A 110,486-nucleotide genomic window follows, 5' to 3' on the forward strand; every position below is an offset into this window, starting at 1 on the left:
GTCGGGTTTAAACCTGACCGTTGCTTCACCCGCGCTCCTGCGCGACAACAACGTCGGGTTTAAACCTGACCGTTGCTTCACCCGCGCTCCTGCGCGACAACAACGGTCGGTCTCTGGTCGCAGCTGGATGAAAGGCGGGGGTCACGTCATCCGTTGCGATGAATGCGAACTGATCCCAGTCGGGGCGATAAATGGCGTGTCCACTTTGGATTTGCGCGCAAGACAGGTCGATCCCGTTAACCCGGACGCGGGCAAGAGTGCGATCGTAATGGTCCCTCCCAATGCGTTCGATCGTCGCTGGCCCTTTGGCACGTTCCGACAAGGCGTTTTTAGAAGCGACTGGATCGCCCGGTGCGCAGTTGCGCCCCTCTTGGCAGTGGCCTGGCATTTCTGGCGCGTCGATACCGAGCAGTCGGATGCGTTCAGAGCCGCAACGAAGAGTGTCGCCGTCTATGGCGATCAGGGCACATGTAAGGGCAACGATGGACATGCCGGGCTCGTGTCAGGCGGCGATGGAGAAACGCTTAACGGTGGCTCGTATACTTCGGGGCAAGCGGCTGGTTGAAGGAAAGGATCGCGAGAGCGTATGGTTCAGCGCCCATATGGGCTGTGGAGGGATACCATGCTGAAAACCGTATTGTTCGCGTTCTCGCTCGCCTCGATCGCTGCCGTTCCTGCATCCGCAGCGCCGTGCAAAGACGCCAAGGGGCGTTTCACGAAGTGCCCGCCGGCCGCCCCCGCCAAGCCGGTGAAGTGCAAGGACGCCAAGGGCAAGTTCGCGAAGTGTGGCACGCCAGGGGCCAAGCCGATCAAATGAGTTCAGAACGGTGCCGTCAGCGTGGCGGCACCGGCCTGTCGGACGCGAGATTTTAGTGAGTGACGATCAAGATCTCTGACAATGCCGCCGAATTGGATCAGGACCATACTAACGCATAGTTGCGCTTCGTTCGAGCGATAGCGACGTAGCGAGCATGAATACTCGTGAAATTTCGGACATCGTGTTTCGCTTGCGTGGCGAATTGGACCGTCTGGACGCGCTGGGTGAAAGCATGGCTGCAGCTCAGTTGTCGCTCGCCATCGAAACGCTAGCGCAAAACGAGAACCGGGTCAGGGACGCATCAAGCCCAAGGTGCGCAAACTGGATTGTCCCTGACGAGTGACAATTATGTGGTCATGCACGTCAATGTTCAGTTCCTTCGCTAAGGCCATAATCCGCCGGGTCATTCGAACGTCGGCGATGCTCGGCTCAGCGTTCCCACTTGGATGGTTGTGAGCAAGCACGATCGCAGCTGCTCCGCACAGCAAGGCCTTCGATAGCACTTCACGCGGAAAGACCTCGACGGAATCGTAGGTGCCGATGGCCAGCGTTTCGTCTGCAATCAGCTTATTCCCGGAGTCCATATAAAGAACCCGAAAATGCTCCGCCGTTGAGTGGCCGATCACGCAGCGCAGGTAGTCGGCCAACGTTTTCCAGTCGTGGATGGACTGACGGTCTGACACTCGCTCCTTCAATGCGGCGGTCATGAGAGCAGCGTGCGCCGCAATGGCTTTTGCTGCCCGCGCGCCGATGAATGTCGCCAAGCGCCAGGACGGCACGGAAAAAACGCCGCCAAGACTTCCGTAAGTTTCGATCAGGCGGGTTGCTGTGTGACCGCAGCCGACGACGGCTGCGAGCGCTGCAACCGCGTCCGCGTCTGGTGGCGATAGGTTGCCAGTAGCAGCACCAAGTGAATTGGATACGCCCACACTGCCGTCGCGAACCAATAGAGCCAGCCGGTGATCGAGTGGTCCACCAGCGGCAACACATGCCCTGCAACTTGCGTCAGGTGCAGCCCAGCCAGCCAAATCGGCCAATACCGGCGGCTGTGAACCGCAACCCACAGCAGGACGAAGAACAGAGCCGAATCGATGGCGAAGAGTGGCCAGGAAATGTCGGTGCCAGCCGATCCCGGCGCTTTCGCCGCAAACGCCGACGCCAAACCTGCGACCAGCAATGCGCCACCCGCCAGTCGAAGGTTTCGGTCGCCCCGGAGCAGCGCATAAATGCAGGAGCCGAAAAACAGCGTTACGAAGACAGCGAACCGGACCATTCTCCATCGCAAACACTACCCGGTCAGACTGTCAAGAAAGCGCTATGCGGCCTGCGGGACGGGCTGGATCGGCGTGAGGACCCGATCGGCATGAGCGCTCGGACAGGGCCACCAGTCGCCATGGGCTTGGGGCGAATAACCTTCGCGCTCTGCGAGCTTGCCCATCGCGCCATGAAAACGCAGCAGTTCGGCGCGCTGGTCGCTGATGCCGCCCAGCATCTGCAACAATCTGTCGATGTGCGGCTGGATGTCTGCCGCCGCCATGGTCTGTGGCCGAGTGTCGAGAACGGACGCCATGGTCGAAGCAGCTCGGGCAAGGGCATTATCGATCGCGCGCTCGGTTGCGAGGATGTTTACTGCCACGGTCGTGATTGCGTCGCGGAAGTCGGACATAGCTTCTCCTTCGCAGGAAGATGCCCCCTGCGTTACGGTCTTGGTGATGGTCGGATCAGGGCCTTTAGAAAGACTGCCAGAGCGTCTTGGAGGCCCGGAGGGCGAACGCGAGGTTCGCCAGGATCATTGGGGCGGCAATCGCAATTGCGACGATCCAGAACAGCCTCATGGATTTATTCAGGTCATTCTCAGCGCCTCCTTCCAGATCGAACGGCCATCGCTGCTGCCGGACTGAGGGCCAGGTACGCGAGAACGAGTCTCGCATTGGCTCTTGGGTCGGCAACGGATCGCTCGTCGTTGGTAGGGGCATTGGCTGGGAAAGGTCGGAGTTCGCTACCCCCTGTGATTGGCCCCCCGCGCTGGGGGGTGTCTGCCGGTCATACGCATCCAATATGGCAGCGCCCACCGAACGGCGGTTGGTGCCCAACCGAGCCAGTGCGTCCTTGATCCGGCTGGCCACGGCATGATCGCTGACGCCTAACCGATCTGCAATTTCCTTGGTCGTCAGGCGCTGCTGCACGAGCCGCATAGTTTCAAGCTGCACCGGCGTCAGCCGGGCGACCTTTGCAGCAACCAACGATTCGGGGCTTTCGTCCATTTCGGTTGGTTCAAACAGGTTTGGTTAACGCGCAAGGCCTTCGGAGAAGGTCGCGCCGATCTGTGCGTGACGTCCCAGTGACGAACAGAAAGATCGGGATTGGGCCCATTGCGAATCGTTCCCTATTCGTTCTACCTTGCAGCGCCCGCCAGCCGGGTGATTCGACATGATTAGGGAGCTTCCGATGCAGCACGATCTGCGTCTGCGTGCGGCTGCGCGCGCGATCTATGACGCCTGCTATCCGTCCGACGACTGGGCGCGGTTCGGGTTCGACGAGGCGGAGCGCTACGGCACCGTTGAGTACCGGCAGGCGGTCGACGCGGCGCAGCAGGCGCGGTGCGTTCTGGCTGCGCGTGGTGAGCAACTGACACTGGCGGTCCTGCTGTGAAGCGGAAGGGCGAACGTCCGTTGCCGGTGTATCTTGATACCTGGTCCGACACCCATCCAGTTGCCCGGGCAATCGCGACCGGCTCGTGGTGGTTCGACGCTTGGGTTGCGCAGAAGACGACGCCGCATCATGCGCTGTCGCGGCTGACCGGCATCCCTCAACGCCGGCTCGACACGATTGCGCGGAAGGACCGCGTGTCGCTGGCCGAATTGGACGCCCTTGCGCGGGCATGGTCGATCAGCGCAGCGGATTTGCGGGCGTCCGTGCCGCCAGAACTGGTGGTGCCTTGAGCGTCTAGTATGCGGGACCGAAAGAACGGTCACATCGCCTTTCTTCTACGGTCGAACGGGTACGAGTTGATGCCGCAGTAAACTGAATGTTGGTTTTGACTCTTTTCCAGATCGTTGCCTAAACCATGCGAAAGCAGGAGGGCGCATGGATAATATTGTTCGCGTACGATTCTTTCGGCCTGTGCCGATCGTAGCTGGCTCCGCGTCCCTAACGGTTGCCTTGCAAGAGGCCTTCGATCGTAGCTCTTCGGCAAGAGATCGCGAGATTGAAGTGTTTCCTGGAGTTGTCGTGAGAATCGAACGGCTCCGGCGCCGTGACGGCTTCACCGACGCAGAAATTGTTCGAGTGCAACGAGGTAACATCCCACCGGAAGCTCGCGACGACGGTCTAGTACCGCTGACGATCGGCGGCTTAGGTCACAGTACGGTCATCAGTTACAATGACGCGTTGGATGTTATGGCCGTTCAAGTGAATCATCAGATGCCTATTGGCCGAGCGATGGATTACCTAGCGAAGTCTAATCGAGCAAACGGCTATCGTGTTGATCCACTCGTCCAGCGCGATGCGTGGGAACGTTACAATCGCGGTCGCCCGCGTAAGCTACGCCTAGTTATTGCGAATCCTGAGAATTTGCCTGCCGTAGAGGGTCAAGTCGGAGCACTTTCGGACATGAGTCGCCGTCTTGCGGAAATGGCAGACGCCCCGATGATCACGATGGAAATAGGCATGGGGAGCCGCGGCGGATCGCTTTCCAAGAACTTTATTGATGGTGTTCTGCAGTTCTTTACGAACGGTGAAGGCCGAGAGCATGATGTGCGGCAGATGAGGGTAACTACAACCTCCGATGAAGGTGGCGGTGGAGCGATAGACTTCCTTGACGATGTACTTCAAAGCAAAACAACATTGGATTTGCCACCAACTGACACTGAAGCGCACTTTGAACGGCGCAGATCATATGTAGGCGCTTGCTTCGAGGAGCATATCGAGTACATTAGGGAGGTCTACGGACGGCGGGAGTAGCATGGACGCCAAGGCAGCCTTCGAACGAAGCTATCCCTATCTAATTGGGATAGCTGCTGCGTTTTGCACCTGGAAGTTTGCTGCTGCGCCTGTGGCATCGAGCGCTACGAGCGGCGTGGATGCGCGGCAAATCGCATCGGCGGCGCTTAACGTATTCGGGCTTCTGACCGGCCTTCTTTTCTCAGTTTACCTCCTCGCCATTGCACCTGGTGGAGGGTTCCTCGAACGTATCTTTCAAACCGGCACGTTCGCGATCTTCAGGCGGTACGTCATTGAGGCAATGCTACTCGGGTCGGCGGCTACGGGGGCGGTTGTTCCCCTCATGGCAACCACGGTCGACCCCAAGTATTTTGTGTGGGGGGCTGCGTACCTCGCAGGCACCTTCTTTTTCGGCGTCGCAGCGCTGTCCGCCTTCTTCCGTGTAGCCCACATATTCCTGTTGTTGATGCGAGGTTCGTCGCGCCGGAATAGAGGCCGCTAGGATACATAGCGCGTCGGAAACACCGGCCCCCGAGCCTTCATCGCTGGAGCGTCATAAGGGCCATTGCGCGGTCCCCACAAAATCACCTGTCGGGCTTGTCATCACCCGGCTGGCCGCGCTGTTGCCCAATCCCGAACGCTCGCGGCCATGTGACGTTGACGAGGTGGTCCAGTGCATCTGCGACGGCGATAACCTCTCTGGGTAGCGGCCCATCCGCCATGTACGCGCAGATGCCTTGCGCAAGCTCTCCGACTTCAACGTGGACGTCGACTTCCGCATCGATGGCGCGATAGGCATCGATAAGCTTAGTCAGCCAGCCCTCGACCTCTTCCAGGGTGTCGCCATGGGCAACCGAGTTTCGAAGATCGTTGAACCTGCGCAGCACTAGATGCAGGTTGTCGCCTGCTTCCGGCTCGCCCCGCCATGCCGCTGCCAGTACATCGATCTTATTGGCGAACCCCAGATTTTTCCGCAGCTTCTCCGGGCGGGGCAGCAGGCCGGACAGAACAACGTCTATCTCGCGCTCCAGCGCCGCATGGTAAGTCAATATGACCGCAGAGCGCTGGTCAATCGTGGCCTCAGCTTCGGCCAAGCGATGGATGCCTGCGAACCCGTCATAGTCGACCTTAGCCACAGCCCGCCTCGCCACTTCGTTTTCAGTGATCGGGTTAACGCCGCCGGACCAATATTGCCATCAGTGTTCAGCCGCAAATCCTGCACCCCATGCGACCTCGCGACGATTCGACCCGCCGCCTTATACCTATCGCGCACGCCCGCGCGTACTGGTCTCGAAACCGCCTTACGCTGGCGCGTACTGCTGCGCGTCTTACCGTTCGGGCGGCTCGGGGAGCGCGTCCAGCGCATCCGACAGCGTGAGATGCCCTTGCACGTCCAATTCCTTCGGCAAAAGCGACGCGATCACGCGGACATAATCGCCCGGCTTCTCTTCCCGCATTTTCTGGATCGCCGCGACACCGTGCGCCGTGAAGTCATCGCGCAGCGCAGTCACGAAGTCCTCACCGAGTTTCGAGCGCGCGCCCTTAGGACGGCCTAGCGGATTACCCGACTGGCCGGGCTTCCATGCACCCTGCAAGTTGCCCTGTTTTTCCGGTGTATTATCAGCGATCATAGCCGCCCTCCTTTAGCAGAATCCCGGTTACGCGGCCAGCATCGCGGCGGTTGTTCGATCGGGTGGCCGCCATAGGCGAGAAGCGTCCGGCAGACCTATTGTCCCCTAACGCCCCTATTGTCCGGCCCCCTCTCTCGCCCCCTCCCCGCCTCCACGCAGGTAAATAGATAGATAGATACCTTTTTTGGGTTACGCCGCGCGAAGGGAGGGCCAGAGAGAAAGAAACGCCGCACGGACAATAGGGACAATAGCCCCCAATAGGCTGGGCGGTCATCGCCCGAACTGCCACAGCAGCACCGGCGGCGCGCTGGCATCGCGACCATGCCCCCAGCCGCCACGCTCGAAACACGCCATGCCGCCGCGATCCCGAACCATGGCGCGGCTCGCGTCCAGAACGAGGATCGTTCGCCCCTCCAACCACACGGCCAGTCCGGCAAAGTCGAGGCTGTCACGCTTCCCGATCCCGAACACGTCATAGGCGTTCCAGCCAAGCGCCAGTGCCTTTCCGGCCCACCCATCGACCGCCAGCGCGTGCGCGTCATCGACCACCCGCGCCCATGCCGCCGCGTCGCCCCGGAAACGGGCCGTAGGCGCGCGCTGTAGCCGTTCCAGCCCTGTGGCCAAGTCCGGCGGAAGATCGCTATAGCGGCGCGGCTGAGGCGGCGGTGGAGTCGGTGCGGGACCGGCCCCTTGCGGATCGAGCAGCGAAGCCGCGACCTCGCGCCAACTAGGCATTGCCGACACCATAGACGGCCGGGTTTACGAGAAAGTCCTTTCTGGCTCGCCCGATCGTCCCGCCCGCTCGCGATGGCGCGGAGCGCAGCCAGTCCGCTTCAATCAGCAACTCGATTGCCGCTTCCACATCCGCCGCCTTTTCCGCCTTCGACAACTTCCCGGTTTTCAGCAGGTCGCGCGCGTTGATCCGCTCCCAACGATTCTTGACGATCAGTTTCGCAAGCTGCGCCGCGTTTCGCTGATCGATCGGCAGCGCCGCATCGCCGAACACCCGCAGCGCGGACGGCTTGGCGTAGCTGTCGACAAACTCCAGCACCGTTACCAGCGTCGTCGCCTTGATGCAGTCCGGCTCCCGCCCGCCGCGCTTCGCCCACGCCAGCAGTTCCGCAACCAGTGCCAGGCGCAACACCATGCCCCGCAGCTTGCCGAGGAACCCCTTATACAGTCCCGCCGCTTCCCCGATTGCATCGTCGTTGTCGCGAATCCACGCTTCAAAGATCGTGCCCGCCTCCGGGGACAGCATCAGCACGTCGGGAACGATCGCGCCGCCTTCCTCCCTTTGCGCGCTCAGGTCGCCCAACGTCCGGTAGATCGTGTCGAGCAACCCCAGATCGGCGATATTGCGCGGTCGCTGATACCGGCGCGGTTCCGGCCACGCCCACAGGAAGCGGGCAACCAGCCCGTCATCGGCTGTAGCCAGCAGGCAGTCGGACAGCTTCTCCGGCTGGATACCGCCCAACACCGTAACACCGTTGAACGGCACCGACACCGCGCCAGCCTTGTTGCTCTTGCGGTCGACGGTGAAGTGCCGGCCGCCATACGCCTCAAGCCAAAATTCCCGTCCGCCCGGCGAGTAGCGTTCGAAACTCATCAGCCAGCCGGCCAACTCGTCGCGGAGATGCAGGACGCCGTTCGGGTTGCCGGACAATATCTCGATGACCGCTTCCGGGGTGCCGTCCTGCACCATCATGCGCGGGCGGTGCGGCGGTTCCGGTTCGTCGGCAGCTTCGGGCATGGCTGGCGTCGCCTCACCCATCTTCGTGGCCTCTTTGACCTGCGCTTGCCATTGCGCCCGCTCAGCCTTCGCGCGTTCGGCCTTCGTCTGCCAATAGATCATCTGTTGCTTGTGTTCTTCGGCGCGGTCCTTCTCGATACCGCGCAACGGTCCCGTTGCCGCATCGATCGCGGGCGACTTGTTCGAAGACGGATCACCGACCGGCGCGACCCACAACACGCACGGTTCCTGCCATTGCGGCGCGGACTCGAACGGCTGCACCCGGCGCTTGGCCCCGATCAGCGACGCGGCGGTGGCGATGACGCCAAGGGCGACATAATCGACCGGAGCGCCGGCCCCTTCCGCCAAATCGCTGACCAGCGACCACATATCTCCGAACATGGCGGTTGGCATCGTTGGGGCGGGGAACCGCTTTTCCGACACCATCGACATATCGGGTTCAGCCCATTCCGCGTCCGTCGCCCGGCCGCTATACCGGCCTTCGAACGGATCGGCCTCGAACGGCTGCGCAGCGTCCATCCACGCCTGCATATCGGTGGCGGGGTTCATGCGCTCGCCCCCTTCCGCTGCGCCTGTTCCCACTCGTTCCAATCCTTGAACGGCTGGGGCGGCGGCAGGACACGGACAGCGAGGCCGCGCGCGGTGTACGCCTCACCAGCCGCGTTTGCAGCGATGCGGCCGGCCTCGTCATTGTCCGCCCCGATCACGACCGAGCGAACAACGTCGGGGAACGTCATGGCGGGCAGCATCGACGTACCGGCCCCGACCCACACCGACCGGCCAAGCCCCTGTGCTAAGGACAGTCCATCCTCGGCTCCTTCGGTTACGACGATGCTTGCAGCCGCCGGACCCAGCCGGATCGCACCGGTACGGACGTTGCCAAGGCTGTATTTCACCTTGGGCTTGCGGTCCTGTTCGGTCGCAACCACCGCCGCCTTGCGCCCGTCGTCAGTGAGATAGGTTCGCTGGATCGCGACGAGCGCCCCATCTGGCCCCGTCACCGCCGCGACCAGTGCGGGCAGCGGCTTCGGGCCATTCGCCGCCAACAGGCCGTTGCCGGGGATAGTGGGCGGTGCCAGCCGTGCGAACCGCAGGCAGTCCGGTAGATCCATGCTGATACCCCGATTGCGCAGGTAGAGCGCAGCCGGGGTGCCGGCGATCGGCTGGGTTCCGTTCCAGATGCGCGCGACCAGCTTCGACCAGTCCTTGCGCGGCTGGGCGGGTTCGGGCGGTGCGATCGGCCCCAGCGCGCCACCGTCGAGCGCGCGAATGGCGTCAACGACCGAACCGCCATAGGCGCGGCGCATGAAGTCCAGCACATCGCCCTCAGCGTTGCAGCCGTAGCAGACGAACCGGCGTTCGTTCGCATAGACATAGAAGCTGGGCGTTCCGTCGTCGTGGAACGGGCAGCAGGCTTTCCACTCGTTGCCGGCGCGTACCAGCTTCACTCCGGCCTTGCGGGCGATGGACGATACCGAGAAGTCATTGCGGATGCGGTCGATGGCCGCGCGCAGTTCAGTATTCATGATGCGGCCTCCCATCCAGAATGTCGCCCAAGCTGGACCGGCTGGGGGTGTAGCTGTTGCGGAATGCGCGCTGCTCGCCTGGTGACAGGAACCGGGCTTCCTCGCCTTTCGGCTCGATCAGCACTGGCAAACCTGACTGGCGGAAGATGCGATGTGCTTCGGCCAGAGCGCCAGCGTAGGAGCGGAGATCTTCGGAGGGCGGCGTGAACGGAGGACGCTTGCCGGACCGGACAGCGAACGTCCGCACCACGACAGCCCATTCCGTCCGGCTTTCCTGCCGGATGACAAGGGCGCGGCGGCGCACCCGGTCGGGGAAGGCTACCAGCACCGTTGTTCCTTCAAGGTTCGCACAGGCGAGGCCCCAGCCGCCAGCCGATGCGGCCAACAGCCCGGCGCTAAGCGCACTGGCGTAATTCACGACAGGGGCAGGCGCGTCATCGGGCGTCAGGCAATGCCATTGCCCATGCGCGACCTGCTCCACGATGACGAAGGCGCGGGGATCGGGTGTCATTCCACACCCCCGCGCCCGTTGATGGCGTCCCCAGCCGCTACACCGGCTTCGCGTTCCAGCGTTGCCATGCGAGCAAGGAACGTCCCGACGCCAGCCAAGGTCGATAGGTCGCCAACCGACAGCACCGGGCGGCGATCGGCCATAAGCTGCGCCACCTGTTCGGCAAGCAACTGCCATATGCCCGACACGTCCCAGCCTTCGGGAATGTCCACCGTCTGCATCAAGGCGAGGTAGCTGGCGGCTTCCGGGGAAAGGTCCCGGGTCATGCCTCACCCCCTTCCGCGTGCGGCTGGGGCACGACATGCGCGCTGCCCGGCACCTCGAACCCTTCATTGGCCGCGCGATCCCAATCGGCGCGGCGCGCGTCCCGCATCCGCTTCTCTCCGAAAGCACGAGTGCCGCCGGCCTGCGCCTCCATGCGATCAAGAACGGTCGCCCGCCAGACGATCGCACGCGAGCCGGACTCGTTGAACCGGCGTTCGCCCGTGTCGCGGATCATGCCCATCTTCAAAAGTTCGGTGTGGCGAGGTTGCAGCGAATACCGGCGCATACCGGCGATCTTGCAAACCTCGTCGACAGTCAGCCCCTTGGGGTGTTCGAACAGAATGCCATGGACGATTGCGCGCAGGCGGTTCGACAGCGGGGCCATCGTTTCCGCAGCCTCGCGGCTGGTGTCGACGCCGCGATGATTGCTTTCAGTCGGATACATCATGCGTCGCTCCCGTCATCGAGAGGGGGCAGGCCGGCGCGTTCCAGCAGCTTGGCGAGCCATCCGGCTTGCTTCTCCGAAAGCGGGGTCGCGCTAACGGCAATCTGGCCAAGAAACTGGCCGGATCGGTGATTTAGCGTGTCCGCATGGTGGGTCAGCAGGGCGAGCGCCGCTTCACGAACGGTCGTCATTGCACCGCCCCCCATGCAAGGGACGCGACCAGATCGGCGCGCATTTTCGACAGTCCCAGCGAGGCGAGACGTTGCCTGCGATAGACGGCGGTGGTATTCTCATTTTTGTCGCCGCCAAGCTGACAAATGATCGGATGCCGCTCGGTGCCAGCCGGGCGGCATTCTCGTTTAGGGGCGGCCCCCTGGACGTTTGCCATGAGCGATCACGCAGCCTGTTCCACGAGGGCGCGGATGCTGGCTGTTTTCACGAGCGTCCGGCGACCGATCTTCACGGTCTGCAGCCGGCCTTCGCCGATCAGTTCATAGATTTTGGTTGCGCCGAGACCCAGTGCCTTTTTGGCATCGGCAACTGTGACGGTGATGGGTTCCATTTCGCGGTCTCCCATTCGAAACCGCGACTTCGCGGTTCTTCGTGACCGCTCGCTATTATTCACACAGAATCAGCGCTGGGAACGGGACATTAAATCACCTGAGCATTTTTCTGGCAGGACGTACCTCGGTCAATCACGACAAAGCCCCAGAAACTCACCCCACCCGCCCAAAAGCTTTCGCCGCATTTCGACGAACGTCGTCCGCTTATATGCCCGCACGACCTTGTCCGATACGATGTGCGCCAAGGCTGCCTCGGCAACCGGATCGGGTATCTCCGGCATCTTCTCGGCAGCCCAGTCGCGGAACGAACTGCGGAAGCCATGCGCGTCGAACGGCTGCCCCGCAGTCCGCAGCACTTTGTTCATCGTCATGTCGGATAGCATCCCGCCTCTCTGCCCGGGGAACACCAACTGGTCAGGCTTCGGGGTCGCGTCGCCCTTCGTCTGCTTGAGCAGTGCAACCGCCGCATCATTGAGCGTAACGGTGTGCGAAGAAGCGTCGTTACCCTTCATCAGTGACGCGGGCCGATTCCACTCGCGCATATCAAGATCGATCTGACCCCAGCGTGCGCCGCGGACTTCGCCAGGCCGCGCTGCAGTGTAAATCTGAAACAGCAACGCCGAACGACCGGTCGTCGACGGCTGGGCGACCAAGCCAGCAACGAACGCCGGCACGTCGGCGTACGGCATCGCGAGATAGTTTCCTCCCTTCGGCTGGCGCGGCAGTCCGACGGTTACCGATCGGCCCGGTGCCTCGGTTGCGCGCCACCCCTTGCCGTGCGCGAAGTTAAGCACCGTCCCGATCCGCTGGCGCACCTTCCGCGCCATATCGACCTTGGTGGTCCAGATCGGAGCCAACGCGCTCGATATATCAGCGGCAGTGACTGCATCGACACGAATATCGCCAATCGCCTTGAAGGTGTGGGTCTCGAGCGAATTGATGAATGTGGCCGCCCCCTTCTCGGACCAGCCCTCTTTCAGTGCCAGATGGGCAGCCTTCGCCGCATCACGGAACTTAGGGATCTTCAACCTTTCGCGGTCACGCTCTGCTACCGGATCGAGGCCAGATTTGGCGGCAACCCGGAGCATCGCCGCCTTGTCGCGCGCCTCAGCTAGCGTGAGTATCTTCCGCTGCAAGATCGGGATGATAATTGGGGACGCCTCCCCCTTCCCTGCTGCCCGCGACGAAACGTCGACCGTACCGAGGCCAATGTCGCGCCGCTTCCCTTCGACCTGCACCCGCAGCAGCCAAGTCTTGGCACCAGTCGGTTTAACGAACAGGTATAGCCCGTCGCCATCGGCGTGCCGGCCGGGCTTCGCGTTCTTCACTGTCAGGGCAGTAAGCTTCGCCAAATCACTCCCCTATCCGTTCCCTCACTTTGACGCGGCTGGGCGCGAACGTCAACGAACAATGACGGAACATACGTTCCGTAACTGTTTCGATCTAGGAGTAGAAAACGAACGGGGGCGAACGACAGCGAATAGTTAGTTAGAAGCCTGCACGGGGCACCAGCGATCAGTTAAGACTCGCGCGCAGCCGCCCCGCGACATCCTCCAGCGTCACGCCGGCCAGCTGGTCCTGCCCCTCGCCCGCGCGCAATACCGTCGCGATGTTCAGCATGATCTGCGTCACATGATCGATCGACTGCAGGCCGGTCAGGTGGCGGCGCAACGTCGTCTCGTCGCTGCCCAGTTCGAAGGCGAGGTCGCCGAGCAGGCGCGAGGCCCGCTCCAGCTCGCCGGCCAGCGCCTCGCCCAGCGCGGGCGAGGCGGGGGGAAACGCGACCCCGCTCATTTCGAGCACAGTTTCAGCACGCCGGCGGCCAGCGCGTCGGATGCCACCGGCTGGGTCACCATGCCTCGCGACAGCGTATGCCCGCCGCCGCTTTCCGCCGGGGCGAAGACGTAGCCGCCCGCACCCAGCATCGCCTTCAACCCGCCGCCGCCATCTTCGCTGCCGTCGATCATCAACAGGCCCGCCGCGTTCGATCCCGCCGCCTTGGCGGTAGCGGCGAACAGCAGCGAGATCGACGGACGCTCGCCCGCCACCGGATCGCGCGCCAGCAGGCGCAGCTTGCCCGAGGGCCACGCATCGATCACCAGATGGTGATCGCCCTGCGGCGCGAAATAGATCGTGCCCTGTTCGATCGCCATGCCATCCTGCGCGACCACGACCTTCGGCGCGACCTGCGACCCCAGCTTTTCGACCATGCCGTTCACAAGCCCCGGACCCAGATGCTGGACGACGATCGTCGGCGGGCAGTTGGCCGGAAATTGTCCGAACAGCCCGAACATGGACGCGGTGCTCGACGCATCGCCGCCGACCACCAGCAGGCGGCCGTTCCAGTCGATCGGCCGCGCCGCCGATGCCACCTTCGGCACCTTGACCGGCGCATTGCGCGCCGACTTGATGCGCTTGCCCAGCTTGGCGATGATCGCGTTCAGTTCGGCCGGGGCCGCCACGCGCGGCTTGGGCAGGCAGTCGATCGCGCCCAGCCGCAGCGCCTCGATCGTCTCGCCTGCGCCATCGGTGGTGCGGGTCGAGAACATGATGACCGGCATCGGCTTGGTATCCATGATCTCGGCCAGATATTCGATGCCGCTCATTCCCGGCATCTCGACGTCGAGCGTCATGACGTGCGGCTTGAGCGACGCGACCATCGAGCGGGCCTCGGCGGCGCCATCGGCCAGTCCTACGACCTCCACACCCGGAATCCGTTCCAGCGCCCCGGAAATGAGCGCCCGCATGGTCAGCGAGTCGTCGACGACCAAGACCTTCGTGCTAGCAGCCATGATGTGATTGTCCCAAAAAGATTACGCGGTACGTCAGGCGGCCTCGGCGACCGGTTGATCGACCAGTCGGTCGAGCGCCAGCACAAGGATCATGCGGTTGTCGATCGTCGCCAACCCTTCGAGGAAGCGCGACGCTTCGGTGTCGCCGATATCGGGCACCGGCTGCATCGCGTCGGGGTGGATCGACACGATGTCGTTCACCGCATCGACGATGATGCCCTGCAGCTGTTCGCCGATCCGCACGACGATGATGACGTGGCGAGCCGACGGGTCGGTCACGCCCCAGTTCAGCCGATGGCGCAGGTCGAACACCGGCAGCACGACGCCGCGCAGGTTCACCACGCCGCGAACATAGGGCGGCACGTTGGGCAGCGGCGTCGCCGGCGACCATGCGCGGATCTCGCGGATCGCCATGATGTCGACGCCCAGTATCTGGTCGCCCAGCTGAAAGGTGATAAGTTGGCGGGACATGAGAGTTTCCTTGATCGCGCTTGGGGTCAGTGCAGGACGCGCCGGATCGCGGCGGCCAGCTTTTCGGGATGGAACGGCTTCACGATCCATCCGGTAGCACCGGCATCGCGCGCGCGCTGCTTTTTTTCGTCCGAACTCTCGGTGGTTAGCACGAGGATCGGCAGGCTGCGACGCCCCTGCCCGCGCACTTCGGTGATCAGGCCGAACCCGTCCATGCGCGGCATGTTGATGTCGGTTATCAGCAGATCCGGCTGGAACCCGTCCAGCTTTTCCAGCGCATGGACGCCGTCCTCGGCCTCCACGACGCTGTATCCCAGATCGGTCAGCGCGACCCGCAGCAACATCCGCATACTGGGCGAATCATCCACGGTCATGATCGTCTTGGCCACGATTAGAGGCTCCCTCGGTGCAAATTCGGTCATCAGAAAAACTCCACGTCGCCGACGGCGGCGGGCGGTGGCGGCGGTGCGCGCACGACGATCGGCGGCGGTGCCGTATCGACGACCGAGCGGCATCGCGCCAACCCGACCGCCGCGCGAAACTCAACCCGGCGGGCCTGGGTCCCGCCCACATCCTCGCCGACCAGCGCGATGCGTTCGTCGCGCAGGAAGTTGCGGGCAAAGGCGATGTTCGCGCCGCCGATGTCGCGGAACCCGGCACGCATAGTGGCACCACCGAAGATGCGCGCGCGCATCCGCGACCGCGCGGCACCGCGCGCCAGCATCGCGTTGATGAGGACTTCCATCGCATAGACGCCGTAGCGCTGCATCGATGCGGGGTCCGATGCGGTGCCGTCCGCCAGCAGATAATGGTTGATCCCGCCGATCTGCGCGATGGGGTCGTAGAAACAGGCCGCCACGCAGCTGCCGAGCACGGTGGTCAGCACGACGTCGCGTTCGTTGCTAACCTGCGTCTCTCCCTGCGCGACGGTCACCCGCCGCAAGCCGTCCCGGGCGGCCAGCGCGCTCATGCGGCACATTCCGCCAGCAGCCGCGCCGCGATCCGGCGCAGCGGCAGCTGTTCGGAAACCGCGCCGATCTGATGCGCGATCGCAGGCATCCCGTAGACGACGCTGGTCGCCTTGTCCTGGCCGAAGGTCATCGATCCGCAGCCGCGCATCGCCTTCATCCCCTCCGCCCCGTCGCAGCCCATGCCGGTCAGGATCGCGGCGGTCGCATCGCGTCCGGCCAGCCGCGCGACCGAATGGAACAGCCGGTCGACCGACGGGCGATGGCCGTTGACCTTGTCGCCTTCGACCAGGCGGCAGTGGCGACGATCGCCCGATCCGCCGATCTCCATGTGCCGTTCGCCGCCGGGCGCCAGATAGACCTTGCCCACCGCCAGCGGTGCCCCGGCGCGCGCTTCCTCGACGCTTGGCGCGCACAGCCGGTTGAGCCGCGCCGCGAAGCTGGGAGTGAAGGTCGCCGGCATATGCTGGACGATGACGGTCGGCGGACAGTTCGCCGGAAAGCCCGAAAGCAGTTCGATCAGCGCCTCGACGCCGCCGGTCGACGCGCCGATCGCGATCATCGCGCCGGGACGCGGGGTATAGCTTGCCCGTTCCTGCACTGGCGCGGCGCGAACCTGTGTCGTGCGCGCGGCGGGGCGCGACGTGGCGGCGGCGCGGACCAGTTCGGTCAGCTCCGAGGTACAGGCCGCATCGGTGCCCGCCATCAGCCGCGTCTTGTCGAAACAGTCGAAGGCACCACGCTCCAGCGCGGTCAGGCTGGCCTCCGCCCCTTGCGCGGTCAGCGTCGACAGCATCACCACCGGTGTCGGGCGCAGCCGCATCAACCGTTCGAGGAAGTCGAGGCCGCTCATCCCCGGCATCTCGACGTCCAGCGTCACGACATCGGGGTCCAGCGCCTTGATCTGCGCGCGCGCCTCATCGGCGCTGGCGGCGGTGCCGACGACCTCGATCCCCGGATCGGCGAGCAGCCGACGCCGGATGATCGCCTGCATCGCCATCGAATCATCGACGATGAGAGTACGGACGCTCACGCGGCAATCTTCTGATAGGCGGTGCGGCCGATGCAGCGGAACTTGTCCTGTACCGCGCCGATCAACCGCTCCGAATGACCGATATAGAGCATTCCCCCGACCTCCAATCGCTCGCCGAGCCGCGCCAGCAGGCGTTCCTTCGTCGGCTCGTCGAAATAGATCATGACATTGCGACAAAAGATCGTGTCGAACCGCCCCTTGATCGGCCAGTCGCCGAGCAGGTTCAGCGGACGAAACGCGATCGCGTCGCGCAGAACCGGATCGACGACCAGTTGGTCCCCCTCCCCCCGGGTCCAGACGGAACGCAGCGACGCGGGTACAGTCCGCATCGTTTCCTTCGAATACCGGCCCTCGCGCGCCGTGGTCAGCACGCTGGGCGACACATCGGTCGCCAGCATCCTAAGGTCGGTCTTCAGAAGTCGTTGTGCGCCGGGGCGGTCGGTACCGAACATCGCCATCAGCCACGAATAGGGTTCTTCCCCGCTCGAACACGCCGCCGACCACAGCCGCACCCGGCCGCCCTTCGCCAGCCGGTCGGCCAGCGGCGGCCAGATCCGCTCGACGAAATCCTCGAAATGATGGTTTTCGCGAAAGAAGCTGGTGTGGTTCGTCGTCAGCGCGTCGATCGCCCGGCCGCGCTCCTCGGCATCGCGGCCGATATGGGTCACATATTCGGCGAAGCTGCCGAAGCCGCACGCCCGCACGCGCGGGGCGATACGGCCATAGACCAATTGCGCCTTGCCGTCGGGCAGCAGGATGCCGACCTCGTCATACACCAGCGCCGCGATGGCGCGGTGGTCGCCGGCGTTGAACACGAATTCACGCGCGCGGCTGTCGTCGAGGGCGGCGGCCCGGTTCATGCGGCCAGCGCCGACGAAGCGCGGTTGCCGAAACGGCCGCGGGTGGTCAGCGCATCGACATCGGCGATCAGCGCGACGCGCCCGTCGCCCAGGATCGTCGCCCCGGCGACGCCGTCGATCGCCTGGTAGTTCGCCTCCAGACTCTTCACCACGACCTGCCGCTGGTCCTGGATCGTGTCGACCAGCAGCGCAGCCTGTCCATGGTCTCCCTCGACCACGATCAGCACGGCATTGGTCGGGTTACGTTCCGCGCCTTCGATGCCGAGATAGTCGGCGATCCGCAGCACGGGCACATAGGACCCGCGCACGTCGAGCAGCGTGCCGTCCGGTCCCAGCCGGCTGAGCGTGTCGTCGTCGGGCCGCAGGCTCTCGACGATATGGCCGAGCGGGATGACGAAGGTCTGCGCGCCGACGGTCACGATCATGCCGTCGAGCACCGCCAGCGTCAGCGGCAGGCTGAGCGAGAAGCTCGACCCGAAGCCTTCGCGCGACTGGATGCCGATGCGGCCGCCCAGCGCCTGTATATTCTTGCGCACCACGTCCATGCCGACGCCGCGCCCGGAAACGTTGGTGATTGCCGCCGCGGTCGAGAAGCCGGGGGCAAAGATCAGATTGTCGATCTCCTCGTCGCTCAACACCGCATCGGGCAGGATGATGCCCTTCTCGATCGCCTTGGCCTTCACCCGTGCGCGGTTGATCCCCTGTCCGTCGTCGGACACGGTTATGACAATTCGCCCCGACTGATGCGCGGCGGCGAGGCGCACGACGCCTTCCGCCGGCTTGCCAGCCGCAACGCGCACATCGGGCATTTCCAGGCCGTGGTCGACGGCGTTGCGGATCAGGTGGGTCAGCGGTTCACCGATGCGTTCGACCACGGTCTTGTCGACCTCGGTCATCTCGCCATCCACTTCCAAGCGGACGCGCTTGCCGGTTTCACCCTCCAGTTCGCGGACGATGCGCGGCACGCGGCTGAACACCGTCTTCATCGGCTGCGCACGGATCGCCATCGTCGATTCCTGCAACTCGCGCGTCAGATGCTCGAGGTCGCTCAGCTCGGAAATGCCGCCCATCTGGTTTTCGGCAAGACGCTGCGCCAGCATCGCCTGTGTAATCACGAGTTCACCGACCAGGTTGACCAGCCGGTCGAGCTTGTCCAGGTCGACGCGGATCGTCTGCGCGGCGGGTGCCACGGGCGTTGTCGGTGCCGCCGTGCGCGGCGCGGCCGGTTCGGCGGCGACCGGTGCCGGAGCGAGTGCGGGTGCGGCCGGTGGAGGCGGCGGCGGTGCGGCGATTTCCGGCTCGGCGACGACCGCCACCGGCGCGCTTTCCATCGAATCGAGCAGGTCGAACAGCGCGTCGACGCTGTCTTCGGTCATCGCCGGTTCGGCATCGCCGCGCGACAGCGTGATCGCGGTCGGATCGCCGAATTCGAACACCGCGCGAATATCGTCCTCGGCGACGCTGGCCGGCAGCGCGACGTCCCACGCCAGATAGCCGCATTCGGGGTCCATCGTGTCGATCGGGGGCAGCGCGGCCCGGTCGCAGGCGGTGACCTTGCCGCCCAGCATCGTCAGTTCGCGCAGCAGCAGCAGCGGTTCGGACCCATGTTCGAACGCCTTCGGCCCCGGCGTATAGCGCAGGCGCCAGCCATTGGCGGCATCCGCCCCGTCCTCCGACTGGGCGACGTCACCCAGCATCGACATCAGGTCGTCGAAATCGTCCGAAATCGCCACAGCCGGCGCAGCCTCGGCAACAGGTGCCGCTACAGCCTTGGACGCACCACCGCCGCCCGCCGCCACGACCAGCCGCTCCAGCATGGCCGCATCGGCCGGCGGCGTGTCGCTATCGCGTGCCGCCGCGACATGGTCGGCCAGCACGTCGAACGCGCCGACCACCACGTCGAGCAGCGCGGGCGTCAGCTCCAGTGTGCCATTGCGGATCAGGTCGAGCAGCGTTTCATATTGATGGGTATAGGCCTGCAACCGTTCGTGACCGAACGCACCCGCCCCGCCCTTGATCGAATGGACGCAGCGGAAGACGCCGTTGATCGTTTCCGAATCGCGGTCGCCATCGCGCAGCAACGCGAAGTTTCCTTCCATCGCGGCGAGGCCTTCCTCACACTCCTGGAAGAAGATCTGCTGGATTGCGTCGAGGTCCATGGGGTTCGCTCCCGATCAGGCGGCGATGAGGGTGTCGAGGGCCGCCAGCGTCGCCATGTCGGCGAACACCGGGCTCGCACCGACGATTCGGAATTCCTGGCCGGCTTCCTCCGCCGCGACCTCGGCGGCGGCCAGCACCTGCAGGCAGGCCTGACCGATCCGCTCCACGCCCGATGCGTCGAGCAGGACCGGGCGACCGGTGCCGATCACGTCACGCAGCGTTTGGCGCAGCGGAGCGGCGGCGGGGGTGTCGAGTACGGCAGGAAGGGCGATGGTCATGGGAAGTTCCCGGGATAGGAGGTCGCTGGCGTGGCTTCAGATCAGAATTCGGTCCAGTCATCGTCCGCAACGGCGGCGGCACCTCCGCTTGGCGCGGCCTTGCGGCGCGGCGCCGACGGCGGAGTCATGTCACGGCTGACCTGCGCGACGCGCGCCTGCAGGCGGTGCACGGCGCTCTGGGTCGGCGCATGGCGGACGGGGGCGACGCTTGCCCCGGCATAGTCTCCGGCGCCCAGCGTGAAGCGGCTTACCTGTCGCGCCAGTTCCTGTGCCTCTTCGGCCAGGCTGCGGGCGGCGGCGGTGGCCTGTTCGACCATGGCGGCGTTCTGCTGGGTCACGCCGTCCATTTCGTTGACGGCGGTGTTGACCTGTTGCAGCCCGGTCGCCTGCTGATCGGCGGAGGTGGCAATGGTGCCGACCAGATTGCTGATCTCGCCGATCCGGCCGATGATCCGTTGCAGCGACTTGCCGGTCTCACTGACCAGTTCGACGCCGGTCGCGACCTGTTCGGACGATGCGTTGATCTTGGCCTTCACATCCTTGGCGGCGTCTGCCGACCGCTGTGCCAGCGCGCGCACTTCGGACGCGACGACGGCAAAGCCCTTGCCCGCATCGCCCGCGCGGGCGGCCTCGACACCGGCGTTCAGCGCCAGCAGGTTCGTCTGGAATGCGATGCCGTCGATGACGGTGATGATGTCGCCGATTTCGGCCGAGGCGCGTTCGATGCCATTCATCGCTTCGACCGCGCGGCGCACGACGTCGCCCGACTGTTCGGCTTCGTCACGAGTGTCGTTGACGACGTTGTGGGTCTTGGCCGCACCGGCAGCGGTTTCACGCACGGTGCCGGTGATCTGGTCCATCGCGGCGGCTGTTTCCTCCAGGCTCGCGGCCTGTTGTTCGGTCCGCTGCGACAGGTCGTCCGATGCCTGGCGAATGTCGTTCGCGCCGTTGTTGATGCCGTCGGTCGCCTGGCGTACCGCCGACAGCACTTCCGACACCGCGTCCATCGCCGCGTTGAAATCGGCGCGCAGCCGTTCGTAATCGGCCGGGAACGCATCGGAAATGCGGTAGCTGACATCGCTGGCGGCAAGGCGCGACAGCCCCTCCCCCAACCGGCCGACGACCTGCTGCTGGCTGCGTGCCGCGTCCTTCACCGACTGCCCGTTTGCCTGGAACACCTGCATCGCACGGGCCATGCGACCGATGCAGTCCTGATATTCGGTATGTTCGATCGAACGCGACAGGTCGCCTGCGGCGATCGCCTCCATCCCCACCACCGAACTGACATAGGGGTCGCAGACCGCGCTACGGAACGCGACCGCCAGCACGGCCGTCATGGCCAACGCGGCCAGCGCGAAGCCGATCAACAGGGACGCCGACGCCAGACCGTACAGCGCCGCGACGGTGGTCGCGACGGGAACGGCCGTGACGAGCGTATAGGTGGCCCCCATGACGACGAACTTCGTCCGGATAGGGGCGGTTTTGCGAAACCAACGCATCATTAGGCTGCTCCAACGATCACCGCAGCGCCCCCCTGGGTGCCCAGCTCTCCGTCGGTCCGTGGTAGCGAGGTTCGTATAATTACTGGTTAACGACCCGAGGATCGTTGCGCGCCGTCCACCGGCCACCGTTAGATAATCTTGAATGCTGGACAATATCGCTGTTTTCCAAAATAGTATCCGATATCCCGATTTGACGGCGCTAGACAAAATAGTTTTGTTACCAGCACCAGATATTCTGGGACATGCCAGCGCCTGATGCCCACCGCATGGCATCCGCTGGCCCGGGCGATGCCGCCCGGCGAGCTGGGCGCGGTGCTAGGCGGGCTGCACGCCAATATCGCCGCCACCGTCGCACGCCTGCCGACGCACCAGGAGTTCCTCGACCGCTATTGCCGCAGCAGGGACTGACCGTAGCGTAACGCCACGCGCCAGATGGCGGGTCAGTCGTCCCCGCGCCGATAGGGGCTGTGCATATTCGATAGCCATCCGGCCAGATGCCGCGGCGCCGGTGGGACCGCCCCACGCGGGCGTCGCGCCGCCGCGACGTCGACCTGCGCGTGGTCGAACAACAGTCCGGCCCGGCCGTCCTGCGCCCAGCGGACCCGTCCTTCGAGGTGGTGGAGCGTACCCATCGTCACCAGCACCCGCCCGTCGCACGGCAGGTGGACCGGATCGTCGATACAGGCCCCCGATTCGGACAGGTTGCGCACCCGGCATTCGACGACAAGGTCGCTGGATTCGACACGCGCCTTCAGGAAGACGCTGTCCCGGCGCGGGCGCGAGGGGAACGGATCGGCGGGCGAATCGCTCATGCGCGCGATGCTATCGGGTCGATCGCTAAAGCGCGGTTAACGCGCCGGGCGACTCGCGGAAATTGGTGCCCCTGGCCGGGCTCGAACCAGCACTCCTTGCGGAATCCGATTTTGAGTCGGACGCGTCTACCAATTTCACCACAGGGGCACGGGGTGCGCGTTAGCCGAAGCTTCGCGCCCCCGCAACCGTCACGAGAACACGCGGTCGATGTCCTCGCTGCCATAGGGGTCCTTGGGATCGGGACCGAACCGGTTCGGCCCACGCGTGCCTTCTGACACATACAACACGAACAGCCAGATCCAGCCGATGATCGGCAGGAAGACCAGCAGCATCCACCATGCCGACCGGTCGGTGTCGTGCAGCCGCCGGAACGCAACGGTGAAACTGGGGATCAGCAGCGCAAGGCTGGTCAGGGCGTTCAGCGGACCGCTGCCTTCCCATCCGAAGCCCAGCACATTGTCGACGATCGTCGTGGCGATCCCGATCAGAAAGCTGAACAACGTGAACATCCAATATTCCTGACGGCGCGACCGGCCGCGCACCTCGAAATACCGCTTCAGCGGCAGGATCATCCATTCCATTTCGACACTTCCCCTCGTTACCGTATCGTAATGTTTCGCAATACAGAGCGAGGAACGCAATCCGTCAATCGGCCGGCGCCTAGCCGATCAGTCCATTGCCGGCAGCCGCGTCCCGCACCATGGGCAACAGGCGATGCCGATCATCGACGACCCGCCGTCGTGGATCATCAACCCGTACCCGCTATTCGCGCCGGGGCAGTCCGATTGACGTCGTGCATCTGCTCGCAGCAATATCCCGCCAACGCCCGCTCCTTCAATTGACCGGCGGCCGCCGCCGATAGCTGAGCGCCTCCGCCACCTGTGCCCGCCCGATCGTCTCGGTTCCCGCTAGGTCAGCAATCGTCCGGCTGACACGCAGCACCCGGTGGAAGCCGCGCGCCGACAACCGCATCGCCTCCGCCGCCTGCGCCAGCAGCGCGCGCGCCGGCGCGTCGAGCGCCGCCGCCCGCTCCAGCACCGCGCCATCCGCCTCGGCATTGGTCCGGATGCCATCGGCGGCATAGCGTTCGCGCTGGACGCCCCGCGCCGCCGCCACCCGCGCAGCGACCTCCGCCGATCCTTCGGCGGGCGGCGGCAGCACGAGGTCGGCTGCGCTCACCGCCGCCATTTCGATCGATAGGTCGATGCGGTCCAGCAGCGGTCCCGACACCTTCGCCTGATAATCGGCGGCACAGCGCGGCGCGCGGGCGCAGGCCAGCGCCGGATCGCCCAGATGGCCGCAGCGACACGGATTCATCGCCGCGATCAACTGCACCCGTGCCGGAAAGGTCACATGCGCATTGGCCCGCGCCACGCTGACCTCGCCGGTCTCCAGCGGTTGCCGGAGCGAATCGAGCACCGCACGCTGGAATTCAGGCAGCTCGTCGAGGAACAGCACGCCCAGATGCGCCATGCTGATCTCGCCCGGCTTCACCCGCAGCCCGCCGCCGGTCAGCGCCGCCATCGATGCCGAATGATGGGGCGAACGGAACGGGCGCACCCGCGTCATCCGCCCGCCGGTCAGCGTGCCGGCAACCGACTGCACCATCGACACCTCCAGCGCCTCGGCCGGGTCGAGCGGCGGAAGGATACCCGGCAGGCACGATGCGAGCAGCGACTTGCCCGCCCCCGGCGGCCCGACCATCAGCAGATTGTGGTTTCCAGCGGCGGCGATCTCCAGCGCGCGCTTGGCGGTCTCCTGCCCCTTTACTTGGCGCAGGTCGGTGCCGCTCCACCCCTCCTCCGCGCCGCCCGGCTGCGGCATCGACAGGAGCTGTTCGCCCTTCAGATGGTTGAGCAGCGACAGCAGGTCGGGCGCGGCCACCACCGACGTCCCCGCCCAGGCGGCCTCCGCCCCTTGGCTCCCCGGACAGATCAGCGCCCGCCCCTCGCCGCTCGCCAGCATCGCGGCCAGCAGCACGCCCGGCGACCCAGCGATTCGCCCGTCGAGGCTCAGTTCGCCGACGACCAGATATTCGCCAATCGTTTCCGCATCGACCACCCCCATCGCCGCCAGCAGCCCGAGCGCGATCGGCAGGTCGTAATGCGATCCTTCCTTGGGCAGGTCGGCGGGCGACAGGTTGACCGTGATCCGCTTGGGCGGCAGCGACAGGCCGATGGCGGCGATCGCGGCGCGCACCCGCTCACGGCTTTCGCCTACCGCCTTGTCGGCCAAACCCACCACGACGAAGGCCGGCACGCCGCTGGCCAGTTGCACCTGCACCTCGACCCGCCGCGCCTCCAGCCCGAGATACGCCGCCGTCGATACGATCGCGACCATGCTGCCCCTGTCCCCCGTTTCGTGATGCCGTCCATAGCCGCTTTCCGCCCGCAGGGAACGGTCCGTCGCGACCGTCTTGCCAGCGCAATACACGGCTGGCATGGCGGCAGGATGCAGATTGCGCTGGTGATCGTCGGGTTGATGCTGCTCCTGGTAACGCCGCTGGTCGCGGTGTTGCCGGGTCCGGCCGGTATCTTCACCTTCGCGGCCGGCACCGCGTTGATCCTGCGCAATTCGCGCTGGGCGCGGCATCGCTTCGCCCGGCTGCTGCGGCGGCATCCGCGACTGCGCGCGCTGTCCGACCGGGCGCTGCGCCGGGCCAGCGCCAGGCGGCGGCGGATGCGCGCCGGGGCGTGACGGTCGGCGTTGACTTGCCCCCCCTCCATGGCTAAGGGACCACCCACGCGGCCGCCGTCACTGGCGGCTTTTTACGTTCTGGCAGTTTTGAATACCCGGGGAATGAGTGATGAAGCGGACTTTTCAGCCGAGCAACCTGGTACGGGCCCGTCGTCACGGCTTCCGCTCGCGCATGGCGACGCCGGGCGGCCGCAATGTGATCCGCGCGCGTCGCTCGCGCGGTCGCAAGAAGCTGTCGGCCTAAGGAAAATGCTTCGCCGCCGGGATTATCTGGCGGCGAATGGCGGACGCCGGGCGCCCATGCCCGGCTTCGTCCTGCTGGTGCGCACGCGCAAGGCGGACGAACTGGCCGATACGCCGCCCCAGGCGATGCGAATCGGCATTACCGTATCGAAAAAGGTCGGGAACGCCGTCGTCCGTAACCGGATGAAGCGGCGTTTTCGCGCGCTTGCCGCAGAGCTGCTGCCCGAACAGGGCATATCCGGTGCCGATCATGTCCTGATCGGTCGGGCGAGCGGGATCGAGCGCCCGTTCGACGACCTGAAGGCCGATCTGGCCAAGGCGCTGCGCAAGGTCCGCCGGTGAACGACACCGGCGACACCCCCCGTCCGGGCATCGCTGCCCGCGCGCTGATGCTGGTCGCGCGGGGCTGGCAATTGGGTCCGTCGCTGATCCTGCCGCCCTCCTGTCGCTATCAACCCTCCTGTTCGGCCTATGCAATCACCGCCCTTGCCCGCTATGGCGCGATCAAGGGGGCGTGGCTGGCCGCCAAACGGATCGCGCGCTGTCACCCATGGGGTGGGCACGGCCACGATCCGGTGCCCTGAGTCTGCGCCGTAAGGATTTCGCGTGAAGAACGACCAGAAGAATTTCCTGCTGTTCGCGGTGCTGGCTGCGCTGGTGCTGTTCGGCTGGCCGTATATCGCCAACCACTTCTTTCCGGCCGCCAACCCGCCGGTGACGAAGCTGGAGGACGGCAAGAGCAAGCCGGTCGCCAATCCCGCGACCGACCCCGCCGCCGATACCGCGAACGCGATTCGCGACCGGGTGCAGGTGCTGCGCGAAACCCCGCGCGTGCAGATCGAAACGCCGTCGGTGCAGGGATCGATCAACCTGCGCGGCGGGCGGATCGATGACTTGGTGCTGTTGCGCCACCGCGAAACGATCGCGAAGGATTCGCCCCCGGTCCGGCTCCTCTCGCCATCGGGCACGGCCGACGCCTATTTCGCGCAGTTCGGCTGGAGCGGCACCGGCATCACCCCGCCGCCCGCCGACGCACTGTGGACCGCATCGGGCACGAAGCTGACGCCGACCACGCCGGTGACGCTGACGACGCAGGCGGGCAGCCAGCGCTACCTGATGCAGATTTCGGTCGACAAGGACTATATGTTCACCGTGCGCCAGAGCGTGGTGAACACCGGTGCGCAGCCGGTGCAGGTCGCGACCTATGGCCTGCTCAGCCGTCGCGGTGCGCCGGTCGACAAGGATACGATGACGATCCAGGTCGGCCCGATCTACGAAGCCGGCAACGGCGTGAAGTTCGACGTCGACTACAAGGACATCGACGCCGCGCCGACGACCTTCAACACGAAGGGCGGCTGGCTCGGCTTCACCGACCATTACTGGATGACCGCGCTGATCCCCGATCAGAACGTGCAACATGGCCTGTCGCTCAAGGGCGGCGACCAGCGGCACCAGGCGGACTATCGCTCGCCGACGCTCGCCACGCTGAACCCCGGTCAGGCGATGACGCAGAGCGCGCGCTTCTTTGCCGGTGCCAAGGAAAATAAGGTCCTGAACGCGTATGAGGAACAGGGCGTGCCCTATTTCTCGCGCTCGATCGACTGGGGCTGGTTCCGCGTCGTCGAGGAACCGATCTTCGTCTATCTCGACTGGCTGTTCCGCATGGTCGGCAATTTCGGGGTGGCGATCATCCTGCTGACGCTGACCATCCGCGGCCTGATGTTCCCGATCGCCCAGCGCCAGTTCGCGTCGATGGCGGCGATGCGCGCCATCCAGCCCAAGCTGAAGGTGCTGCAGGAACGCTACAAGGACGACAAGCCGCGTCTCCAGCAGGAGATGATGGCGCTCTACAAGACGGAAAAGGTGAACCCGGTCGCCGGCTGCCTGCCGACGCTGATCCAGATTCCGATCTTCTACGCGCTGTACAAGGTGCTGTTGCTGACCATCGAGATGCGGCACCAGCCGTTCGTCGGCTGGATCAAGGATCTGTCCGCGCCCGATCCGGCGACGATCCTGAACCTGTTCGGCTATCTCGACTTCACCCCGCCGCACTTCCTGGCGATCGGCATCGTGCCGGTGCTGCTCGGTATCTCGATGTACTTCCAGTTCAAGCTGAACCCGGCACCGATGGACGACATGCAGAAGCAGGTCTTCGGTCTGATGCCGTGGGTGCTGATGTTCATCATGGCCCCGTTCGCGGTCGGGTTGCAGGTATACTGGATCACGTCGAACCTGTTGACGATCGCGCAGCAGCAGCTGCTCTATTCGCGGCACCCGGCGCTCAAGCAGGCTGCGCCTAAGTGAACGACCTCCCACCCCCGCCGCCCGGCGACGACCGCTTCGATCCCGACCAGATCGAAGCGGCGCGCAAGATCTTCGCGGGGCCGATCCAGTTCCTGAAGTCCGCGCCGTCGCTGGAGCATCTGCCCCCGCCCGACGTGCCGGAGATCGCCTTTGCCGGCCGGTCGAACGTCGGCAAGTCGTCGCTGCTCAACGCGCTGACCGGCCGCAGCTCGCTGGCGCGGACCTCGGTCACGCCGGGGCGGACGCAGGAGCTGAACTTCTTCGACATCGGCACGCCGCTCAAGTTCCGGCTGGTCGACATGCCGGGCTACGGCTTTGCCAAGGCGCCCAAGGACATGGTCCGCAAGTGGCGCTATCTGGTGAACGACTATCTGCGCGGGCGGCAGGTGCTGAAGCGCACGCTGGTGCTGATCGATTCGCGCCACGGCATCAAGGATGTCGACCGCGACGTGTTCGAGATGCTGGACAAGGCGGCGACCAGCTACCGCATCGTCCTGACCAAGACCGACAAGATCAAGGCGACCGAGCTGGAAGACGTCTACGCGGCGGTCGGCGACGAGGTGCGCAAGCGGCCGGCGGCGCATCCCGACGTCATCTCGACGTCGAGCGAAAAGGGCATGGGCATCGCCGAACTGCGCGCGGCGGTGATCGAATCGATCGGCTGACCTGTCGTCATTCCGGCGTAGGCCGGAATCCATGGATGGGGGTGACGGCGCGATGGAATCGTGAGCACCCGACACAATGGATCCCGGCCTGCGCCGGGATGACAACAGCAAAGCATAACCCTATCTCGACGCGAACAACCCCGCCCCCAGCGCCACCGCGCCGACCGACAGCACGCACGCGACAATCATAAGCAACCCGTCGCGCACCAGCAGCGCGATGCCGAATGCCATGATCGCCGCCATCGGCGCGGTGCTGGCAAAGGGCAGCAGTTCGAGCGGCGGCACGGTCAGGCACAGCAGGATCACCGCCACCCCGGCGACCTTGACCATCGGTCCCTTAGTCAGCGCCGACAGGCGTCCATGGAACCACCGGTCCATCCGATCGGCGATCGGGCGGGTCTTGTCGGCGACCGTCACCAGCTTGCGGCCCGTCAGCCCGCGATTGGCCAGAAAACCCGGCAGCCACAAATGCTGGCGCCCCAGCACCAGTTGGACCGCCAGCAGGACCATCACCACCGCCATCGCGGTCGGCAGGCCGGGGATGCCGCCGACCGGCGAAACATCGATCAGCGGAAAGAGGATGAAGAACGGGCCATAGGCACGCTGGCCCAGCGCCTTCATCATGTCGCCCAGCTTCGCCTTGTCCTCGCCGGCCCGTTCGCCCAGTTCCTTGAGCCGGTCGAGCACCTCGCCCACGCTATGCGGGTCGCCGCGTTCATCCTGTTCCGCCATGGACCGGCCAACGGATCGTTGCGCGCCCGGTTCCAACGGGGTCGACAGCCCCGCCGCCGCGTGGCACCACCCGCCCCATGCTGAAGCTCATCATCGGGAACAAGGCCTATTCCTCCTGGTCGCTGCGCGGCTGGCTGGCGGCCAAGCTGTCGGGCCTGCCGTTCGAGGAGGTCGTCGTGCCGCTCTACGACGCCGACTGGGACAAGCGCCGCGAGGGTGACGAATTCGCGCCGTCGTCGGGGAAGGTCCCCATCCTGTGGGACGGCGACGACATCGTCGTGTGGGACAGCCTCGCGATCGTCGAATATCTCAACGAGAAATCGGGCGGCGACAAATTCTGGCCCGCCGATCCGGCGGCGCGCGCGATGGCGCGGTCGATGGCGGCGGAAATGCATTCGGGCTTCGCACCGCTGCGCCGCAAACACAGCATGAACGTCCGTCAGGTATACGACCCGACCCAGCCCGATGACGACGTCGCGGCCGATCTGGCGCGTATCTATGAGCTATGGGCGCAGGCGCGTGCCCGGTTCGGTCAGGGCGGCGACTATCTGTTCGGGCAGTTCGGCGCGGTCGACATCATGTTCGCGCCCGTCGCGACCCGGATCGTGACCTATTCGCTCCCCTGTCCGCGCTTCGCGATGGGGTACATCATCACGCTATTGCAGCACCCGTGGATGCAGGACTGGATCGCCGGCGCGCAGGAGGAGGATTGGGTGCTGGAGCAATATGAGCAGCCGGTGAAATAAAGATCCTCCCCGGCACGGGGAGGGGGACCAGCTAAGCTGGTGGAGGGGGCCGTCGTCATACGCAGCGGTTGCGTTACGAGGCTACTCCCCCTCCACCACCAGCTGCGCTGGTCCCCTTCCCCGTGCTGGGGAGGAATTACTTCAAAAACGCCGCGATCGCATCGCCCAGCTCCTTCTTCACCACCGCGCTCATATGATTGCCCGGCGTCTCGACCAGCCGCGCATCGGGGAGCAGGTCGGCCAGCGCGCGGTGACTGCCATTGTCATCGTCATCCTCGCCGGCCAGCACCAGCACCGGCTGCGTGATGCCGGCAAGTTCCTCCCGCGAGGTATCGACGAACGTGTCGAGGATACCGAGCAACGCCACCGGATCGCCGCCGGTGGTCTTCAGGAACGCCTCGGCCATCCACTCCGGCGATCCCCGCTCGAAGCTGCCGAGATTGGTAAGGATACGGCGGAAATGCGCCGCACGCCGCCCGGTGTCGAGCAGCCCTTCCAACCCCATGCCGCTCAGCACCAGCCGCTTGGGGCTAGCCCCCATCGCCACCATCCGCACCGCCGTCCGCGCGCCCAGCGAATAGCCGCCCAGTTCATAGTCGGTCAGCCCCAGATGCTCCAGCAGCGCCATGCCGTCCCGCGCCAGCGCATCGGCCGGATAGGCCGCCGCGTCATGCGGTCGCGCACTCAGCCCGTGCGCGCGCAGGTCGGGCATAATCACCCGCCGCCCCAGCGCCGCGACCTTCGCCGCATGGCCGTATTTGATCCAGTTCGTATCGGCATCGCTGAAATAGCCATGGATCAGCACCACCGGCGCGCCCTCGCCGACTTCATGCCATGCGATCTCGACCCCGTCGAAGCTGGCGAAATGATGGGTGGTGACGGGGGGCTGGGTCACGATCATGCAGTCCTTGGCCGGAAGTTGCGAAGGGCTATGCGCGGACCGATCCCGTCTGTCGAGCCGGGCGTGGCGCAATTGCCGCTTCACCAGCGCGCGAAATCAAGTTAGTATCCGGAGCAACAAAAGAACAAGCGGGAGGGGATGCCGGCCAGACCGGAGATCGACGCCATCACCCCCGCCCTGCCCAACAGCGCCGTACCGCACAGCCGGTCCGAAGACGTCTATGCGATCATCGTCGGTTGCGTGATGATTGCGCTCGGCCTCGCCATGCTACGCGCGGCCGGATTGGTAACCGGCGGCATCGCCGGGGTGGCGCTGCTGGTATCGTATCTGGTGCCGCTGCCGACCGGCGTGCTGTTCACGCTCATCAACATTCCGTTCTTCCTGTTCGCGAGGCGGGCGATGGGGTCGCGCTTCATGTGGCGGACGATCGCGGTCAATGGCGGCATCGCGCTGTTCTCGACGATGGCGCGCTACGGCTTTCGCATCGTCGAGGTACATCCCGCCTTTGCCGCCATCGCCGGGGGCACGGTGATCGGCATGGGCATATTGGCGCTCGCCCGCCACGATGCCGGGGTCGGCGGCACCGGTGTCGTCACGCTGTGGCTGCAGCGGACGCGGGGATGGAATGCCGGACGCACGCAGATCGCGATAGATCTCGCCATCCTCGCCGCATCGTTCGCCGTCGTCGCCCCGACGAAGGTCGCATGGTCGGCGATGAGCGCGGCGGCGATCAGCGGTATCCTGATCGCCTGGCATCGTCCGGGCCGCTATACCGGCTATTGACCGCTCAGGCGGCGATCGCCGTCCGCTGGTCGTTCTCGCGCAGCATCGCCGATGCGCGTTCGGTCGCGTGGCGAATATCCTCGGCCAGCGATTTCACCTCGCGCGCGACCACGGCAAAGCCGGTGCCGGCCTCACCCGCGCGCGCCGCCTCGATCGCGGCATTAAGCGCCACCAGACGGGTCTGCGCGGTAATGTCGCCGATCGATGCCACGATCGCCGTCAGCTGCGCCATGGCCGATCGCAGCGCCTCCGCCTGCCCCGCCAGTCGCGCCTGAAACCGCTGCCCTTCATCGAAGCGGGTCTGCACCTCGCGTTCCAGCAATACCTGACGGGTCAGGTCGGTCGCAATCTTGACGATCGACGATGGTTGCCCGTCGGGATCGAGGATGGGGTTGTAGGTCGCCTGCAACCACACGTCGCGGCCCTGCCGATCGACCCGGCGATACAATCCGCTGTCGAACGCGCCCCTGCTCAGCTTGCGCCAGAATTGCGTATATTCCGCGGAGACGCTCTCTTCCGGCCGACAGAACATGCGGTGATGGCGCCCGCGGACCTGCGCCAGCGCATATCCCATGGTATCGAGGAACAGGTCGTTCGCCCACAGGACGGTGCCGTCGAGCGCGAAATCGACCACCGCCTGCGAGCGACAGATCGCTTCCCACGCGCCGACGTACAACGCGCCATCCCGGATACCCTGCGTGTCCATACACAAATATTGCGCGCCGGACGGTTAATACCGGCTTAGGAGGTTGGCAGCATCGGCGGCATATAATGTACGGCGTCGTACCCAATGCTGCCGATACCTGCAGCCATGCCAGATGCCGACAATCGCAGTCGCCACCCCGGCCCCGGTCCGGAGTGGCGCTGCCGGATGCGGTTCAGTCCTTCTTCAGATGCCGGCGGCCGAGCAGCTCGGCGATCTGCACCGCGTTCAGCGCGGCACCCTTGCGCAGATTGTCCGACACGCACCACAAAGCGAGGCCGTTCTCGACGGTCGAATCCTCGCGAACGCGGCTGACATAGGTCGCGAAGTCGCCGACGCATTCGATCGGGGTCGCGTATCCGCCGTCCTCGCGCTTGTCGACCAGCATGATGCCTGGCGCCTCGCGCAGGATCTTCTGCGCATCCTCGGCCGACAGTTCGTTCTCCATCTCGATATGGATGGCTTCCGAATGGCCGACGAACACTGGCACGCGGACACAGGTCGCCGTCACCTTGATCTTGGGATCGAGGATCTTCTTGGTCTCGACCACCATCTTCCACTCTTCCTTGGTCGACCCGTCGTCGAGGAAGCTGTCGATGTGCGGGATCACGTTGAACGCGATCTGCTTGGTGAACTTCTTCGGTTCCGCCGAATCTCCGACGAAGATGTTGCGGCTCTGCTCGAACAGCTCGTCCATCCCCGCCTTGCCCGCGCCCGACACCGACTGGTACGTCGCGACGACGACGCGCTTGATCGTGGCGGCGTCGTGGATCGGCTTGAGCGCGACGACCATCTGCGCGGTCGAGCAGTTCGGGTTGGCGATGATGTTGCGTGCCTTGTACCCGTCGATCGCCTCCGGATTCACTTCCGGCACGATCAGCGGCACGTCGGGGTCCATGCGGTACAGCGACGAATTGTCGATCACGGTGCACCCGGCGGCGGCGAACTTGGGCGCATAGACCTTGGTCGCCTCGCTGCCGATCGCGAACAGCGCCATGTCCCATCCGGTGGGGTCGAAATGCTCGATATTCTGAATCTTGTACTGCTTGCCGGTCTCGCCGAAATCGGCCATGTCGCCGGCCGATCGCGACGATGCCAGCACCGCCAGATCGTCGATCGGAAACTCGCGCTCCGCCAGGATGTTCAGCATTTCGCGACCGACATTGCCGGTCGCGCCGGCGACGACTACCCGATAACCCACTTGCTTACTCCGCGATCATAACTTGCGCGAACGCATAGTCGCCTTGGAAGAAAAGTCCAGCGGTTCGCTTAGCGCGACAGGACGCGCTACCGCCCTTGCCCTCAGGCCAAAGCCGCGTGCATGGTCACGGCCGGATCGGAGGCCCAGGATGAATGCACCGCGCAAGGCGTTCTATCTGAGCGATATTCCCGCGGCGATGCGGCGCGAACAATGGCCGATCGGCGCGGCACTGATGAACCGGTGGTTTGCCGCGCGTGGCTGGGCCATGCCGACGGCCGTCAAGCGTGGACGACAACCCGCGCCGCCGCGCGCCGTCGATACGACCAGCGTCACGATGCACTGGGCGATGACGGTGCCACGCTTCGCCGCCGCACAGCGCAGGCTGCTGGCGACTTGGTCGCACGGCGAACGGCTCGGTCCCAGTTCGGGCGAAGTCGTCGCACAGGTCCGGCGGTGGATGAGCATCTACCGCGTGGCTGGCGATCGCGCGTTTCGCTTCGGCGATCTGACACGGCGCGTGCCGGTCATCGACATCGACTGCGCGATCAATCGCGAGGTGGTCGACAGCGCATGGTATGGCGCGGTCGATGACTTTTATGCTGCGTTCGGCAGCGCACTGGTGCGGCTGGCGGTCAGCGGCATGGTCGAACCCGTCACTGGCGGCTGGCGGGTGACGATCGATCAGGTCGGGACCTATCTGCGCGACTCCTACGATTTCAACGGCGACCAGCCGCTCGGCAGCTGGGGGCCGGACGGCCTGTCCCGTGTAGCGATACTGGCCCCCGCGATTGAGGTGGATGTCCGCAAGCAACCCGCCCTCCTTCGACAAGGGTTCGCCTATTTTTCGGTCGGCAACGAATCCTTCCGGCGGTATCGCGGTGTTACGGGCATGGGCGGGGACTTCATGATCTATTCGGACATCCGGGTGCAGCGCCTCAACCAGCCGGTCGTCGTCATGGTGCCGCGGTGAGCCGGCGGTCGTGGAGCGGGCTGGCAGTCGCGATCGCGTTCGTCGCGGGCACGGGGCTGGGCGCCACGGCGGGGCTATACTGGTCGACGCCGGGTGCCCTGATCGACATCGAAACCTCGCCCGACCGACGGGAGCGGGTCGAACTCTATCGTCCCGATCGATGGCAGCAGCTGACCGGCCACAACTCCGCCGACTATGCGGTCGCGCGGCTGTCATCGGCTGCCGACGGCACTGTGCTGACCACCAGTCCTCCCTTCTATCTCGACGGGTCGGGCACGACGCGCTGGTCACGCGCGGCGGTCGAGATCGGCGTCGCCGCCCGGTACGATCGGGCGGCGGGCAAATGGTCGGTGCGATAGGCCGACCTTTCCGCCGCCCGGTACATTGACCGGGCGGCGGGACGCGTCACTGCTTGTCCTTCACCTGCCGGTCGAGGAAGTTCAGGATCGTCTTCCACAGATGTTCGCTGACACCGGGTCCGCCGACACGGTGGGTCTGCCCCGGATAGAGCATCAGTTCGAACGGCGTCGCCGATTTCTGCATTGCCGCCATCATCGCGGTCGAATGTTCCAGCACCACGTTATCGTCGGCCATGCCGTGGATCAGCAGCAGCGGATCGGTGATCTTCGCCGCGTCCGCCACCGTCGCCGATGCGCCATAGGCTTCGGGCACCGTGCGCGGATCGCCCATGTACCGCTCGGTATAATGGGTGTCGTACAATTCCCAGCGCGACACCGGCGCACCGGCCACCCCGGCGGCGAACACCCCCGGCGCCTTTTCGAGCATCTTCAGCGTCATATAGCCGCCATAGGACCAGCCATAGGTCGCGATCTTGTCCGGCGCGACGAACGGCAGCGTCTTCAGGTAATTCGCGCCGGCGATCTGGTCGTCGACCTCCACCGTGCCCATCGCGCGATAGATCTGGTTCTCGAACGCCTTGCCGCGTTCGGGCGAACCGCGATTGTCGATCTCGAACCAGATCCAGCCCTGATCGACCAGATATTGCCGGAGCGCCCCGCCCCAGGCCCGGCGCACGACCTGGCTGCCCGGCCCGCCATAGTGCGAGAAGAACACCGGGTAGCGCTTCCCCGGCTCCAGCGCGGGCGTAATCATGTTCCAGTGCAGCACTGACCCATCGGCCGCCTTGATCTCGCCGAACTGGGTCGGGCGATGGCTGGCGACATAGGGCGCGTACGGATGGTCGCCGTTCAGCGCATTCTCGTTGATCCACGCGATCCGCCTGGCGCTGGTATCCGCCAGATAGGTCTGCGCCGGCTGGTCGGGATTGGAGCGGGTAACGATCAGCCGCGACGCCTTTGCATCCATCGATGCACCGTACGACCAGCCCGCCTCGGTCATCCGCGTGACGCTGCCGGGCTTGTTCAGGTCGACGCGGTATAGCTGCCGCTCCAGCGCATCGTCCTTGTTGGCCAGGAAATAGACGCGGCCCTTCGCCTCGTCGACGCCCGCCAGGTCGGCGACCATCCACTTGCCGCTGGTCAGCTGCGTCCACTTGCCCGCCTGCCAGCGATACAGATGACCATAGCCGTCGCGCTCCGACCACCAGATCAGGCTGCCGTCCTTCATCAGATGATAGGCGTCGGACAGGTTTATCCAGCTCTTGGGGCCAGACTCCTCGGTAAACAGCAATGTCGATCGCCCGGTCGCCGGATCGACCCGCAGCATGTCGAGCTTCGTCTGCGCCCGGTCCTGCCGCTGGACCAGCAGCGCCTTGCCATCGGGGGTCCAGTCGACCCGCGCCAGATAGATGTCGGGATCGGGACCCAGGTCGACCTTCACCTTGCCCGACCCGTCCGGCTTCATCACGTACAGCTCGACCAGTACGTTCGGCGTACCGGCCTTCGGATAGCGCTGCTGATAGACGCTCGTCCCCTCGGCCCCGATCGCCGACCTTGTGACGATGCCGACCGGCGCCTCGTCGAACCGCTCGACCGCGACCAGCCGGTCGTTCGGCGACCACCAGTAACCGGTGCGGCGGCTCATCTCTTCCTGCGCGACGAACTCCGCCTCGCCGAAATGGACCGTGTCCTTGCCCTCGGTGGTGAGCGCGGTTTCCTTGCCCGACTTCAGGTCGAGCGCGACGAGATTCTGGTCGCGCACGAAGCTGACATACTTGCCCTCGGGGCTGACCACCGGGTTCAGCTCGCCGCTCTCGCTGTTGGTCAGCCGGCGGACCTCGCCCTCGATCGAGGCGAGGTACAGGTCGCCGTCCAGCGGCACCAGGATCGACTTGCCATCGGGCGCCCAGTCATAGGCCAGGATACCGCGCTTGCCGGTCAGCGAACGGTCGCGCTCGCGCTGCATCTTCTCGGCTTCGGACAGCGCGGCGCCGGTGCCGACCTTCTTGGAATCGACCAGCATTCGCCATTCGCGCGTGGTCGTATCCATCGCCCACAGGTCGAACCGCTCGCGCTCGTCGGCGCGGTTGCGCAGCAGCGTGACGTATTTGCCATCGGGCGAGAGCTTCAGGCTCTGCGGCTGGCTGCCGTTCAGGTCGGGACTGGCGAACACCCGCTCCAGCGTGAGGTCGCCCGGCTTCACCGGATTACCGGCTGCCGCCGGCTGGGCCGGTTCACTCGCCATGCCGGCCGTTCCCATCGCCAGCAACGCCGCTCCCATCAACCATTTTACCATAGTGCCCCGTATCCCAGTCCGGCGGTTCCGCGCCGGTCGTATCAGTTGTTATCGCGTGGGGAACGGCGGACGTAAATGGTTGAATCGGACGTAGCTCGTCCCTTGTACAACGCCCCGAAAACGTCGCCCCAGCGAAGGCTGGGGCCTCAAGCGGCTCCTGTCCCGCGTAGCAACCGGGAAATCCCAGCCTTCGCCGGGATGACGTATGGTTCAGTTGTGCGTCGCCCTACATCGTCTCGCCCGGATCGACGCCCCACAGCCGCGACTGTTCGACATAACCCCCGCGCCCCTTCACGTCGAAGAAGCACCACGCCCCGTTGCAGCGCGACAGCCGCCCGACCACGCCCGGCGCCGCGCGCCACACCACCGCCGCGCCCGATTGCGGCGATGCGCGCAGCTCCAGCACCTCGCGCCCGACGAAACCGGTGCGCCGGTCGCTCAGCAGCCCGACTTGCAACCATCCGCGCGTGCCGTCGGGGTCCTCGACCCGGCGCCAGTCCTGATAGATGTCGAGCACCTTGATCGGCATGTCGGCGCGGCGATAGACCCATTGCGTGGGATAATTCTTGCCCGGCCCGCTGCGCATCCGCGCCTCTCCGGCGGCGATCGACGCATAATAGGGCGTCTTGCGGCGCTGCGCATCGGCCGCTCCGCCCGCAATCATCGTCAGCACCGCCGCCACCGCGATCGATCGCCCGCCCAAGCGCATGATATTGTCCCCAGATGTCTGTCCCTTGCCTGTATCGGCAAGCACCACTCCGCCGCAAGCCGTTGACGCCGTGCGCACCAGTCGCCAATCCATCGATCATGGCCGCAGCATCCCCCCCGCCCCGCACGCCCCGAGTCCGGGTGACCCGGCGGCTGCCGGCGGCGACCGAGGGGCGGATGGCGACGCTGTTCGACACGGTGTTCAGCCCCGACGACCACGCCTTTTCCCGCGACGAACTCGCCGCCGCGATGGCGGATTGCGACGTGCTGGTCCCCGCCGTTACCGACGTGATCGACGCCGACCTGATCGCCGCCGCCCCCGATCGCCTCCGCCTGATCGCCAATTACGGTGCGGGCGTGAACCATATCGACCTGAAGGCGGCACACGCCCGCCGCATCTTGGTCACCAACACGCCCGGCGTCCTGACCGAAGACACCGCCGACATGGTGATGGCCCTGATCCTCGCCGTGCCGCGCCGGCTGGCCGAGGGGGAGAAGCTGGTCCGGTCGGGCGAATGGAAGGGGTGGAGCCCCAGCGGGATGCTCGGCCACCGCATCGGCGGCAAGGCGCTGGGGATCATCGGCATGGGCCGCATCGGACAGGCTGTCGCCCGCCGCGCCCGCGCCTTCGGCCTGTCGATCCACTATCACAACCGTCACCGCCTGCCCGACACGGTCGAGGCGGAACTGGGCGCGACATGGCATGACGATCTCGACGCGATGCTGGGCGTCATCGACCTGCTGACGATCCACACCCCGCGCAACGCCGACAGCGAAAACCTGCTCGACGCGCGCCGCATCGCCCGGCTGCGCCGCCACGTCTATCTCATCAACGCCTCGCGCGGCGGGATCGTCGACGAAGAGGCGCTGGTCGACGCGCTGGAGCGCGGTCGCCTCGCCGGCGCCGGTCTCGACGTCTGGGCGCACGAACCGGTCATCGACCCGCGCCTGCTGGCGCTGCCCAATGTCGTGATGACCCCGCATATGGGATCGGCCACGCTGGAGGGCCGCGTCGCGATGGGGGAAAAGGTCATCACCAACATCCGCGTCTGGTCCGACGGGCACCGGCCGCCGGATCAGGTGCTGGACGGGTTGCGGTAGGAAAGCCGGGGGAAGCGGAATGCGGTGGACGCGGATCGTTGTCGGCCTGATGCCGGTCGCGGCGCTGTCCGGCGCCGCGATGGCAACAGCCGGAGGACAACAGCCCGAGGCGGACAAGCCGATCGTCTGCCCGCTGTCCGCGCCCTACCGCACCGACAATGTCTTCGCCCGCATCCTGCTGCACGAACTTCCGGCCTCGATCATCGCCGAAGACGCCCGCGTGATGGCGATCGTGCCGACGGACTGGAAGCGCCCCGGCCACGCGCTGGTCATCCCGAAGGCACCGGTGCGCAACCTGTACGATCTGAACGACCGCGACACGCTCGCTGTCATGCGGATGGCGAAGCGCGTCGCGACCGCGCAGCAGCGCGCGTTCGGGAGCACCGGCTTTGCCCTGCAGCAGAACAACGCCGTCAGCCAGCATGTCTGCCACTTCCACCTGCACGTCATCCCGAATACCCCGCCGGCACCCCGGACCAACCCGACGCGTGCCGAAATGGACGACATCGCCAGGCGACTAAAGGCTGCCCTTCCGCCCGGCTGACCGGTCGCTGGACGCGCCGCCGGGCAGCGAGCCGTAACATAGTGTTGTTAGCAGGCAGCACCGCCCGCTTCGTGAGGATGCCGATGCATTTCGATCTGATCCAGTCGCTCAGCCTGTGCGGCGACCCGCTGATCCCGAACGACGACCGCGCCGGCAGTACCGCCGGCCGGGCATGGGTGATCGACGGGGCGACCGACCTTGGCTCGCCCGGCCTGCTGGGGGAACAGGGCGGCGCGGCATGGCTGGCGATGACCGCCGATGCCGCCTTCGCGACCGCCGACGCCCCGACGCTGGCGGAGGCGTGCACCCAGGTCTGCGAGCGGGTTGAAACCCGCTACGCCGCCGAAGCACGGCGGATGCCGGCGGGGCCATGGGAACTGCCCCGCGCCTCCTTCGCCGCGATCCAGATCGCCGGACACCGGATCGACCTCGCTTGGGCCAGCGACTGTTCGGTCCTGCACGCCACCGCCGACGGCACGGCATGGCGCACCCCCGCGCCCAGCCGCGCCCGCGAAAGCGCGCAGGCGGCGGCGCTCGGCCCCGGCATCGGTGCGGTAAAGCTCGGCACCGAAGCGGTGTTGCAGGACCGGCGGCAGTCCCGCTCGCGTCCCGGCCAGCGCGTGCTGAGCATCGACGCCGCGGCGACGCTGGCGATCCTCGGCCACGCCCGCTTCGACATCGCGGTCGGCGACGAACTGCTGCTGATGAGCGACGGCATGGTCGCGCTGGTCGATGCCTATGGGCGTCACGATGCCGACAGCCTGTTCGCCGCCGTCCGCGCCCACGGACTGGCCGCGCTCGGCACGGAACTCCGCGACATCGAACGGGACGACGCCGCCTGCCTGCGCTTCCCCCGCTTCAAGGTCAGCGACGACGCGACCGCGCTCTGGTTGCGTATCGGCGGCTGACGCGGAAACGGCACGTCACCCCGGACTTGATCGAGACCTCTGCAAAAGTCTCGAACAGAACCAGCGCCTCGCCGTACCCCGGCGAAGGCCGGGGTCCAGTTGGAAAGGCTTTTCCGTATCTTACCGACGCCCCCCAACTGGGCCCCGGCCTTCGCCGGGGTACGGATTGGAGGCTTTCGCACAGGTCTCGACTTGATCCGGTGTCCCGCTTCTTCTTCGTCACACGCGGCTTTCCTACAACGACGCGCTTCGGCATCATGCGCCAGGCCGCACCTCGGCCACGCTCTTTGACAGTGCTATTCCACGCGAAACGCAAATAGCGCACGAGTGTGAACTTAGTGAACTTTGGCCGAAAAGCTCAGCCTTTTACGCCACTTAGCCATTCACCAATCATCGCCTGTCCCGCACGCACCGCCGCCGGTCCCAGCGTGCGATATTCTTCGGTCAGGGTGCCGCGATGCTTCGGGCAGTCGAGATAATCGAGCCACGCCTCGAACCGGGCATCCTCGCCCATCTCCGCATGGAATTGCAGCGCCAGCAGGTTGCGTCCCCGCCGAAACCCCTGCCGATAGCGCGGCGTCGTCGCCAGCAGCTCGGTCCCCTCGGGCAAGTCGAACGTGTCGCCATGCCAGTGCAGCACCGGCACCCCCGCGACATGGGCCAGCGGCGACTCCACCTCCGGCGTCAGGTCGATCGGCGCGAAGCCGATCTCGCAGCAGGTGCCCTTGTAGACCGGCGATCCCAGCGCCGCCGCTACCATCTGCGCGCCCAGACAGATGCCCAGCGTCGGCCGATCCGCTGCCAACCGGCGCGACAGCGCGGCGATCTCCCCCGGAATCCAGGGATTTTCGGCCACGTCGTACACGCCCATCGGCCCGCCCATGACGATCAACAGGTCGGGCCGGGTAAGGTCGGCGGTGGCAAAGGCCGGGTCGGTCACATCAATCCGGTCGATGGCATATCCCGCCGCCTCGACCGGCGCACGATACCCGGCGCAGCCTTCATACGGAACATGGCGGACGATCAACGCGGACTTCATGGGCACAGTCTATCGTGCGCAAACTGAATGGCACCTGCAATGTTTCTTTGTGTTGCCGTGGCGACGCTTTGGAACCCATGGCCGGCAAAAAACATTGCCCCGCCGTAGCGTAAACAGGAGTAACCCCATGAAGAAGCTCGCAACTATCGTCCTCGCCCTCGCCGCCGGCAGCTCGCTGGCCGCCTGCTCGACCCTTCGCGGCGGCGCGATCGGCGCGGCGGGCGGCGCAGGCGTCGCAGCGGCGACCGGCGGCAGCGTCGAAAAGGGTGCGGCAGTCGGCGGCGTCGGCGGCGCAGTGGTCGGCACCGTCGCCGGCGACTGAGCGCGACAGGCCGGGGCGGCACGGCGTCGCCCCGGTCAACCCGACAGTAGCGCAATCCTCGCCAGATCCTTCGCCCGTCCGAAGCGCGCGAGCATCGCCGCCAACTCCGCCCGGTCGGGAACTGGAATTGACAGCCCGCCACCTATGTCCAGCAGGACTCGCGACCGCGGCGCCACCGGCTCCCAATGGCCCGCATGGCATAGCTCGAACCCGCCCATATACTCGATCGCCACACCCCCAGCCGTCGACGCGGCGTAGAAGCGGGACCGGAACCGCAGATGGTTGTCGCGGGCGCGGACCCGGATGCCGGGAATGGCATCCAGCAGCCGAATATCTTCCATCCCGATCAGGACATCGATGTCGTCCACCGCGACGGGCACCCGCGCGTGCAATGCGACGGCCGTACCGGCGATGATCCACCACGGCTCGGCAGCCGCCCGCAACACGCCGGCGACCATCGCCAGCGCGTCGCGATGCGCAACCGGCAGGTCCGCCATCAATCCCCGGTCAGGATGCGATCGACCAGCTGCTTCACGCTCGGCACGAACCCGTTCGAATAGAAGGGGTCGCGCTTGAAATTATAGGCGGCGTGCCCCGCGAACATCAGGTTCTGGTCGGTCGGCCCGCCATGGGCGATATCCTGCAACGTCTTCTGGATGCAGAAGCTGCGCGGATCGGCCAGCCGCCCGGTCGAGTTCGTCTCGCTATCGGCCCAGCTCGAAAAGCTGCACTGCGACAGGCAACCCATGCAATCCGCCTGATCCTTGCGGATGATGCCCTTCTCGCCCGGCGTCACGAACACCAGCGTATTATCCGGCGTCTTCAGCGCGTCGGTGAAGCCCGCGCCGAACCACTCGCGTGCGCGCAACAGGTCGCCCTGCGTGACCCAGAAATTCTTGCCCTTCACCCCGACGTCGAGCTGGAACACATGGTCGCCCGCCTCCTGCGTCGAAAAGGCGATCTGCCGTTCCGACCGCGCTTCCAGCTGGCGCAGGAACGGGTTGCGGACGGCCGACGAATAGAAACCGGTCGGGCTGAACCGGTGCAGCAGCACCTCGCCCTCCTCGATCTCCATCAGCTTCGCCTTCCACTCCTCCGGGATCGGGCTTTCCTGCGTCAGCAGCGGGCGGGTGCCGAACTGGAATGCGATCTTGCCCAGCTCGGGATTGTCGATCCAGTCGTTCCAGTCGCGCAGATACCACACGCCGCCGGCCATCACGATCGGCACGTCGTCCGAAATGCCGCCCTCGCGCATCGTCGCGCGCAGGTCGCGGACGCGGGGATAGGGGTCCTGCGGCTCCAGCGGATTTTCGGCATTCGACAGGCCGTTATGCCCACCGGCCAGCCACGGGTCCTCATAGACCACCGCCGCCAGCCATTCCGACGCCTTGGAATAGGCCCGCTTCCACAGCGCGCGGAACGCACGGCCCGACGACACGATCGGCAGATAGCTGACGCCATAGGATGCGGTGATCTCCGACAGCTTGTACGGCATCCCTGCGCCACAGGTGACGCCCGACACCAGCCCGCGGGTGCGTTCCAGCACGCCGTGCAGGATGCGCTGGGCGCCGCCCATTTCCCACAGGACGTTGATGTTGATCGCGCCCTTGCCGCCGGCAATCTCCCACGCGCGCCGCACCTGCTGGACCGCGCCCTCGATCGCATATTCGATCAGTTCCTCATGGCGTTCGCGGCGGGTCAGCGCCTTGTACACCTGCGGAATGATCTTGCCCTCGGCGTCATAGCTGTCGGCATTGACCGCCGACACGGTGCCGATCCCGCCCGCCGCCGCCCAGGCACCGGCCGAGGCGTGGTTGGTAGCGGCAACGCCCTTGCCCCCTTCGATCAGCGGCCAGACTTCGCGGCCGTTATAGACGATGGGCGACAGACCTTTGAACAACATGACCTCCAGCGGGAACTTCGCAGCGGGACGAGCGTAACCCGCCACCGCATCCGGCCGTCATTAGTGGCTGGTGCGCGCGATGGCGAGCAAATTGCGTGGCGCGCGTCGGGTGGAACGCTATCGTGCCCTATGCGAACCAGACTTTTGTTTCTTGCCTTTATGCTTCTCCCGGCGAGTTGTGCCGCTCCGCCAAGCCGTGAGCAGGTACTGATGGAGGAGATCGAGCGGACGATCCGGTTGCCTCGCGACGCCGATCCCCTGGAAAGCTATGCCCGGCATTATGCCTTTCGCGGCCTTCAAACAGTGGAGGCGGTGTACGTCACGTCATATGCGCAGCCCAATTTACGCGAAGGAATGGAAGTGATGACCGCCAATGGCTCCCGCCCCGCCACGCCTCGGGAAATTGCGGAGACGGAGGCATTGGATGCTCTCTCACGCGAACAATGGGGCGAAGCCGGGAAGCGATACTGGCATTCCACCCCAGACGCCTTTCCGATGTTGAGCGACGGCGGGTGCGATCAGATCAGCATCCTGTACGACGTTGCGGCCAAGCGTTTCCGGATGAACGGCTGTAGCGGCGAAGTGCCTCGGCCCAATCTCTAACCCAACGCTCCCGGCCGCCCGATCGCGCGCTCGTACAGCGCCTTGTACGCGGCGATCATCTTCGCTTCGTCGAACTCGCCCCGCGCCTTGACACGGTTCGCTTCGCCCACCTCCCGCCGGGCATCGGCATCGACCGCCAGCGCCTGCAACCGGTCGCGCAGATGCACCTCATGCCGGTCGATGCCCATATACGGATGGTTCTCTTCAGCGACCATCGCCATGATGTCGCCGACCGGCGGGGCCACCACCGGCAGGCCGGTCGCCATCGCCTCCATCACCGAAATCGGCTGCTGCTCGCTGCGCGACGACAGCGCGAAGATGTCGAACGACCCCATGTAGCGATAGGGTTCGGGCAGGAAGCCGGGCAGGACGACGCGGTCGTCGATGCCCATCGCCTCCGCCGCGTCGAGGATCGCCTGCCGTTCCGGCCCTTCGCCGACGATCACCAGCCGCACCTTCACCGCGATCCCGCCGACCGCGCGCACCAGCAACGGCAGGTCCTTGACCTCGCGCAGGCCGGCGACGGTGCCGATCACCACCTCGCCCGGTTTGCGCTTCAACCCCGGAATGGCATCCGCCGCAACCGGTTCGGCATAGCGTTCCACCGGAATGCCGTTGCCGATCAGGTGCAGGCGATGTGCGGGCTGCTTCCACGGTCCCCGCGCGACCTGCATCAGCCGCTGCGACGGCACGACCAGCGCCTCGGCCGCGCCCAGCGCGAAGCGGCGATAGAGGTTGCGTACCGGGTTCAGCCGCGTCGCCTCGTCCTCGTTGAAGCCGTCCTCGTGATGGACGACCGGCGGCGCGCCCTTCGCGAACACGCGCTTCGCCATCACCCCGTCGATCGCGCCCCAATTATAGGTCAGCACCAGGTCGAAGCGCGCCATGAACTTCGCGATCGCTTCGTACCGCGCGACCGATGGCTTGCCGGTCAGCGGCGGCGGGTTCTGTGCGATCTCGTATCGGACATGGCTGCCGATCGCCGCGCGCGCCTCGGTCCGTTCGGGCACGCCCGACACGATCGTATGGACCGCGCGGTCGCCCCAGGCGTGCATCAGCCGGATCGCGCGTGCTTCCTTGCCGCCATAGGCGAAGGACGAATGCAGGTGGAGGATGCGGACCGGTGCGCTCACGCCGCCGCCACCCGCGCCAGCAGCCGGTCGATCGCCGCGATCGATGCCGGTTCGGTCAGGATCGGCGCATGACCGACATCGTCGACCGTCGTCAGTTCCGCGCCCGCGACCCGTTCGACCATCGCCTGCGCAACACGCGCGGGCAATATGTCGGACAGGCCCCCGCGCACGATCGCGACCGGCTTGCCCGCCAGCGCTTCATAGGCACGCCACATGTCCGGCCCCGCCTCGTTCCCCGGCACGCGGAACGGCTCGGCGATCTTCATGTCATAGTCGAGGATGATCCGCCCCGCCGAATTCAGCCGGTGCAGCCGCTTCGCCATGTGCAGCCAGTCATGCACCTCGTACGCCGGATAGGCATCGCCATTTCCCTCGGCCAGCGCGCGGGCAGCGTGCATCCAGGTCGGGTGGCTGACCTGCCGGCCGACATAGCCGCGTATCCGCCCCAGCCCCGCCGGGTCCAGCTCCGGCCCGACATCGTTCAGCAGCGCGGCGGCGATCCGGTCGCGGTCGGTCGCGGCCAGCAGCATCGTCAGGATACCGCCCAGCGACGTGCCGAACGCGACGACGCGCGGCAGTTCGAGCTGGTTCAGCAGCGCCTCGACATCCTGCAGATAGACCAGGGGCACATAGGTCATCGGATCGCGGGCATAGCCGCTCTCACCCCGCCCGCGCATCTCCGGCACGATCAGCCGCCATTGCCCGGCAAGCCGGTCGGCGACATCCTCCCAGTCGCGGGCGTTGCGGGTCAGGCCATGGAGGCACAGGATCGCCGGGCGATCCGCCGGGCCGCCCCCCTGCCCGCCATAGTCACGATAATGCAGTCGGAGGCCGTCGTTCGACCACCAATAGCCATCGGTGAAGCGTTGCTTGTCCAAAAGCGCCATCGCACCCCATATCGCCGCATGGCCGAAAACCCGCAACCCGCTCGCTATCGTCCCCGTACCGATATTCTCGGATTGGGCGATCCCTATTACGACGCGGTGACGGCGGCCACGTTTCCGGAGCACATCCTGCGGTTCAGGAACGACCGGGCAGCGGCGGAGGTCGGGATCGTCCCCGCGTCGCGTACCCCCGCGCAGGCGGGGGGCCAGGGCCAATCAGAACCACAGGTAGCGGATGAGACCCTGGATCCCCGCCTGCACCGGGATACCCTCCCCCTAACCGACGCGGCATGGATCGACCATTTCGGGCGCTTCACCTCCCTGCCCGGCAGCCTCCCCGAACCGCTGGCGCTCCGCTATCACGGGCACCAGTTCCAGTCGTACAACCCCGACATCGGCGACGGGCGCGGTTTCCTGTTCGCGCAGGTGACGGACGATCGGGACCGACTGCTCGACCTCGGCACCAAGGGGTCGGGTCAGACCCCCTACAGCCGCTTCGGCGACGGCCGCCTGACGCTGAAGGGCGGGGTGCGCGAGGTGCTGGCGACCGAGATGCTGGAGGCGCTGAACGTGCCTACCTCGCGCAGCTTCTCGCTGATCGAAACCGGCGAGGCGCTGACGCGTGGCGACGAACCCTCCCCCACCCGCTCGGCGGTGCTGGTCCGGCTGAACCACAGCCATGTCCGCATCGGCACCTTCCAGCGGCTGGCCTATGAACGCGACGCGGATGCGATGCGGCGGCTGGTCGATTACGTCCTGACCCGCCTTTACGCCCGCACGCCGGGCAGCGACCCCGCGATCGAGTTGTTCGACGAAGCCGTCGGCCGCATCGCCACGCTGGCCGCGCGGTTCATGGCGGCGGGCTTCGTCCATGGCGTGCTCAATACCGACAATATCAACCTGACCGGCGAGAGCTTCGACTATGGCCCGTGGCGGTTCGCGCCGACGTGGGACGCCGAATTCACCGCCGCCTATTTCGATCATCACGGCCTCTACGCCTATGGCCGGCAGCCCGATGCGATGCACTGGAACGTGATGCAACTGGCCGTCGCGCTGCGCACGGTCGCCGACGCCCAGCCGCTGATCGCCGTCCTCGAAACCTTTCCCGACCGCTATGCACGCGCGGCGGCGGAGGCGGTGTTGTGGCGCCTCGGCGTCAAATCGCACAGCAATGACGAGGACCGCGCGCTCGCCGATGCGGTGACGACCGCGCTGGCGACCGCGCGCATGTCGATCGACGCCTTCTACCACCACGCCTTCGGCGGCTGGCTGCCCGAAGGCGCGGAATGGACCGCGTTCGAGGAAGTCCGCGCCCGGCTGTCCGACTATCGCCCGCGTACCGATCGGACCCACCCCTATTGGTCGGACGAAGCACCCTGTTCGATGCTGATCGACGAAGTGGAGGCGATCTGGGCGGGAATCGCCGAATCCGACGACTGGTCGCGCTTCGATGCGAAGGTCGCCGCGATCCGCCGGATGGGTGCGGCGCTTACCTGATATCAACCCTATCCGCAGCAAACTGGCATCGCGCCGCATTCTGGTTCAAGGATGCGGCGAAGCAGGAACCGGACGAACACCAGTATGCCCGAACTCGTCTCGACCGAACCCGCCACCGGCGCAACGCTGTGGCGCGGCCCGATCAGCAATGTGGATAGCGAAGTCGCCGCCGCCCGTGGCGGTTGGGCCGGCTGGGCGTCGCGCCCGCTCGCCTATCGCATCGAAGCGATGCGCCGCTTCGCCAATGTGGTGCGCAGCCGGTCCGAACCCTTTGCCGACATCATCGCCCGCGAAACGGGCAAGCCGCTGTGGGAAGCGCGGACCGAGGTCGAAACCGTCGTCAGCAAGGTCGACATCTCGATCAGCGCCTATGGCGACCGCACCAGCCAGCGCCGGCTGGAATCGCCGATGAACGCGCGCACCGCGCTGCGGCACAAGCCGCATGGCGTGCTGGGCGTGCTGGGTCCGTATAATTTCCCGGCGCACCTGCCCAACGGGCATATCGTTCCCGCGCTGATCGCGGGCAACGCCGTGGTGTTCAAGCCGTCCGAAAAGACGCCCGCCACCGGTGCATTCCTGGTCGATTGCTACCGGGCCAGCGGCGTGCCCGAGGATTGCATCCGCCTGCTGATCGGCGGCCCGCAGGAAGGGCGCGCACTGGCGGCGCATCCCGACATCGACGGCCTGTTGTTCACCGGGTCGGCCCGCACCGGCATCGCGCTCAACCGACAGTTCGCGGATACGCCGGACAAGATCCTCGCCCTCGAAATGGGCGGTAACAATCCCATCGTCGTGTGGAGCACGCCGGACCTCTACGCCGCCGCCGTCCTGGTGGTGCAGTCGGCGTTCACCTCCGCCGGACAGCGCTGTACCGCCGCGCGCCGGCTGATCGTCGAGCGACGTCTGGCCGAACCGCTGCTGGCCGAAATCAACCGGCTGTGCGAACGGCTCATCATCGGCGAACCCCATGCCGATCCGGCCCCGTTCATGGGTCCGGTGATCGATAACGAAGCCGCCGACCAGCTGACCGAGAGCTTCCTGTCGCTGTCGGCGCATGGCGGGCGGCCGCTGCGCTTCCTGCGGCGGCTGGTGGAAGGACGCCCGTTCCTGACGCCGGGCATCATCGACATGACCGACGCCACCGAACGCGCCGATGTCGAACTGTTCGGTCCGTTGCTGCAGGTGTTCCGCGTCGACAGCTTCGACGACGCCATCGCGGAAGCGAACAACACCCGCTACGGCCTGTCCGCCTCGCTCATCTCACAGGAGCCCCCGCTCTACGACCGGTTCTGGGCGAATATCCGCGCCGGCATCGTCAACTGGAACCGGCCGACCAATGGTGCCTCCTCGGGTGCGCCGTTCGGAGGGATCGGCCTGTCGGGCAACCATCGTCCGTCGGCCTATTACGCCGCCGATTACTGCGCCTATCCGGTCGTATCGGCGGAGGCGGAGCAGGCACGTGCGTCGATCGGCATCGGGTTGCGGAACGAGTAACCGCAGCCCCGCTAAACAATCCCTACCCCACGCCCAAGCAAGCGTCGGTTGCCCGAACGCGACGGGAGCAGCATCTACGCCATCATGGCTACGCTACTCGATCCGACCGCGCGCGGGCGCGTCATCCTTGTCGGCGCAGGTCCGGGCGATCCGGGGCTGCTGACCGTGCGCGCGGTGGAGGCCCTCAAGACCGCCGATGTCGTCGTCCATGACGGGCTGATCGACCCGCGCGTGCTCGACATCGCCCCTCCTTCGGCACAACGCATCTCGGTCGCCAAGCAGCGCGCGCGCCACACGCTGCCGCAGGAATCGATCAACGCGCTGATCGTCGCGCATGTGAAGACCGGCGCGATCGTCGTCCGGCTGAAGGGCGGCGACCCGTTCATCTTCGGTCGCGGCGGCGAAGAGGTCGAAGCGGTCCGCGCCGCCGGCCTGCCGGTCGAGGTCATTCCCGGCGTTTCTGCCGCGCTCGGTTGCGCAGCGGGGGCGATGCTGCCGCTCACCCACCGCGACTGGTCCTCGGCGGTCAGCTTCGTGGCCGGCCAGTGCAAGGGCTTGTCCGAACAGGACTGGTCGGGCCTTGCCGGACAGGGGCGCACGCTGGTGATCTACATGGGCGTCGCGACCGCCGAAGCCATCGCCGACAAGCTGATGGCCGATGGAGTCGCCCCCGACATGCCGGTCGCGGTGCTGGAGCGCGGCACCTATGCCGATGCCCGCGCGCTGCGAACCCTGCTCGCCGATCTCGGTCCGATGGTTGCGCGCGAGGACGTGAAGAGCCCGGCGGTGATCGTCGTGGGTGAGGTCGTCCAACTGGCCGATGCCGAAGACAAGCTCGGCAGTTGGGCCAAAGCGGCGGAGTTGCTGGCATGAAGCTGCTGACCGGAAACGACCTCGCCAGCGGCGACGTCACCTGGTGGACCGGCAGCGAATGGTCGCGCCATGTCGAGGATGCGGCCGATGTCGGCGAGGATGGCGAACGCATCGCACAGGTCGAGGAAGCGGCACGGCGGGTCAACGTCCCCTATGTAATCGACGCGGTGGCAACGCCCGAAGGCCCCCGCCCCGCTCATATCAAGGACCGCATCCGCGCACTCGGCCCTACGGTGCGAACCGACCTAACGCTCAAGCCCGCCGATCCGAACGCCGGAGCGTGGGTGATATAAATCCTCCCCGGCACGGGGAGGGGGACCATGCGCAGCATGGTGGAGGGGGTTGGCCTACTCCACAACGGTTGCGTTGCGCGGCACTCCCCCTCCACCAGCCTTCGGCCGGTCCCCCTCCCCGCATGGCGGGGAGGATTTAGGAAGAGACCATGTACCAGTACGACACCTACGACCAATCCATCGTCGATGCCCGCGTCGCCGAATTCCGCGATCAGGTCGAACGCCGCCTGTCGGGCCATCTGACCGAGGACCAGTTCAAGCCGCTCAGGCTGATGAACGGCCTCTACCTTCAGCTTCACGCCTATATGCTGCGCGTCGCCATCCCCTATGGCACGCTGTCGTCGACGCAGATGCGGGTGCTGGCCGATATCGCCCGGACCTATGATCGCGGCTACGGCCATTTCACCACGCGCCAGAACCTGCAGTTCAACTGGATCAAGCTGGCCGACACGCCCGACATTCTGGAAAAGCTGGCGAAGGTCGAGATGCACGCCATCCAGACCAGCGGCAACTGCATCCGCAATATCAGCTCCGACCAGTTCGCCGGTGCCGCCGCCGACGAATTGACCGACCCGCGCCCCTGGGCCGAATTGCTGCGCCAGTGGAGCACCTTCCACCCCGAATTCAGCTATCTGCCGCGCAAGTTCAAGATCGCGGTGATTGCGGCCGACGAGGATCGCGCGGCGATGCGTTTGCATGACATCGGCCTGCGCATCGTCGAACAGGACGGGGCTGCCGGCGCGCAGGTCTATGTCGGGGGCGGCATGGGCCGCACGCCGATGATCGCACCGCTGGTCGCCGATTTCGTGCCGCTCGGCGACCTGATGAGCTATCTCGAAGCGTGCCTGCGCGTCTACAATCGCTATGGCCGCCGCGACAATATGTACAAGGCGCGGATCAAGATCCTGATCCACGAGATCGGCGTCGACAAGTATCGCGCAGAGGTCGCCGAGGAATTCGCCCATATCAAGACGCTGGGCATCGACCCGCCGCAGGCCGAATTCGACCGGATCGCCGCCTTCTTCGCCGATCCCGCCTTTGCCGACACGTCCGCCGACCTGGCCGTCGATCGCAGCGACGCCGGCTTCGCCGCATGGCTCGACCAGAATACCCACGCCCACAAGCGCGCCGGCTACACGATCGTCACGATCAGCCTGAAGCCGGCCGGCGGCATCCCCGGCGACGCGTCGGCCGATCAGATCGATGTGATGGCCGATCTGGCCGAGGCGCATAGCTTCGGCGAACTGCGCGTGACCCATGCGCAGAATATCGTCCTGCCGCATGTCCGCTCGGCCGACCTGCGCACGGTCTATGACCGGTTGGTCGCGATCGGACTGGCCGAGGCGAATCTCGACCTCATCACCGACATCATCGCCTGCCCCGGCCTCGATTATTGCAGCCTTGCCAACGCCCGTTCGATCCCGCTGGCGCAGAAGATCGCCGACCGCTTCGCGGACCCGGTGCGCCAACGGAACTTAGGCGAACTGAAGCTCAAGATCAGCGGCTGCATCAACGCCTGCGGCCACCACCATGCCGGCCATATCGGCATCCTCGGCGTCGATCGGAAAGGCACCGAGAATTTCCAGCTGCTGCTCGGCGGATCGGGTGCGCAGGACGTGTCGCTCGGCAAGATCACCGGCCCCGGTTTCTCGGAGGACGGCGTGGTCGACGCGATCGAGCGCGTCACCGACCGCTATCTCGCCGAACGGACCGACGGGGAACGCTTCGTCGACACCTATCGCCGGATCGGCATGGAACCGTTCAAGGAGGCGATCTATGGCTAAGCGAGACGCCGTCTTCCCGGCCAACCCGCACGCCCTCTACGCCGAACATGGCTATTCGCCTGCGGTCCGTGCCGGCGACCTGCTGTTCGTATCGGGACAGGTCGGTGCGCGCGCCGACGGCACGCCCGAACCCGAACTGGCCGACGAGATCGCGCTGGCCTTCGCCAATCTGCGCGATGTGCTGGCAGGTGCCGGCTGCACCCCGGCGGACGTGATCGATGTCCAGTTGTTCACGACCGATCCCGACGCGGTGTTCCCGCTGCTGTTCGCCCACCACCCCGCCTTTTGGGGCGCAGGCCCCCTGCCCGCGCTGACCGCCGCCGGCGTCACCTGGCTCGCCGGTTTCCGGTTCGAGATCAAGGTCGTCGCGCGCATTCCCAACGAAGGAGCCGCCGCATGAGCGAGCCGCTACGCCTGCGCGACGATGCCGCGCATGACGAACCCGCCGTAACCCTCGACGCGTTCCTCGGCCAGTCGAACGCCACCGCCGTCCGGATCGAGGCGGGCGACGATGCCCGCCTGCTCCTGCCACATATCGACCGGCTGGCACTGGTCGAGGTCAGCTTCCCCAAGTTCCGCGACGGACGCGGCTATTCGGCCGGGCGCATCCTGCGCGAGGCGGGCTATACCGGTGAATTGCGCGCAGAGGGCGACGTGCTGGTCGACCAGATTCCGTTGATGCGCCGCTGCGGCTTCGACAGCTTTGCCCCGGCCGCTCCGGTCGATCGGGCGGCACTGGCCCGTGCGCTCGACCGCTACGATCATGTCTATCAGGCGGCAGCCGACGGGCATGTCCCGGTGTGGAAATTGCGGCATGGCTGAAGCCGATCCCGACCTGCGTATCCGCGACCGGCTGGCGGTCGGTCCGCGCTTCACCGTGGCCGATGCCGAGGCGCTGAACGCGCGGTTCGACGGCGTGTCGACGCAGGCGATGCTGGCGACGGCGCTGGGCGAAGGGCTGCTCGGCCGCGTCGCCGCCGTGTCGTCCTTCGGCGCGGAATCGGCGGTGCTGCTCCACCTGATCGCGCAGGCCGACCCCTCGGTATCGGTGCTGTTCCTCGAAACCGGCAAGCATTTTGCGGAAACGCTCGCCTATCGCGACCTGCTGGTCGAACGCTTGGGGTTGACCGATTTCCGCAACCTGACGCCCGATGCCGACCTGCTGGCGGCAAGGGATGCGACGGGGCTGCGCTGGTCCTACGATCCCGATGGCTGCTGCGACCTGCGCAAGGTCGAATCGCTGGCACGCGGACTGATCGGCTTCGATGCAAGTTTTACCGGTCGCAAGGCATTCCAGTCCGCAACCCGCACCGCCCTCCCCCGCTTCGAAATCGATACGTCAGACGCGGCGGGGCGGTTGAAGGTCAATCCGCTCATCACCTGGACCCCGGCCGACATCGACGCCTATTTCGTGCGCCACGACCTGCCCCGCCACCCGCTGGTCGAACAGGGCTTTCCGTCGATCGGATGCCAACCCTGCACCAACCGCGTCAAACCGGGCGAAGACCCGCGTTCGGGGCGCTGGGCAGGCTGGGAAAAGGTCGAATGCGGCATCCACACCCCGCTGCCCGATGGCGACCCGAACCTGCCGAGCTTCTGACCCGCGCTTGCCCCCGTCTGCGTTCGCGGGCAAAGCGGCGCGATGCAGCAATCGGCAGTCGCCTATTTCACCAACGGCCGGATCATCGTCGCGCCGGTATCACGGACCCTGTCGGGCGATACCATCGCCACCGCCCCCAAATGGTTCGGGAAGTCGGCGAAGAAAACGGTCGTCGCGCAGGCGATCGCCGAGGCGCTCACCGCATCGCACGACGGCGTACCCGATCCTGCGCCCGACCAATGGAAGCGCCAGTTCATCCCGTTTCAGGACGCGGCGGCGGTCAAGAACTTCAAGAGCTTCATGCGCGATGCGAAGCGCGTGGACATCGACCGAACCGGTGATACCGTTTCGCTCACGCCGTCCGACAATCTCGGCGTCAACAATGGCTTCGAGCCGCGTCCGGGCGATACGCGAACGGCGCCCGCCAATGATGATGAGGCGGTAGCGGGAGCGCTGCTGATCCTCCTCGGACTGCGGCCAGATAACGCACCCGCTTCCGCCGAAAGCTGATCCCGCCGTCATCTCAGCGAAGGCTGGGATCTCCAGCGGCTCCTGCTGCGTGCTACCGGCAGGAGACCGCAGCCTGCGCTGGGGTGACGATTTTGCGCAAACCGTCACCCAAACCAAGGCCGCTTACGCCCAGGCCTTCGTCCGCACCGCATGGTCCGCCGCACGCGCGGTCAGTGCCATGAAGGTCAGCGACGGGTTGACGCACGACACCGACGCCATCTGCGCGCCATCGGTAACGTACAGGTTCGATGCGTCATGCGCCTGACTCCACTGGTTCAGCACCGACTTGCGCGGGTCCGCCCCCATGCGCGCGCCGCCCATTTCATGGATCGCATCGCCGGGGACATGCTCGCTTTCATAGCTGTGAACATTCACCAGCCCGGCGGCCTTCAGCATCTTTTCGCCCTCGATCCGGGCGTCGGCCATCATCTTCAGTTCGTTGTCGCGAAAGGTGACGTCGAACCGCATCAGCGGCACGCCGAACCGGTCTACCTTGTTCGCGTGCAGCGAAACGCGGTTGTCGGCATAGGGCAGGCATTCACCGAACGCGCCCATGCCGAACTTCCACGGACCGTACTGGCGCATCCCGTGCTTCATGTCCTTGCCGAACCCGACCGGTGCGGCCGGATCGCGCCGCGCGCTGCCCTGATAGCCATAGCCCCGGCGGAAGCCGACGCCTTCCTCGCCGTTCAGGTTGCGGAAGCGCGGGACATAGACCCCGCCTGGCCGCCGCCCGAATTCGATCAGGTCGGTCATGCCGGGTACCTCGCCCTCGGCCCCGACGCGGAAGATATGGTCCATGACATAGCGGCCGAGCGTCCCGCTGCTGTCGAAATGGCTGCGACCGCCGCCGGCCATGCGCGAGTTCATCAGGATCTGCGTCGATGCCATCGCCGATGCGCACAGGAACACCATGCCGGCCTGTATCGTCTGCGCCTGTCCGGTCTTCGCGTCGATGAAGCGGACACCGGTCACTTTCTTTCGCGCGGCATCATATTCGAGGTTGGTGACCACCGCATCGGATTGCAGCGTCAACCGCCCCGTCGCGCGCGCCGCCGGCAACGTCACCGCCTGCGTCGAGAAATAGGCACCGAACGAGCAGCCGTTGCCGCACTGGTTGCGGAACTGGCATTTGCTCCGGTTCTGGTCTGGCTTATCCTCGGTCATGTTGGAAAGCCGGGTGTGGATCAGCTTGCGCCCCGGAAACTGCGTCTCCAGCTTCTGCTTCAGCCATTTCTCCGCGACGTTCATCGGCATCGGCGGCTGGAATTCGCTGTCGGGCAGGTACGGCAGGTTCTCGCGTGAACCCGAAACGCCGATATATTTCTCGACATAGCTGTACCACGGCGCGACGTCGTCATAGCCGATCGGCCATTCGCCATCGACGCCTTCGCGCTTGTTCGCCGCAAAATCGTCCGCGCTCCAGCGGAACGTCCAGCGGCCCCAGATCAGCGATTTTCCGCCGACCGCGCCGGGACGAATCCAGTAGAATTTCTCGCCCTCGTCGAACGCATAGGGGTTTAGCCGGTCGTCATTGTAGAATTGCTGGCTGCTCGGCGCGACATAGCCGTGCTTGGCGATGAAATAGTCGCTGTCCATCAGCGGCTTGGGCATCTGGTTCCGTGCCGGCACCTCATAGGCCGGCTTCCCGTCATACGGATAGCCTTCGATATGCTCGACCATGCGCCCGCGATCGAGCATCAGGACGCGCAGGCCCTTTTCGGTCAGTTCCTTCGCGGCGAACCCGCCGCTGATGCCCGATCCGATGACGATCGCGTCGAACCTGTTGGTGGCAGCCATATGTCCCCTCCCAGGGTAATTTTATCAGTAGCGCAGCGCGCGCAGCGTCCGGTAACTGGTCGTGACGTCGGGCAGATAGGGCGCGGGCGCCTCATCATTCTCGACATAGAAATGGCGCACGCCCTTGCTGCCGGGGAGGCGGAACAGCGCGGCGAAATCGGTCTTGCCGGCACCCACCGCGCACATGCTGCCATCGGCGCGCGCATCCTTGACGTGGTAGGCGTAGAGCCGCGGCCCCAACCGGTCGATCCAGCCGCCGACGTCCTCGCCGGCATGGCCGACCCAGTAGAGGTCGAGTTCGACCTTCACCAGCGACGGGTCGGTTTCCTTCAGCAGCCGCTCGTACAGGCTGACCCCGCCCGGCTTCACCGTGAATTCGAAGTCATGGTTGTGATAGGCAAAGCCCAGACCCGCCTGGCGCAGATCCCGCGCGAAGCGATTGATATTGGGCAACGCCTTCGCCCAGCCCGCTTCGTTGCGATATTCGTCGGTCATGTAGGGCAGGATCACCGTATCGGCGCCCAACGTCTTGGCCATCGCCACCTGCTTGTCGAACGAGCCGAGCAGCGCGTCATAGCCGATATGGACCGACGGCGACTTGAGCTTCAGCCGGTCCATCGTCCGCCGCAGCAGCTTATGGTCCATGGCGTCATACCCGCCCCCGCCATATTCGACCTCCCGATAGCCGATCCTGGCGATCGAGGTCAGCGTGGCCACCGGGTCCTTCTGGAACAGGTCGCGCACGGTATAGAGCTGGATACCGACCGCGCCGATTTGCGCGGCGGATGCGGTGCCGGTGGCGGCGAGCGCGGCGACGCCGCCCGCCCCGATCAGGAGGTTCCTGCGATCGATCATCATGCGCTGTAGACCTTGTTGACCTTGGAATAGGGAAAGGCGCCGTCATATTCGCCCGGCACCGGCAGATATTCACGCTCCTGCGTCATGCCGATCTCCGACGTGTAATAGCCGGCGACGACCAGTTGTCGGAACGCTTCGAAGAAGGTCTTGCCCCCTGCGATCTGGCCGTTCATCGCCAGCGTCAGCAGCGCGTCCTGCTGCGCCGGCGTCGCCTTGGCGGTCGATATGCGATAGTCGGCCATCGACCTCGCCTCGATCGCGTCCAGCCCGGCGATGATCGGCACGCGCTCGGCCGGGTAGGACCAGTCGGCGAGCAGCTTTTCAATATATTGCGGCACCCCGGCGGCGATCGCGCCCGGCGTGTCGGTGGTCGGCAATATCCGTTCGCTGAGCGCCGTCATCGCCGCACGCTGAACGGGGGTGAACACCGCGACGCTCGGCGGTCCCTCGCTGATGGCGGGCACCGGCGTCGTGACCGGCCCACCGGCCCCCGCCGCCCGCGCGAGCGGGGCGTAGAGCGCTGTCCCGAACATCGCCGCTACGCCGGCCAGCGCCGTCCTGCGGTCGATCATTTCATACTCTCCTTCAGATCCTGCGCGATGGCGGCTTCGGGCAAGGGACGGACCCAGATGTTGCGGTACGACACCGGCGAATCATGGTCCTGCAACTGGATCGGCGCGGCATCGCCATGCGCCGTATATTTCGCGACCTGCCGCCAGACGGTCGTGCCCAGCATCGCCTGATGATTCTGCACGACCACCCCGTTCAGGAACGCGGTAACATAGGCGGGGCGCACCAGCGACCCGTCGGCGGCGAAGCGCGGCCGTTCGAAGAGGATGTCGTAGCTCTGCCATTCGCCCGGCGCGCGCGACGCGTTCACCAGCGGCGGCTTGAAGCCGTAGACCGCCCCGACCGTGCCGTCGGCATAGGTCGGGTTCCGATAGCCATCGAGAATCTGCACCTCGTAGCGCTGCATGAACCACACGCCGCTGTTGCCGCGATCCTGCGACGATTTGGTCGGCGGATTGGGCGAGCGGAACTCCAGATGCAGTTGCACGTCGCCGAAGCTCTGCTTCGTTACCAGCGCGTTTTCGCCGCCGGCACTGGCGCGCGAAGGTACGGTCATTGCGCCGTCCCTGATCGGCCATGCCATGCGCTGCGGCGTCCACGCGTCGAGCGAGCGCCCGTCGAAGAGCACCACCGCGTCGGACGGCGCGCCGCCCGGCTGCTTCGCGGGCGTCACTACTGCTGGCGCGGGCCGGTCGGAATCATGGACCCGCCACTGCCCGCCGGGCAGCATCGGCGTATCCTTGAACCCGGGCTTGTCCTGCGCGATGCCGGAGGTTGAGAGCGTTATCAACGTCGCGCCGAGCGCGACCATGGTGCGGAGCGTCATCCTCGCCTCCCCCTGTTAAGCCTGATCGATCCGGCGATAGGCGGCGACCAGCGCCTCTTCGCCCGGGCGACCTTTGATCGAATTGCCATGTTCCATGCCGATCACGCCGGCATAGCGCTTGTCCCGCAGCCAGCGGACGATCGTCGCATAGTTGATCTCGCCCGTGCCCGGTTCGTTCCGGCCCGGATTGTCACCGAACTGGATATAGCCGATCTCGTCCCAGCAGGTGTCGAGCGTCGGGATCAGATTCCCCGACTGGATCTGCTCGTGATACAGGTCGGCCAGCACCTTCACGCCCGGACTGTTGGCGCCCCGCGCGACGGCATAGCCCTGTGCGACCGTCTGCATATAGACGCCGGGATGGTTGGTGCGGGTGTTGAGCGGCTCCATCACCATCGCGATACCGTGCGGCGCCACGATCTCCCCCGCGCGACGCATCACGTCGATCACGCGCGCGGTCTGGATGTCGAGCGGGACCTTCGGGTCCATGAAGCCGGTCACGACCGTCATCCGCGTCGCCGACAGCCGCTTGGCCACGTCGATCGACGCCCGGATGTCGGCCAGAAACGCCTCGCGCTCCGCCCCGTCGGTGGCGCCCAGGATCGGCCGCGACTGCGCCCATTTCGGCATGGAGGCGACGAACACCCCCATCGTCATGCCACGCTGTTGCAGCGCCCTGGCCATCGCGGTCTGTTCGGCGACGCTGCGCAGGCCCGCCTCGTTATCCTCCCAGGCGGTGAAGCCTTGGTCGGCGGCATAGGCGATCTGTTCGATCCTCCCGCCCCGGCTGGCGAAGCTGCCCTCGTGCGGCGCGAACTTCAGCGAGAAACGCGCCGCGTTGGAGGGCGGACGCTGTGCCGCGCCGACGCTGGCGGCCAGTGTCGTGGCGGCGGCCCCCGCCATCACCGTGCGACGCGAAACGCCAGTCATTTGGCCGACGTCAGATAGGCGATGATCGCCGCGCGCTTCGCGGGATCGGGCGTCGCGATCGGCATCCGCGTGCCCGGCACCTTCTTGGTCGGGCCGGCAAGATACTCATCCAGCGTCTTGGCATCCCAGCGCAGCTTCGACGCCTTCAGCGCGGGCGAATAATTGAAGCCCGCAACCGACGCCGCCGGCCGTCCGACCACCCCGTTCAGGTTCGGACCGATGCCGTTGCGCCCGCCCTTGTTGACCGTGTGGCATGCCTTGCACGCATTGAACGCAGGCGGTGCGGCAGCCGGCGTCTGTGCGGTCGTCGGCACGGCGGTGGCGAGCAGCGCGACAGTCGCACTGGTCCCGGCGATGGCGAATCCCATCAAAAACTTCATCGAACCTCTCCCGATACATGGGTCCATTTGGCGTCGGACGCGGCGTTCGCGATCATCGCCTCGATAAAGGCCATGGTGCGCAGACCGTCGGTCAACCCCGGCACGAACCGCGTGTCGTTACCCCGAATCTGTGCGGCAAAGCCTTGATACAGATTGGCAAAAGCCTCGATATAGCCCTCCGGATGACCCGAAGGTGTACGCAGCAGCGCCTGGGTCGACGCACCCAGCCCCGGTCCGCCCGCCCGCACCACCTCGGTCGGGCGATCGAGCCAGCGCAGTGTAAGCGTGTTAGGCTCCATCTGTGCCCATTCGAGCGTGCCGCGCTCCCCCGAGACCCGCAGCTTCAGGCCATTTTCCTCACCCGCCGCGACCTGGCTGGCCTTCAGCGTGCCGCGCGCGCCGCCTTCGAAACGCAACAGCGCGCTGACATCATCGTCCAGCCGGCGACCGGGCACATGGGCTGTCAGGTCGGCCGACAGCGTTTCGACCGACACGCCCGCGACATGCTCGGCCAGATGGAACGCGTGGGTGCCGATGTCACCCAGACACCCGCCCAGCCCAGCCCTGGCCGGGTCGGTTCGCCATTCGGCCTGCTTGTTGCCCTCGCCATCGATCGGCAGGCTCAGCCACCCTTGCAGATATTCGACCTGCACCACCCGGACCTTGCCCAGTTCGCCGCGCGCGATGCGGGCGCGCGCCTCCTCGACCAGCGGATAGCCACTATAGGTGAACGCCAGCGCGAACTTCGCCCCGCTGCCTCTCGCGGCGGCGGCGATGGCGCGGGCCTCGTCGCCGTTCATCGCCATCGGCTTTTCGCAGAAGACGTGGATGCCGGCGTTCAGCGCGGCGATCGCCATCGGCGCGTGGAGGTGATTGGGCGTCACGATCGCCAGCGCGTCGATCCGCTCGTCCGCCGGCAGCGCCTGTTCGCCCGCGATCAGCGCGTGGATGTCGCCATAGACGCGCGCCGGATCGAGGTTCAGCGCCGCGCCGCTGCGCCCATTGCGGTCCGCATCGCTGCTGAACGCGCCCGTCACCAATTGCCAGTCTCCGTCCAATGCCGCCGCGTGACGATGGATCGCGCCGATGAACGCACCTTCGCCGCCGCCCGCCATGCCGAGCTTCAGGGGTCGCTTGCCCGTCATTCCGGCGACAGTCCCATCAGCGTGCGGATCGCCGCCCGGTCGACGCCACTCGCCGCGAAATCGTCGAACGGATGGTCGGTCAGGCGGATCATGTGCGCCTCGATGAACGGCGCGCCTTCGGCCGCGCCGTCAGCGGAGTTCTTCAGCGCACATTCCCATTCCAGCACCGCCCAGCCGTCATAGCCGTACTGCGCCATGCGGCTGAACACGCCGGAGAAATCGACCTGCCCGTCGCCCAGCGAGCGGAAGCGCCCGGCACGATCGACCCAGTTCTGATAGCCGCCATAGACACCCGACCGCCCGGTCGGATTGAACTCGGCATCCTTCACATGGAAGCAGGAAATCCGGTCGTGATACCGGTCGATGAAGTCGAGATAGTCGAGCTGTTGCAGCACATAATGCGACGGGTCGAACAGCAGCCGTGCGGCATTATGCCCCTTCACCGCCTCGAGGAAGCGTTCCCAGGTGGCACCGTCGTGCAAATCCTCGCCGGCATGGACCTCGAACGCGCAATGCACGCCGTTGTCCTCGAACACATCGAGGATCGGGGTCCAGCGCCGGGCCAGTTCGGCGAAGGCTTCCTCGACCAGCCCGGCGGGACGCTGCGGCCACGGATAGACATAGGGCCACGCCAGCGCGCCGGAAAAGGTCGCATGGGCCTTCAACCCCAGCCTGGCACTCGCCTTGGCCGCCATCTTGACCTGATCGACCGCCCAGACCTGCCGCTCAGCAGGCTTGCCATGGACTTCCTTGGGGGCGAAGCCGTCGAACAGCGTGTCATAGGCCGGATGGACGGCAACCAGCTGCCCCTGCAAATGGGTCGACAGCTCGGTCACTTCGATGCCGTGCGCCGCCAGCTTGCCGGTCAGCTCGTCGCAATAATCCTGGCTTTCGGACGCGGTCTTCAGGTCGATCATCCGGCTGTCGCACGGAATCTGCACCCCGACATAGCCGAGGCCGGCGGCCCATTCGGCCATGTTCTCGAGACTGTCGAACGGAGCCTCATTGCCCATGAACTGGGCGAGGAAGATGCCCGGTCCCTTCATTCCCGTCATGCCAGCGTCTCCCTGCGGTCGTCACGGAAGGTGAGTTGGAACAGCAGCGCGATCGCGGCGGCGGCGACCGCCGGATAGACCCACATGCCCTGCCAGTCGGCGATCGTCGGATTGGCCGGCAACTGCGCATAGAGCAGCGCGCCGATCTGCGATCCGAGCAGCATTCCCACGCCATAGGTGAACAGCGTCAGCATCCCCTGCGCCTGCGCATTCACGCCCTTCGGCGCGGCGATGATGCCGGTGTAGATCGCACCGGCGACGAAGAAGAAATCGTAGCAGACGCCGTGCAGCGCGACGCCCAGATACACCGCCCAGATGCCCGACCCGCCGTCACCGATCGCGAACAAGGCGTAGCGCAGCGCCCAGGCGGCCATGCCGACCAGCAGCAGCGGCTTCACCCCGAACCGGCGATAGAGCCACGGCATCGAGAACATGAAGACCAGTTCGGACATCTGCCCGATGGCGAGCGTGCCGCCGACATTCTCGATCCCCGCCGCGCCGACATAGGGCGAGGCATAGGCATAATACATCGCCAGCGGGACGGAGATCAGCGTCGCGCACAGGATGAAGATCAGGAAAGACTTCTGCCGCATCAGGCCGAACGCCTCGACGCAGAATACCTGCGCCAGCACGCTGCCGCCCTGCGGTTTGTCGGCTTCGACCGCCGGCAGGGTGATGCTGTAAGCCCCAAGTGCAATCGACACGACCGCCGCGACGGTGAAGATCTGCGGGCTGGCCGACAGCCCGGCCCAGCCGATGATGAGGCCCGATGCGATCCAGCCGATCGTGCCGAAGGCGCGGACGAAGGGGAAATTGTCGGTCCGTTCGCCGAAGCTCTTCAGCGCGATGGTGTTCGCGAGGCCCACGGTCGGCATGTAGAGGATCATATAGCCCAGCAGCAGCCAGACGAACGTGCCGCCGCGTTCGGGCGTGATGAGCGAGGGCATCAGGAACAGCAGCACGCCGCCGACCAGATGCAGGATCACCATCAGCATCTTGGGCGCGACATAGCGCGTCGCGACCATGCCGAGCAGCAGCGACCCGACGATCGACGCGATCGGCCCCATCGAAAACGCGTTGCCGATCAGATTGCCGATGCCGACCGTCTGCATCACCAGGCCGAGCGTGACCTGCCACGCACCCCAGATGAAAAACTGCATGAACATCAATACGCTCAGCCGAACGGTCATCCCGCCATCGACCGACGCGCGACTGCGACGTCCAACACCCTCCGCTATGGCCATGCGCCATCCCCTCCGCGGTTTTGTCTGCTTAATTGGCCCGGAGGCTAGGTGGCTCTGACAGCGCTGTAAAGACCGGATGTAACCGTCTTCATTGCTTTTGCGTTATACGGTCATCCACCAGACCAGCCATCGACGACCCGCCTTGCCGTAGCGTTCCGTCGTCCGGGCTGCGGCCGAACCGGTCGATGAACGCCATATGGTCCGGCATCGCGCGCACGCCCGAATCCATCGCCGCCGCGATCCGGGTCATCCGGTGGTCCAGTTCGGCATCGCTCAGCAGGTCGGCGATGGGATGGTAGCGCTTCGGCGCGATATTCTGCCCATGCAGCACCGCCAGCCAGCTCGTCTCGCTGAACAGTTCGTTGTCGTGGCGATAGAGGCGCGCATTCTCGCGAAAGATCGCGATACGCTCGGCCAGCGAATCGGGGATCGCCATGTCGCGGCACCGGCGCCAGAACGGGCTGTCGTCACGCACCGTAGCCTTGTAATGCAGGATCAGAAAGTCGCGGATCTGCTCATATTCCGCGCGCGTTCGCCGATTGTAGTAATCGATGTCGGGCTGGTTGAACGATCGGTCGGGAAAATTGGTCAGCAGCCGTGCGATGCCCGACTGGATCAGGTGGATCGACGTCGATTCCAGCGGTTCGAGAAATCCCGATGCCAGCCCCAGCGCGACGACGTTGCGGTCCCATGCCTTGCGCCGCACGCCCGCGGTAAAGCGCAGGAAATTCGGCCCGGCCAGTGCCTCGCCGTCCAGCCCCGCGTCGAGCATCGCCAGCGCAGTGGCGTCGTCGGCATAGTCCGAACAATAGACGTGACCATTGCCGGTCCGCGATTGCAGCGGAATGCGCCAGCGCCAGCCGACGCTGGTCGCGGTCGCGCGCGTGTAGGGCGTCGGATCGGCGACCCGTGCGCAGGGTCGCGCCACCGCCCGGTCGCACGGCAGCCATGCGCGCCAGTCGTCATAGCCCGCCTGCAGCGCACCCTCGATCAACAGCCCGCGAAAGCCCGAGCAGTCGATGAACAGGTCGCCATCCACACTGCGACCATCGTCCAGCACGACATGGTCGACATGACCGTTCGCACCGTTCAGCGCGACATCGACGATCCGCCCCTCGATCCGTTCAACGCCCGCCGCCTCGGCGCGTTCACGCAGATAGCGGGCATAGAGCGCGGCATCGAACTGGAACGCGTAGGAAATGCCACCGAGCGGCGATCCCGGCCGGCTATGGTCGGGCCGCTGGAACTTGCCTGCGCGCGCCGCGCCAACGCCGATGCTGAAGCGGTCGAGTGGCAACGCCCCGCCCATCTGCGCCTGCCGGTACCAGAAGTGATGGAAGTGCAGCCCCTCCATCTCCTGCCCATAGCTGCCGAACGGGTGGATATAGCGCTCGCCGATCGCACCCCAGTCGACGAATTCGATGCCGAGCTTGAACGTCGCGCAGGTCCGCCGGACGAACTCGTCCTCGTCGATCCCCAGCAGGCGGTTGAAATACTGGATATGCGGGATCGTCGCCTCGCCCACGCCGACCGTGCCGATCGCTTCGGATTCGACCACCCGGATCGCCATGCCGCTGCCCGAGAGGACACGGGAGAAGGCGGCGGCGGCCATCCATCCGGCGGTCCCGCCGCCGACGATGGTGATGCTGCGGATATTGCCGTCCTTCATGCCGCCACCGTCGGGCAATAGCGCGACAGGAATTCGCCGTGCGACGGCATCCGCTGCACCGCCGCCGCCATGGCGTTGCGCATCGATGCCAGGCTGTGCGCGACCTCGCTGCCCGGCAACGTCGCAACGATCGGATCGGACGCCACCGGCACGATCCCCTGCCCCAGCATCACCGCGACCCAGCTCGGCCGCGCGAACAGTTCGTCATTGTACCGGAACACCCGCCCCGTCTCACGGAACAGTTCGATCTTGTGCAGCAGCGTGTCGGGCAAGGTCATGGTCCGACAGTAATTCCAGAACGGCGTGTCGTCGCGCGTCGTCGCCGCATAATGCAGGATGATGAAGTCGCGCACCTGTTCGAACTCGGTACGCATGTGGCGGTTATATTCGGTGCGCAGGATGTCGGGAATGTCCCCGCGCGGGAACAGCGAGATGAACCGGCTGATCCCCTCCTGAATCAGATAGATCGACGTCGATTCGAGCGGTTCGAGGAACCCGGCCGCCAGGCCGATGGCGATGCAACTGCCCTGCCAGAAGCGCTCCCGGCACCCGGCCGTGAACGCGATCCGGCGTGGATCGGCGAGCGGCGGAGCGTCGAGATTGGCGAGCAGGACATCGCGTGCCGCCTCCTCCGACTGGAACGCGCTGGCAAAGATATGGCCGTTGCCGACCCGGCGCTGGGTCGGGATGCGCCATTGCCATCCGGCGTCGCGCGCGGTCGATCGGGTATAGGGCGTCGGCGGCCCGGCATGGCCGCTCGGCACCGCCAGCGCGGTATCGCAGGGCAGCCAGCGGCTCCAGTCGACGAACCCGACGCCCAGCGTCTGCCCGGTCAGCAGCGCGCGAAACCCAGTGCAATCGAAGAAAAAATCCCCCTCGACCATGCGCCCGTCGGACAGGGTCAGCCCGGCAATGTTCCCGCGCGCATCCTGCCGAACCACACCTACCATCCCTTCGACCCGCACCACGCCCCGCGCCTCGGCATAGCGGCGCAGGAACCGGGCATAGAGCGTCGCATCGAAGTGATAGGCATAGCGGATCTGCGACAGCACCGATCGCGGATTGGGATCGGGCAGCGCGAACCGCCCGGCCTGCGCCGCCACCGCGCACAGGCTGTACGCCTCGATTCCGTCGGTCGCGCCGTCCTGCCGGGCGCGCAGCCAATATTGGTGGAAATCGATCCCCTGCATGTCGACACCATGCTGGCCGAACGGGTGGATGTAGCGTGTCCCCTTCGCCCCCCAGTCGACGAACTCGATCCCCAGCTTGAACGTGGCCTGCGTCGCGGCCATGAAGTCGGCCTCGTCCACGCCCAGCATCTGGTTGAAGGCGAGGATGTCGGGGATGGTCGCCTCGCCCACCCCGACCGTGCCGATGGCGTCGGATTCGACCAGGGTGATGGCGACGTCCTTCGGGTCCAGCAGGCTGGACAGCGCGGCCGCCGTCATCCACCCCGCCGAACCGCCACCGACGATCACGATCCGGCGCAACAGCGGGGCGGTCACGACGCGGCCTTTCGCAGATACTGCTCCAGTTGCGTGCGATACACGCGGGCGGGCGGCAACGTCGCCACCCCCTGTTCGATCTCGCGCGCCATGCCGGACAGGAACTGCGCGACCTGCGCCTTGTCTGCACGGGTCGCCAGCGGATCGTGCCGCGCCGGATACCGCCCCGAACCCAGATGCAGGATCAGCCAGTCCTCCGGGTGAAAGGGTTCGAGGTCATAGGCGACCAGCACCCCGCGCCGTTCGAACATCGTCAGCTTGCGCACCAGCTTTTCAGGTACCTGCGCGGCTCGCGCGGCATCCCAATAGGGACCGTCCGGCAAGCCGTCGACCGCGAACAGCGCCTGCTGGAACAGCGCGGCATGGTCATGATCCTCGGCGAAGCGGCGATTATACTCCGCCGCCTCTACGCGCGCGTCGGCCGATACCGGGATCAGCGTCAGCAACCGGTCGATGTCGCGTTCCAGCAGCAGCATCGGCGCGGGGGTCAACGGCTCGACCACCCCCGCCGCCTGCCCCACACCGACGCAATTGCCGACCCATGCGCGGGCACGCCGGCCGAGCGTCGCCTCCCCGCCGGCAACATAGCCGGGCGCACCGACGATCGTCCGCCGGGTCCGCCCTTTCAGCGGCGTATCGCTTTCCCACCCCTGCGGTGTCGCGCGCAGGGTCCTGAGCGGTGCCTGGTCGTCGGCTGGCACATCCTGCACGGCAAGGGCGATGCGACGCCCGCTGGGGGCATCATGCGCCACGGCGGACAGCAATCGCGCCGCCGGTCCCGACACATCGACGTACAGGTCCGCCGTCACGACGCGCCCGTCGTCCATCGTCACGCCCGTGATCGCACCATCGGCCGCGTCGACGGAGGCGACCATACCCGCCACCTGCTCGACCCGGGTCGGCAGGTCGAACAACCGCGCATAGTCCGCCGGATCGAACTGATAGCCATATTCGGCGCGCGACAACGGATGCGACGCACCGTTCGCCGCCGCGCGCGGCGGATGGACGAACACGCCACGCCGTGCCGCCTGCAATCCGGGCACGAACGGATCGATCCCGCCGGCCCCGGCCAGCCCGAGATACTGATGGAACTGCACGCCATCGATCACCGGAAAGGGCAAGGCGAACGACTGCATCCACGACCGCCCCGCGCCCCAGCCGGCATAGCGGGTGCCCCATGAAAATGCGGTCGTACTGTCCAGCGTCAGCCGCCGCTCGTCCAGCCCGGCCGCCAGGTTGAAGGCATAGCCCGACGGCCCGGTGACATTGCCGTAGAACAGGTCGCTCTCGCCCTGCCCTCCGGCCCGCGCCCACAGGATGGCAACTGAGGGCGGCAATTGCCGCGCCAGCGCCGCCAGCGTCATGCGCGCGGCAAGGCCGTCGCCGCACACCAGAATGCGTTCGATCGCGGCCATCACGCGGCCAGCCCGGCGGCGGCGGGCGATCGACGGATATAGTCGGCATGGTCCGGCGTCGCGCGCACCGCATCGGCGACCTCCGCCCGCAACGCCGCCGCACGCTTCACCAGCGCGCCGGCCGCCATGCCCGCCACGCGCGGATCACAGGCACCCGGCACCAGCCCTTGGCCCAGCATCACCGCGATCCAGCTGGGCGGCAGGAACAGCCCGAACTGATAGGGCACGACATAGCCGCGCGTCCGCCAAGTATCGATCTTGTGCCGCAGGCTGTCGGGCAGCGTCAGCGCGCGGAAATGCCGCCACATCGGGCTGTCGTCGCGCTGTGTGGCGACATAGTGCAGCAGCAGGAAGTCGCGCACCCGTTCGAAATGCAGCGCCATGCGCTGGTTATATTCGTCGATATCCTCCGCCGCGAAGCCGCGGTCCGGGAACAGTCCCAGCAACTCGGTGATCCCGTCCTGAATGAGATGGATCGACGTCGATTCGAGCGGTTCGAGGAAGCCGCCAGCCAACCCGATCGCCACGACGTTGCGCTTCCAGAAGTCGCGCCGCCGCCCCGTCGTAAAACGCAACCGGCGCGGCTCCGCCTGCATCGGCGCGTCGAGATGGTCGATCAGTTGCTGCTGCGCATCGTCGTCGGAAATGAAATCGCTGCAATAGACATGGCCGTTGCCGACCCGGTGCTGCAACGGGATGCGCCACTGCCACCCCGCCGTCCGCGCCGTCGCACGGGTATAGGGGCCGAGCGGGCCGCGACTCTCGGTCGGGACGGCGACCGCGCGGTTGCACGGCAGCCAGCGGCTCCAGTCGTCATAGCCCGACTGCAACGCGCCCTCGATCAGCAGGCCGCGAAACCCCGAACAGTCGATGAACAGGTCGGCCCCGATCACCCGCCCATCGGCGAGCGTGACGTTCCGGACGAAGCCGTTGCCGCCGTCCAGCGCGACATCGACCACCTTGCCCTCGCTTCGCTCGACGCCCCGCGCCTCGGCATAGCGACGCAGGAAGGCGGCATAGAGCGAGGCGTCGAACTGATAGGCATAGCCGAAGCTCGATTCGACCCGTCCCGGCTCGCTCGCGGGATGGCGGAACCGATTCTGCTCGGCGGCGATGACGGGATAGGAATACTCGTCCAGCCGGCTGGTATCGCCCATCGCGCGAAGCCGCAGCCATTGGTGATAGAACGGGATGCCGTCGTCGACAGGCCCGTAATTACCGAACGGGTGGATGTAGCGGTCGCCGATCCGGCCCCAGTCGCAAAATTCGATGCCCAGCTTGTAGGTCGCCTCGGTCGCCCGCATCAGTTCGGGTTCGGCGATGCCCAGCGTCGTGTTGAACGCGCGGATATGCGGCAGCGTCGCTTCGCCGACGCCGACCGTCCCGATCTCTTCCGATTCGATCAGCCGGACGGCGACGTCCAGCCCGGCCAGCCTGTTCGCAAGCGCAGCGGCGGTCATCCACCCCGCCGTGCCGCCACCGACGATACAGACCGATGCGATCCGCCGATCGGTCATGGCGCATCAATCCCGACAAATCCCCACCGTGCCATCCCGCTCCCCTTCCCCGCCTTCATAACAATACCAAAGACTTTTTACAGTATTTGTGACACTTCGCCGCAGCGCAGCAACCTTAACAGGAGAAATCATTGGTTTCTCTACATGAAAGGCCGGTTCCGTACGAAATTGTCAACGCAGTCACGAAAAATGTTACCGCTATCTTGTCCGACTAAAACGGATCAGTTATGCGATGAATCGTAGCCGATGCTGTTTGGTTCAAGTCGTATTCTATCACGACCTGCGGCCCATCTGGATCGGACACGGGGGAACCAGGACGGTCGGAACAACGGACCGCTTCAGGGAGGGGTTATTGCAATGAGAACACACGGATTCCGCGTTCGATCGCGCTCGGCCAAGTGCCTGCTGATGGCAACGTCGGCGCTGACCTTGGCACTGACGCCGTCGATTGCCTCGGCACAGAGCGCCGCGACCGATCCGGAAGGGGAACCGGCGGTCACCTCGCAAGGACCGCAGACGACGACCGATACCGAAATCGTCGTGACCGGCATCCGCGCCGCGCTGGAATCGGCCAAGGAAACGAAGCGCAAGGCATCGACCTTCGTCGATTCGATCACCGCATCGGACATCGCGACCCTGCCCGACCTGTCGGTTGCCGAAGCGATCGGCCGCATCCCCGGCGTCACCATCTCGCGCTTCCCGACCGGCGGCGCCAGCCCCGACTTTCCCTCGCCCGAAGGTCGCGGCAATCTGGTGCGCGGCCTCGGCTTCGTGCGTTCGGAGTTCAACGGTCGTGACGCCTTCTCGGCGAACGGCGGCCGCTCGCTCGACTTTTCCAGCATCCCGCCCGAACTGGTCGGCGGCGTCGACGTCTACAAGAACCAGAGCGCCGACCTGATCGAAGGCGGCATCGGCGGGTCGATCAACCTGCGCACGCTGGAACCGTTCGACAGCAGGAAGGACCTGTTCGTCGTCGCGGTCGACGGCACCTATTCCGACCTGCGCAAGAAATGGTCGCCGCAGGCCAGCATCACCGCTGGCAAGCGCTGGAACACCGGCATCGGCGAATTCGGTATCCTCGGTTCCTATTCGCGCTCGCGCCTCGATTCGCGCATCCATGGCTGGCAGCAGAACGCGCCGATGCCGCGCGTGCTGAACGGGAACGGCAATGTGCCGGAAACCAGCTTCACCGGCGCGAACAAGGTCAATGAATTCACCGGCGTCGATCCGTCGCGGATCATCGGCACCACCCCCGGTTTCCAGCTGCGCACCAACGACGTCGATCGCGAACGCATCAGCTATTATCTGGCGGCGCAGTGGAAGAGCGACGGTATCCAGGTAACCGGCAAATACATTCGCGCCGAAAACAAGATCAACAGCACCGAACGCACCTTCGAATGGTTCCCCGAACACGATACCGGCACCACCGCCGGCATTCAGGACCTCGTACTCGACAAGAACTGGGGCTCGGCCGGCACGCCGATGTGCAGCGGCCCCGGCGGCTTCCCGTCCAATCCGGGGGATTGCGAACGGCTGATCCCGGTGCGCGGCGGCCTGATGGAATCGGGCTATGTCACCAACAACGCCGATTCGTGGACCGGCGCGCGCGGTTCGCCGGTCGGTTCGCTCGGCATCGGCAAGATCGAGGAAGCGACCACCGAAGATTTCAGCCTCAACGTGAAGTGGAACGCCACCGACCGCCTCTTCATCACCCTCGATGGTCAGTACACCAAGGCCGACGCGCGGCAGCGTTCGATCTGGGGCGGGATGAATACCTATCTCAACTGGAAGATCCGGCACGACCTCGACAATCCGTCGATCCAGTTCCTGATCGACCCGCAGCACCGGTTCAACCCGAACCAGACGCGCTTCACCGGCGACCGCGCTGCGACCGCGACCACCGCCGGCGTGTTCATCCCGACGCCGACCAGCACCGCCGACTTCAACGGGTCGTCATGGCAGTTCGCCGCCGATCAGTTCCAGGTCGGCACCGGCGATTTGAAGGCATTCCGTGGCGATCTTGCCTATGACGTATCGGGCGGTGAGGGTCTGGCCAGCTGGTTCGACAGCGTAAAGTTCGGCGCGCGCTATTCGGAACGCAGTCAGGTCAATTCGGAAATGGCGCTCAACTGGGGTTCGATCGCGCCGGCATGGGACGGTCGTGGCGGCTTCGCGGTCGCGGGTACCTTCCAGAACCCGTCCAAGGGATTCGAGGCGGTCGACTTCTCGAACTTCTTCCGCGGCGGCGTGGTGCAGGGCGCGAACAATTCGTTCGTGTTCGTGAACCAGGACCTGTTGTCGAGCTATGCGAACTTCCGCAACTACCTGAACAGCGAACCCCAACTTGCGAACGCCAATTACAACTGGGTTCCGCGCGGCACGTCGGACGGTTCGCGTTTCGGCAACCCGATCTTCCGTCCGGAAGATACGTCGAACATCATGGAAAAGACGCGCAACGCCTATGTCCGCGTCGACTTCAAGCATGAATTCGACAACGAGATGTCGGTCGATGGCAATGTCGGCGTCCGCTACGTCCGCACCGATCTGGACTCGTCGGGTTTCCAGGCATTCCGTCCGTTCGTTGCGGATATCCAGACCGCGGCGGTCACCAACGGCATCCGCACCCGCACCGACGACGCGGAAAGCCGCGACGATCCGCGCGACTTCCTGCCGCAGACGGTCGCGTATGCCGCGCAGAATGCCATCCCGCGCACGCTCAAGCTGCAGGACGAGCACTGGCTGCCGTCGGTCAACATCAAGTGGAACCTGAACCGTGAGATGCTGTTCCGCGCGGCGTACAGCAAGGGGTTGAGCCGACCGAACGTGCAGGACCTGCGCGCGTCGCAGGAATATGTCCCGACGGTCAACCGCATCGCCTTTCCGCAGATCACCGATCGCAACGATCCGCTGTTCGGTATCGATCGCGGTGCGCAGAACATCACGACCGGCGAAATCCGAGTCAGCCGGGGCAACCCGTTCCTGAAACCCACTACCGCCGACAGCTTCGACCTGTCGTACGAATGGTATTTCAAGGGCGGGTATCTGTCGGTCGCGGGCTTCTACAAGGACCTGCGCAACATCATCTCCAACGGCGACCTGCCGCTGGGATCGGTCACACTCGACGGCCGGCAGGTGCCGATCATCTATAACGGCCCGGTGAACCAGGCGAAGGCCAAGGTGAAAGGCATCGAGATCGGCTATCAGCAGTTCTTCGACTTCCTGCCCGGACCGCTCAAGCATCTGGGGTTCCAAGGGAACTACACGTTCATCGATGCCAAGACGACGCCGCCCGCCAATGGCGTGGACAGCGACGGCGACGGCGTGCCGGACGACGTGACCACCGTGTTCCGCTGGGGCGTCGACGACCTGCTGGGCCAGTCGAAGCACATCGCCAACGCGGTCGCGATCTATCAGGACAAGATCGTCGAAGCCCGTCTCGCCTATAATTGGCGGTCGGAATATCTGACGACCTATCGCGACTATGTGACCGGCAACCCGATCTACAATTCGGCGGCCGGCTTCCTCGACGCCTCGCTGAAGTTCAACATCAACAACCTCCAGCTACGCGGATCGATCGCCAACATCCTCGACACCAAGAGCAAGGCGCGGTCCTACATCGATGCGAGCGGCCAGATGTATGATCGGTTCAGCTTCCTGAACGATCGTCGCATCGTGGTCGGCCTGCTGTTCCGCATCTAACCCCGGAGCGGAACGACTGGGGAGGTGCCTTGCGGCGCCTCCCCGATTTGTTTGGGGGGGGGCGGAGCGGTCGGCCGCCAAGGCTCTTCGCCTGCCCTCTCTTAACTCGCGCAACCGTTCGTGCTGAGTAGGGGCTGAGCTTGTCGAAGACCCGTATCGAAGCACCTGTGGCAATCCTTCGATACGCCATTTCGACAGGCTCAATGGCTACTCAGGACGAACGGACTCGGGACGTATCCGTTACGGGGGGACGCGATCTGGACGCCCCCTATTCCTCCAGCCCGCTGAACCCGCCGCCGGCATAGTCGCTGAACTTGGTGATGTGCGGTTCGAACTTCAGCGTGACCTTGCCCGTGGCGCCGTGGCGCTGCTTGGCGATGATGAGTTCGGCGAGGCCGTACACCCGCTCCATGTCCATCGCCCATTTCGCATGGTCTTCGAACACCTTCGCATCGTCGCCGTCGCGCGGGCGTTTCGGCTCCTTGGCCGCGACGTAATAATCCTCGCGGTACACGAACCACACCATGTCGGCGTCCTGCTCGATCGAGCCGGATTCGCGAAGGTCGGACAGCTGCGGCCTTTTGTCCTCGCGCTGTTCGACCGCGCGGCTGAGCTGCGACAGCGCCATCACCGGGACGCCAATGTCCTTCGCCAGTGTCTTCAATCCACGCGAAATCTCCGAGATTTCCTGCACGCGGTTGTCGCTGCCCTTGCCCGATCCCTGCAGCAGCTGAAGATAGTCGACGACGACCAGCCCCAATTCGCCGTCCAGCTTGCGCTGCAGCCGGCGGACGCGGGTGTGCAGGCCGGAAATGGAGAGGCCGGCCGTATCGTCGATATAAAGCGGCAGTTGTTCCAGGTCGGCGGCGGCGTTGGCGAGGCGGGTGAAGTCCTCCTTGCGGATCTTGCCCATGCGCAGCGCTTCGGAACTGATCGCCGCCTGCTCCGCCATGATACGCGTGGCGAGCTGGTCGGCGGACATTTCCAGCGAAAAGAACGCGACCTTCGCGCCGACCGACTTGCCCTTTTCCATGCCCGCGCGCTGGTCGTCCATGTAGCGCTGCGCGGCGTTGAACGCGATGTTGGTGGCAAGCGAGGTCTTGCCCATGCCGGGACGCCCGGCGAGGATAATGAGATCGCTATGATGCATACCGCCGATCCGGCCGTTGACCGAATCGAGGCCGGTGGTGACACCCGACAGGCCGCCGCCCGAATTCATCGCGCGTTCGGCCATGCGCACCGCCATCGTCGTCGCCTGCGCGAACGACTTGACCGCATTGGCCGTCGTTCCTTCCGCCGCGACCTTGAACAGCGCCTCCTCGGCCGCCTCGATCTGCTTCTTGGGGTCGACCTCGGTCGAGGTGTCGGTGGCGTTTTCCACCAACGTCCGCCCGACCGTGATGAGCGCGCGCAACTGGGCGAGGTCGTAGATCTGCTGCGCGAACTGGCGCGCGCCGATCAGGCTGGCGTTGCTGCCGGTGATCTCGACCAGATATTGCGTGCCGCCACGTCCCGCCAGCAGCTCGTCGCCATCGAACATCGGGCGCAGCGTCACGGGGCTGGCGATCATGCCGGTGCGGCGCACGTCGCGGATGCGCTCGAAGATGCGCGCATGGGCGGGGTCGTAGAAATGTTCGATGTCCAGCCGCTCGACCATGTCGTCGGCCAGGCCGTTGTCGATCAGCATCGCGCCGAGCAGCGCGGCCTCCGCATCGACATTGTGTGGCACGCGCGGGGGTTGCGGGGGAGTGCCCCCGCCGATGCTGTGAACAGTCGCCATATCCCCCTGTCCCACCGCCACCGCCGCTTCACAAGGACCTTGCGTCGAAATGGGCTGTGGAAACCGTCGACAACTCGCTAAGTGCCGCGAATGGCCGACCTGCGGATCATTGACGTTACACTGGACGAGCGCACGATCCTGTGGCGCAGCGCCGATATCGAGCAGGAACGCCGTATCGCGATCTTCGACCTGCTGGAAGCGAATCACTTCGCCCCGCAGCGCGAGACGCCCGACCATTATGCCGGCCCGTACCGCATCGCGCTGTCGGTGCCCGAGGGGCGGCTGGCGATCGATATCTCGCGCGAGGACGGGACGCTGGTCGAAACGCTGGTGCTGGGCATGGCGCGCCTGCGCCGCCCGATCCGCGACTATTTCGCGATCTGCGACAGCTATTACAAAGCCATCCGCCAAGCGACCCCGCATGAGATCGAGACGATCGACATGGCCAGGCGCGGCATCCACAACGACGCGGCGGAGGCATTGCGCGAACGCCTGGACGGCAAGGTCGCGATCGATTTCGACACCGCCCGCCGGCTGTTCACCCTCATCTGCGTGCTGCATATCAAGGGATGATGCGCGATCGACTGATCCTGGGCGCGGTGGCGGTGCTGGCGATCGCGACGGTCGTGCTCTGGCGCTGGTCGATCGGCTGGCATCCCGGCGCCGGACGATTTCCGGTGCAGGGACTGACCGTCGCGGCCAGCGACGGTGCGGTCGACTGGGGGATGCTGCGCGCACGCGGCGCGGATTTCGCCTTCGTCACCGCGTCGAACGGCACGACCCGCGATTCCGCGTTCGAAGGCAACTGGAACGGCGCGCATAACGCAGGGCTGCGCCACGGCGCGCTGCACGTCTTTTCGCTGTGCGAGCCGACCGCCGATCAGGTCACCGCCTATCTCACCACCGTGCCGCGCGCCGCCGACGCGCTGCCCGCCGCCCTCGCGCTCGACTTCACCAATGGCTGCGATGCGCGGCCGACGCGGGCGCAGGTGCTGACCGCCATTCGCGGGTTCCTGGCGCCGGCGGAATATCATGACGGGCGGCCGATGATGCTGCGCATCTCCCCCGCGTTCGAGGACGAATATCGGGTGAGCGAGGCGATCGTCCGCCCGCTCTGGGCGACGCGGCGCTTCTTCGAACCCGACTATCTGGCGCGGCCGTGGCGGATGTGGCAGGCGAACCCGGCGCGCAACGTCGATGGCGTCGCCAACCCTGTCGCGTGGAGTGTAGCCGCCCAATGACCGAACCCGCCCAGTTGATCGAGGCGGCCCGCGCCGCCGCCGCCCACGCGCACGCGCCCTATTCGCGCTTTGCGGTGGGGGCGGCGCTGCTGCTGACCGACGGGTCGATCGTCACCGGCACCAATTTCGAAAATGCCAGCTATGGCCTTTCGCTCTGCGCCGAAACGGTCGCGACCGCGACGGCGAGTGGGGCGGGCAAGCTGGACCAGATCGTCGCGGTCGGCATCGTCGGCGGACGCATGGGCGAAGCGGACGTCGATCCAATCCGTCCGTGCGGTCGTTGCCGGCAGGTGCTGAACGAAGCGGCGCAGATGGGCGGGCGCGATCTGGCGATTTACTGCTCGGGCCTGGGCGGTGGCGAAATCGAGACGCATCGGCTGTCCGATCTGTTGCCGCACGCCTTCGGTCCGGGCGACCTTGGAATTGGGGGAACCAAATGAGCATCCTGTCGGACCACTGGATTCGCGAAACCGCACTGGCGACGGGGATGATCGAACCCTTCGTCGAATCGCAACGGCGCGAGGGCTGCATCAGCTACGGCCTGTCGTCCTATGGCTATGACGCGCGGGTGTCGGACGAGTTCAAGATCTTCACCAACGTCGATTCGGCGGTGGTCGATCCGAAGGACTTCGCCCAGAACAGCTTCGTCGACCGCAAGACCGACGTCTGCATCATCCCGCCCAACAGCTTCGCGCTGGCCCGCACCGTCGAATATTTCCGTGTTCCCCGCGACGTGCTGGTCATCTGCCTCGGCAAGTCGACCTATGCCCGGTGCGGCATCATCGTGAACGTGACCCCGCTGGAGCCGGAATGGGAAGGCCATGTCACGCTGGAGTTTTCCAACACGACGCCGCTGCCCGCGAAAATCTACGCCAATGAAGGCGCGTGCCAGTTCCTGTTCCTGAAGGGCGACCAGCCCTGCGGCACCAGCTATGCCGACCGCGCCGGCAAATATATGGGCCAGCGCGGGGTGACGCTGCCCCGCCTCTGACGGTGATCGGGCGCAACTGGACCGGGCGCAGCGCGGCGATAAGATCGGCGGCGCTGCTGCCGATCCTCGCGCTGTTCGCGCCGAAGCTGCCTTTGCCCTGGGCATTCGGCATCGGCGGCGCCCTGATCGCGTGGTTCGCGTTCGTGTCCGCCCGCGTCGCGATCAACGATCACCGCGCGGCGTCGGAGAACCCGCCGTTCCGCCCGTTCCGCCGCTCGCGATAGGCGGCACGCGGCGGAGCGACCGTCTGCGGCACCTCCCACGGATGCTGCCCGCCGCTGCGCACCGTCGTCACCCGCCCGGTTGATAGCGTCACCGCCACCCCGCCGGTCCGCGCCAGCACCGCCCGGTCGAGCTTCAGCCAGCGCGGGCGGCATTTCGCCGGCAACCGCCGCTCGCTGACGACGATATCGGCGCGCGCACAGGCGGCGATGAGGTCAGCCCACGGCACCGCATAGCCGCTGCGGGTGGCGAGGATCGTCCAGACCCGCCCGCCCGCCCTCCGCCGCGCGATGCACAGGTCGGGGCTGCACCGCGCATCCGGCTGTTCGGACAGCGGCGGCAGTTCGCCGATCACGCCGCCACCCTCGCCCAGCGTCGAGCGAACATAGTCGCCCGCCCGGTCGCGCAGGATCGCCATGCCGCCGTCCCCGGTCGCCAGCGCCATGTGCCGCCCGTCGCCGGTCACCAGCAGGTCCGGCGCCGGTGTCGCCAGCGCCCAAAGCGCGCCCGCCACCAACGGCACCACGCCCCAGCGCCGCCACCTCGTCCGCCACAGCGCGATCCACAGCCCGCCCGCGACCATCAGCGCGAACGCCCCGTCGGGCATGGCGGGCAATGCCGCGACCGATCCCGGTGCTGACGCCACCCGATGCGCGATCCACAGCAGCAGCGCCAGCGACTGCTCGACCGCCCACCACGCCGGCGCGCCTAGGCCCGCCAAATCCAGCAACAGCGCCAGCGCCTCCAGCGGCATGGTGACGAAGGTCGTCAGCGGGATCGCGACGATATTGGCCAACGCGCCGTACAGGCCGGCGGTATGGAAATGGTACAGCCCGATCGGCATCAACGCCGCCTCGACCGCGACCCCTGTCAGCAGCAGCGACCCGAGGCTGCGCCCCGCCTTGCGGATCATGCTTTCGTCCCGCGCCAGAAACCATCGCCGGATGCGCGGATGCTCGTGCAGCGCGACGATGGCGGTGACGGCGGCGAAGCTCAGCTGGAAGCTCGGGCCGGCCAGCGATTCGGGCAGGACCAGCAGCACCAGCAACGCACCCGTCGCGATCATGCGCAGCGTGATCGCCTCGCGCCCCAGCGACAGCGCCGCCAGCACCAGCAGCGCCGCGATGCACGACCGCACCGTCGGCACGTCCGCGCCCGACAGCCAGGTATAGAAGAGCGCGGCACAGGCCCCCGCCCCGGCCGCCACGACCGGCAACCGGACCCTGAGCGCCAGCGGCGGGAACAGCGCCAGCAGCTTGAGCACCAGCGTCATCGTCGCCACCACGACCGCCGTGACGTGCAGCCCGCTGATCGACAGCAGGTGCGCAAGGCCCGACCGCCGCATCGCCTCGGCATCCTCCTCGGCGATCGCGCCCCGGTCGCCGGTGACGAAGGCGGCGGCGATCCCGCCATTGCTGCCGCCCACCCGCGACAGGATATGGTCGGTCAACCGGTCGCGTAACGCCGCATTGCCCGGATTGCCGGCGACGACGACCCGCACCGGGGCAAAGCCTCGCCCGGTCGCGCCCAGTCCCTGAAACCACGCCGCCCGCGCGAAATCATACGCGCCCGGCACGGCGGCGGTCGGCGGCGGCATCAGTCGTGCCCGAAGCGCGATGCGCGCCCCGGAAACGACGCCGGCCGGCACATCCTTTTCGGACAGGTTGACGCGAATACGGGGCGGCAGCCCGGCTCCGGGATCGGGGCGCAGCGTCAATCGCACCGCTTCGCGCGCCGGCAGCGGCTCGACCCGCTCGACCACCCCCTCGAACGCCGCGACGACCGGCCGCGCCAGCACCGGCGCGGCGACGCGCTCGGCCCGCCACCACACCAGCGCGCAGCCCAGCATCGCCAGCATTCCCGCCATCGCCACCGCCCGCGCGGTGCGTGTGCCCCATGGCAGCACGATGCCGGCCAGCGCGACCGACAGCGCCAGCAGGAGGAACGCGACCCACGCCCCCTGCCCCGGCAACAGGAACCATGCGGCGATTCCCGTACCCAGCGCGACCGGCATCCACAGCGGCAACTGCCCCCGCTCCGCCTCCGCCAATGCCTCCAAAGCTCCAAGGAACCGATGCGCCGGGCGCATGGTTTGAAGCGTGCCGGGCGTCATGCTAGGGGCGGTCGCGGCTGAATGGGCCATATGTTTCACCCGATGTCTGGGGGTATCCGCGCTTGGGCGCAACCAATTCCGCGACGCCTGTCGTCACCCGTTTCGCGCCGTCCCCGACGGGCTTTCTGCATATCGGCGGCGCGCGCACCGCGCTGTTCAACTGGCTCTATGCCCGCCGTCATGGCGGCCGGTTCCTGCTGCGGATCGAGGATACCGATCGCGCGCGCTCGACCCAGCCGGCGATCGACGCGATCCTCGAGGGGATGCGCTGGCTCGGTCTCGACTGGGACGGTGATGCCGTTTTCCAGTTCGCCCGCGCCGACCGCCACGCTGCCGTGGCCCGCCAGTTGCTGGAGGCCGGCCACGCCTATCGCTGCTACGCGACGCCCGAAGAGTTGACGGCGCTGCGCGAGGAACAGCGCGCCGCCGGCAAGCCGATCCGCTATGACGGCCGCTGGCGCGACCGCCCGGCCGAGGACGCGCCGAAGGGCGCTCCCTTCGTCGTCCGGCTGAAGGCGCCGAAGGAAGGCTCGGTCACGATCTCCGATCAGGTGCAGGGCGATGTCACCGTCGCCAATGCCGAACTGGATGATTTCGTCCTGCTGCGCTCCGACGGGACGCCGACCTACATGCTCGCGGTCGTCGTCGACGATCATGACATGGGCGTGACCCACGTCATTCGCGGCGACGATCACCTCAACAACGCCTTCCGCCAGCTTGCGCTGATCCGCGCGATGGACACGGTCGAGGGCGGCTGGCCCGATCCGGTCTATGCCCATGTCCCGCTGATCCACGGGGCCGACGGCGCCAAGCTGTCGAAGCGCCACGGCGCGCTGGGCGTCGAGGCCTATCGCGACGAACTGGGCGTGCTGCCCGAAGCGCTGAACAATTATCTGCTGCGCCTCGGCTGGGGGCATGGCGACGAGGAGATCATCAGCCGCGACCGCGCGACCGAGGTGTTCGACCTGGGCGGCGTGGGGCGTTCGCCGTCGCGGTTCGATACGAAGAAGCTGCTGAACCTCAACGGCCACTATATCCGCGAGGCGGACGATGCGCGCCTGACCGATCTGGTCGCGGAGCGTCTGCCGGAGGGAATCGACCGCGATCTGCTGCAACGCGCAATGCCGGTGCTGAAGGTCCGCGCGGCCGACGTCAACGAACTGGCCGCCAACGCCGCCTTCTTCTTCCGCTCCCGCCCGCTGGCGATGGACGACGGCGCGACCGCGCTGCTGACGCCCGATGCCCGTGCGATTTTGTCGCAGTTGCACGACGCGCTTGACGCACTCGCAGCATGGGATACGGAGACGATCGAAGCTGCGGTACGCGAGGTGGCGGAGGCAGCGGGGTTGAAGCTGGGTGCCGCCGCGCAACCGCTTCGCGCCGCGCTGACGGGTTCGCGCACATCGCCGGGGATTTTCGACGTGCTGGCCCTGCTGGGCCGCGCCGAAAGCCTTGGCCGCATCGAAGACCAGATGGCCACACCGGCCGCATAACGTAACAGGAGACGCCGAATGGCCGAAGACGCTAAGCTGCAAGTTGCGGGCAAAGACGTCCAATTTCCGGTACGGTCGGGCACCATCGGTCCCGACGTGATCGACATCCGCAAACTGTATGCGCAGACCGGCACCTTCACCTACGATCCGGGTTTCACCTCGACCGCCAGCTGCGATTCGGCGCTGACCTATATCGACGGTGACGAAGGCGTGCTGCTGCACCGCGGCTATCCGATCGGGCAGCTGGCCGAAGAGTCGAGCTTCATGGAAGTCGCCTATCTGCTGCTGAACGGCGAACTGCCGTCGGGCGACGAACTGACCAAGTTCACCGGCACGATCACGCGCCACACCATGCTGCACGAACAGCTGGCCGGCTTCTATCGCGGCTTCCGTCGCGACGCGCACCCGATGGCGGTGATGTGCGGCGTGGTCGGCGCGCTGTCGGCCTTCTATCACGATTCGACCGACATCACCGATCCGCACCAGCGCATGATCGCGTCGCACCGCCTGATCGCGAAGATGCCGACGATCGCCGCCATGGCGTACAAGTACAGCGTGGGGCAGCCGTTCATTTATCCGAAGAACGACCTGAGCTACACCGGCAACTTCCTGCGCATGACCTTCGGCGTTCCGGCCGAGGAATATGAAGTGAACCCGGTCGTTGAAAAGGCGCTGGACCGCATCTTCATACTGCACGCCGACCACGAACAGAATGCGTCGACCTCGACCGTCCGTCTGGCAGGGTCCTCGGGTGCGAACCCGTTCGCGTGCATCGCGGCGGGCATCGCCTGCCTGTGGGGTCCGGCGCATGGCGGCGCGAACGAAGCCGCGCTCAACATGCTGCGCGAAATCGGCACGCCCGACCGTATTCCGGAATATATCGCCCGCGCCAAGAACAAGGACGATCCGTTCCGCCTGATGGGCTTCGGTCACCGCGTGTACAAGAATTACGACCCGCGCGCGACCGTGATGCAGAAGACCGTGCGCGAAGTGTTCGACTCGCTCGGCGTCAACGACCCCGTCTTCGAAACCGCGCTGCAGCTGGAGGAAATCGCGCTCAACGACGATTATTTCCGCGAGAAGAAGCTGTTCCCGAACGTCGACTTCTATTCGGGCGTCATCCTGTCGGCGATCGGCTTCCCGACCACCATGTTCACCGCGCTGTTCGCGCTCGCCCGCACCGTCGGCTGGGTCGCGCAGTGGAACGAGATGATTTCGGACCCCGAACAGAAGATCGGCCGTCCGCGTCAGCTCTACACCGGGCCGACGCAGCGCGATTACGTGGCCGTGGGCCAGCGCTGAGATGCGGTTCGTCCGACGCACGCTGATGATCGTTGGCGCGATCCTCGCGTTCGTCGGGCTGTTCTGGCTGGGTCAGGGGATGGGGATCATCCGCTGGCCCGCCAGTTCGTTCATGATCGACCAGTATCTGTGGGTTGTCACCGGATCGGTCGTTGCGGCCCTCGGCCTGCTCCTGGTCCTGATCGCCCGCCGCCTGCCGCGACGCTGATCGACGCAGCCACGAGTCGCAGCCGCATCGGCGACCGTTGCGCGCATTTTGCGCGAAAGACCGCCGTCCCGAGCGACGACCGATTTTCGCGGCGATTTCATCCAAAGGTGTTAGGCACCTTGGCGACCGTTATCGGTGCGCCGCTCGGCAAAGCGTAGGTAATCCTCGCAATTCGGTGGCCAGCCGGAGTTGCCATGCTCCACCGCCAGATGCGTTGCGAACCATTCGCTTAAATCGATATTAATGACGCTCTGCGAAGACAGTCCCAGTTTCTGGGGGCTGTTTGGTATGACTTCTACTTTCTCCCTTCCCACAGGTCTGGCGATGCCATCGATTGCAACGATGGCCGAAACCCTGTGCGCGTTGCCGCTCGACGGTGAGATCGTCCTCGACGTCTCCGCCCTTGCCGCGCCTGATCTGAGCGTCGTGCAACTGATCCACAGCCTTCGCAGCGAAGCCACGGCGCAGGGCGGCGACGTCCGCCTGTCCGCGCCGGCCGGCGAAGCGCTGACCGCCCTTCTTCACCGCGGCGGGTTCACCGACGCGATGACCCCCGACGACAACGCCTTCTGGTTCCACGGAGTCCCGCTGCAATGACCGCTTCCATTCTCGCCGTAGATGATTCCGCCAGCCTGCGGATGGCAATCCGTATCGCGCTGACCGGTGCCGGCTACACTGTGACCGAGGCCGGCGACGGGGTAGAGGGTCTGGCAAAGGCGACGTCGACCAAGTTCGACATGATCGTCACCGACCTGAACATGCCGAACATGGACGGGCTGGCGATGATCCGCGAACTGCGCAAGCAGCCCGCGCAGGCCGGCGTGCCGATCATCTTCCTGACCACCGAATCCGATCCGGAAATGAAGAACCAGGCAAAGGCCGCCGGGGCGACCGGATGGCTGGTCAAGCCGTTCGTGCCGGACCAGCTGGTGAAGGTCGCGCGCAAGGTGCTGGGCCGGTGATCGCCGACGATCCCGTCGCCGCCTTCCGCGTGGAGGCGGGCGAGGTGCTCGATCAGGTCGAACAGGGCCTGCTCGACCTCGGCCACGACCTGGGCAATGCCGATCTCGTCAACGCCGTCTTTCGGGGCCTGCACACGCTGAAGGGCTCGGGCGCGATGTTCGGCTTCGACGCGCTGGCCGGCTTCACCCACCACTGCGAAACCGCGTTCGACCGGGTGCGCAAGGGGCAGGTCCCGGCCACTGCCGGGCTTGTCGCGGTCATCCTGTCGGCACAGGACCATATGCGCGCACTGGTCGACGGCGACGCACCGCAAGCCGATGGCGATGCGATCCTCGCCCGGTTGCAGGCTGCGATCGACGAGGCATCGGGCACCGCCCCTGCTGCTACCGCCGCACCGGTCGCTGCGGCACGCTCCGGCTGGACCGTATCGTTCAAGCTGCCGGTCGACGCGATGGCCAACGGCACTAACCCGCTGATGCTGCTCGACGAACTGCGCGAACTGGGCGAAGCCACCGTCGTCGCCCGCACCGACGCCATCCCGCCGCTGTCGCAACTCGTTCCGACCGAATGCCATGTCGGCTGGGACGTCACCCTGATCGGCGACATCAAGCGCGACGATATCGAGGATGTGTTCATCTTCGTGATGGACGACATGGAACTCGCCATCGAACCGCTGGCGCTCGAAGTCGCGGAAGCCCCGCTCGCCGAAGTGCCGGCCGTGATCGACCAACCGGTCGAACTCGCGCCGGTCGCGTCCGCCCCGACCGGCGACGCCCCGGCCGCCCGCTCGACCGCCAAGGCGGAGGAAAGCGTCCGCGTGCCCGCCGGCCGTCTCGACGCGCTGATGGACCGGGTCGGCGAGCTGGTGATCGCGCAGAGCCGCCTGTCGCAGCTTGCCGATCGTGGGCAGGATCTGGTGCTGCGATCGGTGTCCGAAGAAATCGAGCGGCTGGCCGCCGAACTGCGCGAAACCATGATGGTGCTGCGCATGGTGCCGGTCGGATCGCTCTTCTCGCGCTTCCGCCGCCTGATCCACGACCTGTCGCGCGACACCGGCAAGACGATCGAGTTCGAAACCGAAGGCGAGGCGACCGAGGTCGACAAGACCGTGATCGAACGTCTGTTCGACCCGATGGTCCACCTGATCCGCAACAGCTGCGACCACGGCCTCGAAACGCCCGAGGATCGCGCCGCCGTCGGCAAGCCTGCTGCCGGCACCGTCCGCCTCGCCGCGCATCAGGCCGGGGGCGAGGTCGTCATCACCATCCGCGACGACGGCCGGGGCATCAACCGCGCCCGCGTGCGGGCGAAGGCTGAGGCGAACGGTCTGGTCCAGCCCGATCAGGCAATGACCGACCACGACCTGTTGCAGATGATCTTCGCGCCCGGTTTCTCGACCGCCGCGACCGTTACCAACCTGTCGGGCCGCGGCGTCGGCATGGACGTGGTGAAGCGCACGATCGAAGGCCTTCGCGGATCGATCGACGTCCAGTCGACCGAGGGCGAAGGATCGCTGATCGCGCTGCGTATTCCGCTGACGCTGGCGATCATCGACGGGCTGCTCGTGCGGGTCGGCACCGGCCGCTACGTCATTCCGCTGACCGCGGTCGAGGAATGTATCGAACTCTCGCTCGAAGACGATATGCGGCATCGCGGCCGCAGCCTCATCACGCTGCGCGAAAAGCTGGTCCCGTTCCTCCGGCTGCGCGAGCTGTTCGCGACGGACACCCGGCCCGATCCGTTCCAGAAGATCGTGGTCGTCGCCACGCCGCAGGGGCGCGTCGGGCTGGTCGTCGACCAGATCATCGGCAACCATCAGACCGTCATCAAGCCGATGTCGGCGCTGCATCAGGGTGCCACGACCTTTGCCGGTGCGACGATCCTCGGCGATGGCGAGGTCGCGCTGATCCTCGACATCGCCCAGCTGATTGCGCTTGGCCAACCGCATGAGGAGACGCTGCGTGCAGCCGGATAACGTGCAACCGACCACCGTCGCGTGGAACCAGGACAATCAGCTCGAAGTCCTCGTCTTCGATCTGGGCGGACAGAGCTTCGCGCTGGAGGCGGTATTGGTCCGCGAGATCCTCGACATGATGCCCGAAACGCGGGTGCCCGGCGCACCGCCGCTGGTCAGCCATGTCGTTAATTTCCGGGGGCGGATCATCCCGCTGGCCAATCTCCATCTCGCCTTCGGCATGGAGGTCGCAGCGACGACGCCCGACAGCCGCATCGTCGTGATCGAGATCGATCTGGACGGCGAAGCGATGATGGTCGGTCTGCGCACCGACAAGGTCCACGAGGTCGCAACGTTCGACGCGGCCACCAGCGAGGGGGCGCCCGTCGTCGGGCTGCGCTGGCGCCGTGACTTCGTCCGGACGCTCGTCCGGCACGAGGACGACATCGTGGTGCTGCCCGATCTGAACGCCATTTTCCAGACCATCGCCCGCCGCGACATCGCGGCAGCATCCATCAACTGACCATTCCCGGGGGGGACTAGCTACGTGCGTGCAACCATCAAAATGAAACTCGCCGTCACCTTCGGCTTGGTGCTGGTGCTCCTGGTCGGCATCGTCGCGCTCAGCATGACGAAGATGTCGGCGATGAACGCCAATATCGTCGAAGTGATCGACGGCCCGGCCGCCCGGCAGGCACGCAACCTGTCGATCAAGGTGAAGATGAACGAAATGGTTCGTCTCGAGAAGAACATGGCGCTGACCAACGATCTCGACTTCACGAAACAGCTCGATCAGGAATCGCAGGCGAAGGCCACCGATCTCGACCAGCTGATTTCGGTGGCGGCGCAAAATTCGACGGAACAGTCGAAGGCTGATTGGGCCAGCCTTGCCGGCTCGTGGAACGAGTATAAGTCCGTCAACCAGCAAATCCGTTCGTTCGCGCTGGCCAACGACAACGCCAGAGCCGCTTCACTGTCGCTCGGCAAATCGCGCGACCTGATGAAGAAGATGTCGCAGTCCATCGACACGCTGGTCGAGCGCAGCAACGTGCGCATGGCGGACGCCAAGGAAGCGACTGCCGCACAATATGCCAGCGCCCGCAACCTGCTGACGACCGTTGCCATCGCGGCACTCCTGATTGCCATTGCCGGTGCGCTGTGGATCAGCATGATCGTGTCGAAGGGGCTGAAGCGAGTGAGCGTCGCACTGGACGCGGTGGCCGTCGGCGATCTCGACCAGGAAGTGACCGTCAAGACCAATGACGAGATCAAGGACCTGGTCGACACTGTTAACCGCATGACCGTCGCGCTGCGCAAGTCGGCAGCCTTGGCCGACACGATCGCGCAGGGCGACCTGACCGTCGATCACACGCCGCTGTCGGACAAGGACAAGCTCGGCCATTCCCTGGTGTCGATGGTCGAACGGCTGCGCAACGTGGTGGGTGATGCATCGGGCGCGGCGGACAATGTCGCTGCCGGCAGCCAGGAACTGTCCGCGTCGTCGGAACAGGTGAGCCAAGGCGCGACCGAACAGGCCGCCGCCGCCGAGGAAGCATCGGCGTCGATGGAGCAGATGGCCGCCAACATCAAACAGAATGCCGACAATGCCGCCCAGACCGAGAAGATCGCGCGCCAGTCGTCGAAGGACGCCGAAGCCAGCGGCGTCGCGGTCGACAAGGCGGTCGGCGCGATGCGCACCATCGCCCAGAAGATCGGCATCGTGCAGGAAATCGCACGGCAGACCGACCTGCTGGCACTGAACGCGGCGGTGGAAGCGGCGCGGGCCGGTGAACATGGCCGCGGCTTCGCCGTCGTCGCCTCCGAAGTCCGCAAGCTGGCCGAACGAAGCCAGACCGCGGCGGCCGAGATCAGCGCGGTGTCGAGCGACACGGTGCAGGCGGCGGCGCAGGCCGGCGAGATGCTGACCAAGCTGGTGCCCGACATCCGCCGGACCGCCGAACTGGTATCGGAAATCAGCGCCGCCTGCCGCGAACAGGACATCGGTGCCAGCCAGATCAACCAGGCGCTGCAACAGCTCGACCAGGTGACGCAGCAGAACGCGTCGGCATCGGAACAGATCACCTCGACGTCCGAGGAACTGGCCAGAGCGACACGGTGCAGGCGGCGGCGCAGGCCGGCGAGATGCTGACCAAGCTGGTGCCCGACATCCGCCGGACCGCCGAACTGGTATCGGAAATCAGCGCCGCCTGCCGCGAACAGGACATCGGCGCGTCGCAGATCAATCAGGCACTGCAACAGCTCGACCAAGTGACGCAGCAGAACGCATCGGCATCGGAACAGATCACCTCGACGTCCGAGGAACTGGCCGGCCAGGCGAACGAACTGCAGGAAAGCATCGCCTTCTTCCGTGTCGAACACGCCCACAAGGCGCGCAAGGCTGTCGCCACCCGCAAGCCGGCGGCCCGTGCCAAGACGCCTGCCCCTGCCCCGCGCCCGAAGGCGAATTCGGTCGCCGACCAGCAGAACCGTGCACGCGGCTTCGCGCTCGACCTGTCGCAGGGCGGGCCGGACGGCGACGATGCCGCCTTTGGAGAAGCAGCATGAACGACAAGGCGCCGATGCAGGTCGTCACCTTCGGGATGGGGGACGAAGTGTTCGCGGTTCCCGTGACCATGGTCCGTGAAATCCTCGATTATCGCCCGGCCTTTCGCGTGCCGAACGGTCCGGCGTGGATGCTCGGGATCACCGACGTCCGGGGACAGGGCGTACCGATGATCGACCTCAGGATGCGCCTTGGGCTGACGCCGGTCGAACCGACACTGGCGACCCGCGTGCTGATCGTCGACGTGATGCTCGCCGACCGGATGCTTTCGCTCGGGCTGGTGGTCGACCGGGTGATCGCGGTCGCCAGTTTCGAACGCGAGCGGCTGGAATCCGCGCCCGACATCGGCCTGCGCTGGCGGTCCGACTATATCGCCGGTGTGGTCCGCGAACCCGATGGCTTCGTGGTGGTGATCGATGCGGCGGAGATTTTCTCCAGCGACGATACCGCCATCGTGACCGTCGCAGCCGCCGCCTGAACCCGTCGCCGAACAGCCGGCACAACACAAATAAACAGAGGATGTCTATCATGTCGATGTTGTCGCATTTCAAACGCTCCTCCCGGCCCGCCACGGCGATTGCCGAGATTCAAGCGCTGACCCGATCGATCGCCGCCGGCGACCTGTCGCAACGACTGCGCGAGGACGCCGCGACCGACGAGGCGCGCGAAATGCTGGCGGCGGTCAACGCCCTGCTCGACACCGCGCTCGCCCCGGTCACCCGCCTCGACGCTGCGGTGACCCATGTCCTGGCCGAGCATGATCGCGGCGACATCGACGTCCTGCTGACGCCCGACGCCTTTCCCGGCGATGTCGGGCACATCGCGGGTCAGGTGAACCGGCTGGTCGTTGCCCATATCGATACCAAGAAAGCGGCGATGGGCTGCATCCGCGAACTGGCCAACGGCAATTTCGATGCGCCGTTCGATCGCCTGCCGGGCAAGAAGGCGTTCATCAACGACACCATCGAAACGCTGCGCGGCAACCTGCGGATGCTGATCGCCGAAATGAACCACATGTCGGTCGAACATGATCGCGGCGACATCGATGTCGAGGTGTCCGCCGACAAGTTCCCCGGCGACTTCCGCACCATGGCGACCGGCATCAACGCGATGGTCGCCGGCCATATCGCGGTGAAGAAGAAGGCGATGGCCTGCATCAAGGCGTTCGGCGAGGGCGACTTCGACGCGCCGCTCGAAGCCTTCCCCGGCAAGAAGGCGTTCATCAACGACACCATCGAAGCGCTACGCCGGAACTTCAAGGAAATCTCGGGCGAAATTCAGCGCCTGACCCGTGCGGCCACCGCCGGCCAACTGAGCGAACGCGGCGAAGTCGCGCGGTTCGCGGGCGATTATGCGGCGATGGTCGCGGGCATCAACGGGATGCTCGACGCGATCATCCTGCCGATCGCCGAGGGCAATCGCGTGCTCGACCGCGTCAGCACTGGCGACCTGACCGGGCGGGTGGAGATCGACTGCGATGGCGATCACCAGCGGATGAAGGACGCGATCAACCGTCTGGTCGACAACCTGTCCAAGTTCGCCAGCGAAGTCGCCTCGGCGTCCGATCAGGTCGCGGCGGGCAGCCAGCAGCTCTCCTCCTCGTCCGAACAGGTCAGCGAAGGCGCAACCGAACAGGCCGCCGCCGCCGAGGAAGCATCGGCTGCGATGGAGGAGATGGCCGCCAACGTGAAACAGAACGCGGACAACGCCGCCCAGACGGAAAAGATCGCGCGGCAATCGTCGAAGGATGCCGAGGCCAGCGGCCTGGCGGTCGAACGCGCCGTCTCCGCGATGCGCACCATCGCCGAGAAGATCGGGATCGTACAGGAAATCGCGCGACAGACCGACCTGCTGGCGCTGAACGCCGCGGTCGAGGCGGCGCGCGCCGGCGAACATGGTCGCGGCTTCGCGGTCGTCGCCTCCGAAGTGCGCAAGCTGGCCGAACGCAGCCAGAGTGCCGCCGCAGAGATCAACGCCGTCTCGTCCGACACGGTGAAGGCCGCCGGCCAGGCGGGTGAGATGCTGACCAAGCTGGTCCCCGACATCCGCCGCACCGCCGAACTGGTGTCCGAAATCAGCGCCGCCTGTCGCGAACAGGATATCGGCGCGTCGCAGATCAATCAGGCGCTGCAACAGCTCGACACCGTGACGCAGCAGAACGCCGCCGCGTCCGAGCAGATTTCGTCGACCGCCGACGGATTGTCGGGTCAGGCGGAGGAACTGCAGTCCAGCATTGCCTTCTTCCACATTGCCGACGCGAAGCCCGCTCCCGCCCCGGTGGCGAAGCAGGCGCCGGCCAAGGCGAAGGCGAAGAAGCCCAAGGCCCCGGTCAAGCCGCGCACCGGCAGCATCGCCGATCAGCAATCCCGCGTCCGTGGCTTCGCGCTCGATCTGTCGCAGGGCGGCAGCGACGATGAAGACGCCGATTTCGGCCGGGCGGCCTGATCGCCGCCCTGCCCCCTACCCCGACCTTGACGACGTGAGCGTCGCCGCCACGTCGATCGATTGGAACCCTGCCCGATGTCCGCACTAGCCACCCTGTCTCCCGACCAGGACCGCCTCAGCCCGCAGAAGTTCACGCGGCTGTCGGCACTGATCTTCGACCAGACCGGGATCAAGATGCCCGCGACCAAGTCGACCATGTTGCAGGGTCGGTTGCAGCGACGGCTGCGCGAGGTCGGCATCGCCACGCTGGATGCCTATTGCGATCATCTGTTCGACGGCAGCGCGCATCCCGACGAGATGACGCACCTCATCAACGCGGTGACGACCAACAAGACCGACTTCTTCCGCGAACCCGGCCATTTCGACTTCATGACGCAGACCGCGCTGCCGGCACTGGCCGATGCCGGCCGGCGTCGCATCCGGGCGTGGAGCGCCGCCTGCTCGACCGGGGCCGAGCCGTACACGATGGCGATGGTGCTCGACCAGTTCGCGCAGAAGAGCGGGGTCGATTACGGCATCCTCGCCACCGACATCGATACCGCCGTGCTGGAGACGGCGCGGCGCGGCATCTACCCGGCGGAACTGGTCGAACCGGTGCCAGCGACGCTGCGGCAACGCTATATCGCCACATCGCGCGACCGCGCGTCGAACCAGGTCCGGATCGTGCCGGCGCTGCGTTCGGCGATCGGCTTTGCCCGGTTGAACCTGATGGATGTCCGCTACCCGGTCGGCGAACCGATGGACATCATCTTCTGCCGCAACGTGCTGATCTATTTCGACAAGGAGACGCAGGAGCGGGTCGTCCGCCGGCTATGCGACAATCTGCGTCCCGGCGGCTTCCTGTTCCTCGGCCATTCGGAATCGATCGCGGGCATGGACCTGCCGGTCAAGACCGTGTCCTACACCGTTTTCACGAAGGACTGACATGTCCAAGATCCGTGTCCTCATCATCGACGACAGCGCCAGCGTCCGCCAGGCGATGACCGCGATCCTGAGCGAAGACCCCGCGATCGAGGTGATCGCCGCCGCCGCCGACCCCTTCGCCGCCGCGCGCTATATTCAGGAAGAGATACCCGACGTCATCACGCTCGACGTCGAAATGCCGCGCATGGACGGCGTGACCTTCCTGCGCAAGCTGATGAGCCAGAAGCCGATCCCGGTGGTGATGTGTTCGTCGCTGGTCGAGGAAGGATCGGAAACGCTGCTCCAGGCGCTGGAGGCCGGTGCGGTCGACGTCATCCTGAAGCCGCGCCTGGGCGTTGCCGACCATCTGAACGACGCCAAGATGCGCATCCGCGAAACGGTCAAGGGTGCCGCCCGCGCGCGCGTGCGCAGCCGCGCCGCCGGGACCAGCCGGATCAGTTCGCCCGCCGCGAAGCTGACCGCCGACGCGGTCCTGCCGCCGCCCACCGGCCGCGCCATGAGCCGCACGACCGAGATGGTCGTATGCATCGGTGCATCGACCGGCGGGACCGAGGCGCTGCGCGAGGTGCTGGAGGCGCTGCCCGCCAATTCGCCCGGCATCGTCATCGTGCAGCATATGCCCGAGAGCTTCACCCGCGCCTTCGCCAAGCGGCTGAACGGGCTATGTCAGGTCGACGTGAAGGAAGCGGAGGATGGCGACACCGTCATGCGCGGCCATGTGCTGATCGCACCGGGCGGCCTGCGCCACATGATGCTGGAGCGGCAGGGCGCACGCTATGTCGTCGCGGTCAAGGAAGGGCCGCTGGTGTCGCGCCATCGCCCCTCGGTCGATGTGCTGTTCCGCTCCGCGGCGCGCAATGCCGGATCGAACGCGGTCGGGATCATCATGACCGGCATGGGCGACGACGGCGCGCGCGGCCTGCTGGAAATGAAGCAGGCCGGCGCCCGGACCTTTGCGCAGGACGAGGCGACGTCGATCGTGTTCGGTATGCCCAAGGAAGCGATCGCACGCGGCGCGGCGGACAAGGTCGTGCCGCTCCACGCCATCGCCCGCGAACTGTTGCAGGCGACCGCGCGATGACCGTCGCGCCCCGCCCCGCCCCTCTACCCGTTCAGGACTGACGCCATGCAGCATATCCGCATCGATACCGACCATGCGCAGGCGATCGACCTGTCCGACCTGAAACGTACCCTGGCGCTGGTCGCGGCCGGCATGGACGCACGGTTCGTTCGCGCCGGGTCCACCCTGTCGACCGCGATCGAGACGATCGACCGCATTATCACCTCGATCGAGGGCGTGACTGGCGCACTCGACGAAAGCGTCGCCGGCATCGCCGTGTCGAGCCTGAAGTCGGTCGCCGGGCAGCTCGACGCCCTGCCCGCGGTCCAGGCCGGTCGCGAGGCCGACATGGCCCGCATCAGCGCCGCGTCGCGCGTGCTGCGCGACCATGTGATGGACATGCGCCAGGCGCTGCGCGTGCTGCACATCTATGGCATGAACATCAAGATCGCGGCGTCGGGAGAAGCGGCGTTCGTGGGCTTCGTCAACGACATGGGGCACCGTCTTGCCGCCGGCGAAGAACATCTCGAAGGGTTCCTCGCCAAGCTGAAGGAACTGTCGGGCAGCGTCGGCAGCGTGCAGCAGGCCGGTCGCCTGCTCGCCGCCGAAGCGCGCAAGATCCTGCCGGCGGTGCCGCAGCGGCTGACCCGCGACGCCGATGCGCTCCACACCCATCTGGGCGATGTCGCGTCGATGGCGCGGCAGGTGGCGGAGATCGCGCGCACCGTGCAGGGCCGCGTCGCCACCATGCTGGGCGCGCTCCAGGTCGGCGACAGCACGCGGCAACGACTGGAACATGTCGTGTCGGCGCTGCAACTGCTCGACGCAGCCGGGCGGGGTCTTCCCGAGGCGGTCCATAACGAAGTCGCGGCGGTCGTCCACCGGCTGCTCGCCGCGTTGCTGGAAACCAGCGCAGCCGATTTCGACCGCGACGCCGCGCTGCTGGTCCACACGCTGAAGGCATTGCAGCCCGACACCGCCGCGCTGCTCGACCTGATCGAGGACGATGCCGGTCGCAACGGCCGCCCGTTCCTGATCCAGATCGAGGAGGCCGTCGGCGAGGTCGCGGTCATTACCGTGCAGTTGCAGGAAGCCGATCAGCGCTCCGGCGCGATGCTGGGCCTCATCAACGAAACCGTCGACGAACTGACCGGCCGGCTGGAACAGCTCCAACGCGTCCAGTTCAACGTACAGGACATCGCCACCAACACCCGCCTGCTGTGCCGTCGCCACGGCGATCTGGGCAAGGCGGTGTCGGTCGTCGCGGGCGAGGTCGACATCTATGCCCATTCGCTGGGCAATGCGATGCGCGGCATCGGCCAGCCGATCCGCGAGCTGTCGGACGTCAACGCGCTGCTCGCCGCCAAGCGCGGAACCGAGGGCGAGGGCGACATGGGCGCCAAGCTGTCGCAGGCGCTGGTCGTGATCCGCGAGGGGTGCCAGCGGACCGACATGGCCGTCCGCGAAGGCGGCGACGACGCCCGCCAGCTGATCGAGCTGCTCGCCATCGCCGGCGACGAAATCGGGGCCGAGCTGCAACTGGGCGCGACCATGCGCCAAGCAGCGATCGTGCTGTCCGCGACGCCCCCGGTCATCACCCCGTCGGATGACGCGGCGGTCGCGCTGGCCGAGCTGTTGCCGCGCATCTTCGCGCTCTACACCATGGCGCAGGAACGGGACGTCCACACCGCCAACGTGCCCGCCGGCTTCGCGGTCGCCAGCGCCGTGGTCGAGGAGGACGAGGACGACGACGGCCTGTTCTGACCCGACCGACCGGGCGGCGCGATGTTGCGCCCCCGGCCAAAGGGGGTATGGGGGCGGGTGACCACCGCCACCGCTCCCACCCGGTCGCAGCGCCTGAAGGCCGCGACCGCGACGATTCACGATACGCTCGACCAGCGGATCATGGCGCTCGATCCCTTTTCGTCGCGCGAACGCTATATCCGCTTCCTGCGTGCGCAGCAGGCGTTCCATGTCGCGCTTGCACCGCTCTACGCCTCACCGACGCTACGCGCGCTGATCCCCGATCTGGCCGAACGCGACCGGTCGGCGGCGATCGCAGCGGACCTTGCCGATCTGGCGCTCCCGGCCCCTGCCCTTTCGAATGCCGCGCCGATCGAGCCTGTCGACATGTCGACGTCGCTCGGCTGGTTGTATGTTGCCGAGGGCTCGTCGTTGGGCGCGGCGTTCCTGCTGAAAGCCGCGCAGCAGATCGGGCTTACGACCGAACACGGTGCGCGTCACTTGGCCGCCCATCCCGAAGGCCGCGCGGCACATTGGCGGCGCTTCACCGCCCACATCGATTCAACCGACCTGACTCCCGAAGAAGAAGACCGGATGATCGCCGCCGCCCGCGACGCTTTCGCCTGCTTCCGCGCGCTGGCGGACACCGCATTCGCGTAGATTGTCGGTAAAAAGCGGCGTGTGCCTCGCTCAATCCGCCGAGTCGAACCGCCCCGGCAGCAACAGCACGAACCGCGCGCCCTGCCCCGGTGCGCTGTCGACCAGCAGGTCGCCGTGCATCGCCCGCGCCAGCCGCCGGGCGATATAGAGGCCGAGGCCACTGCCGCCCGCCTCGGTGGGATCGACGCGGCCGAACTTGGCGAAGATTCGTTCCTGATCGGCGGCGGCGATCCCCTTGCCCTGGTCGGCGACGATCACGCAGGCGTCGTCGCCATCGCGCTCCATCCGAATCCATACCGTGCCGCCGGGCGGTGAGTAGCGCACCGCATTGCCGATCAGATTGACCAGGATTTGCAGCACCCGGCGAAACTCGCCGCTGGCCGGCAGGGTTTCATCGAACGACGGCCGGTCGATCCGCACATCGCCCTGTGCCGCGCGCACCGCCAGCAACCCCGCCGCGCGCCGCGCGACATCGGCCAGGTCGAGGTCCTCGACCGCCACCACGAAGTCGGCACGCTCGATCGCCGACAAATCCTCCAGATCATCGACCAGTCCCAGCAGATGGCGTCCCGCGCTGGCGATGTCGGCGGCATAGGCGACGTAATCGTCGCGCAGCGGCCCGTCGGTCTGCGCCGACATGCTGTCGGCATTGGCGATGATCCGGCCCAGCGGATCGCGCAGCGCCCGCCCGATCCGGCGGCTGAATCCATCGGGCAGGTCGGACGCGACCTCGGCGGGATGCGCCACATCCTCCGGCGACAGGTCGCGCGCCGCCCCGTCGAAGCCGGCGAACTGGCCGTTCGCATCGACGCGCGGCACGGCGGACAGCCGGACCCGGTGCGCCGTACCGCGGATCGCCGCTTCCTGTCCGTCGAACCACGCCTGCGCCGCCAGCGCGCTCAGGATCGGAAAGCCGCCATCGCCATCGTCGTTCAGCGCGAACAGCCGGGTGATCGGCTGCCCCAGCACCGCCTGCGGATCGAAGCCCAGTCGCGTGGCGGCATGGTCCGATACATGGGTCAGGTGCAGCGCGGCATCGGTCGTCCACAGCCAGTCGGCGTCGGACCGCAGGAAATCCGCTTCGCGAGGATGGGCGGGGTCCGCCTCCCACGGCGCCCCCGCCTGCCACCCGCTGACTTCCAGCCGGATGCCCAGGTCGTCAGGTTCGGCGCGGACGGTCAACGTGATGTCGTCGTCGCCATCGGCGGCGACGATCGGGCGGGTGAGCGCGATGCCCAGCCGCTGGACCAGCCGCACCAGCGCGCCGATCTGCGGCACGGCGATCGGCTGTCCCACCCCGCCGCCGGCACGCCGGTTCAACTCGGCCAGGCGCAGCTCGGCGTCGAGCAGCAGCCCGTCCGCCGACAATCGCCCGATCGCGGGCGGCGCTGCGGGGCGGTGATCGTTCACGCCGCCGACCCCAGCGCCAGCATCGCCGCATGATAATCGGCATCCAGCGCCATCGGCGCCAGCGCGACGCGCGCCGCCTCCGGCGTCACGTCCATGATGACGTCGATCCGGTCGGCGAATCCTTCGACGTCACGAACCGGTTCGGCCTCCGCCAGCGCAAAGCCGATCCGCGCGATCGTCGCCCGGTCGACCGCCAGCGCGCGCAGCACGACCCACAGGCGGGCGCCATCGGAGTCGATCACCAGATCGCGGACCCGCTCGAACGCCAGCCCGCTGGCCCGCGCGACCAGCGCGGTGAACAGGATCAGCCGCCCGTCGCCGATCGCCTCGGCCAGCAGCGGCGGTACTTCATCGCCCTGCGGATCGATCGCCTGCGCCAATCGCATCGCCGCGACCTCCAGCGGCACCAGCTCGCCTGGTCCGTCGATCGCGCGGCGCACCGATTCGGCCAGCGCGGCGTCGAGCAGCGCGATCTGTTCGCCCGCCCCTGCCATCTCGCGCAGCGCCGCCGCGACCCACCATGCCAGCCGGGTCTGGAGCGGCCGGGCCAGTTCGACCGCCGCCGGTATCCCCTCGACCACGCTGCCGCGCCGCGACTGCGCCGCCAGCATCGCGACGGCCGCGGCGGCGACCAGCCGGTCGCTCGACTGCGCCAGCCGCGCGACCATCGTCGGCCCGTCACCCCGGTCGGCGACCATCACCGGCAACCCCTGCGCGATCGCATCCAGCCGGACCCGTGCGAACAATTCGCCGAACAGCCCCGGATCGCGGAACAGGCCGGCGCGCACCACCCGGTCGAACGGCGACCCCGCCGTGCGCAGCCCCTGCGCCAGCACCGCCTGTCCCCGTGTCGTCAACAGCCGGATCGCATGGTCGCGCACCGATGCGTCGATGCCGACGATCGTCGCGCGCATCACCGCGTCCAGCTGCGCGGCGGTCCGGTCGTCGATCCGCGCATCGTCGGGCAGGTGGAAATGCTCGGCCGCCGCGCGCAGCCGTCGGTGCCCCGCCCGCTCGGCCGCGGCGACATGGTCCAGCAGCTTCATGGCGGCAGCGCTGGCTTCGCGGGGATCGATCGGGTCGATGGACATGGTTCTCGCTTTAACCTTACCCGGTTAAGGCCAAGCTAAGCCGTTCGCCGCAAATTTTCGATGGCGTGTCCGAGCGTAACCCCGGCGTGGAGCGCCACCAACGCCAGTCCGATCGTCGATGTTCCGGCCAGCGCGAACGGTGCCAGCAGCACCAGTGCGGTCGCCGGGGTCGCGGCCCAGGGCGGACGAACGACGGGCGAACGGCGCGCGAGGATCGTCGCGGCGACGCCCGCCACCGCCAGCACCCCCGCCGTCCCCGCCTGCACGATCAGCGACTGGACCAGCCCGACGCCCAGCACCCCGGCCACCCCGAAGATGTCGACCCCGCGTTCCTGCCACGCGGCATGGCCGTCCTCCCCGCGCAGCCAGCCGAGCAGCGATCCCGCCGACAGCACGACCATCGCCAGGAACAGCAGCACCGTCGCCGCACCCGCGCTCCAGAACGGGATAGCGACAAGGCCCGCGACGCCCAGCACCCCGCCGCCGACACCGATCGCGACATCGGGCACCTTGCGCCGCACCAGCAGCGGCAACAGCAGGCGCGATACCGGCGTAAACACATACCGGTCGATCCAGCCGGTGCGCTGTTCGGCCAGCGATGCCAGCACGTCCTTGCTGCGCACCTCCAGCGTGCCCGCGTCGCGCTCCACGCCATGCCCCGACCGCACCGCCTTGGCCGGCAGCAGGACATGGGCGGCGCGCGCCTGCGTCGCGACGCGCAGCAGCGTCGACTGAAAATCATACTCGCGCGGCAGGCGGGCGGCATCGTCCAGCCGGTCGATCGACAGCGTCGCTACCCCGGCCCAGCAATGTTCGGCATCGACCCGCTCGACCGAGGTGGCGTCTCCAGTCGGCGTCACCAGCAGCGTATCGACCGGCTCCAGCGCCATCCCCTCCACCACCGCGTCGGTCGTGACCAGCCCGTCGGCCAGCGCGACGATGGTGGCGAGCGGATGGACCTTCGCCTTGGCTTCCTCCGCCGACCGCACGATGTCGACCGTCGCCCCGCGCCGCCCGATCCGGTTGACCGCCGCCGCCAGCGCCGGCGTCACCCGCCCGACCGCCACCAGCAACTGCCCCACGCCCGCCGCGACCAGCAGACGCGCCTGATATTCGATCAGGGTCATGCCGCCAAAGGGCAACGTCGCCGCCAGCACGCCGGGCTGGTGCTCGGCTTCTTCGGTCGCGAAAATCAGGCCGGTCAGCATCCGTGCGGCGTTAGGCGCTGACAAGCCGCAGCGCCAGCCCCGTGCGCGGTGCGCGATACAACACGCCCCCGGTCAGCGGCGCGGCCACGCCGGTCGTGCCGGGAAAGGTGATCGGTAGCCCTTTGAGCGACCGTACCGCCAGATAGGCGAACCCTTCCGCCTCCAGCGCATCGCCATCCCATCCGATCGCGTCGCTGGGTTCGGCGGTCAGCCCGCACCGCTCGCCGATCATGCGCAGCATCACCGGATTATGCCGCCCGCCCCCGCCGACGAACAACCGCGTCGGTCGCGCCGGCAACCGGTCGATCGCCTCCGCGATACAGGCGGCGGTAAAGGCGGTCAGCGTTGCCGCCCCGTCCGCCGCCGACAGGCCGCGCGCCGGCTGGATGGTGAAGTCATGCCGGTCGAGCGATTTGGGATGCGGCAGTTCGAAGAACGGGTGGTCGAGCATCGCGGTCAGCACCGCCTCATCCACCCGTCCGCTCGCCGCCAGCGCACCGCCGGCATCATAGCGCGCGCCGCTCTCCGCCTCGACCCAGCTGTCGACCAGCCCGTTGGCCGGACCGGTATCGAACGCGATCAGTTCGTCGCCCTCGCCGACATAGGTGATGTTGCCGACCCCGCCCAGGTTCAGCACCGCCACCGGCTTGTCCATCGCCGCCGCCCGTGCCGCGTGATAGACCGGCAGCAGCGGCGCGCCCTGCCCGCCCGCCTGCACGTCCGCCACGCGCAGATCGGCGACGACATCGATCCCCGTCGCCGCCGCCAGCGCCGCGCCGTCGCCCAACTGCCACGTCCAGCCCTTGTCCGGGCGATGCGCCACCGTCTGCCCGTGGAACCCGATCACTTCGACGGTCCGCGCCTCGACCCCTGCCTGCTCCAGCAGCGCTGCGACGGCGGCCTCGTGCGTGCGGGTCAGCAATGCCTCCGCCCGTGCGATCAACGGATGCTCGCCCGGATCGTCGAACAGCAGCGCCAGTTCGGTCGCGGCGGCCAGCGTGGCGCGATCCTCGTCGCTATACGGCGTGCCGACGAACGCGACCGGACGCACCTCGCCCTCGCCATCGGTTTCGATCAACGCCGCGTCGATCCCGTCGAGCGAGGTTCCAGACATCAGGCCGATCGCAAGCAAGGGCGTTTCTCCACACAAGTGAACGCCCCCAATATCGCCTGAACCGTGCCGAAGTCGAGATGCGTGGACTTAAGTGCGCCTGCGACGCTAAGGAAACGCGCATGACCTACTCGTCCGACCTGCTCAACACCCTGTCCGACCGGGGCTATATCCATCAGCTGACCGATGCCGCCGGCCTCGACGCGCTGGCGAGCAAGACGGTCGTGCCGGGCTATATCGGTTTCGATCCGACCGCCCCGTCGCTGCATGTCGGCAGCCTCGTGCAGATCATGCTCCTGCGCCGGATGCAGCAGACCGGGCACAAGCCGATCGTGTTGATGGGCGGCGGCACCGGCAAGATCGGTGATCCCAGTTTCAAGGACGAAGCACGCAAGCTGCTGGCCGAAGACGGCATTTCGGCGAACGTCGCGTCGATCAAGCGCATCTTCGAACGCTTCCTGACCTTCGGCGACGGCCCGTCGGACGCGATGATGGTCGACAATGCCGATTGGCTCGACCAGCTCGAATATATCCCGTTCCTGCGCGAAGTCGGCCAGCATTTCTCGGTCAACCGGATGCTGTCGTTCGATTCGGTGAAGCTCCGCCTCGACCGCGAACAATCGCTGTCGTTCCTCGAATTCAACTACATGATCCTCCAAGCCTACGACTTCCGCGAATTGTCGCAGCGCCACGCCTGCCGCCTGCAAATGGGCGGCAGCGACCAGTGGGGCAATATCGTCAACGGCATCGAACTGGCCCGCCGCATGGATGGGACCGACGTGTACGGCGTTACCACCCCGCTCATCACCACGGCGGACGGCGGCAAGATGGGCAAGACCATGTCGGGCGCGGTCTGGCTGCACGAGGACCAGTTGCCGCATTTCGATTACTGGCAATTCTGGCGCAACACCGACGACCGCGACGTCGGCCGCTTCCTGCGCCTGTTCACCGATCTGCCGCTGGACGAAATCGCCCGGCTGGAAGCGTTGCAGGGCGCCGAGATCAACGAAGCGAAGAAGATCCTCGCCAACGAAGCCACCGCCATGTGCCGCGGCGCGGACGCCGCGACGGGGGCGGCCGAGACGGCACGCCGCACCTTCGAGGAAGGATCGGCGGGCGACACGCTGCCGACCTTCGCGGTCGCGGGCGGGATCGCCGTGGTCGACGCGCTGGTCGCGCTCGGCCTCGTCGCATCGAAGGGCGAGGCACGCCGGCTCATCAAGGGCGGCGGTGCGCGCGTCGATGGCGAAAAGGTCGTCGACGATGCACAGCTGATCGCGGTCGACGCGCCGGTGCGGGTATCGGCGGGCAAGAAGCACCACGGGCTGCTGACGCCGGCTTCCTGATTTCGTGCATCTCCGTTCATGCTGAGTAGAGACTGAGCTTGTCGAAGACTCGTATCGAAGCACCTGACCGGTCCTTCGATACGCCGTTTCGACTTCGCTCAACGGCTACTCAGGACGAACGGAACGGAAATCTTCCTACCCCCGCCGCACCAGCACCGCCCCCACCAGCACCAACCCGACGCCCGCCAACCGCAACCCACTGATCGGCGCACGCGGCAACCCAATCAACCCGAACCGGTCGATCACCAGCGCCGCGACCAGCTGCGTGGCGACCATGATCGTAAGCATCGACGCCAACCCTAGCCGCGGCGCGGCAAAGGCGGCCGCCGACACGAAGAACGCGCCATATGCGCCCCCCAGGAACATCCACGGCCGCGCCTCGCGCAGGTTCGCCAGCGGCGTCCGGTCGGCGATCAGCCATACGCCCACCAGGATCATCGTCCCCACCGCAAACGACACCAACGCCGCCAGCAGCACCGACCCGACGCTCCGCCCCAGCGCGGCATTGGTCGGCGGCTGCACGGCCAGACCGATACCGCCCAGCAGGGCGACGATGAGCGGGGCAAGGGCGTTCATGGAAATTGCGCTATCGAGTGTGCGGCAACCACGCAACCAAACCCATCGTCATTCCGGCGAAAGCCGGAATCCACGGATGGGGCGACGTCGCGATCCGTCGCCACCACCCGACACAATGGATTCCGGCCTACGCCGGAATGACGGGTGGATGCGTCCAGCCTCCCCGTCCCAACATTCGTCATTCCCGCGAAGGCGGGAATCCATACACGCCGAGGTTTCTGCCGGAATCACAGACGCCAGCTCATAGGGACTCCAGCCTTCGCGGAAGTGACGATGGCTTGTTGCTCTGCGGCGCAGGGACACAACGCCGCACTCACCCCGACCGCAACCGCCCGACCCCCGCATCGCGCTCGAACAGGTACAATGCCACCCGCGCCGCCTGCCCGCGCGGCCCCTCCAGCCCGCCGTCGCGGTCCACCAGCAACCGCGCATCGGCATTGGCTACCGGCAGCAGCTCGCCCAGCATCTCCGGCGTCGCCAGCCGGAACATCGCCTCCCCCGACTGCCGCGTCCCCAGCAACTCGCCGCCCCCACGCAACCGCAAGTCCTCCTCGGCAATCCGGAACCCGTCGTTGCTCTCGCGCATCAGCGCCAACCGCGCCCGCGACGTCTCCGACAGGCTGTTCCCCCGCAGCAACAGGCAAACCGACTTGCCGCCACCCCGCCCGACCCGCCCGCGCAACTGGTGCAACTGCGCGAGGCCGAACCGGTCCGCCGCCTCGATCACGATCAGCGTCGCATTGGGCACGTCGACCCCGACCTCGATCACCGTCGTCGCCACCAGCACCCCCGCGCGCGCCGCCGAAAACTCGGCCATCACCGCGTCCTTCTCCAGCGGCTTCATCCGCCCATGCACCAGCGCGACCTTGTCACCAAAGCGCATCCGCAACGCCTCCGCCCGCGCCTCGGCGGCGGCGAGGTCGGACTTCTCGCTCTCCTCGACCAGCGGGCACACCCAGTACGCCTGCTTACCCGCCGACAGATGCCGCGCGAGGCCATCGACCACCGCATCCAGCTTGTCCTCGGACATCACCACCGTCTCGATCGGCTCGCGCCCCGGCGGCATCTCGTCCAGCCGGCTGACGTCCATTTCGCCATATTGCGCCAGCGTCAGCGTACGCGGGATCGGCGTCGCGGTCATCACCAGCAGATGCGGCGGCCGCACCGCCTTCGCCTGCAACATCATCCGCTGCGCCACGCCGAAACGATGCTGTTCGTCCACGACAACCAGCCCCAGGTCGCGATAGCCGACCGCCTCCTGAAAGATCGCGTGCGTGCCGATCAGGATGTCGATCGACCCGTCGGCCAACCCCATCAGCACCCCCTCGCGCACCCGCCCCTTGTCACGCCCGGTCAGCGCGGCGACGGTGACGCCGGTTCCGGCAAGCTGCCGCTGCAACGTCGCATAATGCTGTCGCGCAAGGATTTCGGTCGGGGCCAGCAACGCCCCCTGTGCGCCACCCTCGACCGCGATCAGCAGCGCCATAAGCGCGACCAGCGTCTTGCCCGACCCGACGTCCCCTTGCAGCAGTCGCAGCATCGGCTGGGTCTGCGCCATGTCGCCCTCGATTTCGCCGATCGTCCGCGACTGCGCACCCGTAGGCTTGTACGGCAGGTCGAGCTTCGCCCGCAGCCGCCCGTCGCCGGTCAGCGAACGCCCCTTGCGCGCCCGCGCCTCGCCGCGCACCAGCAGCAGCGCCAGCTGATTGGCGAACACCTCGTCATAGGCCAGCCGCTCGCGCGCCTTGGCATCGGCCGGATCGGCATGGATGCGCGCCAACGCCGCCTTCCACGCCGGCCAGTCATGCTTGGCGAGCAAACTCGGCTCGATCCACTCGGGCAAATCGGGTGCACGCTCGATCGCCTGTGCCGTCAACTGCCCGACGCGGCGCGAGGTCAGCCCTTCGGACAGCGGATAGATCGCCTCGCGCTCGGGCAGGCTGTCGGCTTCGTCCACCGGCAGCGCATGGTCGGGATGGACCATCTGCAATTCCTGCCCGTACAGCTCCAGCTTGCCCGACACGATCCGCGTCTCGCCCAGCGGGAACAATTTCTTCACCCACCCCGACGATCCGCCGAAATAGGTTAGGCTGACGATATTGCCCTGCGCATCCGCCGCCCGCACCCGCGTCGGCCCGCGCCCGGCGCTGACCCGATAATCGGTCGCGACCAGCGGGATTGCGATCACGCGGCCCGCATCCTGCTCCATCAGCTCGGTCCGCTTCAGCCGGTCGACCCAACCGGTCGGCAGGTGGAACGCGACATCGACCACCCGGCCGAGCTTTAACCGCTCCAGCGGCTTGGCCAGCGCCGGACCCACCCCTTTCAACGAGGTGACTTCGGCAAACAGCGGGTTGAGGAGTTCGGGACGCATGACTACTTGGTCCTATATCCCAACCGACGGCCGCCGCCAGCGTCCGGCGGCGCAATTGCATTGGAACCCCATGGACCGCGAAACCCGGCTGAAGCGCCTGCAATACCGTAGCTGGCATCGCGGCACCCGCGAGGCCGACCTGATGATCGGCGGTTATTTCGACGCGCATTCGGCAACGTGGAGCGATGCCGACATGGACTGGTTCGAGATTTTCCTTGAGGAACAGGATGTCGACATCATGGCGTGGGCGATGGGCGTCCAGCCCGCGCCGACGCAGTTCGATCATCCGGTGCTGCACGCGATGCGCGCGATGGATTTCGTGCCGGTCAGCCGCTGACTGGAGATTGAACAAAATCCGTTCATGCTGAGTAGAGACTGAGCTTGTCGAAGGCTCGTATCGAAGCACCGTGCGGAACCCACCCTTCGATACGCTCTTTCGACAAGCTCAATAGCTACTCAGGGCAAACGGCACATGCGCGATGGCCGTCGCCGATCAGGAACCCGATGCCCGACCTCTCCAAAATCCTCTCCGCCCCGCGCTCGCTGACCCTCGCGGGCGTGCCGGCAGGCTTCCTCCCCGTCCTCCTTGCCGACCTCGCCCGCGGCGCGAAGGGCGACCTGATCTACATCGCCCCTGACGAAGCGGCGATGCGCGCCATCGCCGCCACCGCGCCGTTCTTCGCGCCCGACCTGTCGGTCCTGCAATTCCCGGCATGGGACTGCCTGCCCTATGACCGCGCCAGCCCGACGCTGCGCTCGATGGCCGAACGCCTCGCCGCGCTACACACGCTCCAGACGGCAGCGAAGGGTCCGCGCCTGATCGTCACCACCGTCAACGCCGCGACCCAGCGGACCCTGACCCCGTTCCGCATCCGCCAGCTCGTCGCCCGCCTCGCCCCCGGCGAGCGCATCTCGCTCCCCCGCCTCTCCACGCTGTTGCAGGCGAACGGCTATAACCGCGTCGATACCGTCCACGACGCCGGCGAATTCGCGGTGCGCGGCGGCCTTGTCGACCTCTGGCCGTCCGGCTCCGACTCGGGTCTCCGCCTCGACTTTTTCGGCGACGAGATTGAAACCGTCCGCACGTTCAGCCCGGAGGATCAGCGCACCACCGGTCGCGTCGACGGCTTCACCCTGCTCCCCGCCTCCGAAGCTTTGCTCGACGAAGACTCGATCAAGCGCTTCCGCACCCGCTACCGCGAGAAGTTCGGCGCGACCGCGACCGGCGACCCGATCTATCAGGCGATCAGCGACGGTCGCCGCCTGTCGGGCATGGAACATTGGCTGCCCTTCTTCGAGGAACGGCTCGAAACCTTCTTCGACCACCTCTCCCCCGACGCGGTCATCGTCCGCGATGCCGGCGTCCCCGCCGCCGCCGAACAGCGTTTCGAATCGATCGCCGACTATCACACCAACCGCGTCCGCGCGCAGACCGCCGATCCGGGCAGCTATCGCCCGCTCCTGCCCGCCGCGCTCTATCTGTCGGCGGAGGAATGGACCGACCGCCTGTCGGACACCGCCGCGCACCAGGTCACGCCGTTCCACGCCCCCGACAGCGCCACCTCGCTCGATTTCGAGGTCGACGGCCCCCGCGACTTCACCCCCGAACGCACGCAACAGGCGAATATCTACGAAGCGGTCGTCGATCACATCGCGTCCCTGCGCAAACAGGGCCGGAAAGCCATCCTCGCCAGCTATTCGGAGGGCGCGCGCGAACGGTTGATGGGCCTACTCGCCGATCACGACCTGACCGGCGTCTCGACCGTCGAAACGTGGCAACAGGCGCTGGGCGGTGCCAAATCGACCGTCTCGTTCGTCGTCCTGCCGCTCGACCATGGCTTCACCGCCGCCGACGTCGCCGTGCTGACCGAACAGGACATGCTCGGCGACCGCCTCGTCCGCCGCGCCAAACGCCGCAAGAATACCGACGCCTTCCTGCAGGAACTCGCCACCCTCTCCCCCGGCGATCTGGTGGTGCACGCCGACCACGGCATCGGCCGCTATGTCGGGCTGACGCAGGTGCCGGTGGCGAAGGCCCCGCACGACTGCGTACAGCTCGAATATGCCGGCGGCGACAAGCTCTACGTGCCGGTCGAAAATCTCGAGGTCCTCAGCCGCTACGGCGCGGGCGAGGAAGGCGCATCGCTCGACCGCCTGGGTGGCGAGGCATGGCAGCGCCGCAAGGCGCGGATGAAGGAGCGCATCCGCGAGATCGCGGGTGACCTCATCGCCACCGCCGCCAAACGCGCGATGCGCCCCGCCGATATCGCCGAACCCGACAGCGGCGGCTATCCCGCCTTCGTCGACCGTTTCCCCTATCAGGAAACCGACGATCAGGAACGCGCCATCGCCGATGTCCTCGAAGACCTCGGCGCGGGCAAGCCAATGGACCGTCTCGTCGTCGGCGATGTCGGCTTCGGCAAGACCGAAGTGGCGCTCCGCGCCGCCTTCGTCGCCGCCATGGCCGGGATGCAGGTCGCCATCGTCTGCCCGACGACCCTCCTCGCCCGCCAGCACTACAACAACTTCAAGGCCCGCTTCGAAGGCTTCCCGCTCGAGATCGGCCGCCTTAGCCGCCTCGTCACCGCGACCGAGGCGAAGAAGGTCCGCGACGGCCTCGCCAATGGCACGATCGACGTGGTGGTCGGCACCCATGCCGTGCTGTCGAAGCAGGTCGATTTCAAACGCCTGGGTCTGGTCATCGTCGATGAGGAACAGCGGTTCGGCGTGACGCACAAGGAACGGCTGAAGGCGATGAAGGCCGACGTCCATGTCCTGACCCTCACCGCCACGCCGATCCCGCGTACCCTGCAAATGGCGATGTCGGGCCTGCGCGAACTGTCGGTGATCCAGACCCCGCCGGTCGATCGCCTCGCGGTGCGCACCTATATCATGCCATGGGACCCGGTGGTGCTGCGCGAGGCGCTGCTGCGCGAACATTATCGCGGCGGCCAGGCCTATTTCGTCACCCCGCGCATCGCCGACCTGCCCGATATCGAGAAGTTCCTGACCGAGGAAATTCCCGAAATCCGCTACGTCGTCGCCCACGGGCAGATGGCCCCGACCGAGGTCGAGGAACGCATGTCGGCCTTCTACGACAAGCGCTACGATCTGCTCGTCTCGACCACCATCGTCGAATCCGGCCTCGACATCCCCTCGGCCAATACCCTCATCATCAATCGCGCCGACAAGTTCGGCCTGGCCCAGCTCTATCAGCTGCGCGGCCGCGTCGGCCGGTCGAAGACCCGCGCCTATGCCTATATGACTACGCCCCCCGAACGGCTCGTCAGCGAGGCGGCGGAAAAGCGGCTGAAGGTCCTCTCCGACCTCGAATCATTGGGCGCCGGGTTCCAGCTCGCCTCCCACGACCTCGACATTCGCGGTGCCGGTAACATGCTCGGCGACGAACAGTCGGGCCATATCAAGGAAGTAGGCTTCGAACTCTACCAGTCGATGCTGGAAGAGGCGATCCTCGACGCCAAGGCCGGCGGTCTGCGCGACGACAAGCCCAAGGACTTCAGCCCCGCGATCACCGTCGACGCGCCGATCCTTATTCCGGAGGAGTATGTCCCCGACCTCGACCTGCGCATGGGCCTCTATCGCCGCCTGAACGACGTCGAGGACCGCGCCGGCATCGACGCCTTCGCCACCGAACTGATCGACCGTTTCGGCACGCTGCCGGTCGCCACCGCCAACCTGCTGCAACTGATCGAGGCCAAGCTGAACGCGAAAAAGGCCTGCATCGCCAAGATCGACGTCGGCGCGAAGGGCGCGATCGTCAGCTTCCACGAAGACAAGTTCCCCAGCGTCGACGGGCTGCTCGCCTATGTCGACAAGCTCAACGGCACCGCCAAACTCCGCCCCGACATGCGGCTGGTCATCAGCCGCAACTTCGGCGACCCGCAGGCCCGGCTCAACGCCGCGTTGCAAATCTCGCGGGGGTTGGCGAAGGCGGCGGGGTGAAAACCCGCCGCCAGGTCGCTGTCGCTCAGCGCACGCGCTTGAAGTGGAAGGTGCGCACGAACGGCAGCCCGTCCCCATTCAGCCCGGCGGCGGATTCGATCATCTCGTTCCCGCCCGGTAGCATGGTGTAGGTCCGGACCGAACCCAGCGTCTTGGCGCGGCCCAGATTGACGACCATTACGTCCGCCGCCGGCATCAACACGGCCACACTGTCGGCTTCGGTATTGGGGTTTTCGGCCGGTGTCGGACGGCCATCGGGCCGATAGGTCATCGTCATGTGGCGAACAGCACCGTCCCGGTCGAAAATATCGACATTGGTGCGCCACCTGCCGCCGCCGCTCTCCTGAAATTCGAACAGGACGCGTTTGGGCGGCGGTCCGTAGGTATCGGGCATCCGGGTCAGGTCCAGCTCCCATTTTCCCAAGAACGCCGATGGCGTCACGGCGGCGGCGTGCGGCGGAGTGGCGTTCGCCGCGTCGATGCTACCGATCGGGGCGAGCGGCAGCAGGATCGCAGACAGGCAAGATAGCAAACTGACCATGACGTTCTCCTTGGAATCGACCGGGACACCCCCGGCGGGTTGATGGCAACAGCGCGCAGCTATCCTGCCCCCGCCGCGACCTGCTCGGGGGGATCGGCTCACACGCGCGGAACCGGGTTTCAGCCGGGCAGTTCGCCGGTCATTGGCACCGCCAGATCGGCGTGGCGGCTGGACAGGGTCAGCAGGATCGCGAACTCGACCGCGACCACGACGCCCATGATCGCCGCTTGCCGGACATCGATGAACAGCGCGCCCATGAACAGGATCAGCGTGGTCGAGGTCGCCAGCGTCCGCACCGACCAGCGTGTCGCGGCGTCCCAGTCGCGTTCCAGCAACAACCACGCGCCCCGCAGATGCGCGATCCCGATCGCCAGTTGCAGCAGCGCCAGCATCGGGCCGGCGCTCTGGTAGAAGCCGCGCATCCAAACAGTCGACATGCCCTCGATCAACGCACCCGACAGCCCGTGATGGCCGGGATAGAGATAGGTGAGGCCGAATACCGCACAGGCGATCTGCAGCGCCGCCACCGGCAGCATGATCCCCAGCGCCACCGCATAGCTGGTCATCAGGAACCGGCCATGCGCGCTGACCAACAGTTCCCGCCCGGCCGCCAAGAGGCACCCGGCGGCAAAGGACATCGCCCGCCCATCGTCTGCGGCAGCGTCGAACTCCGCCGTCATCGCCGCCGCCCAGTCACGCCGGTCTTCACCCATGCAGGCCGTCGCCAGCACCATGATCGCACGCGAAAGGGATGGCTTCATGCCAAACCCTCCTTGCCCGACGGCACCGGCATGTCGCCCGCCAGTTCCAGCGCCAGCGCAAAGCCGCTTGCCGTAAGACGATAGACATGGCGCGGCGGCCGTCCGATTTGGGCCGGCGCGCGCCATTCCGCTTCGACCAGGCCTTGATCGGTCATCCGCATCAGCAACGGATAAAGCGTGCCCGACGACAGTCCGGTCTCCTTCAACAGGTCGTAACCATGCCGCCACGCCGTGCGTTGTTGCGACAGGGACGCCAGCACCAGCCGCATTTGCTTCGAAGGGGATCTGTTCCGCGCCATGACGCAGTCACAACATATGTAGATTTAAGAGTCAAGCGCGCTAGGGATGTGTCGCCGGGCTTCATGCGCCCGGCGCGAGCGGCATTGCCCGGCCCGCCAAATGCTATTTCACCGACCACACGACCGACACGATCCGCCACCCGGCGTTGGTGCGGACGAGCAGCCAATGTTCCATTCCGGCATTCACCTCGGCTCCGTCCATCCGGAACGAATAGTCGAACGACATCGCCGCCGAATCCCCGTCGCGATGGATGCGGATGTTGCGGAAATCCTCTTGGGCATTCCCCTTGCCCGATACGATGCTGTCGATGAATGCCACCGGGTTGTTGCCGGCGTCGTAAGCGGCCTTCACGCCCTTGCTCGACCTATCCTTCGCCACCGCCGCGTCGCTCATGACCTCCTGCCAGTTCGTCGCTTCCGGGCGCAGGAACAGCGACAGGAACTCCGCCTTGTCGCGATGCCTGATCGCGTGCTGGAACCTGGCCGCCAACGCGCGAATATCGCGCTCGCGCGGGTCCGGCGTTCTGGCCGGTGACGGAACGCCGGTGGCAAGCAGCATCGCGATCATCATCCTTGTCATCAGCATTCCCCGCTATGGACGCGATCTCACCCGAATGCGCGAATCAGCGGCCCTTGGGGGAACTGGCATAGGACGGATCGACATTCAGCTACTCCCGGTCGTTCCTGATCGACGCCTCCCAGCCTCTTCGTCACCCCGGACTTGTTCCGGAGTCCACGGCGCGGCAATCGGGGCGGCGTGAGCCTCGATCGACCGCGACTGCAGGTCGGTAGACTCCGGAACAAGTCCGGGGTGACGAAATAGAATGTGAATGTCGATCGGTCCTCGGATGCAGGCCCATAGGCGTTAACGCCCACGGCAACGCGCTTTCCTACAGCTGGCCTCGCTGCCATTCTTCGCAGCGACCCCCATCGGCCTCCGTTCTTTGACACCGCCGATCCTCACCGCGCGCAAAACGTGGCAAGTGTGAACTTCGTGAACTTTGGCGCCCGTCCGCCCAAAAAATCCTAATAATTCAACTGCAACTGCGTCCGGATCACATCGCCCTCGGCGCGCCCCAGCCGCCGTTCGTCCGCCTCGGCGCGCTCCATCCGGGCATAGGCCAGCGTCAGTTCCAGCGCCGGCACCGGCTGGAACTCGATGCCCAGTTCGATCTCGTCCGTCTCCAGTCGGGGGGCGTTGACCGCCGCTTTCCACCCGCCGCGATAGGTCTGCCACCGGGCATAGGGCATGAACGGTCCGACCGGCGACGCCTTGACCCGCGCCATCGCCTGGACATAGCCGCCATGGATCGGCTTCGTCGTGATCGCGCGCAGCGTCCGGTCATATTCCGGCCCCCGCCCCCAGTTCCATTCCGCCTGAAACCCGATCGGCGCGGGATAGAGGATCG

120 protein-coding genes, 1 tRNA gene and 2 pseudogenes (1 of these 123 running past the window's edge) are annotated in these 110,486 nt (G+C 66.3%); 55 read left to right on the top strand and 68 right to left on the bottom strand.

Annotated elements, in window-relative coordinates; genetic code table 11:
• Window positions 1–25 precede the first annotated feature (25 nt).
• On the bottom strand, window positions 26–490 hold the full coding sequence (locus ASE83_RS18260) for a thermonuclease family protein (RefSeq protein WP_082462755.1): 465 nt from the start codon (window positions 488–490) through the stop codon (window positions 26–28).
• Window positions 491–622: 132 nt separating this feature from the next.
• On the opposite strand from ASE83_RS18260, the gene ASE83_RS14845 reads away from it, so the two are divergent.
• Window positions 623–817, top strand: coding sequence for a hypothetical protein (locus ASE83_RS14845; protein WP_055792426.1), 195 nt, complete (start codon window positions 623–625; stop codon window positions 815–817).
• Between the two features lie 290 nt (window positions 818–1,107).
• Here ASE83_RS14845 and ASE83_RS18265 read toward each other — a convergent pair whose 3' ends face one another.
• The 4 genes from ASE83_RS18265 to ASE83_RS14865 all read right to left on the bottom strand — a co-directional run bounded on the left by ASE83_RS18265 (window position 1,108) and on the right by ASE83_RS14865 (window position 3,081).
• Window positions 1,108–1,746, bottom strand: a complete 639-nt coding sequence (locus tag ASE83_RS18265) for a JAB domain-containing protein (protein WP_162236630.1) — start codon at window positions 1,744–1,746, stop codon at window positions 1,108–1,110.
• Window positions 1,632–2,090 (bottom strand): hypothetical protein, encoded by a 459-nt coding sequence (locus ASE83_RS18980; RefSeq protein WP_055791921.1) that lies wholly within the window; start codon window positions 2,088–2,090, stop codon window positions 1,632–1,634. Before ASE83_RS18980 ends, ASE83_RS18265 begins: the two co-directional genes overlap by 115 nt.
• Before the next feature lie 42 nt (window positions 2,091–2,132).
• On the bottom strand, window positions 2,133–2,483 hold the full coding sequence (locus ASE83_RS18645; protein WP_156353229.1) for a hypothetical protein: 351 nt from the start codon (window positions 2,481–2,483) through the stop codon (window positions 2,133–2,135).
• 64 nt (window positions 2,484–2,547) lie between these two features.
• Window positions 2,548–3,081, bottom strand: a complete 534-nt coding sequence (locus tag ASE83_RS14865; protein ID WP_055791928.1) for a sigma factor-like helix-turn-helix DNA-binding protein — start codon at window positions 3,079–3,081, stop codon at window positions 2,548–2,550.
• Window positions 3,082–3,265: 184 nt separating this feature from the next.
• On the opposite strand from ASE83_RS14865, the gene ASE83_RS14870 reads away from it, so the two are divergent.
• From ASE83_RS14870 to ASE83_RS14880, 4 genes are all read left to right on the top strand, one after another.
• Complete coding sequence (locus ASE83_RS14870) at window positions 3,266–3,469, top strand: hypothetical protein (RefSeq protein ID WP_055791930.1); 204 nt, start codon at window positions 3,266–3,268, stop codon at window positions 3,467–3,469.
• Window positions 3,470–3,489: 20 nt separating this feature from the next.
• Window positions 3,490–3,759 (top strand): hypothetical protein, encoded by a 270-nt coding sequence (locus tag ASE83_RS14875; protein WP_156353231.1) that lies wholly within the window; start codon window positions 3,490–3,492, stop codon window positions 3,757–3,759.
• A 145-nt stretch (window positions 3,760–3,904) separates the two neighbouring features.
• Complete coding sequence (locus ASE83_RS18650; protein ID WP_156353233.1) at window positions 3,905–4,780, top strand: hypothetical protein; 876 nt, start codon at window positions 3,905–3,907, stop codon at window positions 4,778–4,780.
• A 1-nt stretch (window position 4,781) separates the two neighbouring features.
• The gene (locus ASE83_RS14880) at window positions 4,782–5,261 is read left to right on the top strand and encodes a hypothetical protein (RefSeq protein ID WP_156353235.1); all 480 of its coding nucleotides are present in this window, start codon (window positions 4,782–4,784) and stop codon (window positions 5,259–5,261) included.
• 82 nt (window positions 5,262–5,343) lie between these two features.
• Here ASE83_RS14880 and ASE83_RS14885 read toward each other — a convergent pair whose 3' ends face one another.
• The 21 genes from ASE83_RS14885 to ASE83_RS14985 form a co-directional block, all read right to left on the bottom strand.
• Window positions 5,344–5,895 (bottom strand): hypothetical protein, encoded by a 552-nt coding sequence (locus ASE83_RS14885; RefSeq protein WP_055899685.1) that lies wholly within the window; start codon window positions 5,893–5,895, stop codon window positions 5,344–5,346.
• Window positions 5,896–6,087: 192 nt separating this feature from the next.
• The gene (locus tag ASE83_RS14890) at window positions 6,088–6,390 is read right to left on the bottom strand and encodes a DUF5681 domain-containing protein (protein ID WP_055791942.1); all 303 of its coding nucleotides are present in this window, start codon (window positions 6,388–6,390) and stop codon (window positions 6,088–6,090) included.
• 270 nt (window positions 6,391–6,660) lie between these two features.
• Window positions 6,661–7,125: a hypothetical protein gene (locus ASE83_RS14895; RefSeq protein ID WP_156353237.1), complete on the bottom strand. Its 465-nt coding sequence runs from the start codon at window positions 7,123–7,125 to the stop codon at window positions 6,661–6,663.
• Window positions 7,118–8,689: a YfjI family protein gene (locus ASE83_RS14900; RefSeq protein ID WP_235513278.1), complete on the bottom strand. Its 1,572-nt coding sequence runs from the start codon at window positions 8,687–8,689 to the stop codon at window positions 7,118–7,120. Before ASE83_RS14900 ends, ASE83_RS14895 begins: the two co-directional genes overlap by 8 nt.
• The gene (locus ASE83_RS14905; protein ID WP_082443407.1) at window positions 8,686–9,666 is read right to left on the bottom strand and encodes a DUF7146 domain-containing protein; all 981 of its coding nucleotides are present in this window, start codon (window positions 9,664–9,666) and stop codon (window positions 8,686–8,688) included. Before ASE83_RS14905 ends, ASE83_RS14900 begins: the two co-directional genes overlap by 4 nt.
• The gene (locus tag ASE83_RS14910) at window positions 9,656–10,177 is read right to left on the bottom strand and encodes a hypothetical protein (protein ID WP_055791945.1); all 522 of its coding nucleotides are present in this window, start codon (window positions 10,175–10,177) and stop codon (window positions 9,656–9,658) included. Before ASE83_RS14910 ends, ASE83_RS14905 begins: the two co-directional genes overlap by 11 nt.
• Window positions 10,174–10,443 carry a hypothetical protein gene (locus ASE83_RS14915; RefSeq protein ID WP_055791948.1) on the bottom strand — a complete coding sequence of 90 codons (270 nt, stop codon included), beginning with the start codon at window positions 10,441–10,443 and terminating at the stop codon, window positions 10,174–10,176. Before ASE83_RS14915 ends, ASE83_RS14910 begins: the two co-directional genes overlap by 4 nt.
• Window positions 10,440–10,826, bottom strand: coding sequence for a hypothetical protein (locus ASE83_RS14920; protein WP_156353239.1), 387 nt, complete (start codon window positions 10,824–10,826; stop codon window positions 10,440–10,442). The genes ASE83_RS14915 and ASE83_RS14920 overlap by 4 nt, the downstream gene beginning before the upstream one ends.
• Window positions 10,827–10,885: 59 nt before the next feature.
• Window positions 10,886–11,077: a hypothetical protein gene (locus ASE83_RS14925; RefSeq protein ID WP_235513279.1), complete on the bottom strand. Its 192-nt coding sequence runs from the start codon at window positions 11,075–11,077 to the stop codon at window positions 10,886–10,888.
• A 203-nt stretch (window positions 11,078–11,280) separates the two neighbouring features.
• Window positions 11,281–11,448 carry a helix-turn-helix domain-containing protein gene (locus ASE83_RS14930; RefSeq protein WP_055791957.1) on the bottom strand — a complete coding sequence of 56 codons (168 nt, stop codon included), beginning with the start codon at window positions 11,446–11,448 and terminating at the stop codon, window positions 11,281–11,283.
• 129 nt (window positions 11,449–11,577) lie between these two features.
• Entirely contained in the window at window positions 11,578–12,801 is a 1,224-nt protein-coding gene (locus ASE83_RS14935) for a tyrosine-type recombinase/integrase (RefSeq protein WP_055791961.1), read from the bottom strand.
• A gap of 163 nt (window positions 12,802–12,964) precedes the next feature.
• On the bottom strand, window positions 12,965–13,243 hold the full coding sequence (locus tag ASE83_RS14940; RefSeq protein ID WP_055792435.1) for a hypothetical protein: 279 nt from the start codon (window positions 13,241–13,243) through the stop codon (window positions 12,965–12,967).
• Window positions 13,240–14,241 carry a chemotaxis protein CheB gene (locus tag ASE83_RS14945; protein WP_235513280.1) on the bottom strand — a complete coding sequence of 334 codons (1,002 nt, stop codon included), beginning with the start codon at window positions 14,239–14,241 and terminating at the stop codon, window positions 13,240–13,242. The genes ASE83_RS14940 and ASE83_RS14945 overlap by 4 nt, the downstream gene beginning before the upstream one ends.
• A 33-nt stretch (window positions 14,242–14,274) precedes the next feature.
• Window positions 14,275–14,712: a chemotaxis protein CheW gene (locus ASE83_RS14950; protein WP_055791964.1), complete on the bottom strand. Its 438-nt coding sequence runs from the start codon at window positions 14,710–14,712 to the stop codon at window positions 14,275–14,277.
• 26 nt (window positions 14,713–14,738) lie between these two features.
• Window positions 14,739–15,101, bottom strand: coding sequence for a response regulator (locus ASE83_RS14955; RefSeq protein ID WP_055791966.1), 363 nt, complete (start codon window positions 15,099–15,101; stop codon window positions 14,739–14,741).
• Window positions 15,102–15,133: 32 nt separating this feature from the next.
• Complete coding sequence (locus tag ASE83_RS14960) at window positions 15,134–15,682, bottom strand: chemotaxis protein CheD (RefSeq protein WP_055791969.1); 549 nt, start codon at window positions 15,680–15,682, stop codon at window positions 15,134–15,136.
• Window positions 15,679–16,713 (bottom strand): protein-glutamate methylesterase/protein-glutamine glutaminase, encoded by a 1,035-nt coding sequence (locus ASE83_RS14965; RefSeq protein ID WP_200921909.1) that lies wholly within the window; start codon window positions 16,711–16,713, stop codon window positions 15,679–15,681. Before ASE83_RS14965 ends, ASE83_RS14960 begins: the two co-directional genes overlap by 4 nt.
• Window positions 16,710–17,573: a CheR family methyltransferase gene (locus tag ASE83_RS14970; RefSeq protein WP_055791972.1), complete on the bottom strand. Its 864-nt coding sequence runs from the start codon at window positions 17,571–17,573 to the stop codon at window positions 16,710–16,712. Before ASE83_RS14970 ends, ASE83_RS14965 begins: the two co-directional genes overlap by 4 nt.
• The gene (locus ASE83_RS14975; protein WP_055791974.1) at window positions 17,570–19,732 is read right to left on the bottom strand and encodes a chemotaxis protein CheA; all 2,163 of its coding nucleotides are present in this window, start codon (window positions 19,730–19,732) and stop codon (window positions 17,570–17,572) included. Before ASE83_RS14975 ends, ASE83_RS14970 begins: the two co-directional genes overlap by 4 nt.
• 15 nt (window positions 19,733–19,747) lie before the next feature.
• Window positions 19,748–20,011 (bottom strand): STAS domain-containing protein, encoded by a 264-nt coding sequence (locus ASE83_RS14980; RefSeq protein ID WP_055791977.1) that lies wholly within the window; start codon window positions 20,009–20,011, stop codon window positions 19,748–19,750.
• Window positions 20,012–20,052: 41 nt separating this feature from the next.
• Entirely contained in the window at window positions 20,053–21,462 is a 1,410-nt protein-coding gene (locus tag ASE83_RS14985; protein ID WP_327196641.1) for a methyl-accepting chemotaxis protein, read from the bottom strand.
• A 306-nt stretch (window positions 21,463–21,768) separates the two neighbouring features.
• Here ASE83_RS14985 and ASE83_RS18655 point away from each other — a divergent pair, with 306 nt between their 5' ends.
• Entirely contained in the window at window positions 21,769–21,921 is a 153-nt protein-coding gene (locus ASE83_RS18655) for a hypothetical protein (RefSeq protein ID WP_156353243.1), read from the top strand.
• Window positions 21,922–21,953: 32 nt separating this feature from the next.
• On the opposite strand, the gene ASE83_RS14990 is transcribed toward ASE83_RS18655, so the two are convergent.
• The 5 genes from ASE83_RS14990 to ASE83_RS15005 form a co-directional block, all read right to left on the bottom strand.
• Window positions 21,954–22,325 carry a PilZ domain-containing protein gene (locus ASE83_RS14990; RefSeq protein WP_055791984.1) on the bottom strand — a complete coding sequence of 124 codons (372 nt, stop codon included), beginning with the start codon at window positions 22,323–22,325 and terminating at the stop codon, window positions 21,954–21,956.
• 63 nt (window positions 22,326–22,388) lie between these two features.
• A tRNA-Leu gene (locus ASE83_RS14995) sits at window positions 22,389–22,473 on the bottom strand.
• 41 nt (window positions 22,474–22,514) lie between these two features.
• A complete protein-coding gene (locus ASE83_RS15000) occupies window positions 22,515–22,907 on the bottom strand; it encodes a DUF805 domain-containing protein (protein WP_055791988.1) in 393 nt (130 codons plus the stop codon).
• 87 nt (window positions 22,908–22,994) lie between these two features.
• A complete protein-coding gene (locus ASE83_RS19125) occupies window positions 22,995–23,075 on the bottom strand; it encodes a DUF6980 family protein (RefSeq protein WP_443024326.1) in 81 nt (26 codons plus the stop codon).
• Window positions 23,076–23,160: 85 nt separating this feature from the next.
• Entirely contained in the window at window positions 23,161–24,666 is a 1,506-nt protein-coding gene (locus tag ASE83_RS15005; RefSeq protein ID WP_055791991.1) for a YifB family Mg chelatase-like AAA ATPase, read from the bottom strand.
• A gap of 111 nt (window positions 24,667–24,777) precedes the next feature.
• Between ASE83_RS15005 and ASE83_RS15010 the strand changes: the two genes are divergently transcribed.
• The 6 genes from ASE83_RS15010 to yihA all read left to right on the top strand — a co-directional run bounded on the left by ASE83_RS15010 (window position 24,778) and on the right by yihA (window position 28,235).
• Window positions 24,778–25,023 (top strand): hypothetical protein, encoded by a 246-nt coding sequence (locus ASE83_RS15010; protein WP_055791995.1) that lies wholly within the window; start codon window positions 24,778–24,780, stop codon window positions 25,021–25,023.
• A gap of 109 nt (window positions 25,024–25,132) precedes the next feature.
• On the top strand, window positions 25,133–25,267 hold the full coding sequence (gene rpmH / locus ASE83_RS15015) for a 50S ribosomal protein L34 (RefSeq protein WP_055760361.1): 135 nt from the start codon (window positions 25,133–25,135) through the stop codon (window positions 25,265–25,267).
• A 5-nt stretch (window positions 25,268–25,272) separates the two neighbouring features.
• Window positions 25,273–25,608 carry a ribonuclease P protein component gene (gene rnpA / locus ASE83_RS15020; RefSeq protein ID WP_055791998.1) on the top strand — a complete coding sequence of 112 codons (336 nt, stop codon included), beginning with the start codon at window positions 25,273–25,275 and terminating at the stop codon, window positions 25,606–25,608.
• Between the two features lie 29 nt (window positions 25,609–25,637).
• On the top strand, window positions 25,638–25,850 hold the full coding sequence (yidD, locus tag ASE83_RS15025) for a membrane protein insertion efficiency factor YidD (protein WP_055792442.1): 213 nt from the start codon (window positions 25,638–25,640) through the stop codon (window positions 25,848–25,850).
• A gap of 22 nt (window positions 25,851–25,872) precedes the next feature.
• Complete coding sequence (gene yidC / locus ASE83_RS15030; RefSeq protein WP_055792002.1) at window positions 25,873–27,570, top strand: membrane protein insertase YidC; 1,698 nt, start codon at window positions 25,873–25,875, stop codon at window positions 27,568–27,570.
• Window positions 27,567–28,235 (top strand): ribosome biogenesis GTP-binding protein YihA/YsxC, encoded by a 669-nt coding sequence (gene yihA, locus ASE83_RS15035; RefSeq protein WP_055792005.1) that lies wholly within the window; start codon window positions 27,567–27,569, stop codon window positions 28,233–28,235. The genes yidC and yihA overlap by 4 nt, the downstream gene beginning before the upstream one ends.
• A 120-nt stretch (window positions 28,236–28,355) precedes the next feature.
• On the opposite strand, the gene ASE83_RS15040 is transcribed toward yihA, so the two are convergent.
• Window positions 28,356–28,967 (bottom strand): exopolysaccharide biosynthesis protein, encoded by a 612-nt coding sequence (locus ASE83_RS15040; RefSeq protein WP_055792008.1) that lies wholly within the window; start codon window positions 28,965–28,967, stop codon window positions 28,356–28,358.
• 77 nt (window positions 28,968–29,044) lie between these two features.
• On the opposite strand from ASE83_RS15040, the gene ASE83_RS15045 reads away from it, so the two are divergent.
• Window positions 29,045–29,713 (top strand): glutathione S-transferase family protein, encoded by a 669-nt coding sequence (locus ASE83_RS15045; RefSeq protein ID WP_055792011.1) that lies wholly within the window; start codon window positions 29,045–29,047, stop codon window positions 29,711–29,713.
• 136 nt (window positions 29,714–29,849) lie between these two features.
• On the opposite strand, the gene ASE83_RS15050 is transcribed toward ASE83_RS15045, so the two are convergent.
• Window positions 29,850–30,608: an alpha/beta fold hydrolase gene (locus tag ASE83_RS15050; RefSeq protein WP_235513281.1), complete on the bottom strand. Its 759-nt coding sequence runs from the start codon at window positions 30,606–30,608 to the stop codon at window positions 29,850–29,852.
• Window positions 30,609–30,752: 144 nt separating this feature from the next.
• Here ASE83_RS15050 and ASE83_RS15055 point away from each other — a divergent pair, with 144 nt between their 5' ends.
• Window positions 30,753–31,397 carry a YitT family protein gene (locus ASE83_RS15055; RefSeq protein ID WP_055792019.1) on the top strand — a complete coding sequence of 215 codons (645 nt, stop codon included), beginning with the start codon at window positions 30,753–30,755 and terminating at the stop codon, window positions 31,395–31,397.
• Window positions 31,398–31,401: 4 nt separating this feature from the next.
• Here ASE83_RS15055 and ASE83_RS19075 read toward each other — a convergent pair whose 3' ends face one another.
• Together ASE83_RS19075 and ASE83_RS15065 are read right to left on the bottom strand one after the other, a co-directional pair.
• Window positions 31,402–32,103 (bottom strand): methyl-accepting chemotaxis protein, encoded by a 702-nt coding sequence (locus tag ASE83_RS19075; RefSeq protein WP_055792021.1) that lies wholly within the window; start codon window positions 32,101–32,103, stop codon window positions 31,402–31,404.
• A 172-nt stretch (window positions 32,104–32,275) separates the two neighbouring features.
• Window positions 32,276–33,301, bottom strand: coding sequence for an aspartate-semialdehyde dehydrogenase (locus ASE83_RS15065; RefSeq protein WP_055792025.1), 1,026 nt, complete (start codon window positions 33,299–33,301; stop codon window positions 32,276–32,278).
• Between the two features lie 148 nt (window positions 33,302–33,449).
• Here ASE83_RS15065 and ASE83_RS15070 point away from each other — a divergent pair, with 148 nt between their 5' ends.
• Window positions 33,450–34,271: a DUF6402 family protein gene (locus ASE83_RS15070; protein ID WP_055792028.1), complete on the top strand. Its 822-nt coding sequence runs from the start codon at window positions 33,450–33,452 to the stop codon at window positions 34,269–34,271.
• A complete protein-coding gene (locus ASE83_RS15075) occupies window positions 34,268–34,630 on the top strand; it encodes a hypothetical protein (RefSeq protein ID WP_055792032.1) in 363 nt (120 codons plus the stop codon). The genes ASE83_RS15070 and ASE83_RS15075 overlap by 4 nt, the downstream gene beginning before the upstream one ends.
• A 46-nt stretch (window positions 34,631–34,676) precedes the next feature.
• Here ASE83_RS15075 and ASE83_RS15080 read toward each other — a convergent pair whose 3' ends face one another.
• Both ASE83_RS15080 and ASE83_RS15085 read right to left on the bottom strand, forming a co-directional pair.
• Window positions 34,677–36,926, bottom strand: a complete 2,250-nt coding sequence (locus ASE83_RS15080; RefSeq protein WP_082443408.1) for a S9 family peptidase — start codon at window positions 36,924–36,926, stop codon at window positions 34,677–34,679.
• Window positions 36,927–37,152: 226 nt separating this feature from the next.
• Window positions 37,153–37,635, bottom strand: coding sequence for an SH3 domain-containing protein (locus ASE83_RS15085; protein ID WP_055792035.1), 483 nt, complete (start codon window positions 37,633–37,635; stop codon window positions 37,153–37,155).
• A gap of 98 nt (window positions 37,636–37,733) precedes the next feature.
• Here ASE83_RS15085 and ASE83_RS15090 point away from each other — a divergent pair, with 98 nt between their 5' ends.
• From ASE83_RS15090 to ASE83_RS15100, 3 genes are all read left to right on the top strand, one after another.
• Complete coding sequence (locus ASE83_RS15090; RefSeq protein ID WP_055792038.1) at window positions 37,734–38,735, top strand: 2-hydroxyacid dehydrogenase; 1,002 nt, start codon at window positions 37,734–37,736, stop codon at window positions 38,733–38,735.
• Window positions 38,736–38,754: 19 nt separating this feature from the next.
• Window positions 38,755–39,279, top strand: a complete 525-nt coding sequence (locus ASE83_RS15095) for an HIT family protein (RefSeq protein ID WP_055792042.1) — start codon at window positions 38,755–38,757, stop codon at window positions 39,277–39,279.
• Window positions 39,280–39,362: 83 nt separating this feature from the next.
• Window positions 39,363–40,187 (top strand): hypothetical protein, encoded by an 825-nt coding sequence (locus ASE83_RS15100; protein WP_055792449.1) that lies wholly within the window; start codon window positions 39,363–39,365, stop codon window positions 40,185–40,187.
• Window positions 40,188–40,545: 358 nt separating this feature from the next.
• Here ASE83_RS15100 and ASE83_RS15105 read toward each other — a convergent pair whose 3' ends face one another.
• Window positions 40,546–41,226 carry a glutamine amidotransferase-related protein gene (locus ASE83_RS15105; RefSeq protein WP_055792046.1) on the bottom strand — a complete coding sequence of 227 codons (681 nt, stop codon included), beginning with the start codon at window positions 41,224–41,226 and terminating at the stop codon, window positions 40,546–40,548.
• 127 nt (window positions 41,227–41,353) lie between these two features.
• Here ASE83_RS15105 and ASE83_RS15110 point away from each other — a divergent pair, with 127 nt between their 5' ends.
• A complete protein-coding gene (locus ASE83_RS15110) occupies window positions 41,354–41,548 on the top strand; it encodes a hypothetical protein (RefSeq protein ID WP_055792049.1) in 195 nt (64 codons plus the stop codon).
• Window positions 41,549–41,583: 35 nt separating this feature from the next.
• On the opposite strand, the gene ASE83_RS15115 is transcribed toward ASE83_RS15110, so the two are convergent.
• Window positions 41,584–42,045 carry a hypothetical protein gene (locus tag ASE83_RS15115; RefSeq protein WP_055792053.1) on the bottom strand — a complete coding sequence of 154 codons (462 nt, stop codon included), beginning with the start codon at window positions 42,043–42,045 and terminating at the stop codon, window positions 41,584–41,586.
• Window positions 42,045–43,448 carry an NAD(P)H-dependent flavin oxidoreductase gene (locus tag ASE83_RS15120; RefSeq protein WP_055792453.1) on the bottom strand — a complete coding sequence of 468 codons (1,404 nt, stop codon included), beginning with the start codon at window positions 43,446–43,448 and terminating at the stop codon, window positions 42,045–42,047. The genes ASE83_RS15115 and ASE83_RS15120 overlap by 1 nt, the downstream gene beginning before the upstream one ends.
• Window positions 43,449–43,661: 213 nt before the next feature.
• On the opposite strand from ASE83_RS15120, the gene ASE83_RS15125 reads away from it, so the two are divergent.
• A complete protein-coding gene (locus tag ASE83_RS15125; RefSeq protein ID WP_156353246.1) occupies window positions 43,662–44,054 on the top strand; it encodes a hypothetical protein in 393 nt (130 codons plus the stop codon).
• On the opposite strand, the gene ASE83_RS15130 is transcribed toward ASE83_RS15125, so the two are convergent.
• Window positions 44,051–45,187, bottom strand: a complete 1,137-nt coding sequence (locus ASE83_RS15130; protein ID WP_055792059.1) for a glycosyltransferase — start codon at window positions 45,185–45,187, stop codon at window positions 44,051–44,053. The genes ASE83_RS15125 and ASE83_RS15130 overlap by 4 nt on opposite strands.
• On the bottom strand, window positions 45,184–46,074 hold the full coding sequence (locus tag ASE83_RS15135) for an alpha/beta fold hydrolase (protein ID WP_055792063.1): 891 nt from the start codon (window positions 46,072–46,074) through the stop codon (window positions 45,184–45,186). Before ASE83_RS15135 ends, ASE83_RS15130 begins: the two co-directional genes overlap by 4 nt.
• Before the next feature lie 18 nt (window positions 46,075–46,092).
• Here ASE83_RS15135 and ASE83_RS15140 point away from each other — a divergent pair, with 18 nt between their 5' ends.
• From ASE83_RS15140 to ASE83_RS15180, 9 genes are all read left to right on the top strand, one after another.
• Window positions 46,093–47,568 carry a protein adenylyltransferase SelO family protein gene (locus ASE83_RS15140; RefSeq protein WP_055792065.1) on the top strand — a complete coding sequence of 492 codons (1,476 nt, stop codon included), beginning with the start codon at window positions 46,093–46,095 and terminating at the stop codon, window positions 47,566–47,568.
• A gap of 84 nt (window positions 47,569–47,652) precedes the next feature.
• Window positions 47,653–49,062 (top strand): succinylglutamate-semialdehyde dehydrogenase, encoded by a 1,410-nt coding sequence (gene astD, locus ASE83_RS15145; RefSeq protein WP_055792068.1) that lies wholly within the window; start codon window positions 47,653–47,655, stop codon window positions 49,060–49,062.
• Window positions 49,063–49,146: 84 nt separating this feature from the next.
• Window positions 49,147–49,935 carry a uroporphyrinogen-III C-methyltransferase gene (gene cobA / locus ASE83_RS15150; RefSeq protein ID WP_055792456.1) on the top strand — a complete coding sequence of 263 codons (789 nt, stop codon included), beginning with the start codon at window positions 49,147–49,149 and terminating at the stop codon, window positions 49,933–49,935.
• Window positions 49,932–50,228, top strand: coding sequence for a DUF2849 domain-containing protein (locus tag ASE83_RS15155; protein WP_055792072.1), 297 nt, complete (start codon window positions 49,932–49,934; stop codon window positions 50,226–50,228). Before cobA ends, ASE83_RS15155 begins: the two co-directional genes overlap by 4 nt.
• A 149-nt stretch (window positions 50,229–50,377) precedes the next feature.
• Entirely contained in the window at window positions 50,378–52,012 is a 1,635-nt protein-coding gene (locus ASE83_RS15160; protein WP_055792075.1) for a nitrite/sulfite reductase, read from the top strand.
• Window positions 52,005–52,412 (top strand): Rid family hydrolase, encoded by a 408-nt coding sequence (locus ASE83_RS15165; RefSeq protein ID WP_055792078.1) that lies wholly within the window; start codon window positions 52,005–52,007, stop codon window positions 52,410–52,412. Before ASE83_RS15160 ends, ASE83_RS15165 begins: the two co-directional genes overlap by 8 nt.
• Window positions 52,409–52,834, top strand: coding sequence for a DUF934 domain-containing protein (locus ASE83_RS15170; RefSeq protein WP_055792081.1), 426 nt, complete (start codon window positions 52,409–52,411; stop codon window positions 52,832–52,834). Before ASE83_RS15165 ends, ASE83_RS15170 begins: the two co-directional genes overlap by 4 nt.
• Complete coding sequence (locus tag ASE83_RS15175; RefSeq protein ID WP_082443409.1) at window positions 52,827–53,612, top strand: phosphoadenylyl-sulfate reductase; 786 nt, start codon at window positions 52,827–52,829, stop codon at window positions 53,610–53,612. The genes ASE83_RS15170 and ASE83_RS15175 overlap by 8 nt, the downstream gene beginning before the upstream one ends.
• A 42-nt stretch (window positions 53,613–53,654) precedes the next feature.
• Complete coding sequence (locus ASE83_RS15180) at window positions 53,655–54,122, top strand: hypothetical protein (RefSeq protein WP_055792089.1); 468 nt, start codon at window positions 53,655–53,657, stop codon at window positions 54,120–54,122.
• A 123-nt stretch (window positions 54,123–54,245) separates the two neighbouring features.
• On the opposite strand, the gene ASE83_RS15185 is transcribed toward ASE83_RS15180, so the two are convergent.
• From ASE83_RS15185 to ASE83_RS15245, 13 genes are all read right to left on the bottom strand, one after another.
• Window positions 54,246–55,922 carry a GMC family oxidoreductase gene (locus tag ASE83_RS15185; RefSeq protein ID WP_055792091.1) on the bottom strand — a complete coding sequence of 559 codons (1,677 nt, stop codon included), beginning with the start codon at window positions 55,920–55,922 and terminating at the stop codon, window positions 54,246–54,248.
• Between the two features lie 24 nt (window positions 55,923–55,946).
• Window positions 55,947–56,780 carry a sugar phosphate isomerase/epimerase family protein gene (locus ASE83_RS15190; protein ID WP_055792094.1) on the bottom strand — a complete coding sequence of 278 codons (834 nt, stop codon included), beginning with the start codon at window positions 56,778–56,780 and terminating at the stop codon, window positions 55,947–55,949.
• Entirely contained in the window at window positions 56,777–57,352 is a 576-nt protein-coding gene (locus tag ASE83_RS15195; RefSeq protein ID WP_055792099.1) for a gluconate 2-dehydrogenase subunit 3 family protein, read from the bottom strand. Before ASE83_RS15195 ends, ASE83_RS15190 begins: the two co-directional genes overlap by 4 nt.
• Window positions 57,349–58,176, bottom strand: a complete 828-nt coding sequence (locus ASE83_RS15200) for a 3-keto-disaccharide hydrolase (protein ID WP_055792102.1) — start codon at window positions 58,174–58,176, stop codon at window positions 57,349–57,351. The genes ASE83_RS15195 and ASE83_RS15200 overlap by 4 nt, the downstream gene beginning before the upstream one ends.
• Before the next feature lie 15 nt (window positions 58,177–58,191).
• Complete coding sequence (locus ASE83_RS15205) at window positions 58,192–59,106, bottom strand: hydroxypyruvate isomerase family protein (RefSeq protein ID WP_055792105.1); 915 nt, start codon at window positions 59,104–59,106, stop codon at window positions 58,192–58,194.
• Window positions 59,103–59,486 (bottom strand): c-type cytochrome, encoded by a 384-nt coding sequence (locus ASE83_RS15210; RefSeq protein ID WP_235513282.1) that lies wholly within the window; start codon window positions 59,484–59,486, stop codon window positions 59,103–59,105. Before ASE83_RS15210 ends, ASE83_RS15205 begins: the two co-directional genes overlap by 4 nt.
• Complete coding sequence (locus ASE83_RS15215; protein WP_055792107.1) at window positions 59,483–60,631, bottom strand: Gfo/Idh/MocA family protein; 1,149 nt, start codon at window positions 60,629–60,631, stop codon at window positions 59,483–59,485. The genes ASE83_RS15210 and ASE83_RS15215 overlap by 4 nt, the downstream gene beginning before the upstream one ends.
• Window positions 60,628–61,686, bottom strand: coding sequence for a sugar phosphate isomerase/epimerase family protein (locus tag ASE83_RS15220; protein WP_055792110.1), 1,059 nt, complete (start codon window positions 61,684–61,686; stop codon window positions 60,628–60,630). Before ASE83_RS15220 ends, ASE83_RS15215 begins: the two co-directional genes overlap by 4 nt.
• A complete protein-coding gene (locus tag ASE83_RS15225; protein WP_055792114.1) occupies window positions 61,683–62,876 on the bottom strand; it encodes an MFS transporter in 1,194 nt (397 codons plus the stop codon). Before ASE83_RS15225 ends, ASE83_RS15220 begins: the two co-directional genes overlap by 4 nt.
• Before the next feature lie 142 nt (window positions 62,877–63,018).
• Window positions 63,019–64,599, bottom strand: a complete 1,581-nt coding sequence (locus tag ASE83_RS15230) for a tryptophan halogenase family protein (RefSeq protein ID WP_055792119.1) — start codon at window positions 64,597–64,599, stop codon at window positions 63,019–63,021.
• Window positions 64,596–66,104, bottom strand: coding sequence for a tryptophan halogenase family protein (locus ASE83_RS15235; protein ID WP_082443411.1), 1,509 nt, complete (start codon window positions 66,102–66,104; stop codon window positions 64,596–64,598). The genes ASE83_RS15230 and ASE83_RS15235 overlap by 4 nt, the downstream gene beginning before the upstream one ends.
• Window positions 66,101–67,519 (bottom strand): tryptophan 7-halogenase, encoded by a 1,419-nt coding sequence (locus tag ASE83_RS15240; protein WP_055792121.1) that lies wholly within the window; start codon window positions 67,517–67,519, stop codon window positions 66,101–66,103. The genes ASE83_RS15235 and ASE83_RS15240 overlap by 4 nt, the downstream gene beginning before the upstream one ends.
• Window positions 67,519–69,036, bottom strand: coding sequence for a tryptophan halogenase family protein (locus tag ASE83_RS15245; RefSeq protein WP_055792123.1), 1,518 nt, complete (start codon window positions 69,034–69,036; stop codon window positions 67,519–67,521). The genes ASE83_RS15240 and ASE83_RS15245 overlap by 1 nt, the downstream gene beginning before the upstream one ends.
• 408 nt (window positions 69,037–69,444) lie before the next feature.
• On the opposite strand from ASE83_RS15245, the gene ASE83_RS15250 reads away from it, so the two are divergent.
• Window positions 69,445–72,735 (top strand): TonB-dependent receptor, encoded by a 3,291-nt coding sequence (locus ASE83_RS15250; RefSeq protein ID WP_055792126.1) that lies wholly within the window; start codon window positions 69,445–69,447, stop codon window positions 72,733–72,735.
• A 268-nt stretch (window positions 72,736–73,003) separates the two neighbouring features.
• On the opposite strand, the gene ASE83_RS15255 is transcribed toward ASE83_RS15250, so the two are convergent.
• Window positions 73,004–74,515: a replicative DNA helicase gene (locus ASE83_RS15255; protein ID WP_055792129.1), complete on the bottom strand. Its 1,512-nt coding sequence runs from the start codon at window positions 74,513–74,515 to the stop codon at window positions 73,004–73,006.
• 90 nt (window positions 74,516–74,605) lie between these two features.
• Between ASE83_RS15255 and ASE83_RS15260 the strand changes: the two genes are divergently transcribed.
• The 5 genes from ASE83_RS15260 to ASE83_RS15280 are packed head-to-tail and all read left to right on the top strand — an operon-like array spanning window position 74,606 to window position 76,971.
• Window positions 74,606–75,088 carry a UPF0262 family protein gene (locus tag ASE83_RS15260; RefSeq protein WP_055792132.1) on the top strand — a complete coding sequence of 161 codons (483 nt, stop codon included), beginning with the start codon at window positions 74,606–74,608 and terminating at the stop codon, window positions 75,086–75,088.
• A complete protein-coding gene (locus tag ASE83_RS15265; RefSeq protein ID WP_055792135.1) occupies window positions 75,088–75,756 on the top strand; it encodes a GH25 family lysozyme in 669 nt (222 codons plus the stop codon). Before ASE83_RS15260 ends, ASE83_RS15265 begins: the two co-directional genes overlap by 1 nt.
• Window positions 75,753–76,196: a cytidine deaminase gene (locus tag ASE83_RS15270; RefSeq protein WP_055792139.1), complete on the top strand. Its 444-nt coding sequence runs from the start codon at window positions 75,753–75,755 to the stop codon at window positions 76,194–76,196. Before ASE83_RS15265 ends, ASE83_RS15270 begins: the two co-directional genes overlap by 4 nt.
• Window positions 76,193–76,747 carry a dCTP deaminase gene (gene dcd / locus ASE83_RS15275; protein ID WP_055760544.1) on the top strand — a complete coding sequence of 185 codons (555 nt, stop codon included), beginning with the start codon at window positions 76,193–76,195 and terminating at the stop codon, window positions 76,745–76,747. Before ASE83_RS15270 ends, dcd begins: the two co-directional genes overlap by 4 nt.
• 2 nt (window positions 76,748–76,749) lie before the next feature.
• Entirely contained in the window at window positions 76,750–76,971 is a 222-nt protein-coding gene (locus tag ASE83_RS15280; RefSeq protein ID WP_055792141.1) for a hypothetical protein, read from the top strand.
• Here ASE83_RS15280 and ASE83_RS15285 read toward each other — a convergent pair.
• Entirely contained in the window at window positions 76,917–79,112 is a 2,196-nt protein-coding gene (locus ASE83_RS15285) for a ComEC/Rec2 family competence protein (protein ID WP_443024324.1), read from the bottom strand. The two genes, ASE83_RS15280 and ASE83_RS15285, sit on opposite strands and share 55 nt — an antisense overlap.
• Before the next feature lie 32 nt (window positions 79,113–79,144).
• Between ASE83_RS15285 and gltX the strand changes: the two genes are divergently transcribed.
• The 16 genes and pseudogenes from gltX to ASE83_RS15360 all read left to right on the top strand — a co-directional run bounded on the left by gltX (window position 79,145) and on the right by ASE83_RS15360 (window position 94,397).
• Window positions 79,145–80,575 (top strand): glutamate--tRNA ligase, encoded by a 1,431-nt coding sequence (gene gltX, locus ASE83_RS15290; protein WP_055792148.1) that lies wholly within the window; start codon window positions 79,145–79,147, stop codon window positions 80,573–80,575.
• 18 nt (window positions 80,576–80,593) lie between these two features.
• Window positions 80,594–81,877, top strand: coding sequence for a citrate synthase (locus tag ASE83_RS15295; protein ID WP_055792152.1), 1,284 nt, complete (start codon window positions 80,594–80,596; stop codon window positions 81,875–81,877).
• Between the two features lies 1 nt (window position 81,878).
• Window positions 81,879–82,085 carry a hypothetical protein gene (locus tag ASE83_RS15300; protein WP_055792155.1) on the top strand — a complete coding sequence of 69 codons (207 nt, stop codon included), beginning with the start codon at window positions 81,879–81,881 and terminating at the stop codon, window positions 82,083–82,085.
• A gap of 324 nt (window positions 82,086–82,409) precedes the next feature.
• A complete protein-coding gene (locus ASE83_RS15305) occupies window positions 82,410–82,682 on the top strand; it encodes an STAS domain-containing protein (RefSeq protein WP_055792158.1) in 273 nt (90 codons plus the stop codon).
• The gene (locus ASE83_RS15310; RefSeq protein WP_055760525.1) at window positions 82,679–83,047 is read left to right on the top strand and encodes a response regulator; all 369 of its coding nucleotides are present in this window, start codon (window positions 82,679–82,681) and stop codon (window positions 83,045–83,047) included. The genes ASE83_RS15305 and ASE83_RS15310 overlap by 4 nt, the downstream gene beginning before the upstream one ends.
• Entirely contained in the window at window positions 83,044–85,023 is a 1,980-nt protein-coding gene (locus tag ASE83_RS15315) for a chemotaxis protein CheA (RefSeq protein ID WP_055792161.1), read from the top strand. The genes ASE83_RS15310 and ASE83_RS15315 overlap by 4 nt, the downstream gene beginning before the upstream one ends.
• A complete protein-coding gene (locus ASE83_RS15320) occupies window positions 85,010–85,525 on the top strand; it encodes a chemotaxis protein CheW (protein WP_082443413.1) in 516 nt (171 codons plus the stop codon). Before ASE83_RS15315 ends, ASE83_RS15320 begins: the two co-directional genes overlap by 14 nt.
• A 42-nt stretch (window positions 85,526–85,567) precedes the next feature.
• Window positions 85,568–86,305 (top strand): annotated as a pseudogene (locus ASE83_RS19130) (MCP four helix bundle domain-containing protein); the annotation flags it as partial.
• 111 nt (window positions 86,306–86,416) lie between these two features.
• Window positions 86,417–87,151: a methyl-accepting chemotaxis protein gene (locus tag ASE83_RS19135; RefSeq protein ID WP_443024327.1), complete on the top strand. Its 735-nt coding sequence runs from the start codon at window positions 86,417–86,419 to the stop codon at window positions 87,149–87,151.
• Window positions 87,109–87,567 (top strand): annotated as a pseudogene (locus ASE83_RS15330) (methyl-accepting chemotaxis protein); the annotation flags it as partial. The gene ASE83_RS19135 and the pseudogene ASE83_RS15330, both read left to right, overlap by 43 nt.
• On the top strand, window positions 87,564–88,043 hold the full coding sequence (locus ASE83_RS15335; RefSeq protein ID WP_055792171.1) for a chemotaxis protein CheW: 480 nt from the start codon (window positions 87,564–87,566) through the stop codon (window positions 88,041–88,043). The pseudogene ASE83_RS15330 and the gene ASE83_RS15335, both read left to right, overlap by 4 nt.
• A 50-nt stretch (window positions 88,044–88,093) precedes the next feature.
• Window positions 88,094–90,010 (top strand): methyl-accepting chemotaxis protein, encoded by a 1,917-nt coding sequence (locus ASE83_RS15340; RefSeq protein ID WP_235513284.1) that lies wholly within the window; start codon window positions 88,094–88,096, stop codon window positions 90,008–90,010.
• 75 nt (window positions 90,011–90,085) lie between these two features.
• Window positions 90,086–90,934 carry a CheR family methyltransferase gene (locus tag ASE83_RS15345; protein ID WP_055792175.1) on the top strand — a complete coding sequence of 283 codons (849 nt, stop codon included), beginning with the start codon at window positions 90,086–90,088 and terminating at the stop codon, window positions 90,932–90,934.
• Between the two features lies 1 nt (window position 90,935).
• Window positions 90,936–92,015 (top strand): protein-glutamate methylesterase/protein-glutamine glutaminase, encoded by a 1,080-nt coding sequence (locus ASE83_RS15350; protein ID WP_055792178.1) that lies wholly within the window; start codon window positions 90,936–90,938, stop codon window positions 92,013–92,015.
• Between the two features lie 45 nt (window positions 92,016–92,060).
• Window positions 92,061–93,758, top strand: a complete 1,698-nt coding sequence (locus tag ASE83_RS15355; RefSeq protein ID WP_055792181.1) for a hypothetical protein — start codon at window positions 92,061–92,063, stop codon at window positions 93,756–93,758.
• A gap of 57 nt (window positions 93,759–93,815) precedes the next feature.
• Window positions 93,816–94,397 (top strand): biliverdin-producing heme oxygenase, encoded by a 582-nt coding sequence (locus tag ASE83_RS15360; protein WP_235513285.1) that lies wholly within the window; start codon window positions 93,816–93,818, stop codon window positions 94,395–94,397.
• A gap of 30 nt (window positions 94,398–94,427) precedes the next feature.
• On the opposite strand, the gene ASE83_RS15365 is transcribed toward ASE83_RS15360, so the two are convergent.
• Genes ASE83_RS15365 through ASE83_RS15380 form a run of 4 tightly spaced genes read right to left on the bottom strand, consistent with a single transcriptional unit; the run spans window position 94,428 to window position 99,238 of the window.
• On the bottom strand, window positions 94,428–95,807 hold the full coding sequence (locus tag ASE83_RS15365) for a PAS domain-containing sensor histidine kinase (protein WP_055792187.1): 1,380 nt from the start codon (window positions 95,805–95,807) through the stop codon (window positions 94,428–94,430).
• Window positions 95,804–96,898: a DUF2336 domain-containing protein gene (locus tag ASE83_RS15370; RefSeq protein WP_055792190.1), complete on the bottom strand. Its 1,095-nt coding sequence runs from the start codon at window positions 96,896–96,898 to the stop codon at window positions 95,804–95,806. Before ASE83_RS15370 ends, ASE83_RS15365 begins: the two co-directional genes overlap by 4 nt.
• A 35-nt stretch (window positions 96,899–96,933) precedes the next feature.
• Complete coding sequence (locus ASE83_RS15375; RefSeq protein ID WP_055792193.1) at window positions 96,934–98,106, bottom strand: hypothetical protein; 1,173 nt, start codon at window positions 98,104–98,106, stop codon at window positions 96,934–96,936.
• Window positions 98,107–98,116: 10 nt separating this feature from the next.
• Window positions 98,117–99,238 (bottom strand): anhydro-N-acetylmuramic acid kinase, encoded by a 1,122-nt coding sequence (locus ASE83_RS15380; protein WP_082443414.1) that lies wholly within the window; start codon window positions 99,236–99,238, stop codon window positions 98,117–98,119.
• 101 nt (window positions 99,239–99,339) lie between these two features.
• Between ASE83_RS15380 and tyrS the strand changes: the two genes are divergently transcribed.
• The gene (tyrS, locus tag ASE83_RS15385; RefSeq protein WP_055792195.1) at window positions 99,340–100,563 is read left to right on the top strand and encodes a tyrosine--tRNA ligase; all 1,224 of its coding nucleotides are present in this window, start codon (window positions 99,340–99,342) and stop codon (window positions 100,561–100,563) included.
• A gap of 135 nt (window positions 100,564–100,698) precedes the next feature.
• On the opposite strand, the gene ASE83_RS15390 is transcribed toward tyrS, so the two are convergent.
• On the bottom strand, window positions 100,699–101,139 hold the full coding sequence (locus ASE83_RS15390) for a DMT family transporter (protein WP_055792198.1): 441 nt from the start codon (window positions 101,137–101,139) through the stop codon (window positions 100,699–100,701).
• A gap of 313 nt (window positions 101,140–101,452) precedes the next feature.
• Window positions 101,453–103,513, bottom strand: coding sequence for an ATP-dependent DNA helicase RecG (recG, locus tag ASE83_RS15395; protein WP_055792202.1), 2,061 nt, complete (start codon window positions 103,511–103,513; stop codon window positions 101,453–101,455).
• Window positions 103,514–103,583: 70 nt separating this feature from the next.
• On the opposite strand from recG, the gene ASE83_RS15400 reads away from it, so the two are divergent.
• Both ASE83_RS15400 and mfd read left to right on the top strand, forming a co-directional pair.
• On the top strand, window positions 103,584–103,850 hold the full coding sequence (locus ASE83_RS15400) for an FAD assembly factor SdhE (protein WP_055792205.1): 267 nt from the start codon (window positions 103,584–103,586) through the stop codon (window positions 103,848–103,850).
• Window positions 103,851–104,017: 167 nt separating this feature from the next.
• The gene (gene mfd, locus ASE83_RS15405; RefSeq protein WP_055792208.1) at window positions 104,018–107,476 is read left to right on the top strand and encodes a transcription-repair coupling factor; all 3,459 of its coding nucleotides are present in this window, start codon (window positions 104,018–104,020) and stop codon (window positions 107,474–107,476) included.
• A 25-nt stretch (window positions 107,477–107,501) separates the two neighbouring features.
• On the opposite strand, the gene ASE83_RS15410 is transcribed toward mfd, so the two are convergent.
• From ASE83_RS15410 to ASE83_RS15430, 5 genes are all read right to left on the bottom strand, one after another.
• On the bottom strand, window positions 107,502–108,017 hold the full coding sequence (locus tag ASE83_RS15410) for a hypothetical protein (RefSeq protein WP_235513286.1): 516 nt from the start codon (window positions 108,015–108,017) through the stop codon (window positions 107,502–107,504).
• Window positions 108,018–108,136: 119 nt separating this feature from the next.
• Window positions 108,137–108,778 carry a hypothetical protein gene (locus tag ASE83_RS15415; RefSeq protein ID WP_055792211.1) on the bottom strand — a complete coding sequence of 214 codons (642 nt, stop codon included), beginning with the start codon at window positions 108,776–108,778 and terminating at the stop codon, window positions 108,137–108,139.
• A complete protein-coding gene (locus ASE83_RS15420) occupies window positions 108,775–109,047 on the bottom strand; it encodes a PadR family transcriptional regulator (RefSeq protein ID WP_082443415.1) in 273 nt (90 codons plus the stop codon). Before ASE83_RS15420 ends, ASE83_RS15415 begins: the two co-directional genes overlap by 4 nt.
• A 133-nt stretch (window positions 109,048–109,180) precedes the next feature.
• On the bottom strand, window positions 109,181–109,657 hold the full coding sequence (locus tag ASE83_RS18995) for a hypothetical protein (RefSeq protein ID WP_235513287.1): 477 nt from the start codon (window positions 109,655–109,657) through the stop codon (window positions 109,181–109,183).
• 446 nt (window positions 109,658–110,103) lie between these two features.
• On the bottom strand, window positions 110,104–110,486 hold the 3' portion of the coding sequence (locus ASE83_RS15430) for a porin (protein WP_055792217.1). Its footprint extends 1,003 nt past the window's final position; 383 of the gene's 1,386 nt are visible here — the last part of the coding sequence; its start codon lies off the right edge, out of view; the stop codon is at window positions 110,104–110,106.

This window comes from Sphingomonas sp. Leaf32 (assembly GCF_001421765.1).
Taxonomy (GTDB): Bacteria; Pseudomonadota; Alphaproteobacteria; order Sphingomonadales; family Sphingomonadaceae; genus Sphingomonas.

What these genes read in the sequence shown, in the direction of transcription:
- ASE83_RS15000 (WP_055791988.1), bottom strand. Translation starts at nt 22,907, where the DNA reads ATGGAATGGATGATCCTGCCGCTGAAGCGGTATTTCGAGGTGCGCGGC.
- ASE83_RS14960 (WP_055791969.1), bottom strand. Translation starts at nt 15,682, where the DNA reads ATGAGCGCGCTGGCCGCCCGGGACGGCTTGCGGCGGGTGACCGTCGCG.
- ASE83_RS15185 (WP_055792091.1), bottom strand. Translation starts at nt 55,922, where the DNA reads ATGGCTGCCACCAACAGGTTCGACGCGATCGTCATCGGATCGGGCATC.
- ASE83_RS15245 (WP_055792123.1), bottom strand. Translation starts at nt 69,036, where the DNA reads ATGACCGATCGGCGGATCGCATCGGTCTGTATCGTCGGTGGCGGCACG.
- ASE83_RS14845 (WP_055792426.1), top strand. Translation starts at nt 623, where the DNA reads ATGCTGAAAACCGTATTGTTCGCGTTCTCGCTCGCCTCGATCGCTGCC.
- astD (WP_055792068.1), top strand. Translation starts at nt 47,653, where the DNA reads ATGCCCGAACTCGTCTCGACCGAACCCGCCACCGGCGCAACGCTGTGG.
- ASE83_RS15155 (WP_055792072.1), top strand. Translation starts at nt 49,932, where the DNA reads ATGAAGCTGCTGACCGGAAACGACCTCGCCAGCGGCGACGTCACCTGG.
- ASE83_RS18655 (WP_156353243.1), top strand. Translation starts at nt 21,769, where the DNA reads ATGCCCACCGCATGGCATCCGCTGGCCCGGGCGATGCCGCCCGGCGAG.
- ASE83_RS15295 (WP_055792152.1), top strand. Translation starts at nt 80,594, where the DNA reads ATGGCCGAAGACGCTAAGCTGCAAGTTGCGGGCAAAGACGTCCAATTT.
- ASE83_RS15055 (WP_055792019.1), top strand. Translation starts at nt 30,753, where the DNA reads ATGCCGGCCAGACCGGAGATCGACGCCATCACCCCCGCCCTGCCCAAC.
- ASE83_RS15165 (WP_055792078.1), top strand. Translation starts at nt 52,005, where the DNA reads ATGGCTAAGCGAGACGCCGTCTTCCCGGCCAACCCGCACGCCCTCTAC.
- ASE83_RS14910 (WP_055791945.1), bottom strand. Translation starts at nt 10,177, where the DNA reads ATGACACCCGATCCCCGCGCCTTCGTCATCGTGGAGCAGGTCGCGCAT.
- ASE83_RS18650 (WP_156353233.1), top strand. Translation starts at nt 3,905, where the DNA reads ATGGATAATATTGTTCGCGTACGATTCTTTCGGCCTGTGCCGATCGTA.
- ASE83_RS15310 (WP_055760525.1), top strand. Translation starts at nt 82,679, where the DNA reads ATGACCGCTTCCATTCTCGCCGTAGATGATTCCGCCAGCCTGCGGATG.
- ASE83_RS15255 (WP_055792129.1), bottom strand. Translation starts at nt 74,515, where the DNA reads ATGGCGACTGTTCACAGCATCGGCGGGGGCACTCCCCCGCAACCCCCG.
- ASE83_RS19125 (WP_443024326.1), bottom strand. Translation starts at nt 23,075, where the DNA reads ATGATCCACGACGGCGGGTCGTCGATGATCGGCATCGCCTGTTGCCCA.
- ASE83_RS14945 (WP_235513280.1), bottom strand. Translation starts at nt 14,241, where the DNA reads ATGGCTGCTAGCACGAAGGTCTTGGTCGTCGACGACTCGCTGACCATG.
- ASE83_RS15410 (WP_235513286.1), bottom strand. Translation starts at nt 108,017, where the DNA reads ATGGTCAGTTTGCTATCTTGCCTGTCTGCGATCCTGCTGCCGCTCGCC.
- ASE83_RS15090 (WP_055792038.1), top strand. Translation starts at nt 37,734, where the DNA reads ATGGCCGCAGCATCCCCCCCGCCCCGCACGCCCCGAGTCCGGGTGACC.
- ASE83_RS15400 (WP_055792205.1), top strand. Translation starts at nt 103,584, where the DNA reads ATGGACCGCGAAACCCGGCTGAAGCGCCTGCAATACCGTAGCTGGCAT.
- ASE83_RS15170 (WP_055792081.1), top strand. Translation starts at nt 52,409, where the DNA reads ATGAGCGAGCCGCTACGCCTGCGCGACGATGCCGCGCATGACGAACCC.
- ASE83_RS15070 (WP_055792028.1), top strand. Translation starts at nt 33,450, where the DNA reads ATGAATGCACCGCGCAAGGCGTTCTATCTGAGCGATATTCCCGCGGCG.
- ASE83_RS15265 (WP_055792135.1), top strand. Translation starts at nt 75,088, where the DNA reads ATGCGCGATCGACTGATCCTGGGCGCGGTGGCGGTGCTGGCGATCGCG.
- ASE83_RS15415 (WP_055792211.1), bottom strand. Translation starts at nt 108,778, where the DNA reads ATGAAGCCATCCCTTTCGCGTGCGATCATGGTGCTGGCGACGGCCTGC.
- ASE83_RS14925 (WP_235513279.1), bottom strand. Translation starts at nt 11,077, where the DNA reads ATGACGACCGTTCGTGAAGCGGCGCTCGCCCTGCTGACCCACCATGCG.
- ASE83_RS18980 (WP_055791921.1), bottom strand. Translation starts at nt 2,090, where the DNA reads ATGGTCCGGTTCGCTGTCTTCGTAACGCTGTTTTTCGGCTCCTGCATT.
- ASE83_RS19135 (WP_443024327.1), top strand. Translation starts at nt 86,417, where the DNA reads ATGGTCGAACGGCTGCGCAACGTGGTGGGTGATGCATCGGGCGCGGCG.
- ASE83_RS15230 (WP_055792119.1), bottom strand. Translation starts at nt 64,599, where the DNA reads ATGAAGGACGGCAATATCCGCAGCATCACCATCGTCGGCGGCGGGACC.
- ASE83_RS14895 (WP_156353237.1), bottom strand. Translation starts at nt 7,125, where the DNA reads ATGCCTAGTTGGCGCGAGGTCGCGGCTTCGCTGCTCGATCCGCAAGGG.
- rpmH (WP_055760361.1), top strand. Translation starts at nt 25,133, where the DNA reads ATGAAGCGGACTTTTCAGCCGAGCAACCTGGTACGGGCCCGTCGTCAC.
- ASE83_RS18260 (WP_082462755.1), bottom strand. Translation starts at nt 490, where the DNA reads ATGTCCATCGTTGCCCTTACATGTGCCCTGATCGCCATAGACGGCGAC.
- mfd (WP_055792208.1), top strand. Translation starts at nt 104,018, where the DNA reads ATGCCCGACCTCTCCAAAATCCTCTCCGCCCCGCGCTCGCTGACCCTC.
- ASE83_RS14950 (WP_055791964.1), bottom strand. Translation starts at nt 14,712, where the DNA reads ATGTCCCGCCAACTTATCACCTTTCAGCTGGGCGACCAGATACTGGGC.
- ASE83_RS15335 (WP_055792171.1), top strand. Translation starts at nt 87,564, where the DNA reads ATGAACGACAAGGCGCCGATGCAGGTCGTCACCTTCGGGATGGGGGAC.
- ASE83_RS15040 (WP_055792008.1), bottom strand. Translation starts at nt 28,967, where the DNA reads ATGGCGGAACAGGATGAACGCGGCGACCCGCATAGCGTGGGCGAGGTG.
- ASE83_RS15260 (WP_055792132.1), top strand. Translation starts at nt 74,606, where the DNA reads ATGGCCGACCTGCGGATCATTGACGTTACACTGGACGAGCGCACGATC.
- ASE83_RS14865 (WP_055791928.1), bottom strand. Translation starts at nt 3,081, where the DNA reads ATGGACGAAAGCCCCGAATCGTTGGTTGCTGCAAAGGTCGCCCGGCTG.
- ASE83_RS15125 (WP_156353246.1), top strand. Translation starts at nt 43,662, where the DNA reads ATGGAGGAGATCGAGCGGACGATCCGGTTGCCTCGCGACGCCGATCCC.
- ASE83_RS15420 (WP_082443415.1), bottom strand. Translation starts at nt 109,047, where the DNA reads ATGCGGCTGGTGCTGGCGTCCCTGTCGCAACAACGCACGGCGTGGCGG.
- ASE83_RS15085 (WP_055792035.1), bottom strand. Translation starts at nt 37,635, where the DNA reads ATGCGCTTGGGCGGGCGATCGATCGCGGTGGCGGCGGTGCTGACGATG.
- ASE83_RS15180 (WP_055792089.1), top strand. Translation starts at nt 53,655, where the DNA reads ATGCAGCAATCGGCAGTCGCCTATTTCACCAACGGCCGGATCATCGTC.
- ASE83_RS15200 (WP_055792102.1), bottom strand. Translation starts at nt 58,176, where the DNA reads ATGACGCTCCGCACCATGGTCGCGCTCGGCGCGACGTTGATAACGCTC.
- ASE83_RS14975 (WP_055791974.1), bottom strand. Translation starts at nt 19,732, where the DNA reads ATGGACCTCGACGCAATCCAGCAGATCTTCTTCCAGGAGTGTGAGGAA.
- rnpA (WP_055791998.1), top strand. Translation starts at nt 25,273, where the DNA reads ATGCTTCGCCGCCGGGATTATCTGGCGGCGAATGGCGGACGCCGGGCG.
- ASE83_RS15390 (WP_055792198.1), bottom strand. Translation starts at nt 101,139, where the DNA reads ATGAACGCCCTTGCCCCGCTCATCGTCGCCCTGCTGGGCGGTATCGGT.
- ASE83_RS18995 (WP_235513287.1), bottom strand. Translation starts at nt 109,657, where the DNA reads ATGACAAGGATGATGATCGCGATGCTGCTTGCCACCGGCGTTCCGTCA.
- ASE83_RS15105 (WP_055792046.1), bottom strand. Translation starts at nt 41,226, where the DNA reads ATGAAGTCCGCGTTGATCGTCCGCCATGTTCCGTATGAAGGCTGCGCC.
- ASE83_RS15240 (WP_055792121.1), bottom strand. Translation starts at nt 67,519, where the DNA reads ATGGCCGCGATCGAACGCATTCTGGTGTGCGGCGACGGCCTTGCCGCG.
- ASE83_RS14930 (WP_055791957.1), bottom strand. Translation starts at nt 11,448, where the DNA reads ATGGAACCCATCACCGTCACAGTTGCCGATGCCAAAAAGGCACTGGGT.
- ASE83_RS15375 (WP_055792193.1), bottom strand. Translation starts at nt 98,106, where the DNA reads ATGCTGACCGGCCTGATTTTCGCGACCGAAGAAGCCGAGCACCAGCCC.
- ASE83_RS15300 (WP_055792155.1), top strand. Translation starts at nt 81,879, where the DNA reads ATGCGGTTCGTCCGACGCACGCTGATGATCGTTGGCGCGATCCTCGCG.
- recG (WP_055792202.1), bottom strand. Translation starts at nt 103,513, where the DNA reads ATGCGTCCCGAACTCCTCAACCCGCTGTTTGCCGAAGTCACCTCGTTG.
- ASE83_RS14985 (WP_327196641.1), bottom strand. Translation starts at nt 21,462, where the DNA reads ATGGGGGCCACCTATACGCTCGTCACGGCCGTTCCCGTCGCGACCACC.
- ASE83_RS15045 (WP_055792011.1), top strand. Translation starts at nt 29,045, where the DNA reads ATGCTGAAGCTCATCATCGGGAACAAGGCCTATTCCTCCTGGTCGCTG.
- ASE83_RS15225 (WP_055792114.1), bottom strand. Translation starts at nt 62,876, where the DNA reads ATGACCGTTCGGCTGAGCGTATTGATGTTCATGCAGTTTTTCATCTGG.
- ASE83_RS14970 (WP_055791972.1), bottom strand. Translation starts at nt 17,573, where the DNA reads ATGAACCGGGCCGCCGCCCTCGACGACAGCCGCGCGCGTGAATTCGTG.
- ASE83_RS14980 (WP_055791977.1), bottom strand. Translation starts at nt 20,011, where the DNA reads ATGACCATCGCCCTTCCTGCCGTACTCGACACCCCCGCCGCCGCTCCG.
- ASE83_RS14915 (WP_055791948.1), bottom strand. Translation starts at nt 10,443, where the DNA reads ATGACCCGGGACCTTTCCCCGGAAGCCGCCAGCTACCTCGCCTTGATG.
- dcd (WP_055760544.1), top strand. Translation starts at nt 76,193, where the DNA reads ATGAGCATCCTGTCGGACCACTGGATTCGCGAAACCGCACTGGCGACG.
- ASE83_RS15250 (WP_055792126.1), top strand. Translation starts at nt 69,445, where the DNA reads ATGGCAACGTCGGCGCTGACCTTGGCACTGACGCCGTCGATTGCCTCG.
- ASE83_RS15370 (WP_055792190.1), bottom strand. Translation starts at nt 96,898, where the DNA reads ATGTCCATCGACCCGATCGATCCCCGCGAAGCCAGCGCTGCCGCCATG.
- ASE83_RS15205 (WP_055792105.1), bottom strand. Translation starts at nt 59,106, where the DNA reads ATGACTGGCGTTTCGCGTCGCACGGTGATGGCGGGGGCCGCCGCCACG.
- ASE83_RS15340 (WP_235513284.1), top strand. Translation starts at nt 88,094, where the DNA reads ATGTCGATGTTGTCGCATTTCAAACGCTCCTCCCGGCCCGCCACGGCG.
- ASE83_RS15175 (WP_082443409.1), top strand. Translation starts at nt 52,827, where the DNA reads ATGGCTGAAGCCGATCCCGACCTGCGTATCCGCGACCGGCTGGCGGTC.
- ASE83_RS15345 (WP_055792175.1), top strand. Translation starts at nt 90,086, where the DNA reads ATGTCCGCACTAGCCACCCTGTCTCCCGACCAGGACCGCCTCAGCCCG.
- ASE83_RS14940 (WP_055792435.1), bottom strand. Translation starts at nt 13,243, where the DNA reads ATGAGCGGGGTCGCGTTTCCCCCCGCCTCGCCCGCGCTGGGCGAGGCG.
- ASE83_RS15355 (WP_055792181.1), top strand. Translation starts at nt 92,061, where the DNA reads ATGCAGCATATCCGCATCGATACCGACCATGCGCAGGCGATCGACCTG.
- ASE83_RS14990 (WP_055791984.1), bottom strand. Translation starts at nt 22,325, where the DNA reads ATGAGCGATTCGCCCGCCGATCCGTTCCCCTCGCGCCCGCGCCGGGAC.
- cobA (WP_055792456.1), top strand. Translation starts at nt 49,147, where the DNA reads ATGGCTACGCTACTCGATCCGACCGCGCGCGGGCGCGTCATCCTTGTC.
- ASE83_RS15160 (WP_055792075.1), top strand. Translation starts at nt 50,378, where the DNA reads ATGTACCAGTACGACACCTACGACCAATCCATCGTCGATGCCCGCGTC.
- ASE83_RS14900 (WP_235513278.1), bottom strand. Translation starts at nt 8,689, where the DNA reads ATGAACCCCGCCACCGATATGCAGGCGTGGATGGACGCTGCGCAGCCG.
- ASE83_RS14905 (WP_082443407.1), bottom strand. Translation starts at nt 9,666, where the DNA reads ATGAATACTGAACTGCGCGCGGCCATCGACCGCATCCGCAATGACTTC.
- ASE83_RS15190 (WP_055792094.1), bottom strand. Translation starts at nt 56,780, where the DNA reads ATGATGATCGATCGCAGGAACCTCCTGATCGGGGCGGGCGGCGTCGCC.
- ASE83_RS15350 (WP_055792178.1), top strand. Translation starts at nt 90,936, where the DNA reads ATGTCCAAGATCCGTGTCCTCATCATCGACGACAGCGCCAGCGTCCGC.
- ASE83_RS15100 (WP_055792449.1), top strand. Translation starts at nt 39,363, where the DNA reads ATGCATTTCGATCTGATCCAGTCGCTCAGCCTGTGCGGCGACCCGCTG.
- ASE83_RS15110 (WP_055792049.1), top strand. Translation starts at nt 41,354, where the DNA reads ATGAAGAAGCTCGCAACTATCGTCCTCGCCCTCGCCGCCGGCAGCTCG.
- ASE83_RS14870 (WP_055791930.1), top strand. Translation starts at nt 3,266, where the DNA reads ATGCAGCACGATCTGCGTCTGCGTGCGGCTGCGCGCGCGATCTATGAC.
- ASE83_RS15210 (WP_235513282.1), bottom strand. Translation starts at nt 59,486, where the DNA reads ATGAAGTTTTTGATGGGATTCGCCATCGCCGGGACCAGTGCGACTGTC.
- ASE83_RS14880 (WP_156353235.1), top strand. Translation starts at nt 4,782, where the DNA reads ATGGACGCCAAGGCAGCCTTCGAACGAAGCTATCCCTATCTAATTGGG.
- ASE83_RS15115 (WP_055792053.1), bottom strand. Translation starts at nt 42,045, where the DNA reads ATGGCGGACCTGCCGGTTGCGCATCGCGACGCGCTGGCGATGGTCGCC.
- ASE83_RS15005 (WP_055791991.1), bottom strand. Translation starts at nt 24,666, where the DNA reads ATGGTCGCGATCGTATCGACGGCGGCGTATCTCGGGCTGGAGGCGCGG.
- ASE83_RS15305 (WP_055792158.1), top strand. Translation starts at nt 82,410, where the DNA reads ATGCCATCGATTGCAACGATGGCCGAAACCCTGTGCGCGTTGCCGCTC.
- ASE83_RS14920 (WP_156353239.1), bottom strand. Translation starts at nt 10,826, where the DNA reads ATGGCCCCGCTGTCGAACCGCCTGCGCGCAATCGTCCATGGCATTCTG.
- ASE83_RS15095 (WP_055792042.1), top strand. Translation starts at nt 38,755, where the DNA reads ATGCGGTGGACGCGGATCGTTGTCGGCCTGATGCCGGTCGCGGCGCTG.
- ASE83_RS15285 (WP_443024324.1), bottom strand. Translation starts at nt 79,112, where the DNA reads ATGGCCCATTCAGCCGCGACCGCCCCTAGCATGACGCCCGGCACGCTT.
- ASE83_RS15195 (WP_055792099.1), bottom strand. Translation starts at nt 57,352, where the DNA reads ATGATCGACCGCAGGACGGCGCTGGCCGGCGTAGCGGCGATGTTCGGG.
- ASE83_RS15215 (WP_055792107.1), bottom strand. Translation starts at nt 60,631, where the DNA reads ATGACGGGCAAGCGACCCCTGAAGCTCGGCATGGCGGGCGGCGGCGAA.
- ASE83_RS14890 (WP_055791942.1), bottom strand. Translation starts at nt 6,390, where the DNA reads ATGATCGCTGATAATACACCGGAAAAACAGGGCAACTTGCAGGGTGCA.
- ASE83_RS15270 (WP_055792139.1), top strand. Translation starts at nt 75,753, where the DNA reads ATGACCGAACCCGCCCAGTTGATCGAGGCGGCCCGCGCCGCCGCCGCC.
- ASE83_RS15140 (WP_055792065.1), top strand. Translation starts at nt 46,093, where the DNA reads ATGGCCGAAAACCCGCAACCCGCTCGCTATCGTCCCCGTACCGATATT.
- ASE83_RS15135 (WP_055792063.1), bottom strand. Translation starts at nt 46,074, where the DNA reads ATGGCGCTTTTGGACAAGCAACGCTTCACCGATGGCTATTGGTGGTCG.
- ASE83_RS15220 (WP_055792110.1), bottom strand. Translation starts at nt 61,686, where the DNA reads ATGACGGGAATGAAGGGACCGGGCATCTTCCTCGCCCAGTTCATGGGC.
- ASE83_RS15010 (WP_055791995.1), top strand. Translation starts at nt 24,778, where the DNA reads ATGCAGATTGCGCTGGTGATCGTCGGGTTGATGCTGCTCCTGGTAACG.
- tyrS (WP_055792195.1), top strand. Translation starts at nt 99,340, where the DNA reads ATGACCTACTCGTCCGACCTGCTCAACACCCTGTCCGACCGGGGCTAT.
- ASE83_RS19075 (WP_055792021.1), bottom strand. Translation starts at nt 32,103, where the DNA reads ATGGACACGCAGGGTATCCGGGATGGCGCGTTGTACGTCGGCGCGTGG.
- ASE83_RS18645 (WP_156353229.1), bottom strand. Translation starts at nt 2,483, where the DNA reads ATGTCCGACTTCCGCGACGCAATCACGACCGTGGCAGTAAACATCCTC.
- ASE83_RS15080 (WP_082443408.1), bottom strand. Translation starts at nt 36,926, where the DNA reads ATGGTAAAATGGTTGATGGGAGCGGCGTTGCTGGCGATGGGAACGGCC.